Source organism: Microcoleus sp. Pol10D4, from assembly GCF_036701555.1.
Lineage (GTDB): Bacteria > Cyanobacteriota > Cyanobacteriia > Cyanobacteriales > Microcoleaceae > Microcoleus.
In genome coordinates this window covers 1-100078 of record NZ_JAUBRA010000017.1, presented here as the reverse complement: position 1 = coordinate 100078, position 100078 = coordinate 1, and the positions used below count along the sequence as shown (strand labels likewise).

Below are 100078 nucleotides of genomic sequence, written 5' to 3'. Positions count from 1 at the left end.
TAGAGTTGAATTCCTTGACGGGGTAGATTCATATATCTCTTTTTTTGTCAACTTCTAATACTGTACCGACGCTCTAGACGCCGGAATAGGCAACGACTATCTCTACGGCGGTACCGGCAAAGACACCCTAAATGCCGGCCTCGGCAACGACCAACTTTACGGCGGCGGCGATGCCGACATTCTCCTCGGCAAAGAAGGCGACGACAACCTCTACGGCGAAGCTGGCGACGACACCCTCGATGCAGCAGAAGGCAAGGATTCCCTCTACGGTGGCGATGGTAAAGACATTCTCGATGCCGGAATTGACAACGACTATCTCTGGGGTGGTCAAGACGATGACACTTTATCAGCCCAAGCTGGCGATGACTACCTGTTTGGCGAAGGTGGCAACGACTCACTCAACGCAGCAGAAGGCAACGACAGTCTCTACGGTGGAGACGGCAAAGACATTCTTGATGCCGGAATTGGCAACGACTATCTCTGGGGTGGTCAAGACGATGACACTTTATCAGCCCAAGCTGGCGATGACTACTTGTTTGGGGAATCTGGCAACGACAGCCTCGATGCAGCCGAAGGCAACGATTCCCTTTACGGCGATAGTGGCAAAGACTTTCTCAATGCTGGCGCAGACAACGACTATCTCTGGGGTGGTCAAGACGACGATACTTTATCAGCCCAAGCTGGCGATGACTACTTGTTTGGGGAAAACGGCGATGACATCCTTGATGCTGGCGAAGGCAACGATTCCCTTTATGGTGGCGATGGCAAAGACATTCTCGATGCCGGAATTGATAACGACTATCTCTGGGGTGGTCAAGACGATGACAATTTATCAGCCCAAGCTGGCGATGACTACTTGTTTGGGGAAAACGGCGATGACATCCTCGATGCTGGCGAAGGTAACGATACCCTCTACGGTGGCGACGGCAAAGATACCCTGTTCGGCGAAGCTGGCAACGACTTATTAGAAGGCGGTTTCGGCGACGACTCACTCTTAGCAGGCGACGGTAACGATACCCTTCTCGGTCAAGCTGACAACGACACTCTGTACGGCTTCGGTGGCGATGACATCCTGGAAGGCAACTCAGGAAAAGACCGACTTTTTGGGGAACTCGGCAACGATACTCTCAGTGGCGGTACTGAAAACGATACCCTCGAAGGTGGTGACGGTAACGACATTCTGGACGGTGGTGATCATAACGACACTCTGTTCGGACAAGTCGGTGATGATACGGTTATCGGCAACCGTGGCGATGACATTGTTGATGGCGGTTCCGGCAATGATTTGCTTCAGGGTAATCAAGGGCGCGATCGAATTTTCGGTCAATCCGGCCTCGACACCCTCCTCGGTGGCGACGATAGCGACACTCTGTGGGGAGGAGACGACGCTGACAACTTGCTGGGAGAATCCGGCAGCGATACCCTGTTCGGCGGTTTCGGCAACGACCAACTCGACGGCGGCGAAAATAATGACAGCCTCTACGGGGAAGGTGGCGATGATACCCTAGCTGGCGGAACAGAGGACGATTTCGTAGATGGCGGCACCGAAAACGACACTCTCTCCGGCAATGACGGCAGTGACAAATTATACGGCCGCCAAGGCAACGACTTCTTAGAAGGCAATGCCGATAATGACCAACTGTGGGGTGGAGATAACGAGGATACGCTGTTAGGACAAACCGGAGATGACATTCTGCGGGGTGAATCGGGCAATGACAGCCTTGATGGTGGCGAAGGGGCCGATCGACTTTTTGGTCAAATCGGCAAAGATACCCTCTCCGGTAACATTGGCGACGACTACTTAGAAGGTGGCGGAGACGATGATAGCTTAAGTGGGGGCGCAGGGCGCGATCGCATTTTCGGAAATGACGGCAATGACTTCGCCGACGGCAACAGTGGCGACGACTACATCGACGGCGGGGCGAACAACGATACTTTAGCAGGGGGAGAAGGGCGCGATCGCATTTTCGGTCAATCCGGCAACGACAGCCTCGAAGGCAACGACGACAACGACTTCCTCGATGCCGGTACCGGAAATGACACCCTGTGGGGCAACGACGGCGACGACGAACTCTACGGCCGAGAAGACCTTGATTTCATCGATGGTGGCCGCGGCAGCGACCAAATCTACGGCGGAGATGCAGCCGACACCCTCCTCGGACAAACCGGAAACGACAACATCGACGGTGGTTCCGGCGCAGACTCGATTCTCGGCGGCGATGGCAACGACAACATTTGGGCAAAAGCCGGCGATGACTCGATTTTTGCCGGCGCCGGCAGCGACAACATTTGGGGCGACGAAGACAACGACCTGATTTTTGGAGAAGCAGGCGAAGACAAAATCGACGGCGGTTCCGGCTACGACACCATAGACGGCGGCGCCGGCAACGACCAACTGTTCGGCGGTACGGGCAACGACCAATTATTAGGAGGTGCCGGCAACGACAAAATTGACGGCAGCATCGACGACGACAAACTCTTCGGAGGCGCCGGCAACGACTTGATGTTTGGCAGTCAAGGGCAAGACACCATGCTAGGCGAAGTCGGAGAAGACACCCTCTACGGTGGCGATGAAACCGACTTGATGGACGGCGGCGCCAGTAACGACATGGTTTTCGGCGACTCCGGCGATGACACCCTCACAGGCGATTCCGGCGACGACACCCTCACAGGTGGTGGTGGCAACGACTGGATGGGCGGTGGTAACGGCGACGACTTAATGTTCGGTGAATGCGACGACGACACCATGCTGGGAGGTGCCGGTAAGGACACCCTTGACGGCGGTTGTGGCAACGATTTGCTAACCGGGGAAGCTGGCAGCGACAACCTGTTGGGTAATGAAGGCGATGACAGTCTTGATGGCGGCAGCAGCAATGACACCCTTGATGGCGGTAATGGCAACGACTTCTTAAATGGTGGCAGCGGCAACGATAGCCTGAACGGTAACGACGGCGATGACAGCGTTTACGGCGGTGAAGGCAACAACCTACTCAAGGGCGGCAACGGCTTAGATACGCTGATTGGAGGCAGCAGTTCCGACATCTTTGTGCTAGCACCAAGTTCGGGACTCGACAACATTGTTTACTTCCAGGTCGATCGCGATTACTTCGGACTCTCACAAAACCTCACTTTTGACCAATTGCAAATCGTTCAAGGCGGTGAAAATTATACTAACGATGCTTTGATTAGCATCGCAGGCACCGGCGAACACTTAGCTTGGGTGAAAGATACTCAATTTAGTGCGATCGACAGTTCTCGGTTTATTTCCATCACCCCCGGAGCCCCGCTGCCTGGAGTTTTCAATACTGCCTCGGATACCGATCTTTTAACCGGCGAACCTGTTGATAGTGACGATGTTCTAAGTGCGATCGACAGCGGTTCTGATACTAGCTTGTCCAGCACGATTACTGAACCAATTAGTCAGCCAAACAGCACGATTACTGCACTAATTGACCAGTCAAGTAGCACGATTACTGCATCAATTGACCAGTCAAATAGCACGATTACTACTCTAGAAAGTGCCAGCCAGCCACTGGTGACAACAGCTACTAATCCAGCTATTTCAATAGCAACTGATGGCACATCTACCACCGATGACATCTTGCTGAATGGCGGTTCAATTCCAACACTGAATAGCTTTAGTGGCATCGATGATGACATTCTCATCTACGATTCTAACAGCTTGTTAACATCTCTAACCAACGCTCAAACTCAGCCAATTATTCCTTTGACAGCGACGACTGTTGGTAGTGCGATCGCTCCTAATGCTAATCCTTCTGGTCAGGAATCTGACCTCTTCCTTAATGCGAATCCTAGTCCCATTCAGCTACCAACAAGTAGCGATTTAAGTGGCACTTCTACCTTGTAGTAATTGTAGGTTTGCTTGAGGGCGATTGAATAGATAAAAACCTGGTTTCTTCAAGAAGCCGGGTTTTTTGCAGTTTTTTCGGTTTGTAATATCAAATCCGGGTTGTATCGTTGACCGTTGCCTGGTCATGATTTAACCGCAGAGAACACAGAGGACACAGAGGGAGAGAAGAGAGATATCAATAATTATGCTACGGGATTTGATATTAGCTATTGTTGCGATCGAGCCTTACGATCGCGTGAGCTTTGCTGTTTCCAGATCGTACCGGAATTGATCGAGGGTTCCTTCCTTGATTTTTTCGATCGCCTCTTCAATGGCTTCTAGTGGAACGAAGAACCACTCCCTTGGCTGCACTGGTATGCCGAAGCGATCCTGTAATTCCAAATCCAATCGAGCGCTGGCGAAGAACTTCTGAAGGAGTGCCTCAAGTCGCTTCCGGTTCATATTTGCCAGTTTGAATTTTGCGACGATTTCCACATCTGCTAGCAGATAGGTGGGGTCTTTCTTGGCGTTGGCAATTCGGCTTTTTACGTCTCCTCCGGTGACGCCGATCTTGTGAATAATAAACCGATTCTCCGCAATGAAGGGGTGATCCGATTGGCTCCTGAGCACGTAAATGTACCCAGTTGGTAAGTCGTCTGCTGCTTCAATATGGGAAAATAGGGGGCCGAAATCTGGGGTGGTGATGCGGCGGCTGGCCTTGTCTTTATTTAAAGCACGCTGGAGCGATCGCAACAGCAAATCGCTCTCGGTGGCATTGTCATAAACCACCCTCAGCCGGCAGTCCGATCGACCATAGTCGCTGACAAACGGCTCACCCATATCGACCACCATCACCTTCTGCCCATCAAGGATGAACAAATCACCTTCCTTTACGGCCGCATAGTCCTGATATTTGATGGTTTGCCGTTCCCCCGACTGCAATTGCCGTTGCACTTTGTCAAAGATGGGTTTGAATTCATCAAAGTCCTGACAGGGAGTACGTTGGGCGATTTCCTCGGCTGCTTTGATTTCGCTGCGCGATCGCACATGAGTAAGCTGGGTTACGTCGTTCTCTGAGGCTGCATCGACTCCCAGGGAGGTTAGCAGTGCTTCATCTGTGAGATCGCGAACTGTGATCAGGCTGGCATCAGTCTCAGCATCTAAGAGTCCGCGAGAGTCTAGCGGTTCCAAGACGGCGCGACATTCCTCCGATTCTCGCAGGCGATCGAGCCGTACCGCATAAAGCCGCTCGAAGATATCGCGATCTTCCCCATGCTGGGGCAGTCTGCCATATTCTTCCACAAACCGCTCGATCTCCTCAAACCCTGCGATGATCCGCTCTTCTCTGGCAGAACGCTGGCCGGAGGGTTCGGGGGTCATGTCCATGCCCAATTCACCGAGCAATTCCAAATCATCATCGGTGGTGTACTTAGGCATTAGTTTCCTCCTTCACTTTGCGTTGCAGGAAGGCAACTCCTTCTGCCATCCGTTTTTCCCAGGGATCGACTGCTGTGAGAGAGGGCAACCTGCCTTTTTCTTGCTTGAACCGCAGCGCCCGTTTGGCTAATTCCCGCGCTTCTTCCACGCTAAGGGTTACTCGCTTAGCCGCAATGACTTCTGCCACCTGCTTCAGCCGTTCTTCGCTCATGGACTTAGCCAGGATGGCATAGGCTTCGCCAAAGGGATTGATGCGATCGATCAGATCCATATCGAGGTCTGTTACCGATAGGGCGAACTTCCTCACCCCATCGAGGAGTGAGGTGTTTTTCGCTGCTTCCCCACCACCAGGATTTGTGGCGTACTGCCCACCACCTTCGTTCATGGTTTTTTTAGCTTGTTGGACAAGGGTTAGGGCGGCGATCGCGTGTTGGCGGACGGCTTCTCGATCTTCCGCTTCTAGATTTGGGAACTTCTCTTTGACGATTTTGCCCATGCGAACTTGGGTTAGTTCTTCTGGCACCAGTTCTTCATCAAATAGGCCGCGCTCGATCGCGGGCTTATCTTGGACAAATGCCGTCACCAGTTCGGTCAAGTCTTCGCGGCAGATGCGTTCGGCTTCCGGGCTCTTGGGTTCGGCTAATCCCTTAATTTCCATTTGAATCAGGCCTCTCTCTGGATTGATGCCCACGTTGCACTTGCCAGGATTGTAACCATCTTCCCCGTAGTCGAAGCCCGGTGTTGGTTGATTGTCGGGACGCTTGGGTTTGAACTCGAAGCGTGGCGCGAGCACTTGCTCCATCAGTAGGCTGGCTGCAATGGCTTTGAGCGTGTCGTTCACTGCCTCGGTGACGGCAGATTCGGCGGCATCCGGCTCGGCAATCAGGTTGGTGAACCGAGCGCGGGTTTTCCCTGGTGCATCGCGGGTGGCACGACCGATAATCTGAATAATCTCTGTCAAACTGGAGCGGTAGCCGATCGTCAGGGCGTGCTCGCACCAGATCCAATCGAAGCCTTCTTTCGCCATGCCGAGGGCGATGATGATGTCCACACGATCGCGATTGTTCTTATGGGTGGGGTCTTTTAGGGCGGTGGCGACTTTATCCCGTTTGGTGGGGTCGTCGTCTACGAGATCGGCAATCTTGAGAATCGTGCCGTCGGCGGTTTTAACCAGTTGAAATCCCGTCTTGGGGTCGGTGCCTTGCCATTCGCCCAGTTCCTCGATGATGTGCTCCACCTCGCGGATCTTGTCCTTCGTACTTTCGCGGGAGTTGACGTTGGGAATGTGCAGGATGGTTTTCTCTTTGGGGTTTAGCACCTGCACGATTTCGTCGGTGTAGCTACCCGCGTAGAAGTAGTAGCCAATGTCGAGTTGCTTGAGGTATTGGTAGCCGTTGAGCTGTTCGTAGTAGGTGTAGGTGACGGTATCGAATCGGGATTCGTCTTCGGGGTGCAAGACGGCTTCGGCATCGCCGCGAAAGTAGGAGCCGGTCATGGCTATGATGTGGGTTTTGTCGCGGGCCATGAGTTGGCGGACACGATCGCCCAGCTTGTTGTCTGGGTTGGACGAAACATGGTGAAATTCGTCTATGGCGATCAGGCGATCGTCTAAGACTTCGATACCGAATTTGTCCACGGCAAAGCGGAATGTGGCGTGAGTGCAGACCAGAATCTTGGCACCGCTGGCTAGAAACTTCTGCACCGCGCCCACTTTGCCGCCGTCGTTTCCCGGTGCGTCGCAGAGATTCCACTTCGGTTCAACTTGCCAATCGGCCCAAAAGCCAAACTGACTCAGCGGCTCATCGTGGAAGCTGGAGCCGATCGCCTTTTCTGGCACGACGATGATGGCTTGTTTGAGGTTCTGGTTCTCTAGTTTGTCCAGGGCGATGAACATCAATGCGCGACTTTTGCCGGAGGCGGGGGGCGATTTTATTAGGAGATATTGTTCGCCGCGCTTTTGGTAGGCGCGTTCTTGCATCGGGCGCATACCGAGGGCGTTGGGGCGGGTGGAGGTGCCATCCTGGGCGTAGGTGACGGAAACTGAGGGAATCGCGATCGGTTTGCTCATCGGAATTTTTTTAGATATTTTTGTGCTAGAGCTGGTTTAAGAGTTCTGTTTATAGTGATTAACTTGTTCAAAGAAAGAATACGGGGACTGAAGTCCCTCGCGCCGCTTCCCTCTCAGGACTGAAGTCTCTGAGTTTCCCGCATCCGATATTAATTTGATGAGAATTTTCACGGAAAAGCTTACTGGTATTTTTGGGTGAGATAGTCGGTATATTCTGCTTGTATGTCATCATCGCTAGGGGCTGAACCGGGACGTTTGGCGATGCCCCGGAGTCCGGTGAGAGTGCCGGGGGGGATAGTTTGACGGGGGGAGAGTTGTTTTTGGTGGAGAAATTCGGCGAAGTTGAGGACTTCGTTAATTTGGTTGTCTGGGAGGACTTGGATAAGCTGGTAGAGTTTGTCGGCGGCTGTCATGATTTTTTGGGCGGTGAATGGGTTATTGACAGGTTTGTACTTTAATTATTGCTAAAGTCTATTTTCAGAGGCGATCTTTCCAGTAGCTTGGATCGCGACGACAACTCACGATCGCCGCAATCACGATTCGATCGGGATAGACTCGATACAAGATGGCATAGGAAAATTTGAGGGTCAAATAACGACGAATCTGACCTTCAACGATCGGCCAGCGCTCTGGTGATCCAATAATTTTAAATATGGCGTTTTCTATCGTGTCGATGAAATCCTGGTGTCTGTCTTGTTGGGCAAAAAATTGCACAGCCTCTGCATATTCTTGCAGGGCGACTGGGTGAAATTCATATTTCATTGCTGTGCAAGTTGCCGTATTTGGGCTAAGGCAATATCTCCGGGAATGGTTTGAACTGCGCCGCTATCAATTTCGGCAATGCGTTCTTGAGCTTTCTGCACGCCTTCTAATAAAATATCTCGATCGATTTGTCTTTCCATGCTCTCCACAATTTTGTCAATGAGGATAGCCTTGGCTGCATCTGGTAATGCAGTGGCTTCTGAAATGAGTTGGTCTAGGGTTAGCATTGGCTTGTTTGGCTATAAGGGGCTAGTCTGATTTTAACATTCTGTATTTAACGGGTCATTTTGGTAGCTCGTAGGCGCAAGCCGGGGCGCAGCCATCGCACTTCTCCTCATTTACATCCTTTAGGTTTGGCGGATTTTTTTGGCAGTGCTGGCTGACTGGTCATCTTTGTATACAATTCAAACAGTTTTTCGAGGCGTTCGGTGTCGTTTTTGAAGCGGCGACCGATGTAGATTCGTTCCAGGATTTCGTCATTACGATCGTGCAGCGACTTCTTTGGGGTAGCGTGGTCTGCGCGGAGGTTGGGGGGCATGGTTTCGGGGTAACTCCCATTTGCTTTTAAGCACTTAAATCCTTCATTCATAAGGGTTTTAAGCTTTGGAGCTTCGTCATGTGGATTTGCATTTAATACCATTTCTCTACAATCGTGCAACACTCTTCGACCCCCCCTAGCCCCCCCTTGCCAAGGGGGGGAACAAGAATACTGTTGCATTCTTTTTTAAAATTGGTATAAGCACTTTTACGCCCTAAAAGGGAGGTAACGACTCTGCTCTAGCTAAGCTAACCATTAGAATCAATATCGCCCATGACAGCAAGCGCCAACTTAAACTTAAGTTCTTCACTGAAATCTTCCTCGAAAATAAGAGACTCAATCAGTTCACATAAAAAATCTTTAGAAATTTTTCCTTCTGCTATCCAGACGGCGATATTTTCCATTTATAGGACAAACTTTCTTACCACAAAATCGTAACCATTGAGCTTTAGAAAATAAGCTCCCAATGCAATACTAGAGCGTTTATTTCCGTCATTAAAAGCATGAAACTTGTTGACAGCAAAAACTAGGTGAGTTAATTTGTGGTGAATCTCAGGATAATAGAGATCGTTTTGAATATGTTATAATGCGCTCTCAGACTCGGATTATTAGAACCCGGAAAGCCGCCTGAGTTTTCGATAATCCAATCATGCAGCTCGATCGCATAATGAATGTCAAAGTAAAAAAAAGCTGCTGCCATAACTTACCGATCCTTCAATCGCTTAAATACAGCCAAAAGAGCCGGATCGGAAAGTTGCTCTTCTAAAGAACGGCTGGTTTCTCCTAAAAATTTATCAAAGTCGCTCTCTGGAACACTTTGGATATACGCTTCTAATTGTTGATGCAGAGCATCCCGAAACCCTAAATCGCGACTGGCCATTTTGATGCGGGCATCTTCAATAATGGGTTTTAGATAGGGGTTTTCCTCTGCCGATTCCAATAGGGAATCAACCTCTTTTTGTTTCAGCTTTCGTCCCAGCTTTTCTGACTCGGCTTTCAATTCTGCTGCCAAACCATTCTCTAGACTGGCAATGGCGATGAGAACTTCGGCATACATGGTATCACGGGGGCAATCTTTTTTGCCCAAGCTTAGGATCTGTTTATATTCTTCCGCCTTCTCTCGGAAAACAATCTGATACACTTTGTTGGTGTAAATGCCATACTTAAACTTGCCCATGTCCAGGTAATTATCAAGGGCATCGGTAAAGGTTTTACGATAGCTAAATTCTTGATAGACTGCTGGTAAGTAATTGTTATCTCTCTGGTTAATGTATTTGGTATGTCCGCCTGCCCGTTCTGCCATTATGTCAATGACGATATCTAAGATGCGCGATCGAATTGCACGGGCCCGATCGCTCTCCACTAGCACCATTGCTAGATTTAAAGTCGCCCGGAAGGTGAAAACCCCTAGGACTGTGGTTTTGGTACCGTAATCAGTTACGGTAGCATCCATCAAAGTCTTGAAATCTCGAAGTTTCTGACCTCGTAGCACCCTATAGCCATTAGTCTTCAGCTCATCGTTGTGACTGGATAGATACTTTTCAATTGTACTTTCGCTGATACCGAAAATTTCAATCAGTTGTTGTTTGGTAAATAGCAGTTCTTCTTCATAGTAAGTGCCTCCTAATCCTAAGTATTCTTCTATTTTTTCTAGGGCATAGCGATTGTTGAGGATATTTTGGCGATCGAGTGGCGATGAAGTTAAATCTTTTGCCATCATCATTTTTCTCCTTTGGTTTTACGTTTGGCAGACTTGTTGAGGGGCGCTGGCTGACTGGTCATTTTTGTGTACAATTCAAACAGTTTTTCCAGGCGTTCGGTGTCGTTTTTGAAGCGACGACCAATGTAGATTCGTTCCAGGATTTCGTCATTACGATCGTGCGCTTCCCTAACCAGAGGGAATTCGGTATCCATACGATCGCGATCGTACATATCGGCGATCGTGGCTGGGAAATAGTGCTCTCGCGCTAGCAGAATATGTTCGGCGCAGCGGGTGAGGTCGGCTTTGTTTTGCTCGGTGAGGGTGGGGACGGGGAAGGTATTCCAGCCGAGGGTGTTGGAGTAGGAAAAGTCAGAACGCATACGAGCACAAACGGCTCCAACCCAAACTAGGTGTATTCTCGAAGCTGCGAGCGAAAAATTCCATAACGGGGCATCGTAGAGTGCATAGCATTTATTTGAAAGAATTACTGTCATATCCAGTAGTGCAATTGGCAAGTATGCTCTGTTCTCCGAGGTGATTGCAGGAACAACGATCGAATATTTTTTTGCTGTACCTTCAATTTGCATGAAGCGATGTGGAGGAACTTTCGTATTGCGAGTTGTCGGAGCAGTGCTACTTAAGCGAACTTCACGAACTCTATCAACTCGATTACGGAGAAATTCTGAAGCTAAGGCTAATTCAAGATTGTGATCTTCTATCCATATACAATAACGAAGACGAGCATTCACAACCTCACTTGCCCCTACGTAGGGACACACCAGTTCACGGGGAAGTGATCCATCACTCACTCGCTGTCTATACTCTTCCGTTGACATAATAAAGCTTCCGCCATCTGTCGGCATATTGCCACGAAGCATTTTTGCTTGCTGGCCTAATGGGGTCATGGACTTGCTAACAATTACATCAGATCCAGGAACGAGATATGGCCCAATAATATCTACAAAACGACACTGATCACCGTTGTATATTCTATTCTTGGACGAATCACGACCCACACCAAAAATGACTACCGTAACACCAGCTTTATTTGATGCCAAATTAGACCAGTTAAATGGGTGGTAAGCAAAATTAATGGTAAGACCTGAATTAAGAACATACGGCCAAAGAACCGGCACCTGTTCCCCCTCGCAAATAGTTTTAGTGGTCACAAATGCGAAGCTTGCTTCAACATAACTTAGAAAATCCACACCTTTTAAAACCCAACCTGAAACATAGTCAAGACTCTTCCAAGATTTAAGTACGCCTTCAGCAATCAGTTTTAGGTCTTCTTTTTGTTCCTTTGTTTGCCAGGAACTACCTTTATAAGGTGGATTACCACAGATATAAGTTTCTCCGCCCTCATTCTCAAAATCAATCTCCGCCACTTCCCGCATCTCGCCAAACAAATCCAAATCCTCGCGCTGCACCTTCACCCCCGTTCCTGTCGGCGGACAAAGACTCAACCAATCCAACCGCAACGCATTCCCACAGGTAATCCAGTTATCATCCTTCAGCGGCAAAAACTCCGCCAGCGCCAGCTTTGGCCCTCGATACAACACATCACATTGATACTCCGCAATAATCAACGCCAACCGCGCAATCTCACAGGAAAAGTGACGCAATTCAATTCCCCGAAAATTCGTCAGCGGAATCTCAGATTTGCGATCGCCCTCACCCCGAAGACGATTAATCTCCGCCTCAATTTCCCTCATCTTCTTATACGCAATCACCAGAAAATTCCCCGATCCACAAGCCGGATCGAAAACCCGAATTCGCGCTATCCGTTGCCGCAAATTCAGCAGCTTGCGGGCATTCTCCCCCGCTGCCTCCAATTGCTCCCGCAAATCATCCAAAAACAGCGGATTCAATACTTTGAGGATGTTGGGCACACTCGTATAGTGCATCCCCAACGCACCCCGCTCCTCATCATCCGCCACCGCCTGAATCATCGAGCCGAAAATATCGGGATTAATCTTTGTCCAGTCGAGATTGCCAACATGAAGTAAGTACGATCGGGCAATCTTGCTAAAACGCGGCACCGCCACCCCACCCGAAAACAGCCCTCCATTCACATAGCGGAATTTATCTGCCCAATTGCGAATCTTCGCCGCCTCCCGATCCTTAAGCGGCGTACACATCGCCCGAAACATCTCCGACAGCACCTCGTGCGTATTCGACGAATCACTCGCACTCATTTGTTCGATGGTGGCAGTGAAGAGGGCATTGCTGTGAAAGATATTCGTATCCTCCGCAAAGAAACAGAAGATTAGTCGCGCCATGAAGTGATTTAACGCTTCCCGGCGATCGGCATTGTCCCACTCCGGGTTCTCCTTCAGCAGCTCGACATACAAGCGGTTGAGGCGCCCCGTAGCCTTGATATCAAAGGCATTCTCCCGGATCTGCTTGACTGTCGTAATGCCCGCCAAGGGCAGGAAAAAACCGAAATGGTTGTGAAAGTCGGGGTAATCGCAAGCGACTATCTCCCCATCAGCGAGGTTTTCCGCCTCAAAACTTTTGCCATCGGTGGCCAGGATAAACTTAACCTTATACCGAGCCGTCGCCGCACTATCCCGCAAGGCTGTGAGGGTGTTTGTCACCTCGCCTTCCGGGCAAACCTTCACATGGATATTGTTACGCTGGAGCACGCCACCGAGATCCGATTGGTTGGAGCCACCGCTTTTGCTTTTGAGCCGCTTGAGAGTCGTCGGCTTGTTACCAAAGGCTTCGAGGAAGGCAAAGGGGAACTCTTCCGAGTCAAAGGGCGCTTCAGCCAGCCTGGAAACTGCTTCTTCGATTTCGATTGCATTCATACTTCGACCATAGGTAGCTCAGGGGCGGTAGCTCAGAGGTTCCATTATCGCCTGTTAACGCAATTTTGGATTTTACCTGATTTGTCGATCGATCTTCTGAGTTCAATCGACACCACCAATGATTAACTCTGCGATCGTAGAAATGTCCAGAAAATCTCTGGGAACCCAATGTCTATTAATATCATGTGCGATCGATTAATTATAATATGCCGATCGGGCGGGTTTTTGAGATTGTCAATTATTGGCAGATATTCTTGGTGAGGGGAACCCTACAAAAATCGAGGTCGATCGATCGGACATGATATAATTCCCATGCTACCGGCAACGATATTACCAGCCCCTACAGCATTAACTTAATTAAAAGAACGCAGACGGAATTCCATCTGCGTTCATCTGTGTTTATCTGCTAATATCTGCGGTCAAAAAACCTCCCAATCCCACTACTTCGCAGCAGGCAAAGACAACTGAGGCGAAGTTTTAGGAGAGCTTCCATTCACGGGAATCGCCTCCGGTTCTTGCGAAAGCAAAAACTCGCGAATAACCCTAGCAACTGCTCTTTGAGCTAAACCGCCGACTACTTTCTGCCCCATATTTTGCACTTCCGGTTTCACTAACAACTGCGGAAGTAGCTGCAATACTTTCATCGTATCAAAACCGGGAGTTGATTGCAAAATATCCCAAATCCGCTTGATGTGTTCTAAGTTTTTTTGTTCAGTTTGTGAAACCACAGGTTGATTTGCCTTGACTCCAAACCATTCGCCGACGACTGCTTTGGCGTTAGCAACAGCATTGCTGGAAAGTGTGTCAAGACTTTTGACTAATTCCAGGACAATACGATCGCGAATAAAATCTCCTCTTTGGGAAAATAAATATTCTAAAGCTTGGTTCAAGAGTTTGCTGACATCATAATCCTCGCTCTCGCGGGCATTGTTGAGCAAGTTTTCTAAGCGGTTCCAGCGGAATTCGCCTTGTTTGAACAGCAAATCTTGCAGGGATGCTCTCAATTCCGGTGCGGGGTCGCTCAACAGCCGCTTGGCTACGTAAGGATAAGCTTTGCTCAACACTTTGAATTCTGGATCGACATTAATGGCAATCCCTTCTAACGTAACGAGCGATCGAATAATCAAAGCATAGTAAGCTGGAACTCGGAAAGGATATTCGTACATTACCGCCGAGAGTTCGTCAGTAATGCTTTTGAAATTGAGTTCGGCAACGCTAGCACCCAAAGCATTGTTAAAGACGCCCGCCAAAGCTGGAATAATTGGCGTTAAATCGGTGTCGGGAGTTAAAAACTCCAACTTCACGTAATCTTTTGCTAAACCTTCAAAGTCGCGGTTCACCAAATGCACTACCGCTTCCAACAAGCCGTACCGTTGATAAGGTTTAACTTCGCTCATCATCCCGAAATCGAGATAAGCCAACTGACCGTCAGGAGTTGCCAAAAGATTGCCGGGATGCGGGTCGGCGTGAAAGAAACCGTGTTCTAGAAGTTGTCTGAGAGAGCATTGCACCCCCACTTCAATTAAGTAAGGAGCATCGATTCCTTGAGCTTTAACGGCCTCTAAATTCGTAAGTTTGATGCCGGTGATCCACTCCATTGTTAAGACGCGGCGGCGGGTATATTCCCAGTAGATGCTGGGAACATAAATGTCTTTGATGTGACCGTAGAGTTGGGCAAACCGTTCGGCATTTTGACCTTCGTGGGTGTAGTCCATTTCTTCGTAAATGCGCTCGCCCAACTCGTCCATAATGCTTGCGAGGTCACTGCGAATTATTTTGAAGTTGTTTTGTGCCCAAACTGCAACGCGCCGCAGGATGTAGATATCTAAACCGATGTTCTCGGCTAAACCTGGTCGCTGCACTTTGATTGCGACTGTTTCCCCGGTTTTGAGTTTGCCTTTGTAGACTTGTCCGAGAGATGCTGCTGCGATCGGATCTGGGGTGATTTCTGCGTAGATGTCTTTGGGGTGGGCGCCCAATTCTTCTTGGATGAATTGATAGGCTACTTCGTTCGGAAATGCTGGCAATTGGTCTTGCAGCGTTGTTAGTTCTTCTAAATATACTGGCGGTACTAAGTCGGGCCGTGTTGAGAGTGCTTGTCCGATTTTGATGAAAGCTGGGCCTAGTTGGGCCAGAATTTCTCGCAGTCGGACGGCGCGACGCTTTTGGTTGGTGGCGGTACGACCTGTTTTGCCGTCGAACCACACACTGAAGGCAAAGCTAAAAAATGTCCAAACAACGCTCGACAGCCTTCCCCAGACTTGTAGAGGTCGATTTCGGTACTGGGCTGCGATCGCCACTGGATCGTACCGAACAGCATCTCCGGCCAACTCGAAAGCTATGTCTCTGGCTGATTTGAGCCGATCGTCCGTTACGACCTCCGTCTCTAGTGATACTGGTACTGCTTGCAGGGGAATTGTATTTGCATCTTGGAGATTGCCGAGTACAGCCTGAGTCCCTGAATTTACATATGTTTGCGGGGAGGCTGGCGATACTGTCTTGACATTCATAAATCAGACCTAGTGTGAAGCATTGTAAATATATTGTAACAATTTAAGGAAGAAGACCCTTCTTCCTTCTTATATAGTTACTCGCCGCTGGATCTTTTGAGTCGATCGCGCAGGCCGGATAGTTGCGATTGGCTGCTGACGGGCGATCGAGGTTGGGGCATTTCGGTATCGGGCCAGTTCGGTAAGTCGTTACAGGGACAGAACTCCGGGGGCATTCCGGTTTGTTTGAACACTACGGGCATAGCGCAGCGCGCGCAGCCACTGATTTCCCAAGCTGGTGTCAGCAGTTGGGCAATTGTTTCGTTTGTGCCTTCGAGGTAACAGTCTCCGCTGTCGCGGGAGATGATTTTTTGCCAGCAGTCTTCAAATTCCTGGCTGTAGCGATCGCCGGCATTTACCGATTTGGGCAGCAGCGCTTCGGAACCGTTGCGAATTAATACTTTTTTGCCTAACTGAAACCAGTAAGCAATATATTTTCTTACTTCACTATCTGATGCCATAACTTTTAGTCAACCCTTCAACTAATTGATGATTTTAGACTTTCAATTTGAAATTAGCACTCTTTCTCAAGAGACATTTTATATTTTACATTATTTCAAAATTTGGCTATTCCTCATGTCAAATTGTTGTGCTATTTGCCCTGGGGAGTATGTTTTTTGACTAATTTCTGTGACTCTTGAGTTTTCAATCTTAGTTAAAATTATACCTGATTTTCAGTTAAAATTGTCGTTCGGGAAACCGAGATGTTTTCTCTCTTGTCGATCGCGACTCCGGCTGTTAATTTTTCAAGGGCGGCAGCGGTGTACCCAAAGCGCTTAGATTCAAGGCGTAACCTCCGGTGGCGAGATAAACATTATCGGCGATCGCCCCGATGTGGCGCACGAGAGTACCGAGGCGATCGCGAAACAGCCGCCCCGCCGGATAAGCAGGCACAACGCCCCATCCGGTTTCTTCCCCTACCAAAATTACATCAGCCGCCGCCGACTTCAAACAGGCGAGCAAATCTTGCTGCGTAGTAGCCCAAACAGCAGCTTCTTGTTCCAAAAGATTTGCCGTCCAAGTTCCCAGGGAATCAATCAACAAACAATCTGAAGACTTGCTGGCCCGCACAACGGCCGATAATTCGATCGGCACTTCTATAGTTGCCCAATCAACTGGGCGGCGATTTCGGTGCTGATCGAGGCGACGAAGCCACTCCAAATCCGTTTCATCAACCTGACCGGTAGCCACATAGATTACTTGTTTTCCCAAACCCGCCGCCAGAGTTTCGGCCCATTCACTTTTGCCACTTCGGGCCGGCCCAGTTACTAAGATTAATTGTCTCGATGTGGTGGGTTCTGAGTTACTCATTAGTCATTAGTCAGCAGTCATTAGTCAGCAGTCACATACAAAGGATTAAACACAATTATCCATTACCAATTACCAATTACCCATTACCCATTACCCATTATGATTTAAACGGCCAACTGCCAAATGCTTTTTAAGCGATAATAGCATTGATGAGACAATATCAGAGTAAGTCGATCGAGAACCCCCGTATTTCCCAAGCTGTTATTTATGCCAGATCATCCTCAGATATCAGCGATTATTTGCACCCACAATCGCGCCGCCTATTTAGGTGGGGCGATCGACAGCTTGCTGGTACAGGATTTTCCCGACAACTTTGAAGTAGTAGTAGTGGATAACGCTTCTAGCGATTATGCAAGCCCCGAAAGTTCGATTTCGCGCACCCGCGAGGTGGTAGAAACAAGACAGGGCGATCGGCGCCTCAAGTACGTCTGGGAACCCGAAATCGGTCTGTCAGTAGCCCGGAACACAGGCGCAAAGCAAGCTCGCAGTGAAATATTAGCTTATCTCGACGACGACGCTATTGCTGAGCCGAATTGGCTCAGGGTGCTGCACAGCGCTTATCAAAGCAATCAAAAACTCGCCGTAGCTGGTGGCAAAGTCAATTTGCTCTGGCCTTCTGGAGTCAGCCCGCCCGAATGGCTGTCACCGGGATTGGCCCAGAACTTGGGAGCATACGATTTAGGCGATACTTGCCTGTACGTGACTGCTGCCGGTTTGACTCCCAGGGGAGTAAACTACTCAATCCGGCGCGCTTTTCTCGAAAAAATTGGCGGCTTCGATGCCAAACTCGGTAGAGTCGGCAAAAAGTTGCTGTCAAATGAAGAGTTGCGGGCCACAGAATTAGCTTTAGAGTTAGGTTGGCAAGTAGTTTATCTACCGGAGGCCCTGGTGCTGCACAATGTCGCGACAGAAAGGCTCAACAAAGCTTGGTTTCTAGAGCGCGGGTGGTGGCAAGGCATCAGCGAGTGTTATCGCGAACAATTGTCCGATCGAGCCGGTATTGCTCAGCTTGGGCGGGGGGGTGAAAGAATCTTGAGGGGTGTCTGGAAGTCTTTTAAATATATTAGAGATCCAGGGCTGCGTTTTGAAAATTTCGTTTTTGCCTGGGGTCAAATCGGTTATTTGAGCGCAGCCATCCGCGGCCTGATTCTTGCACCGAAATCGACCAGCAGGCATTAGGCTATAGGCAATATCCCTCGCTGCTCAAGTCGTCGGCGCGGCTGTGCCGATCGCACTTCATCCACCAAAACTCGACCGCATTTAGGTTCAAGCACTCGATTATGACATCTAGTTCATCCAAGATTCCGGTTTCAGTTCTCATTCCGGCAAAAGACGAAGAACTTAATCTACCTGCGTGTCTGGCCAGCATTGCCAGGGCGGATGAAGTTTTCATGGTTGATTCCCAAAGCAGCGATCGCACGGTGGAAATTGCCATCAGCACCGGCGCAAAAGTAGTGCAATTCTACTTCGACAACCGCTGGCCGAAAAAGAAAAATTGGTCTTTGGACAACCTGCCCTTTCGCAACGAATGGGTATTAATTGTCGATTGCGACGAGCGCATTCCGCCAGAACTTTGGGACGAAATCGCGCGGGCGATCGAAGACCCCAATTTTGACGGCTACTACCTCAACCGCAAAGTCTTATTTTTAGGTCAGTGGCTGCGTTACGGCGGCCGATATCCCGACTGGAATTTGCGTTTGTTCAAGCATCAAAAAGGACGTTACGAAAACCTCGGCACTGAATCCGTCCCCAATACTGGCGACAACGAAGTTCACGAACACGTGATTTTAGCTGGTCAAGTCGGCTACTTAAAAAATGACATGATCCACGAGGATTACCGCGATTTATTTCACTGGATAGAACGGCACAACCGCTATTCTAATTGGGAAGCTCGCGTTTATTACAATATTATTGAAGGGCGCGACGACAGTGGCACTATTGGAGCTCACTTATTTGGAGATGCAGTCCAGCGGAAACGCTTCCTCAAAAAAGTTTGGGTGTGGCTGCCGTTTAAACCCATGCTCAGATTTATTTTATTTTACTTCATTCAGCTCGGCTTTTTAGATGGAAAAGCTGGCTATATTTATGCAAGGTTATTGAGTCAATATGAGTATCAAATTAATGCCAAACTTTACGAGTTGCGTTGTTGTGGCGGTCAGTTGAATGTGGCAGAACCTGAGCCGCCTCTGTCGCCACCAGTAGTTATCACTCAGGAGACAGAAGTGAAATTGCCTTAATATTTTGGAGGCATGGGGGAATTGGGAATTAGGAAAGCCAGCCCCGACCGAGTGGCTTGAGACATTTTCATTTAATAAGTTCTTCTAGGGATGGGAACAGCAATTTTTCGGCGCTCACTTTTTCGCAATCACAAGGCTGTTGACTTGCGGATATTGCTGATACTTTTCCTAGCAGCAATTGGATGCTTTCGATTAGCAATGGTAGAGTTAATAAAATAATTGATGCAGAGACTAGCAAGCTAATTAAGCCGTCAGCCCAATTCCAGTGCAGCCACGCGACGGCGATCGCAGCTAAAATTACTCCAACCGACGAAAAAATGTCGGCGACTGCGTGCAGAAACGCGCTTTTGAGGTTCAAGTCGCCGTGACAGCAGGAATGCAAGCAACAAGCATTAATCGAGTTGATGCTTAAACCGACTATGGCGGTAATTAACATCGGCAGCCCTTCTACTTCGGGAGTTGGGGACTGCAACCGGCCGATCGACTCTGCGGCAATCCAAAGGGCGATCGCCACTAAACTGATACTATTAATTAAAGCAGCAATGATTTCTCCTCTTTCAGGGATTGACGATTGTGCGATCGCGCAATCCACCGCTTTACTTCTGTTTTTAAGTGACGAGTACCAAGTCGCTGTCAAAGTTATTGCTAAAGCTGCTACATCTGAAAAGACGTGACCCGCATCTGCTAATAGGGACAAACTATGAGAATTAAGTGCGGCGATTAACTCTGCTACAAAAAAGCTGCTAAGCAGTACCAATGCTGTTTGTAAAAGTCGCACTTTGCCAATTCTGGGATTTGTATTCTCGCATTGTGCGATATCCTTGGCGTTTTCCGAGTCAAAATTGTCCCTAACTAGAAATGTCATGCAGCAGTCCTTAAGGTTAAACTCGATTTTAAATTAAACATTAAATTAACTATCAATGACCGATTATATACCAACTCCGCACCAAGATCCGGAAAATCCGATCGCAAATTCCCCAAATTCTCCAATAAACGATCGTCCAATTAGCGACAATCACGCAAATACTTTCACAGGCGAATCTTTAGTTGATTTGCGCCGCTACGATCAATCAAAGTTCGATCGAGGAAAGCCTACTTGGGTAATTTTGCTTTGGTGGTTCGTGCAGGCGATCGTATTTCCCCTCACTCCACACCCTTTTAACGGCATCAGAAGCGGGTTGCTACGGTTATTTGGAGCGAAAATAGGTCGGGGTGTGCTCATTCGCCCCACGGCTCGTTTTACCTATCCTTGGAAAATTGCAATTGGAGACTACAGTTGGGTCGGAGATGATGTTGTATTGTACAGTCTCGATCGAATTGCGATCGGCAAACACTGCGTCATTTCTCAAAAAAGCTACCTCTGCACCGGCACTCATAACCCTCAAGACCAAGCCTTTGGCTTAATAACAGCACCTGTGATCATTAATAACGGCGTTTGGATTGCCGCCGACTGCTTCATTGGCCCTGGTGTAGAAATCGGTGCTAACGCTTTAATCGGAGCTCGCAGCAGCGTCTTTAAAAATATGCCAGCTAGCTTTGTTTGCACGGGAACACCTTGTCATCCCCGCTATCAGCGAGAAATCAACAAAAGTTCGTAAGAGACATTGTACCGGGAAACTAAGCAGCTTTACAAGCTTGTTGCCGAATAGGAATTTCAATGACGAATTCTATTCCCTTTCCTAATCCAGGCTGGCAGTATAATCTGCCCCCATGCTTTTCAACAATAATTTGGTAACTGATAGATAACCCCAACCCAGTCCCTTTACCGATAGGTTTGGTGGTAAAAAAAGGGTCAAATACTTTCTGTTGTAAAGTTTCGCAAACTCCCCGACCATTGTCACTAATATAAATAGCAACCCAATTATCGTCAATTACTTTTGTAGCAATTTGAATGCGGTTTTGGTGTTGTTTAATTTCTGCAAAGGAACGCTCCTGATTAGATTCCTCTAAAGCATCAATCGCATTGGAAATAATATTCATGAACACTTGATTTAATTGTCCGGCATGGCATTCTACTGGTGGAAGCTGACCGTACTTTTTTATTAGTTCAATCTCAGGATGATCTGGTCTTGCTTTTAAACGATGATGCAGAATGGTGAGTGTACTATCAATCCCTTCATGAATATTTACAGCTTTTACCTCTGCCTCATCTAAGCGAGAAAAAATTCGCATAGACTTGACAATCTCCTGGATGCGCTGCGTTCCTAAGTTGATTGAGTTAAGAACTTTGATAAAATCTTCCTCCACAAATTCCAGTTCTATTTCATCCATAGCTGCTTGAATCCGAGGGGTGGGATTTACATAATCTTCTTGATATAGGTGTATAATTTTTAGTAAGTTATGAGCGTACTCTTGGGCATAACCCAGATTGCCAGATATGAAATTTATAGGGTTATTTATTTCATGAGCAATCCCAGCCGCCATTTGCCCTAATCCGGACATTTTCTCGCTTTGGATTAACTTAAGTTGCATTTGTTGTAAATCATCATAGGCTTGGCTAACTTCTAAAACTTTTTGCTCCAATAAGGTATTTTTTTCTTCTAATTTGTCAGCTAGAACATGAAGCTTTAAATGCAGCTTGACGCGAGCTAATACTTCCTCTTGTTGGAAGGGTTTGGTAATATAATCTACAGCCCCAAGCTTAAACCCCTCAACTTTATTAGCCGTATCCGAGAGAGCAGTCATAAATATAATGGGAATTTGTTTAGTTTCTGGATTAGCCTGTAATCGACGACAGGTTTCAAATCCATCAATCTCTGGCATCATGACATCTAGCAAGATGAGATCCGGTAGAGCATATTTGACTCGCTCTAGTGCCATCTTTCCAGATTTCGCAACCCGAACTTCAAATCCTTCCTGACTTAAGGCATCAGATAAGACACCCAAGTTGGCTGAATTGTCATCAACTATAAGAATCGTACCATTTGCTTGAATTTCTAAATTCATAAACCTTACTTGTAGGACTCAATAAACGTTAAAAGCTCTTCGTCTTGAAAGTCCTTTGCCATTTGATGCAATCTTTTAGCAAAGGGAATGTATTGGGTATCTATTTCTTCAAGTAATACCGCCTGCTTAACTATTTCTAGGAAATTTCCTTTCATAGCCAGCTCGTAGAGCATTTCCATTTCTTTAGCTGGCGGGGCAATTAGCTCATTGGTGTCTGAGGCGATCGCCAGTGGCTCTTCATTAGCTTCGTAAACCCATTCCAAATGAAGATACTGTTGCAATTTTTGCAGGAGTTCTGTTGCCTGAACAGGTTTGGGAATAAAGGCGTTGCCTCCTGCCTCTAAACTTCTGTATTGATCAGTTTCAAATACGCTGGCAGAAGAAACAATAATCACGGTGTCTTTGAAATTTTCCGATTCTCGAACCCGCTTAATTACCTCGAAGCCATCTAGTTCGGGCATTAATAAGTCGGTAACGATTAAATCTGGCTGCACCTCTATAATCTTTTCCCAGCCTTCCAGCCCATCGTTCGCTTCAAACACCTCAAAGCCGATCGGACTGAGCAAATTGTTAATTACCGAACGGTTAGCCCATTTGTCATCAATAACCACAATCTTAGGTTGGCAATCTTTGATGCCGATAATCTGCCCGTGATGGTCGATTTGAGACGTTTTTACCCATTCATCGGCTTGAGGCAGACTAACATCAAACCAGAAAATACTGCCAACATTCATCTCACTTTGAACCTGAATGGTACTGCCCATTAGTTCTACAATCCTTTGGCTAATTGCCAATCCCAGCCCAGTGCCCTCCGTCTGCCGTCTGCGATCTCCAACCTGCTCGAAGGGCTGAAAGATAGCTTCGAGTTGCTCTTGGGCAATGCCGGTACCTGTATCGCGTACTTCAAAGCGAATTTTTCCTTCTGTTGCAAAACTGACTATAAAAGTAACACTGCCCTCATCCGTAAATTTAATAGCGTTGCTCAAAAGATTAAATAACACTTGTCGCAAGCGTTTTTCATCCGCACGAATACCGATCGGGAGTTCTGGGCTGGATGGAAAATGAAAGTGAATTCCCTTAATTTCAGCTCGGATGCGAGACATTTCTGCTACACCTTGCAGGAACGCCGGGAAATGAAAATCTGTGGGCATTAGTTCCACTTTCTGTGCTTCAATCTTCGACAAATCGAGAATATCATTGATTAACGTTAGTAAATGCGAACCGCACTGATAAATAACATCAATGCGCGATCGCTCTTCTTCATTCAACACTTTGGAACGCTGAAGAATCTGCGCGTACCCCATGATGCCATTAAGCGGAGTCCGCAACTCGTGGCTCATGTTAGCAAGGAATTCACTTTTGGCCCGACTAGCTGCTTCTGCAGCTTCCCTGGCTTTTTCCTGTACGATTTCTGTTTGTTTGCGATCCTGGATATCGATGCAAGTGCCAACCCACTCCCGGATGCTGCCATCTTCATCCAGAAGTGGCACCCCTCTAGCTTGGAAATAACGATAGTTTCCATCCGTTCCGCACATTCGATATTCCATCTCAAACAGGCTTCTCGTTTGCACTGCTTCCATCCACACCTGAACTGTTCGTTCCCGATCGTCCGGGTGGATTGTATCTAACCAGCCAAAACCAACCACCTCAGCTTCCGTTTGTCCGTTGTAAGCTCTCATACTCGGTGAATCCTGGCATCTTCCTTCAGGATCGGTTGTCCAGACAATTTGGGAGATGGCAAGGGTTAGCGATCGATAGCGTTCTTCGCTTTGTTTTATAGCATCTTCCGCTTGTTTGCGATCATGGATATCGGTACAAGTGCCAATCCACTCCCGGATGCTGCCATCTTCATTCAGAATTGGCACCCCTCTACCTTGAAAATAGCGATAGTTTCCATCCGCCCCTCGGATTCGATATTCTATGTCATATAGGCTTCTCGTTTGCACTGCTTCCATCCATACCTGAGCCGTTCGTTCGCGATCGTCTGGGTGCATTGCATCTAACCAGCCAAAACCAACCACTTCCTCTACGGTTTGTCCGGTGTAAGCTCTCAGAGTCGGCATATCCGGGCATCGCCCCTCAGCATCCCCCGTCCAGACAATTTGAGACGTGGCAAGGATTAGCGATCGATAGCGTTCTTCGCTTTGTTTGATAGCATCTTGGGCAAGTTTGCGATCGTGGATATCATTGCAAGTACCAATCCACTCGCGGATGTTGCCATTTTCATCCACAATTGGCACTCCCCTACCTTGAAAATAACGATAGTTTCCATCCGTTCCCCGGATTCGATATTCTATGTCAAACAGGCTTTTCGTTTGCACTGCTTCCATCCAGGCCTGACTCGTTCGTTCCCGATCGTCCGCATAAATTGGATCTAACCAGCCTAAACCAAGCACTTCAGCTTCAGTTTGCCCGGTGTAAGCTCTCCAACTCTGTAGATCCGTGCCTCTTCCTTCAGCATCGGTTGCCCAGACGATTTGGGATGTGGCAACCATTAGCGATCGATAGCGTTCTTCGCTTTGTTTTAAAGCATCTTCCGCTTGTTTGCGATCGTGGATATCGCTACAAGTGCCAACCCACTCCCGGATGCTGCCATCTTCATTCAGAATTGGCACCCCTCTTACTTGAAAATAACGATAGTTTCCATCCGCTCCCCGGATTCGATATTCTATGTCAAACAGCGTTTTCGTTTGCACTGCTTCCATCCACACCTGATTCGTTCGTTCCTGATCGTCCGGGTGAATTGCATCTAACCAGCCCAAATCAACCATTTCAGCTTCGATTTGTCCGGTGTAAGCTCTCCAACTCGGTAGATCTGGGCTTCTTCCTTCAGCATCCGCTGTCCAGACCATTTGGGACGTAGCAGCGATCAGCGAACGATAGCGTTCTTCGCTTTGTTTTAGAGCATCTTCGGCAAGTTTGCGATCGCTAATGTCATTATTAATTTCGAGTTGGGCACAAGGCTTCCCTTCCCCATCGCGCTGTAATGTCCAGCGACTTGCCACAATAATCTGGCGACCATCACTGGTGGTGTGCTGCACTTCTCCTTCCCAACTTCCCTGCTGGAAAAACTCTGCCCTTACGATTTCTAACGGTTTAGGAAAGGCTGTTTCCAAGCAGGTGTGAATGTACTGCCCTACTACTTCCACTTTTGTCCAACCATAGAGCTTTTCTGCACCTTGGTTCCAGTATATGATCCGGTCATCCATATCCCGAATAATGATACTATCGCTGGCTAAGTCCAGTATTTCTAGGGTTTGACGGAGTGTTTGCTCGACTTTTTTGCGATCGGTAATATCTCGTGTTGTGGCGATCAGGCCGAGGATATTGCCATTAGCATCCCGCCAAGGAGCTTTTGTAGTTAAAAAGGTCCTAGGGGTTTCATCAGAAGAGATATCTTCCTCGTAAGTCTCAGTGATTCCTGTTGCCATGATTTGACGATCTTTTGCCATCATTTCACGGGCAGCGTTAGGCAGTAATTCCCAATCATCTTTGCCGATGATTTCCTCACTTGGCTTGCCCAAGAAGTTTGCCGCATTGGAGTTAATGGCAACATAACGCCCTTCTCGATCTTGAACAACAATGAAGTCGGGTGTACTTTCCAAAATAGAGTTTAGCAGTGCATTGCGATGGCGCAGAGCTTCTTCAGCTTGTTTGCGATCGGTAATATCTCGTGTGGTGGCGATGATGCCCAAGATATTACCATTACCATCCCGCCAAGGAGCTTTTGTAGTGAAAAAAGTCGCGGTTTTTTCACCGTCAGAGACCTCTTCCTCGTAAGTCTCACTGATGCCTGCTGCCATGAGTTGGCGATCTTTCGCCATAATTGCACGGGCACTCTCAGGCGGCAGTAATTCCAAATCATCTTTGCCGATGATTGCCTCCATTGGCTTGCCAAAGAAGTTTGCCAAATTCGAGTTAAGGGCAATATGACGCCCTTCCCGATCTTTAACAACAATGAAGTCGGGCGCACTTTCCAAAATAGAGTTTAGCAGTGCGTTGCGATCGCGCAGCTCAGTTTCAGCTTGTTTGCGATCGTTAATGTTTCGTGCTATGGCGATAAGGCCGATAATATTGCCCTGAGCGTCCCGCCAAGCGGATTTTGTGGTTAAAAAATAATTGCTGGTCTCACCATTATAAATTTCTTCTTCATAGGTTTCAGTAGTGCCTGCTTCCATAATCTCGCGGTCTTTTGCCATTATTGGAACGGCCGCCTCCGGGGGCATCAGTTCCGAATCATCTTTACCCACAATCTCCTCTATGGGTTTACCGTCAAAGAAGAAGTTTGCCACAAAGGAATTAATGGCAACATATCGGCCTTCCCGGTCTTTAACCACAATTATGTCTGGCGTACTTTCCAAAATAGAGCTCAGCAAGACGTTGCGATCGCGCAGCGCAGCTTGCTGTTGGCGCAGAGCTTCTTCAGCTTGTTTGCGATCGGTAATATCTGTATTAGCCCCAATCCATTCCCGAATTGAACCATCCGCATTCAGAATTGGGACACCACGACAACTAATGTAGCGATATTCCCCGTCATAGCGACGCATACGGAATTCAGCTTCATAGAACGATCGATTGGCAACAGCCGTTGACCAGGCAGTGGCAATATAGGAGCGATCATCTGGATGTATTGTGTCTAGCCAGCCCCAACCCTTGTAATTATCAAAGGCCTCTCCTGTAAATGCACTCCAAGTAGGTTGCTCGATCGCCATTTCGCCGTCCGCATTGCAGATCCAAATAATTTGAGCAGTGGCTTCGGTTAAAGAACGAAATCTTTCTTCACTTTGTTTCAGGACATCTTCTGCGGTTTTGCGATCGCGAATATCCCGCGATACAGTGGCAATCCCTATGGGTTCGTTAGTCTGCGGGTGTTTGACCAGAAATAGAGTGTAATCTAACGGGATGGGTTGACCCGTTACGAAATGTCTGAAGCGATAATCGCTCCGCCAATCCCCCTCTTGCATTAGAGTAGGCAGGACGCGCTGTTGTATGAATTCCAGATCTTCTGGCATGAAGAAATCGTTCATGTGTTTGGTTCTGGCTTCCTCCAAACTACTGAGTCCCACCAAATCCAGACCAGCCTGATTCACGAGTATAGGGCGACCATCCATTGAGGCCACGCCTATAAAGTCACGGCTATTCTCGATCGTGGTAGCCAGTAATTGTCGTTCTTCCTCTGCTTTTTTGCGATCGCGAATATCCCGCACAATAGTGGAGATAAACTCAACTTCGCCCGCTTCGGTTTTGTGAACGATCAAAACCTGAGAGACTGGAATTTCTTCCCCATCGCGTGACAAAAATAGGATTTCACCAGCCCACCTACCCTCTCGCAAGGCGGTGGGAATTATATCGTTGTGGAATTTTGCCCTTGCCGAGGGAGCTAACACAGAATCTATACTAAATGAAGAGCGTGCTTCTTCTGGGGACATCCCCAGCATTTCCTGTCCGGCTTTGTTGAGATAGACGCTATGCCCAGCCGCATCATAAACTTCTACTAAGTCGGAAGTTGCTTCCAAAATTGCCGTCAGTCGTGCCTGCTTTTGTTCTGCCCGCTTGCGAGCGGTAATTTCAATCACAAGGGCACCAACACCAAAAACCAGGTCATTTTCATCCCGCAAAGGATAGTAAGATGCTTGCCAGTAGCGCAGGATTCCCGGTTGTCTCGGAGTTTCACCCACTACTTCATAGTCGAGAATTGGCTTGCCCGTATCCAGAATTTCTTGCAAGATTGGTCCCAGAGTCGCAGCCAATTCTGGCAGCACTTCACACAGCGACCTACCAATATGATCTGCCACACAAATGCCATTGAGCTCTGCCATAGCTTCGTTAATTTGGACGTACCGAAGTTGGCGGTCTAAAATCATCAGTCCGGCATTCGCAGCAGCAAAAAAAGCGTCGAAGTGAGCCTGTCGCAATACCTGTGCTGTTGTGCTCTCTTGCTGTGGCGGTTGGGTTTTCTTTGGTGGGAATTTGCTCATGTTGGCTCGTGCATTTCAGCTTTTATTCTACAACTTCTGTCCAATTGGGCGATCGCAACGTTTTCGTTTTATCCTATTTGGGTACTGAAAAAAACGTTCAGTAGCGCGACCATTAGGCTTTCAATCTGCGATATATGTATCCCTTGCGATACTATTTCCCTTAATTATTCGGATGTATCGCCAAGTATTTCTATTACTCATCAATTCTATTCCTAATCAATCCTATTGGTAGAACATTGGTGACAACATAAGCTAGGGAAGCGTTTGTCAATCAGCACTTAGGCTCAGCATTTACTCAGATTGGGGGTGGAGAACTTAGATTTGGGCGATCGAGCAATCATGGCGATCGCCTCGCCATATTTATGCCCACCATCCCCAAATCGCCAATTTTCCACTCCTAAATAAGCAAAGCAATATTTTCAGTAAATTTACGGATTGACAAATGCAATTAAGTTATAATTTGTCCCCCATATCGGTAGAAGGCCAAGTATTCTTGGAACGTTATCAATTTTAGCTAGATCCGTTAAATTTTTACTTAGATATACACAAGACGGACGCCACTGGCAGAGTAATAGCAATATCTCTCCCACCAGTTAAAGTCATTGTAAGACTTGGATATTTGACTTGTCCACTTAAAGAGTCATTGAATAATCCCTGCTTAAGTTGATAACGGGACTTCCAAAAATAATTAGTCGAGAGTATGATAAAATCGCATAGAGTTAATGTTGAATAAATTTAATATAGCAATCCTTGCAGGAGTCGTAATTTTTTTACCCCACCCCAACCCTCCCCTTGGTAAAGGGAGGGAGTAAGAAATTCACAAATGATGCGAGGATTGCTATAGAGGGTTCGCTTTAATAATAGATGAGTCGGATCTCGTCTCGCGAAAAAGTGGCACAATAACCACAGGTCTGCGAAGACAAGGTATCCGAAAAATTCGCAATAGGGATAACTGCGTAGTATGAGGAACCACATATATATGTAAAGACTTCATTTTTTTTTACCAAAATAGGCTAAAATTTGTGATAAAGACTTCAGGATTTTATTTTTAAATTGGGCACTGAGGACTTTATGTTTACTACTACCAACTTAAAAAATGACAACACAAAAAACCTTATGGTCGGAATTGGATTTTAATACAATACCAGAAGAAGTATGGACACAGCTATCCCAAATATTTACAGCAACCCTATTTAAAATAGGTGAGAATCCTGTATCGCTGCAGTCACTGGTGGAACTGATTGTATTGTTTATGGCTATCCTTGTCATAGCACGATATTTTACGAACTTTCTTAAAGAACGCTTGCTCGTCAGACTGGGAATTGACGAGGGAAACCGGGAAGCGATCTCAGTAATTATTGGGTATTTAATGGTAGCTTTGGGAGTGATCGTCGCCATCCAAATCATCGGCTTCAACCTCGCTTCTTTTGCAGTAGTTGCGGGGGGATTGGGAGTCGGAATCGGCTTCAGCATCCAGGATTTAACAACTAATTTTGTCAGCGGCTTAACACTGCTTTTAGACAGACCTGTGAAAGTCGGAGACTTTGTGGAATTAGAAGGATTAATGGGAATAGTCAAAAAAATCTCGATTCGATCGACCATCATCCAAACCACTGAGGACTCTAGCGTCATAGTTCCCAACAGCAAAATGATTAGCAACAAAATTGTTAACTGGAGTTACGAAAACTCCCTACTGTGTCTGCGAGTTCCCGTAGAAGTAGCCGAAAATAGTAACCCGCTGTTAGTGACAGAAACTCTGTTAAATATTGCTTACGCGGAAGCAGGAGTTTTGTACGAACCGAATCCGAAAGTATTGTTTGTCGAGTTTGGTGATGATAGTTTTAAATTTGAACTTTTAGTGTGGACGGACAGACCGATTGAAATAGAATTAATTAAAAGTTCTTTGAATTTTGCAATTGAATACAATTTCCGCCAGCAAAAAATAGAATTCCCGTTCAATGACCGAGAAATTTATTTGCAAAACCCCGAAGTTCTGTTGTCAATGTTCAACAAAAAAGAAACTGCAATTGACCTCCCGAACAGTTACTCGGAAAATGAGCAAAAACCCCCAATTTTTGCAGAGAAACTGAAAAAGCAATCTTCTCTTAGCTGTTTGCTGCGAGAGGTGGAATACTTTGAAACTCTGACTGATCTTGAATTGCGGCAATTGATTGAAGTTGGATACCGCAAACGGCTGCGATCGCAAGAATATTTGTTTCACGAAAACGACCCCGGAGATGCTTTTTACATGATTCTTTCTGGTTCAGTAGAAGTTTTTGTAGAAGCTATTAACAAACATCTGAATAACCTCGGTAGTGGTCAGTTTTTGGGGGAGCTTTCTTTAATGTTGGGAATCCCCAGAACTGCTTCGGTAAGAGCTTTGGAAGAAACAATTTTGTTTGCCATCAATAAAGAAGGTTTTCAGAAAGTTTTAACTGAACGACCGGATTTATCAGAACAGATTATTAAAGAAATAGTCAAACACAAAGAAGAACTCAGCGATAGACAGCAATTATTGCGACAAATGGAATTGGTAGATGCAGCAGAAGAGGATGAAAATCCTGTAGAATGGGTGAGAAAACGGCTAAAAGATATATTTACTGTTTGAAATAATTTATTATGACGCGATTTATTCACGATCTCTTTGCCAAAGAATACCTGGAGGAATTGCTGTCGCCGATCGGAACGGTGAATATCGGCCGCGATGTGACTTCCGAAGTTCGAGAAATCGATGTTTATTTCACTCCCAGCAACGCAATTCCCGAATACTCAGAAACCCTGGGATTGTTGGGAAAAATGGCAAACACAACGGCTATTTTTGAACCCTTTCGCAATCCGGCAAACGTCAGCGAAATTTGTAGCTGTCTGGGTAAGTTATTGGACGTGCGAGGTGAATTGGAGCGAAAATTTAGGAGAGAAAATACTCGCTATGATGACGCTCAGTTACCCAAACTGTGGATTTTGATGCCCACAGCATCGAAAGCATTGGTAGATAGCTTTAATGCGATACCAGACACAGAGAATTGGATGCAGGGAATTTATTTTTTGGGTGAATCTTTGCGGACTGCAATTGTGGCGATTCACCAGTTGCCCGAAACTCCAGAAACTCTGTGGTTGAGGATTTTGGGCAAAGGGGGAGTGCAGCAAAGGGCTATTTCCCAATTAAGCGCTTTAGCAACAGATGATCCGTTGCGGATTATCGCGCTAGAATTGCTGTATCGGTTACAGTCAAATTTAGTAACCAATGTGCCACAAGAATTAGAGCCAGAAGAGCGGGAGTTAATTATGGCCATTACACCACTTTTTCAACAACAAATACAAGCAGCACAGCAACAAGCTAGAGAAGAAGGACTAGAACAGGGACTAGAAGAAGGACTAGAACGAGGCAGGCAAGAACAACAGCGCTTAATTTTAGAAAATTTTCTGCGAGTTAGATTTGGAGAATTAAGTCCCAAAATGACTGCTTTTCTATCTTTAATATCAAAGTTGGCTGCGGCGGAATTTACAGTGCTGTTGCTGGCAATATCGATGCTGACAGTCGATGAATCTGGGCGGGAAGCAGCAGTTAAATTGTTGGCTGAAAGTGTCTTGCAAATGCGATCGCCTGAATTGGGCGATATTCTGCCTACAGCCGTTACTAATTTATTGGCATTGCCTGTAGCAGAATTGACATTGTTTGTAGAACAACTGCCACAGTTATCGGCTGAGGAATTGAGGGAAAGGTTAGGGAAAACACCTGAATAGAACCTGCGATCGCAGCCATAAAGGGATCTCGCTCTTTATGGCATTTAAATCATTCTCAAATAAAATTCCTAGATTCTGTCGATCGCACTTAGGAATTGGACTGCGGGCCTAAAATCAAGTGCAGCAGACCGTCGATCAGTCGATCGCGCTCCATTGGCACAATCTCTTTACCGTGCATCATCTCCTGCATTAACTGAAAATATACCAGCGATCCAATAAAAATGCGCGCCGTTGCCTCCGCATCGGGCAATTTTAACTCTGGATGCGATGCCAAATATTCCGCTAGCCGATCGATCCCTGGTTTAGCTAAGTTTTTCACAAAAGTCTGCGCTAGCTGGGGAAAACGCCCCGACTCCGCAATCACTAACCTCACAAAATTGAGAAATGCTGGTTCGTGGGTCGCCTGATCCAATATATTTGTGGCAACGAATCGTAGCGCTACGGCCGGTTCTTCATCCAGAACTGTAAAATTGACTTTTTCTCGCGCCAGCCGCTGTACCAAAGCCGCAAACAATCCCTCTTTATCTTGAAAATAGCTGTAAACGGTGGCTTTGGAAACTCCTCCCGTCTTCGCTACCTTGTCCATACTCGTCCCCGCGTAGCCGTGAGTTAAAAATTCTTGCATCGCACCTTGCAGGATTTGCTCGGTTTTGTCACTTGCTGCGGCGCTGTCTGGTTCGCTGGGTTTTGTCCTTGCCATACCTTGCTTCTGTAATTTTTATTTGGGCTCTTGACATCATTATACTGAACGGTTTAGTATTAAGACACATCAGAACTAAACCGTTTAGTTTTATTTCTCACAAAGAGGTATGTCATGGTACACCGGGCAACAGCGGACGGCTTATCCTCAACTCCATCCCTAGTTAAACAACTCCTAGTTGTGGCAGCAGTAGCAGCCTTGGGGGCAGCGGGAACCACAGGCTACACGATCTGGCGATCGCGCATACCCGATCCCAACGCAGTAGCCGCAGCAGCAGCCGTCACAGCATCCCAATTAACCACAGTTACAGCCTTGGGGCGACTCGAACCCAGAGGAGAAGTAATTAAAGTCTCCGCCTCCGGTGCGACGGAAGGAAACCGGATCGATCGACTTTTGGTGAAAGAGGGAGACAGGGTGAAAACAGGCCAAGTGATCGCAATTTTGGACAGCCGCGATCGCCTGCAAGCCGCCCTCGACCAAGCTCAAGAACAAGTGCGCGTCGCCGAGGCAAATCTAGCAAAAGTGAAAGCAGGAGCCAAAAACGGCGAAATTCAAGCCCAAAAAGCGGCTATTAGCCGTTTATCAGCCGATCGCAGCAACGAGATCGCAGCGCAACAGGCGATCGTCAGCCGCCTAGAAGTCGATCGCAGCACCGAAATTGCAGCGCAACAAGCCACAATTGCCCGCATCAGGGCCGAACAGCAAGGAGAAATTCAAACTCAAAAAGCCGCAATTGCCCGCCTACAAGCCGAACTCCGCAACGCCCAAAGCGAGGATCAGCGCTACTCCCAACTCTATGAACAGGGAGCAATTTCCGCCTCAACTAGCGACAGCAAAAGCCTCGCCGCCGAAACAACTCAACAGCAACTCAACGAAGGAAAGGCAAAACTAAATCAAATTCAGGAATCCCGCCAACAACAAATTAACGAAGCCCAAGCCAAATTGAATCAAATTCAGCAATCTCGCCAACAGCAAATTAACGAAGCCCAAGCCAAACTCAGCCAAATTCAGGAATCTCGACAACAGCAGATTAATGAAGCCGCGGCAAATCTCGATCGCATCGCCGAAGTACGCCCCGTTGACATAGCAGCAGCCGCCGCCGAAGTCAGTTCCGCCGCTTCAGCAGCCAAAGGCGCCAAAGCCAATCTGGATCTAGCTTACATCCGTGCTCCCAGAGACGCCCAAGTCCTGAAAATTCATACGCATCCGGGGGAAAGGGTGGGAAACGACGGCATTGTCGAACTGGGACAAACCCGCGAGATGCTGGCTGTTGCGGAAATCTACGAAAGCGATGTGGACAAAGTACGCCTCGGACAAACCGCCAAAATTACTAGCGATGCTTTGACCGGGGAATTGCGGGGAACTGTCGAACATATTGGTTTGCAAGTGCAGCGGCAAAACATTGTTAACACCGATCCTTCTGCGAATATTGATGGTCGAATTGTGGAAGTAAAAGTGCGCTTAGATGAAGCTTCCAGCCAGAAAGTAGCGGGATTAACTAATTTGCAAGTCAAAGTGGCGATCGGGGAAATTAAAGATTAAGAAGTCTTAAACCGCAGCATCGCTTTCTTCAAGCCAAAATCCAAAATCTAAAATCTAAAATCCTATGATTGGACTCATAAAACCCTTACAACAATTAAGACGCAGAACTTCCCTCGGATGGCTGCAACTGAGTCACGACAAAGGGCGAATGCTGGTTGCAGTAGCAGGAATTGCCTTTGCTGACGTTTTGATGTTCATGCAGTTGGGCTTTCAAAATGCGCTTTACACCAGCAATACGCGGCTGCACCAAAGCTTGGAAACAGACTTAGTTTTGATTCACCCCCAAGCGCGAAATTTGATTAATTTGTCTTCCTTCCCCAGACGTAGATTGTATCAAGCAATGAACGTACCGGGCGTGAAATCAGCCGAGCCACTTTACGTGAAAATTGCTAACTGGAAAAATCCCGAAACTCGGCGCGAAACGTCGCTGATGGTGGTCGGTTTCAATCCCAACCACCCGGCGTTTGCGCTTCCAGAAGTCAACCAAAATTTGAGCGCGATTAAATTGCCGGATACTGTGTTGTTCGATCGAGCTTCTAGGGGAGAGTACCAAGGAACGATCGCACAAATCGCTGAAGGAAAAGCCGTTAAAGCTGAGGTCGAGCGGCGCACGATTAACGTCAGCGGTTTATTCACAGTTGGAGCATCTTTTGCCGCCGATGGTATTTTGATGACTAGCGATCAAAATTACCTGCGCCTGTTTCCCAGACAAAACGCCGCGAGTGTTAATGCTGGATTAATTCAACTGCAACCGGGTGCTGACCCCGTGGAAGTTCAACAAGTTTTGAAATCATATTTACCACCGGATGTCAAGGTACTAACCAAACAAGAATTTATCGATTTTGAGAAAAACTATTGGGCTAAGAATACTGCGATCGGCTTTGTGTTTAATTTAGGCGTCGCGATGGGTTTTGTAGTTGGTGTCATTATTGTTTATCAAGTTCTCTCAACCGATGTCAGCGACCACATGGGAGAATACGCTACTTTCAAAGCGATGGGCTACCGCAATGTTTATTTACTCGGCATCGTTTTTGAAGAAGCTCTAATTCTTTCCGTCCTCGGTTTTTTGCCGGGAGTAGGAGTTTCTTTTGGGCTTTACTCTTTAACTCGCAACGCCACAAATTTACCGCTTTATATGACGCTGCTTAGAGCATTTATAGTATTACTTTTGAACGTGATTATGTGCACTATTTCGGGAGCAATTGCTACTCGCAAGCTGCAAGCAGCAGATCCAGCAGATATGTTTTAAGGGAAAATGAATCAGTTTATAATATTCGGCGGTTGAAACCGCTACTAAACAAACGAAGTTCGCCTGCGCGGACTAAAGAATTAAGGGGGTATTAAATCCAGATTTTGTATAAAGTCCTAACTCTCCACATATTTTTTGTAATCCTTCTCTAGTTTCTTCTCTGCATTATCGGCGACTAGAGGGATTTATTCTCTAATCTAAAACCTCAAACCAAAAAGTTATGAACTCTACTACTCTGTATCCAACAACAAACACATTACAGATTCCTGCACCTATAATTTCCGCGCACCAACTCGACCACTACTTCGGTCAAGGTCAACTGCGAAAACAGGTACTTTTTGACATTAATCTCGAAATTAAAGCAGGTGAAATCGTACTAATGACGGGGCCTTCCGGTTCGGGAAAAACCACGCTTTTAACTTTGATTGGCGGGCTGAGATCCGGTCAATCGGGAAGTCTCAAAATTATCGGTCAAGAAATGTGCAAAGCGAGTTCAGACGAATTGGTAAAGGCGCGGCGCAAAATAGGCTATATTTTTCAGGCGCACAACTTGCACCGCAGTTTGACGGCGCTGCAAAACGTGCAGATGGGTTTGGAAGTTCATGGGAATTTGTCGCGTTCTCAAATGCGCGATCGCTCTGCAAAAATGCTAGAGTTAGTAGGACTGGAACAGCGGATTAACTATTATCCAGATGATTTGTCGGGAGGACAAAAACAAAGAGTTGCGATCGCCCGCGCTTTGGTCAGTCAACCGCAAATTGTTTTAGCTGACGAACCAACAGCCGCCCTGGACAGCAAATCCGGTCGCGAAGTGGTGAATTTGATGCAGCAACTTGCCAAAGAACAGGGCTGTACTATTTTGTTAGTAACCCACGATAACCGAATTTTGGATATTGCCGATCGCATCGTTCACATGGAAGATGGAAAATTAGCCTAATTTTAAAATTTCCGAAGAATAGACATCACCCATAACTCCCCCATTTTTAATTTTGGATGTCAAAATTTAATCCAAAATTGCCAAACCCCAATCTAAACTCGTCATGGGACTGTTTACTAATTGCGAACAATCAATCCTTGGCGGTAAATCCCCAAATTTTGCAGGTACATTGCTTCGAGTTTGGGCATTGAGGATTCCACGGAACCGCCATAACGCCGAAAAGAAGGCCAGATGTAAGCGAGTTTTCTAACTGCTGACTCCAATCGACCCGCTTCTATATCTTCTAATGCACCTTTTTCTCGGATTAACTCTATAGCCATCAAATCTTGATTTTCTGGGCTGAAATCGCGGACGCCAAATTTTTTGGCAAATCTGTCCCAAGTTGTGCTGAGAAACTGATATCGCCCCGCTGCGTCGGAACAGAGTTTTTTGCCGTAGCGGCGGCCGCACCTCATTTCCCTGGGATGATCTTGAAAGCTGACAAATTTCGTACCGGTGTACTGGGTGCGGTAGCCGTCGAGGCTAGCGGTTCCTTCGGCGGCTGCGATGGTGTCGAGAAAGGCTTTGACTCGACGTTCGGGCCCGATGCTATCGAGTCTGCGATCTGGTGAATTCAGGGTTGCAGTTTCCGGTGATCGATCGCGCTCGATGTTATCCTCTCCTTTGTCTGGTGAATCGATCGCCGCAACTTCCTGCAGGCGTTTCGGGGCGGGCGAGCTTTCTGCCGAGACCGATTGCCCCCACAGTCTCGGCGTCATTCGACCCAAAAAAAAGCAGAAACAGATTAACAAAGTCCAAGAGATTCTAAAACGGAGGCGTTTGGACATTTGCCTGCGCTGCCGCACCGGCCACCCGTGCAGAGGGATGGCTGCGGGCAAGATTCCCGTTTGCTGGCCGAAGGCGAACAGCGATTTCAGCGCTAGCAAGGTTTGCTTGTAGAAACCGGGTGCAAGTTTGCGAGATCTCATGGCTGCGGCGAAAGTCTCGACATCAGTCAGAGTCACTTCTGCCAGCGGTTTTTCTACAAACAGCCGAAAACGGTTGGCCGCCTGCCAGCTAAAGCGCTTGCTGCGGGGGGATTTGCGCTCCACCCACAGGCGAATTAGCTCGATGTCGGAAATGGGTTGCAGATGGCTTCCCAGATGTTCTGGCGCGTACAAGAGTACCTCCTGATATCACTTATAGTTGAAGGTTCCCAGTTAGAACGGATGAGTGAAACAGGGATCAAGGGAAACTGGCTTCAACTATACTAAGTGATACTACTAAGCGCTCACGGGGTCAAGCTCAAGGGCCGATTGTTCGAGCAGTTGAGTGTAAAGTTGACTGAGTTGGGAGGCGATACCGTCCCAACTGAAATAGGTTTCGACGCGCTTGCGGGCTATGTGTCCGAGTTGCTGGCACCATACTGAATCAAGTAACAAGCGATCGATCGCATGGGCAAAGGCTGCTTCATTTTTCGGCGGCGCGAGCAAACCTGTTTCTTCCTGCACTACAGTATATTTCAGCCCTCCCACGTCCGAGGCGATTACGGGCGTGCCGCAGGCCATCGCTTCAATGGCGACTAAACCGAAGGGTTCGTAGTGGCTGGGAACAACGCAGACATCGGCGGCGGCGTAGTAGGCGGGGAGAAGGTCTCTCCTCAAGGTGCCGGGAAAACTGGTAATCTCGCTCAGGCCGAGTTCTTCCACGATGCTGCCGATACGATCGCGCTCTTTGCCATCGCTTTCCCCCGCACGCCATCCACCGCCAATGATGAGTTTTAAATCGGCTTTAGGCACCGCCGACCGACTGACGGCGCGGACTAAGGTTTCGATGCCCTTGCGGCGGTCGAAACGGCCGACGTACAACACGACTTTGGTTTCGGGGGCTATGCCCAAGTAGCGGCGGGCGGTCGATCGGGCGATCGAGCCGAACCGTTCAGTGTCGGTACCGCAGGAAATGATGTCAATGTTGCCTTTGGAGGAAACCAGAGACCTCATGTGTTCTTTTTCTTGAGGGCTGGTAGCCACCACGCGATCGGCTGTTTCCAGAAGTGTTTTTTCTACTTGCAACCTGGTTTTGGCAATCATCGGAATTGTCGAAACCGACTTGTATTTAACTGCTGCCAAAGAATGGTAAGTGTGAACTTGCTGCAGAGGTTGGGATTTTTTCAACTCCATTCCCACCCAAGAAGACAGCCAGTAATTCGTGTGAACTAAGGGATATTGAAAGCCTGACTCTAACTGAAACTTCTGAAATTCTTGAACAAAGATTGGCAAATATCCGTAAATTTCGTCGCGGGGAATAAATTCTTGTGGCCCTGCTACTAGCCGAATTGTCCGGCAATTCGGACTGTGCTGTACAATTCTTGCTTGTTGGCGATCGGATGAGCGGGTGAACATATCAACTTGCCACCCCTGTTTTGCCAAAGCTTCGCCTACTTGACGCACGTAAACATTTTGACCGCCCGCTTCTTCTTTGCCAATTTCCACAGCGGGATCACCGTGTACGGATATGAGAGCGATGCGTTTTTTAGTTAATGAAATCATCATTGTTTACCAAAAAATATTAAAAATATTTCAGGAGAAGATTGAAAGTGCTATTTTGGCTGCTGCGCCGGGACTGTAATCTTCTAGCTAATTTGTATTAAAGTGAAAATGCGGGATCGATAAATCATCCTTCAGGGATAAGTTGCAGGGAAAAATTGACATACGAATTACTTCTGCTGACAGAGACGTGCAGCAGCTAAAACTCTAGATAATTTAAATATAAATAAACGAGGGTGAAGGGGATTTGCTGTATTCTGGTCGCTGTCAAACTCGCACCTCCTAGCCATATCTAACTAGAGCCTGCTTTCAGCTTGCTGCTAGAGATGCGAGGTCAGCAAAAGGTATAATTTTACCCCTCTGAATCAATCAGTAGGGCTTTCGAGAAAGCAGAAGTCGGTCGTCCCGAAGACTGAATGTTAGAGGGCAAGCGAAAAAAAAAGCAAAATTATTGCATTCAAAATTTTTCTTTCGTTCCGCCTTGCACCTTCTGCCTTTTTCCCTCTTCCTTCTTGCTTCTTCTGTCAAACCAGAAGTGCGAGTTTAACCTCAAATTTCGCGTTTGTCTAATGTTAAGATTTCTTCCGAGGTTTGCGTGCGGAGGATTCCCCGTTTTCGCTGTTGAGGATATTGTTTCGTGAACCAGGCATTCTGGAGCCGTATCTGTTAGTCCAAACTTGGGTAAACTCGGCACCTAAGAAGAGAATTTGAGCGGAATAATTAATCCAAAGCAGAATAATCACGAACGATCCTGCAGCACCGTAGGTAGAGGCAATACCGCTACCTCCGAGGTAAGCTCCTATTAGGGATTTGCCGATCGTAAACAGCACTGAGGTGATGGCGGCGCCGATCCAAACATCATTCCAGGCAAGATGGACATCGGGCAAAAGTTTGTAAATTAAGGCAAAAAGCAGCGTAACTACGCCAAAGGAGATAGCAAAGTCCACAATCTGCCAAATGCCGACTGGTAAGTGCAGCAAGCCGTTCAACCAATAGCTAACCGCTGCTAAAACTGCGCTAATTACTAAAGATACTAGCAGTAGAAAACCTATGCCTAAAATCATCGCAAAAGACAATACGCGGTCTTGCAGAAATCCCCAGATTCCTCGTCCGGGAGGAGGTGAAACATTCCAAATAGTATTGAGGGCTTCTTTAAGATTAGTAAACACGTTGGAAGCACCCCACAAAAGTGTAGCGATGCCAACTAAAGTAGCAATCATTCCCGACTTGGGTTCGGAGGCTTTGAGGATGAGTTCTTGAACGGTTTGGGCGCCATCTTTGCCGATTAAACTTTGGAGTTGGGCGACGATTTGACCTTGGGCTGCGTCGGCACCAAAGACTAAACCGGCGATCGCAATTACGATAATTAGCAGCGGGGCGAGGGAGAAGACTGTGTAATAGGCTAGGGCGGCGGCTAAGGTTGGCGCTTTATCTTCTTGCCATTCAGTAAAAGTTTGTTTGAGCAGCGATATGACTGTTTTCAAGTTCACGGCATTTGGTTTCCTTATACTTAGCGTTCACCAAGGGATTTTAATAGGTTAGGAGTTTTTTAGCGTCGGCCACAAGATAGATTTATCTATTAGCAAATTTGGAAGATTACTTTTATGTCAGATTCCCACACAACTTTTAACAGCACCGATGTAAAATCGTCCAAAAAAGCAATTTCTTGGGCAAAAATCAGCGCATTAGTAGCGGTGGTCAATTTCTTGCTGGTACTTTTCCATTTCAGTTACCTTCAGTTGCGCCCTGTTTATCAAAGCTATTTTCCAGGTTTAGTTAAATTTTATGACCCGATTAAAGGGATTGATTCAAGTTTGCTAAATCCCGAATATTTGAAAAGCGCTGACCAGTTTTGGCGAATTGATACGTATTTTATTGGTTTTTTTGGGGCGGAATTTTTGATTAAAAGTCTGTTCCACACCCGCCGTAAGCCGGGGGTAACTTGGTTTGATTTTGTGCTGAGGCGCTGGTACGAGGTGTTTCTGGTGATGCCGATTTGGCAGGGGTGGCGGATTCTGCCGGTATTGGTGCGGCTGCACAAGTCGGGTTTGGTGAATCTCGATCGCGTAGTTGCTCAAGTTACCTACGAACCGGTGGCTTATTTAGCCAATACGATGTCGGAATACATGATGGTGCGGTTTATCAATCAAGCTAAAAGTTCCATCAAACAGGGCGACGCGGCGCAGATGTTGCTGGCGCAGCAGCCGTACCTTCACGTCAATCAGGAAAATACGATCGAACAAATTACCAAGCGGATTTTGGATCTGACAATTTACAAAGTTTTGCCACAGGTGCAACCGGATTTGGAACAATTGCTGCACCACAATTTGGAGGCGACAATCAAACAGTCGGATTTCTATCAAATCCTGCAAAATTTCTCTCCGATTAATATTTTGCCGACGGAGATGACGGAACAACTAGCGAATTATTTGGCTCAAACTGCTGTTGATGTAGTATCTACTACTTATGAAGACGATAAAGGTAGAAAAATTCTGGATAATTTCAGCCAAGAATTTAATCAAAGTTTGCGGCGGGAATTGCAAGATGAGAAAACTATCGGGGAATTGCAGTCGCTGCTGTCGGATTTGTTGGAAGAAGTGAAGTTGAATTACATTCAAGGCGGGTTAAAGTCCGATCCGGTGCAGACTTTTACGGAAATTAACTCGCTCCGGGGAGTAAGGGAGAGTTGATACATCACTGAGTTCCGGTTTGGTGAATTAGATTTTTTTTACTCACATTTTGCACCATTTTCAAGAACAGGCAAGATGCCTGTTCCACAATAAAATTCATCTCTTGTGGAACAGGCATCTTGCCTGTTCCTAAACAAGTAATTGAGGATGGTACAATATCTCAGTTAAAACGAACCGCGAAGACGCGAAGGGCGCGAAGGAAGAGAAGAGAAAGAGTCTACAAGTTCTACGGGTAAGGTGCGCCTCGGCGCACCTACGAATAAGGGTAGTGGGGATATCCGAAATGTCGGGGGATAAACCTATCTGAATCGCCAGCTAAAATAAAAGAATTAGCCTAAAACATCTATCATATTAGATATCTATCTTGGACAGCATTACTTGCCTGGAAATACAAGTAGCCCAAACACTGCTGAGGTTAGCAATGTTGGTTGGCTTAACACTTTTAATCGCCTTTTTTGTGGCGTCCGAACTAGCATTAGTATCAGCAGATCGCCATCAAATCCGCCAACTTGCCCACTCGGACGATCGCTCAACCGCTAAAACCGCCGAACTCGTCCACCAAGCTCAAAACAACATACCGCATTACCTGTCTGTGACTCAAACTGGCACAACAGCAGGGAGTTTGCTGTTGGGTTGGTTGGGTGAGGGAGCGACTGTACACTGGATCGAACCGTGGATAGACAAATTGCCGATCGGTCATTTGTCGGCTGTGCTGACTGCTCATTCGATCGCAGTTCCCGCAGCTTTTATCTTAGTAACTTACGTAGAAATAGTCTTAGGAGAACTAATCCCCAAAGTATTAGCAACCCACGCCCCAGAACGCACCGCTTTGCTGCTGATGCCGACCCTCGAACTCTGCTCAAAATTACTGTGGCCGCTGCTAGCAATTCTCAACGGTACCGTGCGGTTGCTGACTGGTTGGATTACCAGTAAAGAGTCTCAACCGCTGGTGTCCCCTTCTCAGGCAACTCTCGTCCAAAAAGATGCTCATTCGGCACTAATTTCTGGCGTATGGGAAGTGACAGCAGTTAACGAAAAACTCGGGTTAAACCTGCCGAGTAACCAAGCTTACCAAACAATCGCCGGATTCGTAATCCACAATTTAGGTAAAATGCCCAATCAAGGCGATCGGCTATTGTGGGGTGAGTTAGAAATAGAAGCAGCAAATGTAGTAGAAGGCAGTTTAGAAACAGTGCTGCTGCGTCAGGTAACTCGCCCTTTGTTTGAGACTCAGCAGCCAGAACTTGTGTTAAATTGATCCTAAATCAGGCTTAAATACTTCCTCGCTCTATGTGTGTGAGGTTGTAATTAGTCGCTCAGTGCGACAACCTACCAGAAATCTGCAAATTGCATAAAGCACAGTTTATGAGGTGGATATGCTAAAAACACTTTGGGCTACTGTTCGACAAGGGAAAATTGAACTGCTGGAGTTGTCAGAATTACCCGAAGGGGCAAAAGTATTAGTAACAGTTTTACCTGATGAAGAAGCTGAGTTTTGGCTTCAAGCCAGTCAAACATCACTAGATACAGTTTGGGATAATACTGAGGATGATGTTTATGCCCAGCTCCTCTAAAAATGACATAATTTTGGTTAGATATCCCTTTTCAGACTTGTCTAATTCTAAGGTAAGACCAGCAATTGTTGTGAGTGCGCCGCACGTATCTCAAGACATTATGATTGTCCCATTGACAAGCAAAACTGCATCCTTACTTGAGGGTGAGTTCGTACTCGCTGAATGGTCAACAGCAGGGTTAAATGTGGCTACAGCAGTCAAGCGAGGTTTGTATACAGTACATGAAAGCTTGGTTGCACTGAAGATTGGCCAATTAGCAGATTCTGATGCTGAGCGACTGGAGCAATCTCTTAGAGGTTGGTTAGGGCTTTAGTGCAGCCATACACTATGATATCTTGTTTTTCGATACAAATTACCTTCGTTTACTTCACAGCCACCTTAACCGCACCCCCAACCAACTGCTCGTAATCCGCCAACAACCACGGAGGCAAACAAGTATTCGCATCCTGAACCCGCAACTGTCCAGGGCGACAATACAGCATCCCCGCCAACAAATTATTTACAGCTTTAGGCGTTCCAAACCCTTTACTCAACTCAACAACCAACAAGTTAAAAAACTCGCGATCGCTCTCATTCAGCAGCTCCTTAATAAACCCGCTGCCCAGAATTGCTTTGTAACCCTTACCCAAATCGCTCCGGTACAAAACTTCTACTTGTTGGCCGGAAACGCTCAGCCACAAATCGGCAACTTGCTTGCGAATTTGCCGCAAATCTGCTATTACCAATTCATCCGTCGGGTCAATTTCATAGAGATTGACGGCAGCAGTTAATTCATTGAGAAACTGCGGCATATAATCTTGTTGGACAAGTGATTGTTCTGTTGTCGTAAATGCGCTTTCAAACACCTTTTCGTAATCTTCAACCAACCACTGCGGCAAGCGGGTGCGAGCATCGGGAACCCGCATTTTACCCGGTACAAAATACAGCATTGCCCCTAGCAGAGCATTGATAGCTTGAGGCTGCACCAACCCTTTGCTAATTTCAGTCAATTTGTGCAAAAACTGCTGTTCGACTTCAGTCATCGATTCCGCTTGCAAGCCGCAGCTAAGAATTGCTTGATATCCCTTGCGAACTTGTCCTCGGTAAAAAAGTTCGAGTTTTTCTGAAGGAACAGTCAGCCAAAAATCAGCCATTTGTTTTCTGATTTGGCGGAGTTCCAAAACTACCGATTCGTCTGACGGATCGATGCGGTAAAGATTGACGCATCCTAACAGTTGATTCGCAAATTGTGGCGATTGAATGTATTGAGCTAGCAAGTCAGAAGTAGAATCAGAATTGACAGCGGCTTCAGTCTCAAAAACTTGTTCGTAATCCCCAATTAACCAGTGCGGCAAGCGGTTACGAGCGTCGGGAATTCGCATGGTTTCCGGCGGGAAATACAGCATCGCCGCAAGCAAGGCGTTGACAGCTTTGGGATGGACTAATCCTTTGCTAATCTGGGTTAATTGCTGCAAAAATATTTGTTCACTTTCGATCATCGGTTGACGTTGGAAATCGCTTTTTAACAGGATTTTATAGCTGTTACCTGAAGCACTTTTGTAGGCGGTTTCGAGGTTTTCGGCGGGAACGTTCAGCCAAAAATCAGCGATTTGTTTGCGGATTTGACGCAATTCGGATATTGCTGAGATGTTTGAAGAGTTTCTTTGGTAAAGCTTGACGGCATTCGAGAGCATCTCGCCCAAATCTGGCTGCTTGGGAATGCTATCCTGTAAGCTGCGAGATGCTTCCAGGTGGCTAGTTTGCCATTTCCCAAAGAGTTCTTGGAATAATTTGCCGATCGCCCCAGAGTATGCAACACTATCAAAACAAGCCGGATTAGCTTGCATTTTTTGCTGAATTTCCTGCCGTTTTTGCTGCCGCAATTGCGGGTTAGTGCCGAGGGTAACTGCTAGTTGAATGTAAGATGCTTCGCTATTGGCAATTAAATCGGGCATAGAGAGCGATCGTACCACCGCGGCCCCCATTCTCGATCGCAAAGTATCGCCATCCCTAACCACCGTTGGAAGTCCCACCTCTAACGGATCTACAAGAGAAGTAGTCCCCGCATAGGGATAGGAATCCAAATAAACATCCCCCAACTTCAAAACTTCTTTAACATCCGCACGGTTAGGAAAACTCTTCAACACCCGCAAACGATTACTCTCAATGCCATACTTAGCAAAAACGGCTTTCATATTATTTACAAAAGCCCCCCCAGGATAATGATTAGTCCAGCTAGGGCCGAAGGGCATTAAAAACAGCACCGAATTAGGAACAGCCGCCATAATCTTTGCCCATGTTTCCCTTAACTCCGGCACTAGCTTATACAAATTCGCACTCGAAATAAAGACAACCGATTCCTCGGAAATGCCGATACTATTTCTGGTGAAATTAATGTTAGGAGTGTAAGGTTCGAGGGTATAGCTAAAACAGCAGCCAGGCCCGTCAATAGTTGCTAATTCCTCGCGATAATGCTCCTGTCCTTCAGGTGCAGGTTCCATCAACTTACCAGCTATGTAATAGTCAATCTGTCGAATTCCTGTGGTAACGGGAGAATTAAAACAGGTAGTTTGTACCCGTGCTAATCGATGCAGCGCCAGTAAACTAATCGGATGAGCAACCGCAGTAATATTGGTAGCAATCAGCAGAATATCTAAGTCATCAGCCCGGATTGTCTGAACTTGGCTTGGCAAGTCATTAGACAGTTTAACCAGTCTGTCAGCGCGACTTTGACAATACTGTTCTAGTTTATTCCCGTCGAGATTGAGAGCGTACAAAATAATTTCAAATTGCTCTCGATTCAGATATTCAAAAGCTGGCAGTGTAGCGAAAGTTTCCGTCATAGCCCCGAAATGTTTAGTCAGCACGCCGACGCGAATTTTCGGCCTGTTTGCAGGTCTAGCCGGAAAAATGCAATCAATCGCAGCGCCACGATTTTTCAAGGCATATTCAATAATATCTGCCCGCTTCGTGTAGATATCCTTGAGATTTTTACTATTGAAGTACAGAGGAATAAAGTTAGCGCATTGAGTGAAAAACCAGGCAATATCCTGCCACACTTTTGAGTTTTGGTTCTTGAAGATATTGCTATGCAAATAACTGACCCATCCCTGCACATACCGACAATAATTGTCAGCCTCTCCTATTTCTTGAAAGAGAGTAGGCGCAGCAAACATAAATTTGAGATAGTCGTTGACAAACCAATTAGGTATAGCTGCATTTTCATAGTTCAGCAGTAACTGATCTGCACGACGATAGAGGGCGGCTGCTAGTAGGTAGTTAATATCTTTGGGATTTTTAACTCCCTGGGATAGATGTGCTGCTAGTCGATCGACAACAGTCTTTTCGGCATCTGTCAGCGCTTCATCTTTGATATTGCTGTTTAGCAGTAGCTGATGCGCCTTACCTGCATCACCGCCATAGGCATTTGCCAGTTGTTCTGCGGGCAGATTCAGCCAATAATTGGCAAGTTGCTGCCGGGATTGGCGGATGTTAGGGAGGTTTACTTCATTAGCTTGGTCTTTTTGATACTCTCCCACATATTGGGACAGCAAAGTTAAAAATTGTTCGGGTTTGTTAAATTCAACTAATTCATTAGCAATTAAATTGCCGTGTTGTTGCAAAATTTGCTGTGACCAATGCACTTCTTCGGGTTTGTAAAGTTGAGAGTGGAGGTGAATAATTGTGGCTCTCATTAAGTCTAATTTTGGGCGATCGCCAGCCATTTTTTGGGTTCTGCTAGAGCCGTCGCCGTGCTGCCTGTAATAGAGATAAGGTTTAGGTAATCTCTCGCCTAACCAGCCTTTTTCATAGGCAGAAACCCAAAATTCCCAATCTTCGCATCCCAGCTTCATAACTTTTTTCAAGCCGCCTACTTGCTCGTAAATCTCCCTTCTAAATAGGGAAGTAGCGGGGGCTTGATTGTCTCTCAAAAACCGATTGGCATCAAAGTCACCGTGGATAACTAAATCGCATTTTGCTCCGAAGTGCTGCACATCTGTATAGACAAAACCAACCTTGGGTTTTGCTAATAAAATTTCCACGCACTCTTCTAGAAATTTGGGATGAAGTTTATCATCAGCATCTAGGAATAAAATAAACATTCCTGATGACTGCTGAACGCCAAGATTTCTGGAATCAGCGGGCCCCGTGTTGGCTTTATCTATGAGGCGAAGCGATTTTTGAGGATACAGTTTAATTAAATATTTTCCCAAGTTGCTGGTATCATCAGTGCTGCCATCATTGACAATTATGCACTCCCAGTTAGGATAAGTTTGACTGACAACACTTTCAACAGCTTCTCTGAGTAAAGTTGCATGGTTGTAGCAGGGAATGATTACGCTGACGAGTGTTTCTGCGGAGGTGCGGTAGGGCATGGCATTTAGCTGTGATGGAGAGATTGAAACAGGTAATGTAGTGGCTGGTTTTACGCCTCGGCGGGAGATCCCATATTCATCCCATATTTGCCGAGTTTCTTGGTACGATATGGGCGATGAATGTTGCAAACCTTGTTGATTTTCGTAGTACAAGCCGAGATTTTCTGGCAAGTGTACAATGTTTTCGCTTTTGCCAATCCGCAGCCAAAATTCGTAATCGCCAGCCGCCGTAAATTCGCTTCGGAAATAGCCATATTTTTCGTGCAGCGATTTTTTCCACATCGGCTGGGGGCCAATAATGCAGCGCCGTTCGAGTTCGCTGTAGTCAAAGGCTGGCCAATTCCACCCCTGTTCGGCTTGGGTTTTGGCAAAGATATCATTGACTGTGCTGGTGATTAATTGATCTGCATAAACCAGACTTACTTCGGCGTTTTCGTCCAAGTATTTTGCCATGATTTCTAGGGCATCGGGGCGATGTCTGTCATCGGTATTAGCATTAGTCATGTAAGCTCCGCGCGACATCTTAATGCCTCGATTCCAGGCTGCATATAATGTCTCGCGGTCAGAAGTGCGATCGTACACAATATTCGGATATTTCGCTTGAAATTCCCGCACAACAGACTGTTCATTTTCTTGCGAAGCGCTGTCAATTACTAGGATTTCGAGTTGGCCTTGTTTGTACAGCGTTTGCTCTACCAAGTCATCCAAGCAGCCGCGGATAAATTTTTCGGAATTGTAAGTAGAAACGATCGCAGATACTTTGAAAGCCGACGGGACAGGCTGGGAGCGATCAAATGCCGAGCGCTGTAAATTGATTGGGTCGCTAGTTTCATATCTAATTCTCTGCTGATTTTTGTCAATTACTTGCACAGCTTGCACAGCGACACTTGTTAGTTCTGCTTGTAACTGATTGGGATTATTTGACAGCATTTCCTGAAATTTTCGTGATAAATCAGGCTGGAAAAATCCTGTAAAGTGAATTCCCATCTTTTGCCAAAAATCGTTTATGTAATTCACCGGGTGTTTGAGATGATACGCGATCGCAGTTTCTAAATATTTGACAGTCCACCCTTTTTGCTGAGCGATCAGCGGTATCCACAAATCCCACCAAGGAAGACCTAAGCAGAATTGAGAACTAGGAAAATGTTTTAATAATTCCTTGTCAAAGAAGAAGAAATCAAACCCCTTAGCATAAATTTCTCCCGCTGCTTGTTCGGCGGGAGAATCAACATCAGTTCGCGAACCAAAAACTACGGCATTTTCAGCCTCTTTGCATATAAATGAAATCAAATCGCCATCGGCTTTCAAGCGGATATCTGAATTAACAATTCCGCATATTTTTGTACCGCAATCGCGCAAATAAACAAACAGATCGTCAAGATACACTAACGGTCTTCCCGCCTCTGCCCGCGCATCGCGTTTTACCTCATGAAAAGTAACATTTTTATAGATGGGCTGCAATTGACTAATTTCTTCCCGGCTATTGAGCGAAACAGCGTCAAATCCAAGCAATCGCCAGCTTTCTAAAGCCGCCCGCTGATTTTCGATATTTCCCGGTGCAATACTCGTGGTAATTGCGACCCTGTTCCTGTTGTTTGCGGGCGAACTCCTCAAATTCAAATTATCAGTATCGGGAAAGCTGACTGTGGTTTTGACATAAAAAGCATCCCCCCAAGATGGATGAGATGGAGTTGCCACTGCTACTCGTTGAAAGCCATAAACCCTCAGAAAATCATCCACTTGGTCGATTAACGCGCACCCTTCATAGAGTTCTTCACAATTAACTTCTGTACTAATTGCATCAATATATTTGAGAGTTTCCCTCGCCCCTTGCAAAGCCAAAAGTTCTGCGCCTTGAATATCAATCACCAGGATATTAAACTCTGATGAATTCAGAGGACTTTCTTGCATCAACGAGTCAAGAGTTTTCGATTGTACAGTTACTTGATTAACCTCCACCATACCAGGGTAAATTTCCTTGTGCAGCTTTAGGGGTAGAATGCTGCTGCTCATATCGTGGGAGTTCACCCGCAAATTAACTGTACCGTTTTGGTTGCTGATAGCACAGTTTGCCAGCCACACATTGGGTATCCCTGCTATATGTGCTTTCAACCTTTCAAAGACAGACGGGTTAGCTTCCACAAAAAGCACTTTTTCCGCACCCATCATTTGATATTCCTGCATTTCTTGCCCTTCGTGAGCGCCTATGTGGATAATACCTCGCGGGGGAATTGAGTATTGCTGGCAAAGCTTCTGTAAGTCTAGATAGCCTACCGTTACTGCTACTTCATTACTGATTTGCGGTACAGTTTTTATCTCCGATATATTATGTTGAGCTTCCTCAAATTTTGCGTAGATATCTCCCCACAGCAAGGCCTCATTAGTAGACTCTAAATAATTTAAAAGATCGCTATCAGAAACCCAGTCAGAAAATATTAAATTGCTGGCTTCGCCCTTAGCAATGTTGAAAAGCTTATATCCCAAACTTTTAAGATGATTTAGGCAACTTTTCGTATCTTGAATAAATTCAATAGCAAATTCAAATGATATGTAACGAATTGGGACAGATAGTCCTTTTAATACCTGATATTCAAATCCTTCAACATCTATTTTACAAAACTGCGGATGTCCCCACACTTTTATCATCTCATCTAATGTAGTAATTTCGACTGTAACAGTTTGATTCCAATCGTATTTAGCAAAACGCCCGGTTTTCCATTTTTGGGAAAAAGTTGATATGTAATTAGCATCAGTACATACTGAAAGCTCCATAGTCCCGGCTTGCTCGCCCAACCCTTTATTAACGATGACCGCGTTGGGATTTTGGTGGTATTTTTGAGTTAAGATAGTTAAACAATCCGGTTGCGGTTCAAAGCATATTACTTTCGCCCCAGCAGCTAAATACAAATCAGCTTTCTGCCCAATGTTAGCCCCAACATCAAAAACAGTATCTCCTGCCTCAACAAAATTGCTAATAAAATTAGTTGCCATTGATAATTTAATGTCCATTTTTTTGCTTAATTATTGTTATTTGTCACAAGTGAAAGTCAAAATTAAGATTTTTGTGAACCATCAATCTTAAACTTTGACCTTTTACAGCATCATTTTATGGATCGCCCAAGCGCTGACGCTTAAACTTTTTGAGTGGTTGCCCGTTTGGAAACAGGCACATCGTCTGCCCTAGCCTCTGCGGTATCAGAGCGATCGCACTGCTATTTCTCCAAGGCTTATTCACAGTTATACGCCAAATCTTCTCCCTAAACAGGAATGGTGGCGATCGCCACCAATTTTGACAATCTTGACAAATTCTGTTCTATAGTGTATCCGGAAATGTAACCCTTAAGACAGCACCCGAATCTATAGACGGCGTCCAGGGCAGTTCGGTTTCCACCACCTCAGAAAGCCGATCGCCCTTGCCGAGATTCCTGCCACCCAAAAACAAGTTATAATTACGTTAAGATTGATGAACATAAATAAAAATTCCCAAGTCACAGGGACTAAAAATTAGGAGATCGACCTCGGTGAATAAACGCTGGAGAAACGCTGGCCTGTACGCACTGCTGGCTATTGTAGTCATTGCCTTAGCAACCGCATTTTTTGATAAACAGCCCCCAAGCCGGGAAGTCTGGAAGTACAGTCAATTCATTCAGGAAGTCGAAGGCAAGAGAGTAGACAAAATAAATATCAGTTCCGATCGCAGCAAAGCCCTGGTCACAGCCCAGGACGGCAACAAGGTACTCGTTAACTTGCCAAACGACCCAGAACTGATCAACATCCTGACCAAAAATAACGTAGATATTTCAGTTCTGCCCCAAAGCGACGAAGGCTTCTGGGTAAAAGCCCTCAGCAGCCTGTTCTTCCCGATCCTGCTCTTGGTGGGACTGTTTTTCCTGGTGCGGCGCGCCCAAAACGGGCCCGGCAACCAAGCCATGAACTTCGGCAAATCCAAAGCTAGAGTCCAAATGGAGCCACAAACCCAGGTGACTTTCGGCGACGTGGCCGGCATCGAACAAGCCAAGCTAGAGCTCGCAGAAGTCGTGGACTTCCTGAAAAATGCCGATCGCTTCACCGCAGTCGGAGCAAAAATCCCCAAAGGCGTGCTGCTGGTCGGCCCTCCCGGAACAGGCAAAACCCTGCTGGCAAAAGCAGTGGCTGGAGAAGCAGGCGTTCCCTTCTTCTCGATTTCCGGTTCAGAATTTGTGGAAATGTTCGTGGGTGTCGGTGCTTCCCGCGTCCGCGACTTGTTTGAACAAGCTAAATCGAACGCTCCTTGCATCGTATTTATCGATGAAATTGACGCGGTAGGTCGCCAGCGGGGCGCTGGTTTGGGCGGTGGTAACGACGAACGGGAACAAACCCTGAACCAGTTGCTGACAGAAATGGACGGCTTTGAGGGGAATACTGGCATCATTCTGATTGCTGCCACGAACCGCCCCGATGTGCTCGATGCGGCGCTGCTGCGTCCGGGTCGCTTCGATCGCCAAGTTGTAGTCGATCGCCCCGACTTCGGAGGCCGCCTAGAAATTCTCAACGTTCACGCCCGCGGCAAAACTTTGTCGAAAGACGTGGACTTGGAAAAAATCGCCCGCCGGACACCTGGTTTCACAGGTGCTGATTTGGCAAACCTGCTAAACGAAGCAGCAATTTTGGCCGCCCGCCGCAACTTGACCGAAGTCTCGATGGATGAAGTCAATGATGCGATCGACCGCGTGCTCGCAGGCCCGGAAAAGAAAGACCGCGTGATGAGCGAAAAGCGCAAAACTTTGGTAGCTTACCACGAAGCCGGTCACGCTTTAGTCGGCGCGCTGATGCCCGACTATGACCCCGTGCAGAAAATTAGCATTATCCCCCGCGGCCGCGCTGGCGGTTTGACTTGGTTCACACCCAGCGAAGATCGGATGGATTCTGGCTTGTATTCTCGGTCTTACTTGCAAAATCAAATGGCGGTAGCTTTGGGCGGCCGCATTGCTGAAGAGATTGTCTTCGGCGAGGAAGAAGTAACGACTGGGGCGTCGAACGACTTGCAGCAAGTGGCAAGAGTAGCGCGGCAAATGGTGACTCGCTTCGGAATGAGCGATCGGCTAGGCCCTGTAGCTCTCGGTCGCCAACAAGGGAATATGTTCATGGGTCGCGATATCATGGCTGAACGCGATTTCTCTGAAGAAACCGCAGCGACGATCGACGATGAAGTGCGTTTGTTGGTAGAACAAGCTTACCGCCGCGCTAAAGATGTACTCGTCGGCAACCGCCACGTCCTTAATGCTTTGGCAGATATGCTAGTTGAAAAGGAAACTGTGGATGCTGATGAATTGCAAAATTTGTTAGCTAATAGCGATGTGAAAATGGCGACTATCGCCTAATCAATTTTGGATTTTGGATTTTGGATTTTAGATTAAATCTAAAGTTTGAAATCAATAATTGGGGTGATTCTGGGATTGTCTGGAATCGCCCCGATTTTTTTGTAGGCACACAGGAAGCAGCGAAAAAAAGCATTGGAGTAGCAAACCATGATCGTCACTGAAGATAGAGCGCGTGAACTTGCACTTGATTGGGTAGAAGCTTGGAATACTCATAACCTCGATCGAATCATGTCCCATTACGCAGAAGATGTAATTCTGATATCGCCTGTCGCAGCGCAACTGCTAAACGAACCATCTGGGACAGTGACAGGCAAAGAAGCGCTACGAAACTACTTCAAAAAGGGGCTGGAAGTTTATCCTGACCTCAAGTTTGAGTTGCTTGATGTGATGTGGGGAGTTTCCAGTGTTGTCCTTTACTACATCAACCAAAAAGGCACGAAGGCAGGTGAGTTTATGGAAGTCAGTTCAACCGGAAAAGTGACTAAAGTTGTTGCTCATTACAACGGGTAGAGCGAGGTTATGCAAATGGCGGTAATATGGATGGCACAACCGAGCGATGCTGAAGCTTTACTTACTCTAGCTAGCGAGTCAAACGCAGTCCACTCGCCTGTGGTGTAAAGAACATAACGCAATTTTAACCGCCCCCTCGGAAACCCACGGAGGTGGGTTTTGTTTGTATAGACGCGGTTGAAACCGCTCGGTCTTCCGATATGAACTGTATTAAATTATCTGGGAGCGAAATAAGTTAGCATGAATCATCAATCTTGGTTGACACTACTAAAAAAACACCGCGCGATCGCAGTTATCCGTTCCTCCGAAAAAGAACTCGCTCGGCAGATGGCATCATCGGTAGCAGCAGGCGGAATCCAGTTCATTGAAATTACTTGGAACACCCACAAAGCCGCTGAATTAATTGCCCAACTCCGCTCCGAATTCCCTACTTTTAGTATTGGCACTGGCACTTTATTAAACTTAGAAGAGTTGCAGCAAGCAATAGACTGCGGCGCTCAATTTCTGTTTACTCCTCACACCGATGTAGCTATGATTAAAACAGCAGTTGATGCCGGAGTGCCGATCGTCCCCGGTGCTTTTTCTCCTACGGAAATTGTCACCGCGTGGCAAGCAGGCGCTACCTGCGTTAAAGTGTTTCCGATATCGGCTTTGGGAGGCGCGGCTTACCTGAAAAGCCTGCAAGGCCCCCTGGGAAACATTCCTTTAATTCCCACTGGCGGGGTAACGCTGGAAAATGCGAAAGTATTTATTGACGCCGGGGCGATCGCCGTTGGTTTAGCCGGAGACTTATTTCCTAAACACTTAGTGGAAAATCGCGATTGGCGCGCGATCGTCCAAATTGCACGAGATCTTACCCAAAACTTAACAACTTGTTAAGCCCTCTTTCAAATCCAACATTTCAAATCTAAAATCTAAAATAGTACAAGCCAATCTAAAATCTAAAATCTAAAATCTAAAATAGTACGAGGTGTGAGAAATGAACAGGACTATTAACTCAACTTACTTCCGTCGCGCTGCAACTTTCTGTGCCGGCTTCGCCCTCACTTTTGCTACATTCTGCGGCGGTTCAATGACCGCATTTGCCAGCGAACAGCACAACATAATTGCCAATAAAATTATGCTGTTGCAGCAATCCAGCGAACGCTGGATTGAAATAGATTTGTCAAGACAAAGGTTAATAGCTTGGGAAGGAAATACACCCGTTTACGCGGTAATTATTTCCAGCGGCAAATCATCGACTCCCACCCGCACGGGAACCTTTGCCGTTCAAACCAAACACCGCGTTACTAGAATGACTGGGGATGACTACGATGTGCCGGATGTTCCCTATACAATGTATTACGACGGAGGCATGGCAATTCACGGCGCTTACTGGCACAATTTGTTTGGCAATCCAGTTACTCACGGCTGCACAAATGTAGCTGTCAATCACGCTAAATGGCTATTTGAATGGGCCTCGGTGGGAACACCCGTGGTTGTGCACAAATCTGAAATTTAGACCCTTGGGCATTGGGCATTGGGCATTGGGCATAGTTAAACACTATTCAATCTGTTAGAACCCCTACTTCTTAAAGAAGTCGGGGTTCTGGGTACTATGTTTTTTTAGGTGTGCTTACTTAACTGCTGCTTTTAACAACAATCCCAATTGTATAAAACTTTACTAAAATCTAATTCTCTGAGTGCTGATTCATCAATAAAAAAGTTACCGACACCACTGTCTCCCCACATGATATCTACTGTCTCATTGGCATCGCTATCCATTTGGAATAGAAGAATATCTAGCTTTTGTTTTTGCTCAGATGTATTACTATATTTTCTTGCGTCGTCTTGTGTAAAATAAGGATAACCACCTATTTTATGACCAAAGGAATGCGATATTTCTCGGTACTCATCCTCAATTTCAGAGTTCATAAATAACTCTTCAATTTCCGATCCTAAAATTTGTGTAAATTGGTAGTCACTGGTGCTAATCGGCGCATATTTTTTAGTAAATTGCAAGCCGCAACAGCCATTAACAGGAAAAGATTCTGGTGGCGGCAAAAAATCATAATTGGTAATGATGTTTTCAACTTTGAAGTTGGGCTGAGGAAAATAGATTATTTTGAATTGGTCTTCGATTGTATGATTATCTGCATTGGCAGAATTGTCTAAATTTAAACCATATAGGTCATCGTCAGCTATATAAAACTGCAAAATTCCGCGATCGGGAAAACCATCTAAAGGCGGTATTTCATCAAAGTTGAGTTGCGCTAGCAAGAATAAATATTTACCGTCACAAGTTTTGGGATATTCAAAGCCTTTAGGTAAATAAGGAAATCCCCCAAATTTACTCTGCCACCAATTAACGTCATCATTCTTCTGGGTTTTAATTTCGATGTAAGGTTTAATGGTAGCTTCGATGCTGTCGCGATACTTTTCTAGTTCTGGAGAGAGTGGACATTCTAGTTTGTAGTTCATTTGCTTTTAACAATTTGTTTTGAAGGCAATCAGTAGGGTGCGCCGAAGCGCACCTTACCTGTAAAACCTATCCTTAACTTAACTGCACCACGGGTTTATCCTCTAACAAAGTTTCATTTGTCAGCAAATCTTCCACGGTAATTCGCAAAAAGCGCTGTTCGTCAACGCGGAAGAAGATTTTGATGCGATCGCTCCCCGGATACCCAGGCGGCGTCAATTGAGCGATACTGCGGGCTCCTTCTTTATCATTTAGGGGCTGTACCGATGTTTGGCCCGCGAGTTGGCGAGTAATTAGCCTGTCACCGTCAAAATATATCTCCGTGCCGCCAGTTTCCGCTCCCAATTCGCCGATAATTAATTCTATACTTGGCTGACTTTCTAAAGAAGCCCCCAAGACTAATTCTACCGGTTCGCTCATCGGATAAGATTGGCCGGATTTAATTAAACTGTGCCAACTGTGGCAATTGTCGCGGCGGTTCCAGTAGCGAATGCCGTAACTGTGATAGAGAAAATCTTTGATTTCTATGCCTTGACTCAGTTGCAGAGCACCTTGGGCGATCGCCTCAAAGGGTTTGTCACAGCGAATTTTGGCCGGCTCGAAATATTGCTCCACCCAACGCCCGACAGCGGGGATTTGCACAGTACCGCCAACTAGCAAAACTGCGTCGATGTCGCCAATTTCTAAGCCTTGGCGCCGCGCTTGCTGCAATACTTGATTCATGCAGTCGTCCAGTTTGTCAAAAAACTGATGTTCAGCGAGGATAGATTCAAAACGAGTTCGGTCTAATTCTAATTCGTAACTCTCAAAATTTTCATCATCAAAATAAACCTCAACTGCCTGATTCACCAAAGACAACTGAATCTTTAACCGTTCTGCCAATCTCGTTGTAATGGGAGATTTTGCCAGCCCTTTTGTTTTAACAAAATAGTCAACCAGCCAATTATCAATATCAGAACCGCCTAAATTTTGTCCGGCTTTAGCCAAAACCCGGGCAACTTTTGTTTTTTGCGCTGAAGATTCAGCTAATAGCTTTTCGCCCCACTTCAGGATAAAACCGAGGGGCTTTTTGTCGGAGGAAGCGTCCAAACGCACTAAAGAAAGGTCTAGAGTTCCGCCGCCGAAATCAATGACTAACAGATTTTCGCGATCGGCTAAACCGTAACCCAAAGCAGCCGCCGTAGGTTCGTCCAACATCCGCACCTGTTCTACTTCGAGAGATTGAGACACTTTGCCCAACCAATGGCGGTAAGCTTCAAAACTATCTACAGGCACTGTAAAAATCAAAGAGTCGATCGGCAAAGGCAGTTCGCGAATTGAGTTCACAATTTGGCTCAAATACCACTCACCTACTTGTTCAAAAGTAATAAGTTCCCCGTCCAGTTCCGGCACAAAACCCTGAACAGAAGTGCCAATTCCCCGCTTAAAATTGCGAAAAAACCGAGAATCTCCACTCAAATCCAGGCCTTTGTCGCGGACTTGCTGACCGAGTATAACTTTACTTTGAGCAGCGTCCTCAACGTAGAGTAAACTGGGAATTAGGGGCGGATTTTGAGCCGAGATTGCCGACAATCCCGGTAATTTCAAAGTTTCGGGCTGCTGGAGGGCTTGATTCCAGCGAGCGACGACAGTGTTGCTAGTTCCAAAATCAATTGCGATCGTCATTCAGCCAAAATACACAGCTACGAGGGATTCAATTATATTATTGTATTTTGAACCCCAAATGCAAATAGATTATCAACTTGTGCTTGCATAAATACTTAGTTCTAATCAAAACTGCTTTAGCAGCGGAGTCTTCAATTTTGTGCAACTGCATATTTTTGGTTGCAACAAATAAGCGCCACTTTTATAAGTGGCACAAAACTCATACCATTTTAAATTTTAGATTAAACACTTGGGAATGGCTGACTGCATAAGGGTTTTGAACACTGGCATACAGTTGCATTTTTTTTTATTGGTATCACCTGTGCGCCGCTGCCAAGCTTTTACCTTTGATATCAATCCAATTTTCAAATAAAGCGTGCAAAATGCTGGATATCGGCGATCGCAAAACAGCACTATTGGCTCTAACACTACTTGTCCCTGCGGCTAGTATCGGTATCATAGCAGCCTTGTATATTGCCCCTGGAAGCTGGGGAAAAACACTGTCAGTCTTCTGTCAACTTTGGTTGCTGGTTTTTCCGATCGCATGGTCTGTTTTTGTCGATCGCGAAAAGCTCAGTTTATCCCTGCCCAAGCGGCAAGAATTGCTGGCTGGATCTATTTGGGGAATATTCATGTTTGCGATGATTCTAGGTATCTATCGGCTTTTCGGCCAACACTGGATCGATCCTGTAGTTGCTAAAGAAAAATCGCACCAATTAGGTATTAGCAGCCCTACTATTTACTTGATTGTAGAAGCATATTTTGTGCTAGTTAACTCACTGATTGAAGAATTTACTTGGCGGTGGTTTGTCTGCAACAAGTGCCAGATTCTCATACCGGGTACAAAAGCAATATTTCTGAGTTCGCTATTTTTCACGCTCCACCACATTTTTGTAATAGCAGCTTACAGCGACTGGCAGGCTGTTATCTTAGGTTCCTTAGCTGTCTTCGCCGCCGGGATAACTTGGTCGCATTCTTATCTAACTTACCGTTCGCTGTGGTCGAGTTATATCAGCCACGCGATCGCAGATTTAGCCCTAGCAACTATTGGTTGGCAAATCCTCTTTAACTAGCTGCTTTTTCAGCGACTATCGCCTGCAATTCTACAGTAACAATTGACCCTTTTCCCCACTCTCTCTCCTGACTAATATCTTCCCTCATCATCGGGGCGGCATGGCACTGCCACAGGCGATAATGTACCCTGATAAATTTTAAGCTTCGGCAAGGTATATGTGGCTGTAGCTGCGGTTAATGCCAACTAGCAGCGACAAGTGTTTGCTGGCATTCATGCTGATTCTACTGGGCTCTTGACTGATGCTGTGCAATAATCGAACGTTCATATCTTCCCAGCGGAAGATGCTTTCCGTTAAGACATCTGCTTTTAATTCTAGGTTTGGTTTTGCTGGCGATCGCATAATTTTAGCTGCATGAAAACTGGCCCACATATCGCTACAAGCATCGGCAGCCGGGCCTCCAAGATCACACCGATTGTCATCTGGAATTGCCAACTTAGGAAAAATTATGCTTTCATAACATCCAATTTTTTGTAGGCGAAATCGTTTGATACATACCACGAAGCTGCTGCTACTGCTTAGGAGTCAAAGTTTGTACGATATAGGCCGATCCCCCTTGAGTATTCCTTTGATCTTTATAGGGTCATTTGATAAGTTGCTGCTCAAGTTTTATTACGGTAATTACTTAGACAGGAATTGGGCAGGAACGCTACATATACTCTGCCCCGCAGTGGCAGTCTCTTGTGGGAAAATTTTCAGGCGATCGCCTTTTATTAACACCTTTAAAACTCAGGCAGCTAATTAAATTTATATCGGTGAAGCTCTATGTTATGTAGCACTATTGGGAAACCTATTTTTTCAAACAGTGGACGCCTCAACCATCTTTTTTCATGAACATACGACAATTAAGGGGGAGGGATATCTCTTAAAAAACAGGGTTTCTCGCTTCATTCCCGCGTCCACAACGGTGATTCGCGCGATCGCGCCCCTGCTGGTATTTGAGAAAACCACCATCTCTGAATCTTGACCAAATAGGATATTGTATCAAGCAATACCGACAGCACAGTTACCAAAAAACCACAGCGACTGATTGTATTTAGCTCTGTTGGTTCAATGAGGCAATCAACATCCTCAAGGTAAGAATTCCCCTCTTGAATCGAGTATAAAATTTTGCCAAAAACGGTGTCTATCTACTGCATATTGTTGCTTATGCTACCTTTCTCCCCACATTAAAAGTTGGCTGATATTCGGTTTACCGTACATCCCTGTCTGTTGGATCGTAAATGATGTTATCTTCAACCGAGGGTGTTGTCTAGCTTAGTGTTTGTCGCGAACAAAGCTCCTATTTGATGAGGTATCTATCTTCAGGAGGAACTTTAGCTGACCTGAAAATTATCCCTCCAGGAACTGTTTTGCGAGCACATCAATCCTTATTATCAATGCAACGACATTCAAGTTTTGGCAGATAGATATTGGGGTGTTGCGAACAGTCGTTCGATGGGTTGGATTCTATGTAAACACCAGGAAAGCGGTAATGAATATTCACCCGCCCCTCTTTCCTTTTCGGCTCTAACATCAGCGCTGGTAGCAGCGCCGAAAGCGAGTTAAAGTCTTCAGCGGGAGTTAAAAATGAAAATCACCTTTGTTCTTCCTACTCTGTCTCTGACTGGTGGAATACGAGTAATATCTATTTTCGCAGAACTTTTGAGAAAGCGAGGACACTCAGTGTTCGTCATCTCTGTACCCCTTCCCCAGCCGAGTATTCGCAAGCAAGTCAAGTCGCTGCTGCGGGGAGGGGGTTGGATTTCCCCACCTGAAAATGAACCCTCATTTTTCGATAACTTAGGTGTAGAACACAAAATTACCGATCGCTACCGCCCCGTAGAAGACAAAGATGTACCTGACGCTGACGTAGTAGTTGCCACCTGGTGGGAAACCGCCGAGTGGGTAGCCAAACTCTCTCCTAGCAAAGGAGCAAAAGCTTATTTTATCCAGCACCACGAAATTTTTGACTATCTACCTCAAGGAAGAGTAGAAGCAACTTGGATGCTGCCAATGCACAAAATTACGATCTCTGAGTGGTTAGTTGAGCTAGCTCGGACTAAATATGGCGATGACCAAGTTTCCTTAGCTCCTCCTAGCGTGGACACCAAACAATTTTACGCCTGTCCTCGCAACAAACAATCGGTTCCTACAGTTGGCCTAATGTACTCTACAATCTACTGGAAAGGAACCGACATCGCCCTCAAAGCTTTTTCCCTAGCAGCCGAAAAGATCCCCAACTTGCGTCTGGTTGCCTTCGGTGTAGATGCCCCATCCTCGGAATTGCCCCTACCGGCCAATGCCGAGTATGTAATTCAACCCGACCAAGACAAAATCAAAGACTATTACAGCAAATGCGATGCATGGCTGCTGGCGAGCCGCTCAGAAGGCTTCGGCTTGCCAATTATCGAAGCGATGGCGTGCCGCACTCCCGTCATCAGTACCCCAGCAGGTGCTGCTCCTGAAATTTTGAGCGGCGGTACTGGCCTACTTGTAAGACCAGAAGATCCTCAAGAAATGGCAAAAGCCATAGAGTCTATCTGTCAGTTGCCAAATTCCAAGTGGCAAGCCATGTCTGAAGCCGCCTATGCCAAGGTAAACAATTATACTTGGGAAGATGCCACGGATCATTTTGAAGCGGCATTGGAAGTTGCTGTAGACAAATCTAAAAACCGCGAGGTTAACATAGATTGCTTTTCTCCCTACTATGTGGAGGAAAAAGTGGAGGAAAAAATTCTGGTTGGATGCTAAGTGCCGCGCTGCCATTTGAAATTCGGCGCTACGGGCGTTTTCGGCGCGGGATTCTGGGGAGAAACTCAATATCGTTTGGTGGAGTTCTTCTCTATGCCCCTGCCGCAACCGACTTTGCTCCAACAATTGTGATCGCTGCTGAGGGATAGGGGTTGGGAGTCCGCTCCCAAGACACAAAAGTCTCACTTTGACAAAGTGGATGTCGAAAGTCGAGTTATCGAAACCAACCGTCCAATTACTGATCTTGACGTACCTGATGCCGATATTGTCATGGCTACTTGGTGGGAAACTGCCGAGTGGGTGGCAAAACTCTCTCCCAGCAAAGGAAGGAAAGTATATTTTCTCCAACATTATGAGGCTTTTGACTACGTACCAAAAGGTTGAGTAGAGGCAACTTGGCGACTGCTGATGCACAAAATCGCTGTGGCCCAGTGGCTGGCAGAAATAGCTCGGAATGAATAATGAATACGGCGATTTGTCTGTATCTCTCGTCCCTCCTACGGTGGACACCAAACAGTTTTACGACCCCCAGTCGCGAGCCAAGCAGCCGCGAGGCAAGCAATTAGTTCCTACAGTCGCGATGTACTATACTACAACTCCTTGGAAAGGCTGCGATATTGCCCTGAAAGCTTTGTCTATAGCTGCTAAACAAATTCCTAACCTTCGTTTAGTTGCATTTAGTTCTGGCCACGATAGTCTTCTTCCCACTTTGCTGCCTGATGGCACTGAGTATAATAAGGCACTACTCAAGACCAACTAAAAGAATTTTACAGCAAATGCGATGCTTGGCTGTTTTCCAGCAGATCCGAAGGCTTCGGCTTGCTAATTTTAGAAGCTATGCCTTGTGGGACTCCAGTCATCGGCACTCCTGCCGGTGCGTGCGGCTCCGGAACTAATTGCTGGCGGGGGTGGCATACTTTTCAAGCCAGAAGACCCAGAGGATATGGTAAAAGCGATCGAGCAGATTTGTCAGTTGTCTGATGCCGAATGGCGCGCAATGTCCGAGACTGCTTTGGCAACGGTGATAAATTATACTTGGGAGGATGCAACTAATCTCTTCGAGGCGGCACTCTACACTGCTTTGGAACGTCAGGCACAATTAACGAACAAGACGTAAAATTGAGGTTGATTTAAAAGATTGGGGTTGGGCGATCGTTTAAGCGACAATTTTTATCTGGCAATTTGAGTTGTCTTTCTACAATTTTACTGCAAAAAAACCTATGGTTGCATTAATCCCACTGGCTATGTTCGGCTTTATTCCAGTCGTTTTTTACCTGTTTGTGAGGTTTCCGGCTCAGCGGGCGGTAATTATAAGTTTTGTAGCAGCGTGGCTTTTTTTACCGCAAGCTTCTTATCCCATCCCCTCATTGCCACCGTATACCAAAATCTCTGCCGCTTGCTACGGCATTTTGCTGGGGACTCTTATCTACGATACTGCGCGCCTCACCTCTTTTAAGCCCGGTTGGCTGGACGTGCCAATGGTAATTTACTGTTTGTGTCCAATTGTTTCACAAGTTAGTAATGGCGGCAGCCCGATTTCTCCGACTGTCAACCAAATCGTTACTTGGGGTCTGCCTTATTTTTTAGGACGCTTGTATGTGGGTAATTTAGAAGGGCTGCGACAATTGGCGATCGGGATTTTTGCAGGTGGGTTAGCCTACATTCCTTTTACTTTAGTTGAAGGGGTTAAGGGCCCAATTCTGCACCAAATGATTTACGGCGTCAATGCCTTTGATGACTGGGGTCAAGCAAGGCGTATGGGGGGGTGGAGACCAGTAGTGTTTATGCAGCACGGTTTGATGGTTGGCCTGTGGATGATGACAGCCGCCTTAATTGCTGTTTGGCTTTGGCAAACTGGAACGCTTAAAAAGTTTATGGGCCGTAACATCAAGACTTTAGCAATTATATTAACTATCGCTTTTTTCCTGTGTCGTTCTACTGGCGCCTACAGTTTATTTGGAATAGCATTGCTCATATTATTCTGTGCCAAGTTGTTCCGCACCTCTTTGCCCTTGCTCTTGATAATTGGATATATAGTGTTTTATCTGTACATAGCTGCATCGGGTCAATTTTCGAGCGAAGACGTGATTGGATTCATCACTCAAGTATTTGGCGAAGAACGAGCCTCCTCTTTGAAGTTTAGATTTGACAATGAAGAGATATTGGGGGAAAAAGCGCGGCAAAGATTTCTTTTTGGCTGGGGGGATTCCGGCGGAAACCGCGTGTATAACGAGTGGGGTAAAGATATCTCGGTCACCGACAGCTTATGGATTATTGCATTTGGCGTCAACGGTCTAGTCGGTTTAGTTAGTTTATTTTCTTCATTGTTACTTCCTGTTATCGTCTTTTGCGTGTTCAAGTATCCCGCCAGAACCTGGTCTAATCCCAAAGTAGCACCTGCTGCCACCCTGGGAGTAGCCTTAACTATGTACGTGTTTGACTGTGTTTTGAATGCTATGACTAACCCGATTTTTGCGCTGATTGCTGGAGGAATATCCGGTCTGGTCTTAAAAGCTCCAGAAAGTCTTAAGGCTAAGAAAACCAGTTCGCCACCAAGAAGACAGTCGCTGGTTCACCAAAAATCAGGATAATTTTCAGGAATGCGATCGCTGCTTCATTCACTTCAAGCTTGAGACTATCTTGCCTTCCCTGGAGACAAAAACTAAAAAATCTACCTCTTTTGGATGAAATCCAGCTCGGAAGTTGCGAGATATTTGTCACTAGGTTAAAATTTTAACTTCATAAACTATTTTTTACATTCATTTGCAATGCTTCAAGTATTAGCACTGGATGGCTTTTTTCTTGAAACTGTGTTGCCAGTTATAAGCTTAAAAATGGGCTTTATACACTTTTTCTAAAACGAGCTGATTCTTTACATAATCTTTAAAAATCCTCACTAGACAGGCAGGGTGTAGGAGGATATACTGAGAAAAGTATGTTCACGGAAGCACCCACGTAGTTAAAACACGAAACTGAATTGTGGGTTATAATAGTTTGAGTTGTAGTTTAATATAAAGCAGGAAGGACATCATAAATGAAAACAGTTAATTTATTGAATGTCTCGATAGATAACTTTTCAATCACAGAGTTGTTTGAAAAACTCGACGGCGAAGGTGGTGTCGTATTTACACCCAATGTAGACCACTTGATTAAGTTGCAGTATGATCGCGACTTCTATGAAGCTTACAATACATCTACTTATAGAGTCTGCGACAGTCAAATATTGATGTATGCCTCTAAGTTTTTGGGTACTCCTCTCAAAGAAAAAATTTCTGGTTCTGATTTGTTCCCTGCATTTTATATGTATCACAAAGATAACGAGAAGATTAAAATATTTTTGCTAGGAGCTGCTGAAGGTATTGCTAGGAAAGCCCAGGAAAAAATCAACCAAAAAATTGGTAGAGAAATAGTGGTTGAAGCACTTTCTCCTTCTTTTGGCTTTGAAAAAAATGAGGAAGAATGTGAAACAATAATTGACGCGATCAATAAATCAGGAGCGACTGTTCTAGCGATAGGAGTGGGAGCTCCCAAGCAAGAGAAGTGGCTGGTTAAATACAGGAGCAAATTAACACACGTCAAAATTTTCTTAGCCGTAGGTGCAACCATTGATTTTGAAGCTGGTTGCAAAGCCAGAGCCCCCAAATGGATGAGCGAAGTCGGCATAGAATGGGCGTACAGACTGTTAAGTGAACCGAGAAGGTTGTGGAAAAGATATTTGATTGAAGGTCTGCCTTTTTTCCGGTTAATCTTAGAACAAAAATTAGGGTTTTATAAAATGCCTTTCATGGAGAGCAAAACCAGCCAGCTAGAATGGAAAGGTGGCTCCTAAAAAGGTGAGCCACAAATCTCTAGCGTAAATTAAGCTGAGTATCGGAGAAAGTGGGTTTGACTTCAAAGTAAGACTGATGCAATCTGTGGATAGTCCGATCGCACATCGCACTTTCTCTCAAAATAATTCATTTTTGCTTTCAAGTCCAGGTAAAATCGGAAAGAAACCTTTTGTGAAAAATCCTAATTAGGGATGCAACCGATGAATCTGCCTTCTTTCTTGTGGTTGTGGAAAATAGCGGCTTGGTCAATGGGTGTTTCCCTGTTGGCTTACCTGTTGCTGGCCGTTACTGGAACGTGGATGTTTGCTACTCGCAGTACCAAACAACCCCGCCCAAAATGGCTGCGTCCCTTTCATTTAGCCACTGGTGCGGGGATGGCAACTTTGGTAATTTTACTGCTGGGAATTGGTGTAGTCGGTACGCTAGGATACTACGGCAATTTGGGTCACTCGGCTCATTTACCGGCGGGGTTAGCTGTTGTGGCTTTGGTGTTGGTTTCTGTTGGAAGCGGGCTGCAAATTGGCCCTAAACATCCTTGGGCCCGCCCCCTCCACATCGGCACTAATTTGGCTTTGTTTGGGGGATTTGTGACTGTGTTGATCACAGGATGGACGATCGTACAAAAGTATTTGCCGAAAGTTTGAAACCTGTCTATTTGACCTCAAACTATACCAAATATCCAAGGGAAAACATATATATAACATATATATAAGGTGCGCCGCCGCGCACCCTAGGTTTAATTTTTTTGCGTGAGTCCGCTTTTCGTGATGAATTCTAAAATATGTTGCGCGGTAATCTGTGGCTTTTCTAAGTGGGGAACGTGCCCGCAGTCGGGTATCCAAATTAGTTGAGAATTTGCGATCGCCCTTGCAAACTTTTCCGCATCCGCCGTCCCCAAAATCCGGTCTTGTTTTCCCCACAAAATCAGCGCCTGCTGCTGAATTTGCGATAATTTTTCCCCAAAACCACCGTAACCTCCGCTTTTGGTAAACGCAATTAAAGCTTGATTCCAGTTGGGCATTTCCAAGTGTAAAGCAGCACAAGTTTGAGCGTCTTGAGAAGCCAAATTTTTATCGAAATAAGCATTGACGCTAATTCGCTGGCGAATTTTGGGATTGCGTAAAAATGAAGTTGCCAGATACCCTAAAGGAGGAATTAAAAACTTTCCCTTATTAGAACTGATGGCAAAACCTGCGCTATCTATTAACACTAATTGTTTTACAGCTTCTGGATAATTGAGAGTGAAATCAATTGCTGCTGCACCTCCCATTGAAGCACCGACTAAGATTACAGGCTGCGAAATTAGCGTTTTCCAAAAATAGTAAAGGTGACTTTCAATTGCCCTCGCGCTGAATGCCAAGCCTGCCGCTCTTTCTGTAAACCCGAAACCCAACAAATCAACCGCCCAAGTTTCATTTTCGGCAGCTAGCAGTGGCAACAGGCGGCGGAATTCAAACAAGGAACTGTCGAAGCCGTGAATTAGCAAAATTGGTGTATTGCCACTGCCTTGGCGCACGTAGGTTGTAGCAATTGGCCCAGAAGATAGGGGAGTTGTAATTGCCTCCCGTTGAATGCTTTGGGCTAAGGCAATTGAGGTAGATTCTGTGAGTTGTGCGATCGATTTTGGCAGAAAACTTGCTGGCATAATTCTTGATAAATTGTGAATCGGTAGGGGCGATGCCACTATGTCCGCCCTAACATTTAAGTATATATGCTTGCTCGATCGCTATTTTAAGAGTTGGGGCGAGTCATTAAAATTCGATCGATACTCAGTATCCCTCAGCCCAGGCTTAGGTTTGTCGTGCGATCGCCAATATAGCAATTCTCAATTGCCCGCAATACAGTAAGGATACGGCGCAGTGCCTACGGAATATGTGTATTGCACTCAACAGGATAAGGTGTACCGCTGCGTGCGTACCCTAAAAAATGCAATAGAGGCGGGTTTTAGCCGGATTTGTCGATCGCAACAACCAGTCTAAAACCCGCCCCTAATGACAACAGTCAACAATTAACCGACTAATTCTTCGCCCCTACGCCAACATACATAATCGACGTATCCTCATTGATTTGGATTTTAAACAACCCAGACTTTTTGTAATCAATATAGTTAGCGAAATTAACTGTTAAAAGTTGAGCCGCTTGTTTGAAAACTGCCCTGGAAGGAAATAGCTGCTTTCCACTTGTAAGATTTCCCCAAAAACCGTGTAGCTGGGCTAAAATAGCGCCCATTTCTCCAAACATATCAAAACCTTTAATTTCAATCTTGCCAAAACCCGTATCGCGCATTACCAAAGACAGTTCATCCGGGGTAACAAACTTTTCCCAATCGTGAACGCCCCGCCTAATTTCCTGCAAAATATTTTCCATCAGCCCAATCATCACAACTTGCGAGGAAAAAGTTCGGTTGATTGTGTCAAAAAAGAACAATCCCCCAGGCTTAAGAATTCTGTGAACCTCTGACACAACTTTTTTGTAATCGGCCACGTGTTCCAAAACATCCACGCAGATTACAACATCAAAGGTATTGTCAGGGTAGGGCATATTCTCGGCAAAACCTTGCCTGTAGTCAATCTCAAATCCGCTGGTAACTGCGTGATTTTGAGCAGCTACAATACATTTGTCCGATCGATCAATTCCAGAAACAATAGCGCCTCTCTCGGCCATAAACTCGCAAGAAAAGCCACCGCCGCACCCGACATCTAAGGTTTTCAGCCCTTGCCAATTAGTCGCGTGTCTGTCGAAAAACTCAAATCTGGGTTTGTTTAGATGGTATAAGGCATAAATTTTAGCATTTTCGTCCCACCAATTATCGGCATTTTCCTCATAAAACTCTAAATCATTTTTTACTTCTGTTTTCTGCACGATTTTCTTAGTCCTGATTAGTGGGAATATAGAGGGCGATTGCACTTTGGGCTTATTTTATAGAAATGAGACAAACAAACCCGGTTTCTGTGAAAAATCCGAGGTTTCGTGACGAGTTCGCAGGCAGACACCGAGTTTCTGAATACGCGCGCGTAAGTTCTATTTTATCGTTAGTTGTGAATCGCCACAGTTTTTTATTATAATAAGTAAATGGACAGAATTAATTACACACTGATTCTTTGCTAGACAAGGCTTGTAGCCCATAGTTTTGTGTAATTAATTGTGTCCTACTACTTATCTCTGGCATAAATTTCAACCAGATGGCTCGCGTTTCTATTATCATCCCAGCCCTCAACGAAGCGAATTGTCTGGAACGCACCCTCCGCCAACTCAGCATCCTTAATCCTCCCCCTTGGGAAGTGTTGGTGGTAGACGGCGGCAGTCAAGACGAAACAGTGGCGATCGCACTTTCCGCCGGCATCCGCGTTATTCCTAGCAGTATAGCCGGACGTTCCGTGCAAATGAACTTAGGTGCTCAAGTCGCCACCGGTGAAATTCTGTGCTTTGTCCACGCCGATACTTTAGTTCCCGACGACATTGTAGCAGTCATCCAGAAAACATTGTCCGATGCCGAAATTGCCGGCGGCGGGTTTATCTCCCTCATGGCTGGTTCACAGCAAACAAGATGGGGTTTTTCCGTCCACAATTACCTGAAAACTTATTACGCGCCGCTGTTATTTCGACCTCATTTATTTTTCCAAGGATTGCGCCTGCTGTTTGGCGACCAAGTTATTTTTTGTCGCCGTACCGATTTTTGGGAGTGCGAGGGTTTCGATGCTGCGCTGCCAATTATGGAGGAAGCGGATTTGTGTTTGAAGTTAGTGCGACGCGGGAGACTTAAGTTAGTCAATCGGGTAGTGGAAAGTAGCGATCGTCGAGTTGCGAGTTGGGGCGAATTTAAAGCTATTGCGATCTATCTTTCGATTGGTTTTTTGTGGGGTTTTGGCGTTTCCCCAAGGTATCTCAAGCAGTTTTATGAAGACATCCGCTGAAACATTAAATTTGATTAAATTCCCAAAATGTACGACCTGTAACTTTTGGGCAAATCTTTTTCCAACAGGTAAATAATCGCGCAACAACCTAACAAAGTCTCCGTAACTAAAAAGCCGAGCTTCAGCAGGGCATTTACCGGATCAATAAACTTATAAAACACTAACAAGGCATATTTCAATACTGTAGAATCCAGGAGATATATAGGGAATGAGTAAGCAGCCAATATTTTGACTAACCCAGATACTCTACTGGGAAGTGCGATACTCTTAGAAAATGCGAGGAGCAATAATACGAAGAAAATTGCGTATCCTTGAGCAGATAGTTTAAAAAACGAGCGGAGAAACCATCCCTCCGAATTAACTCCACTTATTAGGTAATATTCCCAAATGCTCGCTAGATAAAAAAGGAGTGTGGTCCCTAAAATTGGCAATTTTTTCCGTTCGATAACGGGTTGAATTCTGTCATACGATCCGCCCAAAAATAGACCAGTTGAAAATGGTAAAATCCAACTGAAAATCCAGCGCTCCATCAAAGGTAGAGGTACTGATATGTATTGGAAAGCGGTTAAGTAAAAGAAGATTGTAAAAATTGTTTGAATTGTTATGCCCAAAGCCAAAACTTTTCTGGCTTCTAAAAATATTAATTTCACGAGAAGCCACCACCAGCCGTAGCATTGAACAATCACAACGATGAAGTAATAGGGAGGCATCACTGAACCCGTCAAGATATCTCTGAGTAATGAAAGTAAATCAAATTTTTGGATTTCTCCCAACTTATTTAAGATGTACAAAGCTACTGACCAAAACAGATAAGGGGGTATAATTTTGGACAGTTTTTTTTTTTGACTACCAGTGCGGGATTATTTTGATTTTCCAGTTTCTTTGTGAGAAAAAAACCGCTCAATAGTAAAAATGCAGGTACGCAAAATAGTTGAAATGTATCGATCACCACAAATAAAATTCTGTGATCGCGAAATGCCAAGAACCCAGCATGAGTAATCACCACACTGACGATCGCTAAAGCTCCGATCAAATCAAATTCAGCGAACCGATGAGAAACTTTTTGCCTCGTAAAAATTAGATTGTAAAAATTTGAATCCAATTAGGAATTTTTTGTTTGATGAGTAAGATATCATAAAAGGTTATATTTGCTCCTATCTTCACAAAACTTATGTCTGCAAAAATAAGTCTCCGAGTGCTGGGATTGAGGAAGAAAGACTATAGAGACTATTGCGAAAAAAAATCTACCTAAATTAGGTAGACTTTGAGAAATGTTCAAGCAATGAGTTCACTGTTGGCTAACCGTTGTTGTGATGGATGTGCGACGCAGAAACACTATCCAACTGATCGCGCCCGTTGCGGATCACGCGCAGCATATCGCTCAACTTGTGCTCGATATTATCGAGCACTTGGTCGGCATAATCATCGGCTCCGTTTTGAATTTCCTCGCATTCAGCCATCGCCCTGACTCTCATCTCTTCCAATTCCTCCTGAGCCTGGTAGCGAATTTGTTCGACTTCCGCCAGCGTGGCCTGCTGAATTGCCTCACAGTCGAGCAAAACTTGCTGTCGCAACTGATCTGCCTCTATCTTCGCCTGCTGGAGCAGACCCATATCGTTTAAAATTTCTGCTGCTCGCTGTTCTGCTGCTTCTATCACTTCCTGAGCGTAAAGTTCCGCCTCTTGAAGCAAGTCGTCTTTGTGCCGGATGATTGTCTCGGCTTCCTGAAAGGCGATCGGCAAATTTAGCCTCACCAAGTCTAACTGATCGAGCAACTGTTCTTCATCCACCAGAGTGCGTCTGGTCATGGGAATTCGCGGGCTGTCGAGAACAATTTCCTCAAGCCTGTTCAATTCCCGCTGGATGTCTACTCCTGCGGTTCGGGTGGGATCTCCGAAGGCGGCTGTGTTCTGAGGTGGTTCGTTCTCAGTGCCGATGCCGGTACTATCGGGTTCGATGCGAGTTGGTTCCTGCTGGCGTAACATTTGTAAATATCTAGGGCGACGTGTTTCGGAACAAGATGATCTACGGAGCCACCAAACTTGGCTATTTCTTTAACTACACTACTACTTAAAAAGCTGTACTCGTTAGAAGTTGCCAAAAAAACTGTTTCAATTTCACCCAGAAGGGTTTTATTGGTGTGGGCCATCTGGAGTTCCATTTCAAAATCTGTTAATACCCGGAGCCCCCGCAGCAGCACTTTGGCTTGTCGAATCTTAGCATAGTTTACTGTCAAACCCTCAAAACTGTCTACTTCTACATTTGGCAAGTGTTGGGTAGAGCGCCGGATCTGCTCGATCCGTTCCTCTACGGTGAAGAGAGGGGTTTTGCTGGGGTTTCTGACTACGGTAACAATTATTCGATCGAACAGTTTAGATCCCCGCTCGATAATGTCTGCGTGACCGAAGGTAATGGGGTCAAAGCTGCCTGGATAGATTGCAATCACGAGTTTGGCTCAACGGAGTGAGGGGGAGTGGGGGAGTGGGGGAATGGGAGAGTGGGAGAGTGGGAGAGTGGGAGAGTGGGAGAGTGGGAGAGTGGCAAAGCCGGGGATGTGGAAAATCTTCCTTCTTCCTTCTTCCCTCTTCCTTCTTCCTTCTTCCCTCTACTTTTTCATGGAATGAGCTTTGTAGAAAGTTTCGAGGCTTTGCTTGTCGCCCACAAACCGCCAGTGCCAAGGCTCGTAACTGACGCCTTGGCGATTGTTTTTGGGGAAGGACATTTCAAAGCTGAAGGCGACGGCGTTGTCTTCTAACCACTTGAATGCTTCGGTATTTTCAAAACTGGGGCTGAGGTTGTGTTCCGGGGCGCTGCCGTCGCCGATGTCGATCGCGTAACCGGTGTGGTGTTCGCTGTAACCTGGAGGGGCGCTGACTTCGGCTCGCTTGCTGGCGTTTTGCCTGCGTTCGGCTTTCACGTCAAAAAATACGTGCTGTTGGTCTTGCAGGGAGCGAAAGCCGGATATGGGAGCGAAATAGATGCCTGATGCCGCTGCGGCGTTGGCCATTTCCTGATATTTTGCTGCTGCTGAGGAGCGGAGTTTGACGCTACCGTCGGAGGTGACGCTTACCAAGTCTTTGGCTGGTGCTTCTGGGTACGGCAAGTGTCCCAGCAGGTTTTCTGGGATTGCGGGGACTTTTGGAGTGGTAGCTGGACTCGGGACAGACGGAGACGCGGAACTCGTCGGCGCTGGGTTTTGTTGAGTTTGCTCTGCCTGACTGGTGGCTGGGAACAAGTTAAAGTTGAGGTGCAGCCAAATGCTGACCCCACAGGCTAAGGCTGCCAACCCTAGCAGTTTCCAAATCAGCCCTTTTTTCTTGGACTGACTCTGCCCTGCTTCTGGGTATGGGTGGTCTCGCACTGCTTCTGGAATTTCGTCGGCGACAAGCTCCGAGGCTTGCGCGGGTTTTCTTGACAGACTAGCGTTATCCAAGCCAGCTCCACTCCTGCACTTCAATAAGGCTCAACGTTAAAAATTGTAGACCGATATGGGCGATCGAACAGCTACAATTGCCGCTGAGAATATATCATCTCTTTCTGACCTCGCCCCGTCCTATCCGCCAACTCTCGCATTTGTTACTTGGGCCCACAGTCGATCGTCCCTGCGAGGTCGAACTGGTTGGCGCTGGTAGCGCTGGTTTATTTTAAGTGTAATTTGTTACTGTTCGATAAAATCGAACAATTCTGCGATCGACACATCAAACGTCCGGGTCAATTTTAGCAGAGCACCGATGTCAGCCATTGCCATACCCGGCGATCGGGCATAGCTTTTCAGCGTGCTGTAGTGAACGCCCGATCAAGTGGCAATCTCTGTCAGAGTCCAACCGTTCTCGGCAGCCAACTCTCAAATCCGCAACCTCACCAATCCCCTGCTTGACAAAGGGCAGGTATTTGCCTTTGAGTAATTAGATATTAAAGGGCGATCGTCCCCCGGCCTCAGAAACGGAAGAGCAATCACTTTGTTAGACAACCTCTCATTATATTTAATTTATGGTGAAAGAGTGTATTCAGGCTTTTTGAGTAGAGTTTGTTTAGCAAACCCCTTAACTAATTTTATTCGTGAGTAGATCCATCTGGCATAATTGCACCAGTGAGTGTAGCATTTACCAAGTTTGCTCCCCCTATTTTTGCACCTGTTAAGTTAGCACCAGATAAGTCTGCATTTGTTAAGTTTGCTGCACGGAGGTCTGCTGAAATTAGGTCAGCACCACGCAGTTTTGCACCGTATAAATCAGCTTGCCGCAAGTCAGATTCAGTTAAGTCTGCTGTCGTTAGATCGGCACTAACTAATCTTGCATCATTCAAGTTTACCTGCTTCAAATTAGCCCGACTCAAATTACAGCCGTCTAGACTTGCTCCCTGAATTTTTGCCCCACTCAAATTCGCATCTCTCAAATTGGAACTATTCAATTTTGCCGAAATCAAATTAGCATCTTGTAAATTGGCTCCCATCAAGTTAACACTGCTCAATTCCCTACCAGTTAGATCGACATTTGGCAGCGATACATAAGGAGCAATTAAGTAAGCGCCCGCTTTCACGGGATCGAAATCAGTAGGAAATAAAGTTGCTTGATTGTAAATCGATCCTTCAAGTTGAACTCCCTTGAGATTTGCTCGGTCGATGTTGGCTTCTAAAAGGTTAGAATTACTCAGATTTGCATTTGTTAAATCAGCATTTTTCAGGTCTACTTTCCTCAAGTATAGCCCGCTTAAGTTAGCTTCAGCGAGATTGGCAGTTGTGAATTTTGTTTGTTGATTTAGTTTAGCACCGCTGAGGTTTGCACCGTTCAAATCGGCTTCACTAAAATTTGCAGATTCTAGCTTTGATCCTCTTAAGCTTGCTTTGCTTAATTTGGCTTTTTCTAGTTTAGCTGATTGTAAATTAGCCTGAGCGAGGTCGGATCTTGATAAATTAGCCTGATTCAGATTGGCACTGTATAAACTAGCCTGAGAAAGATTGGCATTGACTAAGTTGGCTTGATTCAGATTGGCACTGGATAAATTCGCCTGATCGAGGTTGGCATTGACTAAGTTTGCTTGATTCAGATTGGCACTGGATAAATTAGACTTAGAAAGGTTGACACCGCATAATTTAGATTCGCTAAAATTTGTGCTAGAGAAAGAGCCCTCTCTCATATCTGCTCCCTTCAAAATTGCCCCGCTGAGGCTGATGCTCTGCCAATTAACACCCCTCAAATTAGCTTGACTCAAATTAGCATTACTCAAGTTAACACCAGAAGTTAGAAATTTTCCGCTGAAATCAGCACCAGCTAAATTAATCCCTGTAAAATCTCTTTCTCCCTCACTGTAACGCTGCCAAAACTCCTCAATACTAACAACAGGTTCCAGACATTCCTCAGACTCATCCTCCACATCCTCACAGCTATCCTCTAAAGCAATATCTTCAGCATCCGCCGCCAATCCTTCCAAATACTCCGCTCTATCCAAGTAATCAGAACTCGCTACTAACCGCCTTTCTATCTCCTCCTCATTTAATACTTCGCTGCTGTCAAAGCGCTCAATTAATTGCTTGACAATTTGGCAGTCATTCGTGCGAATTCCCACTTCTTTTTCGGCACTTTGGTCGCTGTTAGTCAGCAAATTATGACTGCCCAACATGGCAAAACTAGAATCACATACTAAAAAGTTTTCGTGAGTTCCCAATAAAGAGAGACTAAATTGATCAGGATATTCGCTTGCTAATTCTTGCAAATCTGCCAAAGCATTGTAGCGCCATCCCTTGCCGATTCTTTGCCGATCTCCCAGATAACCCCACCCAATACTTATCAAACATCCTCGGTTCAAACACTCTCTAAATTTTTGCAGCAATTCATCATTAATGCTGTTACAATTGAGCCAAGGGCAAACAATAATCAGCCGCTCTTGAGCTAGTGATAAAGCTTCCATCAACACAGCACGACTGTTGGGACGATCGCATACTAACTGATACTGAAAGTCTGACTTTGGCTTTTCTGTCTCGGTGTCAAGCTCGATCGGTCGCTCGGCAATGACAGACATATCGCCATTTCCCAAATCACACGGCTGTTGCAGGGACGCAATTTCAGCAGTCAAACTTTCTAGCATTTGCGGTTCAGGGCGATCGTTAAATCTCTGTTCCTGTGCCTCTAACTGCCTCTTAAGTTTGGCTAGATATTTTTTCAGAATAACTTGCTCTTCTTCAAGCTGCAATACTCTCGTGGCTATTGATACTAAATCTAGTTCGGTTTCTGACATAGTGCTCCCCTAAAATCAAAAAAACTTCAAAAGCCATGTTTGGGAAATGGGCGACTCATCAAATATTACCAACTTCCGCCAACTCAGCACCACCAACAGAATCTTCCTCTTCCCCTTTATCCCCTTCATCAACCGCAACAGTCAACTTCAATCCCAGAGCATTCAGCCAACTTGCCAAAGCATAAATTGTCGCAATTCCATTCTGCGACAACAAAACATCTAATTTTTCCAGATGCAATTTAGCATCTTCAGCAGACATATTTGGTTCGCCCAGAGCCTCAAATACATCTCTGAGCGCTTTTCGCATTATTCCTAATTCCAAATCTCCTTCTTCCTCCTCAAGTATCTCTGTGAGGTAAGCCACAGCAAATAAGGGGTCTTTGAGAGATTTAATTTTTAACGGATGGTAAGGTACGCTTTTAGGCATTTTCTCTGCTCCTGTATTCTCTCCAATATTTCTTAGCTGTGCTAATATCTTGCTCTTGAGTGCTTTTATCTGGGCCACACAGCAGAAGCACTATAGTTGTTTCTATTTGTCCAAAATAGACGCGGTAGCCAGGGCCAAAGTCAATCCTAAATTCCCAGACTCCCTCTCCCAGCGATCGAGAATCTCCCAGATTGCCATCGCTAACCCGCTCAAGCCTTTTAACAATCTTGGCTTTGCCTTTAAAGTCAAGGGAGAGATTCCAACCACTCGGAAAAAGGAATTTTGCCATCAGGTATCTGATACTGCTGAATATCTCTCTCGCTGTACTTCCATAAGGTCGATCGTACTTGCACCCTCATCTTAATATCGGCGATCGCCCCCTATCAAAGCTTCTTCACCAGGGCCAACTCAAGATCGCCGATCGAAAGGAACTCTGCCGTCAGGCGTGGTGTAACGCTCAATTTCCCTCGGTTGCGCTTCCATAATCTTGATTCTAGCGACGATCGCACTCCAATCTGGCAGCCGCGCCCGATCGCCCCTTGACTCGATGCGCTACAATTATTAAGAAATCTTTAGTTAGCTCCGTTTAACGTTCCAGACGCATTATGAGTCTTCCCATTCGCAACGTCGCCATCATTGCTCACGTCGATCACGGCAAAACCACCCTTGTGGACGCTCTCCTCAGACAGTCCGGGATCTTCCGCGAAGGGGAAGAAATCCCAGATTGCGTCATGGACTCCAACGACATCGAGCGCGAGCGTGGCATTACCATCCTTTCCAAAAACACCGCCGTCAGGTACGGAGAAACCCTGATCAACATCGTCGATACCCCCGGACACGCGGACTTTGGCGGAGAAGTCGAACGAGTTCTCGGCATGGTTGACGGCTGTCTGCTGATCGTAGACGCCAACGAAGGCCCTATGCCACAAACCCGGTTCGTACTCAAAAAAGCCCTAGAAAAAGGACTGCGCCCGATCGTCTTTGTGAATAAGATCGATCGCGAGCGAGCCGACCCCCACAAAGCCGTCGATAAAGTTTTGGATCTGTTCCTCGAACTAGGTGCTGACGACGATCAGTGCGAATTTCCCTATCTCTTCGGTTCCGGCTTAAGCGGTTACGCCAAAAAACACCTCGAAGACGAAGGGGTAGATATGAAGCCCCTGTTTGAAGAAATCCTCGACCACGTACCACCCCCCGTCGGCGACCCCAACAAGCCGCTGCAACTGCAAGTAACCACCTTAGATTACTCAGAATACGTCGGTCGCATCGTCATCGGTCGCATCCACAACGGCACAATTAGAGTTGGTCAACAAGCAGTCTTGATCACAGAAAGCGGCGCGCTTGTCAAATCAAAAATTACCAAATTGATGGGCTTTGAAGGCCTGAAGCGGATAGATATCCCAGAATCTTCTGCTGGTAATCTTGTCGCCGTTGCCGGTTTTGCTGATGCGTATATTGGCGAGACAATTACCTGCCCCAACGACCCGCAAGCGCTGCCTTTAATCAAGGTAGACGAACCAACTTTGCAGATGACTTTCTCTGTGAACGATTCGCCGTTCTGCGGTCAAGAAGGAAGTTTGGTAACATCGCGACAAATTCGCGATCGGCTAATGCGAGAACTCCAAACCAACGTCGCCTTGCGCGTCGAAGAAACCGACTCTCCCGACAAATTCCTCGTATCCGGCCGCGGCGAACTCCACCTCGGAATCCTGATCGAAAATATGCGTCGCGAAGGATACGAATTCCAAGTATCCCAGCCCCAAGTAATCTTCCGCGAAGTCGGCGGTCGTCCCTGCGAACCTTTTGAATGTTTGGTGTTAGACGTACCCGAAGAAGCAGTCGGCGGCTGCATCGAACGCCTCGGTCAGCGGAAAGCAGAAATGCAAGATATGCACGTCAGCAGCACTGGTCGCACCCAAATCGAATTTTCAGTCCCCGCTCGCGGTTTGATTGGATTCCGAGGCGAGTTTATGCGCTTGACTCGCGGCGCTGGAATTATGAATCACAGCTTCCTCGACTATCGCCCCCTCGGTGGAGAAATTGTCGCCCGTCGCAACGGAGTATTGATTTCCTTTGAAGAAGGAGTTGCAACTACTTATTCACTGAAAAATGCTGAAGACCGCGGCGTATTTTTCATTACCCCCGGAACCAAGGTTTACAGAGGGATGATTATCGGAGAAAACAACCGAGATGATGACATGGAGCTGAATATTTGCAAGTCGAAGCAGTTGACAAACCACCGCGCATCTGGCGGTGAAGAATTGGCGCAATTGCAAGCACCAGTCGATATGAGTTTGGAGCGTGCTTTGGAGTACATCGGTCAGGATGAATTGGTGGAAGTAACACCACAATCAATTCGCTTGCGGAAGGTTTCTAAGAAGTTGGTCAAACGCTAAAACCAAGGTAGGGTGCACAATAATGTGCACCTTACGTTTTATCGGCAGTAACAACCTGCCATAACTTTAAAAATTATATATTAGGCAATTGTGCTTTGGTTATTTTACTTAATTATCTACCGAAGAAATTGATATTTATCAGTAGATGTTTCCCTCAAAGCCTTTAAAAACTATCCAAATAAGGTTATCGGAGAACCACAAGTATTCCGATTAGATAAAATTTTTTCAACATTAAGTCGATCGATAATTTTATCGCCGTTTTCCTTTTCCTTAAATCCAGAATATATCTGTTTTAGTCCACCTTTGGGATGACTAAGAGTTTTATTTTATTATTTATTTCTATATCATAGTAGGCCTTTTATGTCAATCGACACATCGGGCTTCTCACGGGCGATCGCAGGCTGAACAAAGTCACACAATATGTTTTAATTTATATTTGAGCAAAATCCAAACAAAGCCAGCCATGAGTCCTAAATCAATAGCCGTAATCAACTTCAAAGGCGGTGTCGGAAAGACTACCGTCACTTGGAGTCTGGGAAATATTATATCCCAAGGAACCGACTTAGAAGTCTTGATGTTAGACTTAGATCCGCAAATGTCGCTCACAGAGGCGATCGGACTTAACGAAAATACAGGTCATTTAGATGACAAATTTGGTAAGTGGTACGAAAAATCTCTCAAACATAGACTTACAATTTACGACGCTCTAGAAGTCTTTAAAAAAGCCGGACAGAATTTCAAATTTCCCGTTGGTTTCGACACCATTTATCAGATTGACGAACAGTTGCATTTTGTCCCTTCAGTTGAAGAATTGTATTGGTTGGATATTGATGGATTTGAGGGAAAAAGTGTTAAAGACTTCATCCGCCGATTCATCGGAAAAATCGCCAACTCTGCGAATCTCCCCAAATATGACTTGATGCTTTTTGACTGTTCGCCTTCATTCAGTCTCCTCACCTACAGCGTACTCTCTTGCTGCGACTTAATATTAATTCCCGTCAATCCAGATTATTTTGGTTCGAGGGGATTGAGTTTAGTTTTAAACTCGCTCCAGAAACGGATTGAGCCTTATCCGTTTCCCAAGATAGCAGTATTTATGAATAAAGCTAAAATCTATGGAGGATTGCTGACAAATGAAGTTCAGTTTTACATGAGAGAAGTAAAGAGACTTTGCGATGAGATATCAAAAGACAATAACATAGAAGTTAGATTCTTAGAATCGACGATTCGGGAAAGCGTCGGGTTAAAACGGGCGATTAATGAGGGAGAACTGCCGCGAGAATTAGTTAGAGAATTTGAAAAACTATGGCGCGAGTGTGAGGAGTATCTGAAATGAGTAAAAAAGAAAGTTTGGCTGCTTCCGAACAAGAAAGCGGGGGGTTAGTTGAGGAAATTGGCGAACTTAAGGAAATCTTGCGGGACGTTGCTCGAAAATTAACCCGGCTTGAGACTCAAGTCAAACGGGGAGTGATTTCTGCTGGCTCAAAAACTTCGGATATTCCCAGGGGTGCTGATGTTAATAAACCTGCTAATTTATCGGCTGCCAATGTTCTAGAAGTTTATGAAGAACTGCGTTTACAAGCTAAGAATGGTAAAGAAGAAGAGGTGAGGCAAAAATTGTTGGCAATGAATGCAACTGACTTGAACTTGATGTGTTGCGAGTTAGGGATGCCGCCCAGCAGCAAGAATCCGTCCCGCAAAAAAATGTTCGAGCTAATTATTGGCAGAATTAAACAGAGTTTGAGGCTGTCGCGACATATCGACAGACAAACACTGTGAACTACAGATAAACCGACCGATAAACAGACCAATAAACCAACAAAATGCGTTTGAATAAATTATTGCAACTTAGTTCGATCGCCCTAATCTCCCTAACACTCTCAATCACCTTGTTTTTGAGCCTGCAAAGCCCTCCGACCACAGCAGCCCAAAAAACAAGCAGACTGGCGTTTGTGGCTCTCCAGAGGCGCGGCAGCGAGGTTAGAAACAGTTTATTTGCAGTCAATGCTAACGGTTCCTCCCGCCGCGAACTTGCACCTAATATAGATGTTAGCGCTCCCCTAGTGTGGTCGCCCAACGGCCAGCGACTGGCTTTCGTTGGCGGATACAGCGACATCTATACAGTCAATGCTGACGGTTCTCGACTAACTAAACAGTTTGCTGAGGCTGGTTGCAAAGCACGTGATTTTGAAATAGCTTGGTTTTCCAACAGCCAGAAACTTGTTTTTGCCCGTTCTTGCGACGGTTCTACCTCTGATGCTCCCGGCACCCAATCCCTTTATACAAGCAACACTTCTGGCATTAAAGGAACTAAATTAGTTCTGGAGTTGGAACTAGGAGGAGAGCCGCCTAAAACGGAAATTTCATCAAAATTTTACCTTTCACCGGACGGCCAGCAGGTAGCATTTGTCAAAGATAGAAATATCTACAAAATGAATGCCGACGGTTCGGAAATGACCAAACTAACTAACAGTCCCGGCGAATATGTATCCGGCGGAAGTGAGCTTGTTTGGTCGCCCGATCACACAAAAATTGCTTTCCTGTTTGGCGCTTATCCGAAACAGCAAATTTACACAATTAATGCCGATGGAACCCAAATCAAAAATTTGATAAACAACCCGCAAAATGAGGTTTACAACGTCAAAATATTTTGGTCGCCAGACAGCAGCCGCATTGCTTACTATTACAATAAACCTGGCGATTCATCAGGCGAACAGCAAGATATTTACCTGCTCGACATTAACCGGGGGACAGCCAAGAATCTCACCCGAAAACCCAGAAACTACGACGAACTTTCGTGGTCGCCCGATGGCAAATTTATTGCTTTCGTCGCCGGAGATTTCAATAATCAAAAACTCTACACAATCAATGCTGACGGGAACCAGCTAAATCAACTAGCTACCCGGCTAAAACCGTCGGCAATTTCTGAATTAGCTTGGTCTTCTGACAGCCAGCAAATTGCTTTTATATATAATGAAACCGAAGGCGACAAAAGCCACTTGTATGTAATTAACCGAGACGGTTCGGCATTGACTAAATTGACAAATGACAAGGATTTGAATGCTGGCACTCCGGTTTGGCAACCGCAGTAAAGTTAAAAGCCAAAATATGCTGCTGGGGTGGGTTTTAGTACAGATAAACCTAGGAGGGCGGGCTATCGCATCGCCTTAGAGCGAAAGCGGGTTACTGAACAAGAAAGAATCCACCAAACTCAAAACTCAAAAATATTCTCAAATTGGGGAAGATGCAATAATTTTTTTCTCCTTTAATGGCTGCTGAACTTGCAATTCATTTGAATCAACTTCCTGGTGTTTTTCATCCTGCACCTGTTTATCAATTTTGGGCAACTTTAAAATCGCCCCAGCTAAAACCCAATAATACACGGACACTGGATCTACATCCAGCGGATAGTATTGAGTATTGATCGTAATAAATGCAACAAACACCCAAAAACTAGCTCCGTAACTCCGCAAACTTTTGTCCTTGACAGATCGGTAAGCTCTAAAAGTTAGAAAAGCTAAGTGTAAAAGCATTACCTGAAAACTAATCATTCCCGGATAACCGAGTTCGTATATCAACTTAGGTTGGAAAGTTTCAATTAGCTGCGTGGCACCAAATATTCGCGTTGAATTAGTGGCTCGTCCCACACCTTTACCAAGAGGTTTGTCAATGATAAAATTGTTGCTCTGCTCGAACTGATTAAAGAGAAACTGCTGGGGCGGTGCAGCATTCCAGCGACTAACAAAACTATCCCACCGTTGCTCGACAATTCCCGGGTTAATAGCTGCACCGACAAATAGCAGAATCGCCAGTCCTGCACCGACGGGAATAAATCGTTTTAAATTAACTAATTGACCGGTGAGAACTAGCAGGATTGCTGTAGCAAGGGGAACCATAATTAAAGCAGCTCTTTGACCCGAAATAACTGCATTGGCAAATACTAATGCCATGCCAAATAAACCGATAACTCGCCACCAGAATGAAGGGTCGCAAAAGGCAGAGGCAAAGGTTAAAAAAGCATTAGAAATTAAAAACCACGCCCACTGCCAAGGCGCGACAAAAGTTCCCGGCAAGCGGACCATCTTGACTTCTGGACTGAACACCAAAGAACCGCCGACAAAACATCTAGCTTCCAGCGTTGCTTTATATAATTCGGCTCCGGTCATTCCTCTGGTTCCTGCACACTTTCCACTTTGCAGCAACAGGTACTGAATCAAACCGAGAAGGCAGCAAACGATCGCCAAAACGATGTGCATTCGACTAAAAAATACCAAATCCTTCTTAGTGCGGAGCAGATAATAGGTACAAGCAATCAGCGGTATGTAACCTATCAATACTTTTAAGCCGAGAATTCCTTGCAGAATTGGTTTGTCGCCCTTCATAGGGTTGAGCTGCATCTCCCCGTTGACAAAAATTAAAGTCAGCATTGCCATCATCAACAGGATGCTAAAGGTAGAAAGCATTTGTTTGGGAATAAACAGGCGCAACTGTTTCTTTTTGCAGCTTTGAATTAGGGCGATGAGGGCTGGTATGTAGAAAGCATCTTTGGCTACTTGAAATGCAGCATTTCCGCCGCCAATTGCGTAGGTAATTGTACCGCTGAAAGGCAGGTAAATTAGAAAAGTCCATAAAGCTTGACGGGGGTATTTGTAGGAAAGCAGCAAGATGGCTGCGGCTGCGCCTCCTGCAATAGCAATCTTAGGGCCCGCTACGAACAACAGGGGGATGGTAAGAGCAACGCTGACTAAGCAGCTTATGGCGATCGCCTGCACCAATTCATTGCGCTTTTGTGAAGTTTTGCGTTTTTGTGCTGCTACTTCTTTTTTGCTGAGCGCTGTGGTTTTTTCGCTGTGCTTTTGTTTAGATTTTTTGGATTTGCGCTTGGTTTTCAACATAACTTCTAAAAGGCACTTATGTAGAAGGCTGAAGGCACTCTGATGTACAAGGCACTCTGATGTACAAGGTAGAAGGCAGAATGAAGAGAATCAAAAATATGTCTGCCGATATGGTTACTTATTCTTAAAGTCAAGATGAGAAAAAGTCTCGGTCGAGATTGTGGGTGTGACGCAGGCACAAATCACACTGGCGACCTTGTAGAATATAACTGCTGCATCTATAATGTACAAAAATGTACAAATCTCGAAAAAATAATTTTAATGTAGCGGTGAATATGAAATTAACAAAATTTGTATCGATCGGCATTGCCCTACTTTTAGGAACAAGCGGGAGCATATTATCTAGCAGCAGTAGAGCATTAGGGGCAGAAAAAGTGGTCCTCACCTTTGGCCCGATCAGACAAGCCATCAATATCAGCGACTTAGAAGACTTTGCTAAAAACGGCACGACGACGCCAACTCTCCAACAAATTATCCGGTTCTCCAAAATGGACGCGCAAATACTGCGGGGGTTCATGGGTTTAGAAATTGGTTTAAAGCCTGCTAATCTGGCCAGGGTAGTTTACAGCACCCCAGGAGAAAAAATCACTGACGACATCGGTCAAGCAATTCGGACTCAGCGCCGCACAGAAAGCGGGAAAGCTTTGCGGGCAGCGATGATCCTGGCATCCGGGGATGACGGTAAGGTATCGCTGCTAGAAATCCTGAAAAAGTATCCTCTCAACGAGGTTTACGTAGATGTTGCCAGCCTTCGCACCGCTGTTGGGAAAGTTCAGAGTATAGCCGGAACTCTGCGAAGCCTGCTTGAAGATGTGACGCGATCGACAACTCGCACAACTGAAACAAATCGCACCGAAAGTCCGATCGAACCTCGCCGCAGCGTGCAGCCAACAACTCCGCCTCCAGCGCCGCGCCGCGTCGCGCCCTTGCCAGCACCCGCACCGCAGCCTGTGACGCCAGTCAGAGGGCTTTGGTAAAAAAATCATAAATGTGTCCTAAAGGCGGGTTGAAGCGGCTCTTGTGGCATTCTGCAGACACTTTTGATATCAAATCCCTTAGCATCGGAATAGTAAATCCGAGTTCACTGTCAACAGTCAACATCATTCCGGTGTAACCGGAAATGATATGAGACCAAACCCGCCCCCGCCCTACCCATATCCCAACCCCCAAGAGGGTTAGGACTTGTGTGAAAACCCCCCAAAGCACTCAATTTTTCTTTAGCAATTTTTTGAGCAACTTAGGAATCTCTGAAGGTCGAGCCGCCACAGGTATGTCCGCCTCTTCAAAGGCAGCCATTTTGTTTGGGGCCGTAACTCCAAAGGCTTTCTGGGCAGCAGCCCTAGAACTGATCAGGATGCCGGCGTGGCCCAAAGACGGCCCCTTGGGAGCGTAGCGGCCGGCTAGATAAGCAACCACGGGTTTGTCGATCGCCGAAGCGATGTAAGAAGCAGCAGCTTGTTCACTCCACCCGCCAACTTCCCCTACCAAAACCATCGCTTCCGTACTGTCGTCTTCGTCCAAAAGTTGCAGCCACTGCATAAAAGAAGAACCGACAATTGCGTCGCAGCCAATACAAACCGCCATCGACTGTCCCAACCCAGCCTCCGTCAGTTCTAGGGCAACTTCGTAAGTCAAAGTGCTGCTGCGGCTGATCACTCCCACCTGGCCGGGAGTGTAAAATTCCTTGGGGTGAGTTCCCAGCAGGAGTTTGTTGGGCACAATAATCCCCGGACTGTTGGGCCCGATTACCAAAGTTTCGGTGGCTTCTGCTTTTCTGACTAAGTGCACCATATCCAGAGGAGGCACTCCCCCAGTAACGATCACGATTTGCCGAATTCCTCCGGCGATCGCTTCTAAAGCAGCATCCAGCACCGAGTAAGCGTCTACCAAAATTACCGCAGTGTCAACGTGACCCACTGCAGCCACTGCTTGTTCTACCAAATCAAAAATCGGAATTCCCTCCACTTCCAGCCCCCCCCGACCGGGACTAACACCGGCGACTACATTCGTGCCGTATGCTTTCATCATCAGGGCGGCGCGGGTGGACGCGGGAGATTCTGTAATGCCCTGTACTAGGACTTTGCTTTCAGGAGTTAAATTCATTTTTTCCCACTTGACACTCGATCTTTAAAAAGCAGAAGGCCTTCGTCTGTCCATAACTCTCGTCTTTTGCCGATCGACTGTCGCTACTTGGCGGAGGATACAGAAGCGGCCGCGGCCTCATCCAAAGTGCTAGCTAGCTGCACCGGCAACTGTCCCAAACGCTTTTTAACAGCATCAGCATCGATCTCTACCAGCCGCAGCACAACTTGGATGTGGCGGTTAGCGCGAGCTTTCCGTTCCAAATAGCCGGCTACTGCGGCGATTATTTCCTCCGTCTTGGAGGCGCTGCCCAAAATGTTTACAAGTATCACCTTAACGCTTTTATCCTGAGCGACTAACTCCAGACCCAACTCCACGCGATCGCGTAGGGCATTTGCTGCATCGTAGCGGTCTAGGGAACCAATATTCACAAAATTAGCGGGTTTTCCTCCTTGGTGGGTTACAGCATCTAAAGTTGCCATTGTCAGGCCCACTCCGTTGCACAAAATCGCGATATTCCCGTCTAGTTCGATTAATTGCAGGGATTCGGAATTCGAGATTGGGGATTTAGATTTGGGGTCAAACTCCGGCGACTGCTGAACCTTCGAGTGGGAATGGGAGCGATCGCCCCCAGCATGGGGACTTCTTCTTTCCCGTGCCAACCCGCTGCTTTGCTTCTTCTCCGAGAGTGCTGCCAAATCTGGATGTCGTCCCAAGGCATCGTCGTTGGCGGTGACTTTACCGTCTAAAGCCATTACCTCTCCCCTTGGACTGATGCCGAGAGGATTGATTTCTACTAAATCTAAATCTTTTTCGACAAACAGCCGGTACATTTTTTCGACAATGGTGCTCACCGATTGAATCAAGTCTCCCTGCAATCCCATTTTCAGCGCCAGACGCCTCGCGTAGAATGGGGAAAATTCTTGATCTACGGCCACTTGCTGCATTTGCTCGATCGACCCTTCGACATCCATACCTCCTTGTCTCGAACCCAGAAGCACCGGGCGGCGGGCTACGGGGTCTAGGAGTACCGCTAAGTACAATTCTTGGTCTGCGTTGTACTTTGCTTCTGCCAGCAGGACTTGGGGATATTCACTCTCGATCGGCAAATTAAAAATTGTTTGAGCGGCTGCTACTGCATCGATAGTATTTTCCACAAACTTGATACCGCCCGCCCTGCCCCGTCCCCCAGCCCGCACTTGCGATTTTAGTACAACGGGGTAAGGGATTTTCAGTCCTTTGAGGTCGGCGGGATTGTCAATGCGCTGCGACGGCAAAATCGGAATTGCCATCTGGCGAAATAATGATTTAGCTTGGTACTCTAACAAATCCATTTATCAATTACGGGTGACGGGTAGTTGGCAACAAGCAATTCGTCCTAATTGGCAATTCATAATTAATAGATAGTAATTGGTTTTTTGTCAAGTTAAAAGTTAAAAATTCTCGCTTTTATCTTTTAATTTTCGACTTTTGTATGCCCGATTACTTATTCGCTATTACCGCTCGCCGATTACCTATTACCAAAGAGTTTTTTTCTCGGAATTGCCAAATTTTACTGGTGGCTCTGGCGGGGAGATATTTGGCGAGCGTTGGTGTTTTTTTGCCTCGGAAAATCTTCGGATTTTCGGCGATACTGTGCCGAGATATTTCTGTGAATTGTTTACTTGATGCTATTAACAGCGCCTTGATGGACGGTTTTGACCCATTTGAGCCGCTTGGGTCGTACCGCAATCCGAGCCGTCACAGTCCCTACCAGCAGCCAGTGGAACATATACACAGTACCCCGCAGCGTTTGCAGCAAGGTGACAAAAACTCTTTTAACGTCAAATTTGGTCTCTTTGCGAGTGCGGCGCAAACCGACAAACATTCCCACCACCGACAATGTAAGGGTCATAAAAGTTATGGGACTGGCGATCGGCATCCGGCGCAGCGCAATTGACATCACAAAGTCGGGTAGGGCTACTGTGGGTAAGAAATATTGAGATACCCAAAATCCAAATAAATCCCAAGTTTTCCCAGTTCCCATGCGGTTCCGCAAAATTAGCCGCCAGTAGTCAAGATAACGCTGATAGCCGCCTTCTGCCCAGCGATTGCGCTGGTGCCACAGAGCGCGAGCGTTAGTGACTCCTTCTTCTGACACGGCTGGGAAAGCGAGAAATTCAATGTCCCATCGGTCTAGGTGCAGCCTCACCGTCAAATCCAGGTCGTCGGTAATCGTCTCCTCGTTCCAGCCTCCGCAGCTTTCCAAGGCGGTGCGACGCATGAATTGGCCGTTACCGCGCAATTCTCCAATGCCGCCGATCGCAATCCGCTGCTGCTGGAAAAAACTGTCGAGAGCCATTTCTGCTTCTTGGCCGCGAGTCCACAAATTTACCGAAGCATTGGCGATGGCTTTTCTGACTTGCACAGCCCCTACCTGTTGTTTCTCGAACACTGGCAGCACCCGGCGCAGCAAATCCGGTGTTACCGTCGCGTCGGCGTCAAATATGCCGACAAATTCCCCGCGAGTCAGCGGTAACACTTGATTCAGGGCTCCCGACTTGCCGCCGCTGGCATTTGCTCCTCTGCGAAATATTTTGAGCTGAGGGTACTTTTTGGTTAGCTGTTCCAATACTAGCGGCGTGTCGTCGCTGCTGTGATCGTCGATCGCCCAAACTTCGTAGCGGTCGATCGGATAGTCTACATTGCAGATGGATTCTACGAATCGGGCAATCACCGCCTCCTCATTTTTCGCGGCCACCAGCAGCGACACATAAGGCCAATCCTCTCGACTTTCATCGGCAAGAGGCGGCAGTGCGGGCTTGGGCGAAGCAAACAAAACTCGAAATGCGTGCATCCACAGCAGTCCCGTCAATCCCCACACTACCCACGCACCCCAAGAAATCAAGTGCAGGGCGATCGTGCCGGCCCAAATCGCAGTCAGCACTGCGGCAGCTTTTCCGCGGCGTCCCCGGTACAGATTTTGAGGAAAAGAGGGAGTTCCCGGCACAGACACCGCAACCGGGAGCTCTGCTTTTGTTTCCGCGTCAAACACGCTGTCGCCAATGTCTGGTATAGCAAATACTTTGCTGAGCTTCGAGTGCGAGGTCAAACTCTTGAGCTCTTCTTGAGCTAAATCAGAGATGTCCAAGTTAAGCTCGCTGCGAGCGTCGTTTTCTGGCCAAGAACTCTCCTGCATAGGTTACTTGATTCAACCACCAATAGTTTTTGATTTTAGATATAAGCATCTACTGTATCAGTTTCTGGGCTTTTGTCGAAAGCGGACGGGAGGACAACCAGCGGGTTCGGTGCTTGTACGGCCCTGGTAAAGGGGCACTGCATAGAGTATTTGGGTTGACTTTTGCTTGCGATCGACCAGGAATATCTGCTAGTTTTTTCTGGGGATCTAAACTATCTGTTAGTAATAATTGTCTGAGGTGGAAATATGTCTATTCCTCAACTCAAGCCAGCCGATGACAAAGAAGTGAAAGTCTACGCGCCTTTCTGTCAAGAGCCCAGGCGCAAGTTTTTACCGCACGCTATTGGCCTCTACAAGCTCAAAAGCTTGGAGGGGGCAAGAAAAATTGACGGCGGGGAGAGCGTGCCCTTTGTCGCTAGTTGGAATATCTCGTCGCTGCCGATCGACTTAACCCGCTGTCGGGTGTTATTTGACGGCAATGCTGAACTCAGCTACGAAGTGACTATGCAAAGCTCTGAGTTTGTTAGTTGCTTAATTGAGGTACTTCTGACATTTCAGCGAACTCGTACCGTCGATTTTTCTAAAACGTTTTACCGCAAGCTGATGCGAATGGATGAATAACTTTCACCGCAGCCGCACTCCCGAAAGTCCGCCATTGACAATCAAGCAATTTAATCCGGGGCCCCCGGATTGATTCGGGGATCGATAAAAAAGCTCCTCGCTCCCGATCGCAAACCCCCGGATTTATCAGTGGGGTAGCTTTCTTCAATCTAAAATCTAAAATCTAAAATCTAAAATCGATTGACGGGCGCTATAACTGGCGCATCAATAGTGTAAAGCCACGACGGCAACATTACATGATTGGTGCGCCAGCCCTATTTGAGAAGTGGAAAAAGTAAGTGAGTTCTTGGATCATTCTCAATAATCCCTTTGGGGATCAGCACTTATCCCCGCCGCTTGCAGTAAAGCTACAGCAGTTTTCAGTTGAGCGTGATACAGATTTCGCCTAGGGACTCAGGCTTTACCTCAGTCCCTACCTGTATTTCATCGAATTGAAAACTGCTGTATTTGTTGTGGGACAAGCGCAAAAACCTATTTCGGATATTGGTGCAAGATGTGAGGCAAGACACATTTCCCGCACCAAACTCCGAACTTTTTCCATGTATTAATTTTTGTAAAAAAACTCAGCAATATTACTGACATATGTGAGGATGAGAACCAAATTAGGATGAGTTAATTTCTACGAAAATAGATTAAATAATCCCACGTGTCATCAGCAAGAGTTTTAAGTAATCTTGCGATCGAATGGATTTAATATAAGTCCTGATTTTTTTGTTATGGGTTCTCTGAGACAATTTCTCAAACGCCATTAGGGCGATCGTACTCTCCTGCTTGAATTTTGCAAGTAAGCCGCTGAAAGCCGAATTAAGTTATAGCAATTCCTTCTAGCAACTATTTAGCAAACACTTAAGTAGAAAAACGCCAAATATCAGTTATTGTAATTACTCCTAGATAATTTTGAGTAAGTGCATAACAGAGAGAACGCTACATATAAGATATGGTAGCTACAAATGCAAACCTAGCAATTTTTCCAAGAGGTATATTATGGCTCCGCTCACCCACGAACTCTATATAGATTCTTTAATTAGCGATCGCCCGATCGCATTTACCATTGAAAACGCACCAACTCTCGTAGCAGGTAGTGCAAAACCTGCGGATTCTCAGCAGGCGGACTCTTTGGGTACAGAAATTTCAGAGATTGTTTTTATAGACACAGCCGTTGCAGATTACCAAAGCTTAGTTGCCGGAGTCAAACCCGGAATCGCAACAGTTATCCTCGACTCGAAGCAAGACGGTATTGCCCAGATTAGCGAGTATCTGGCCGGTTGTCAGGAGGTAGCTGCACTGCACGTCATCTGCCACGGCAGTCCGGGCAGCTTGCTATTAGGCACAGCTCAATTAAGTTTAGATACACTCAATGCTTACGCCAGCCAACTGCAAAAATGGGCAGAATCGCTGAGTGCAAAAGCAGAGATTTTGCTTTACGGCTGCAAAGTAGCAGCGGGGGAGCGAGGTCAAGCATTAGTGCAGCAACTCAGATGGCTTACAGGAGCAAAAATCGCAGCTTCTACAACCCTGACTGGCAGTGCAGCTTTAGGAGGAGATTGGCAGCTTCAGGCAACCACAGGGGAAATTGAAATACCTTTAGCCATTCAAGCTGAAACACTGAAAAATTATGCTTTTACCTTAGTGAACTTGAATACAGCATCAGGAGATGGAGGCCTTACAATCGGAGTAGATGCCTTTGGGTCTTTTGGCTCCTCTGTTGGTGGCGCAGGAGGTGCTTTACGTGCGGATTATGACCCCCTCGGTCCCTTATTACCGAACAGCACAACTTTTCAGTCTGGGGTAGCCATGAGGGTGGGCGGTACAGGAGGATATACTTTTCTGACTACCGGCTCCATCGGCAATACAGGCGGACTCAATCCAGTCTTTAACCCAAATTCAACCGCAACCACTGCTACAAGCACCTTCAATTTTGGTGGTCTTAATTTTGTACTGACTCAGACGGTTACAGACCTAGTAGTAAATGGGGAAAGGAAAGGGAGTCTTTTAACTCAAACCTACAGGATTACAAACCCTGGAACTACAAGACTAGACTTTGAGTTAATGCGTTATGTTGACGGCGACTTGCAATTTGATAGTGATATTAGAGACACGGGCGGTCGTCGTGTTTCAGGCACTGAGGAAATTCTCTTTGAAACGGACAGCGGAGACGATCCTGCACTACCAACGACCTTTGTGGGGATTACCGGTATAGGGGGGTCAACTGCCTTACCGGGTCGTTACGAAATCGACCAATACTCCCTCTTGCGGGACAAAATTACCGTCGGCGGTGCGCTAGACGACTCAGTATACGGCGACGACCTGGATGCAGATCAATTTGTCGACCCTCTCCCAGTTGGCACAGGCCCCTACGACCTGACCCTTGCCCTGCGAAATAGATTTTCGCTTGAAGGTAATCAGTCTACTAGCTACGCCACCACCACCATATTTGGGACGCTACCGCCAAATGAATTAAATCTCCCCGTCCTCAGCATTTCCCCACTGGGCAGTCCGGCTGAAGCTGGTTCGATTCCAGGCACCTTTAGAATCACCCGCGCCTCCAACAGCAACGGACAGCTCTCTGTTAATTTCAATGTAGCGGGGTCTGCCACCTTCACCACTGACTATACTGCAACGGGTACTAATACCAACTTCACCCCAACTAGCGGCACAGTGATTATTCCCGATGGGCAGACAAGCGTCGATCTGACAATTACTCCCATTGATGATAATATTTTTGACCCCAATGAAAATGTCACATTCACCCTCGCTCCGAGCACCAACTACCTTCTCGGCTCCCCAGATACAGCCAGCCTGACGATCGCCGATAATGATACCAGAGGCATTGTTGTCACCTCAGCGCCTACAAACCCCGGTCTGGCAGAAGGCGGCAGCCCCAACACTTACACAGTAGCGCTCAGTAGCCAGCCCACCGAACTGGTAATCTTCACTCTTAAACCCGACACCCAGACAGACTTGGGGACGGGCGCTGGAAACCCCGTCAGCTTCAACTTTACTCCGAGCAACTGGAACCTACCTCAAACTATAACTGTCCGAGCAGCTAACGATGCCTTAGCCGAAGGGCCTCACAGCAGCACGATTACCGGCAGTGTCACCAGTGCAGACGCTAACTACGACGGCGCTGTGCCCGTGACGCTGGACGGCACTGCTGTTGCCAATCTGACTTTGCCAATTACCGACAACGACACGCCGAGCGTAAAAATTACCGAGACTGGCGGCACCACCAAAATCGGCGAAGGTGGGGCTACGGATAGCTATACGGCGGTATTGACCAGCCAGCCAGCAGCCGATGTTACTGTCACCACCTCGCCAGACGCCCAAAGCGACGTGGGGGCTGGAGGCGGAAACCCGATCGTTCTCAACTTTACTCCCGACAACTGGAACGTGCCTCAACTGGTGAATGTGCAAGCCGTGGAGGATGGTGTAGCTCAAGGCACGCACTCCAGTACGATCGCACACCAAGTCACCAGTACAGACGCGAAATACGACCTGATTGCTACTGCCTCGGTGACGGCCCAAATTACCGACAACGATACCGCCGGAGTCACAATTACTCCTGCGAGCACGACTGCTACCGAAGGCGACGCCACAGGCAGTTACAAGGTAGCGCTAACTAGCAAACCGACTGCGCCTGTTAATGTCAACTTTAATACGGGCATTCAAATCGATTCGATTTCCACATTTACTTTCACCTCAGATAACTGGAACCTACCGCAGATAGTCACGGTGAAAGCTACCGACGACAGTTTAGTCGAAGGGCTGCACACAGGTACGATCGACCACAGCATTGCCGCCGACAGTGCGGCGGAATATCTGCCTGTGACGATCGCGCCGGTAACAGTCAGCATCACCGATAACGATGTCGCTACTCCCAATACGCCCAGCATCACAATTACTCCTGCGAGCACGACTGCTGCCGAAGGCGGCGTGACAGGCAGTTACGAAGTCTCCCTCAATACTCAACCGACAGCTAACGTTACCGTCAATGTCGCTGCGGGCAGTCAAATAAATGCGATCGCTCCGCTCGTTTTCACTCCGGCTAACTGGAATGTCCCGCAAACAGTAACGGTGACAGCAACCGACGACACTGTTGTAGAAGGATCGCACAGTGGCACGATCAATCACAGCGTCGCCTCCGGCAGCGCGGCCGAATACTTGCCAGTGGCGATCGCACCAGTTAGCGTCACCATCGCCGACAACGACACAGCTACTACTGCTGCTGCTGGCGTGACTGTTACCCAAACAGGCGGCAGCACCATAGTCGCCGAAGGCGGCGCAACCGACACCTATCAAGTAGCCCTCAACAGCCAGCCTTCAAGTGACGTTAAAGTTAGCTTCGCGACAGGCAATCAAATAGAAGCGATCGCCTCCTTCACCTTCACTGTGGCTAACTGGAACCTGCCTCAAACCGCTACTGTCAAAGCAACCGACGACTCCGCCGTAGAAGGAACGCACCTGAGCACGATCGCAGCAAGCGCTAGCAGCACGGATCTGGCTTACAACAATATCGGCATTTCTCCAGTCGATGTGTTGATTATCGACAACGACTCCCCCGGCATTGCCGTCACTCCTAACAGCACCAATGCAGCAGAAGGCGGTGTAGCAGGCAGCTACAGCATAGTCCTTACCAAAGCGCCGACAGCTAACGTTACGGTCAATTTCGCTGCGGGCAGTCAAATAGATGCGATCGCTCCGCTCGTTTTCACTCCGGTTAATTGGGATGCACCGCAAACAGTCACCGTCAAAGCAACCGACGACACTGTTGTAGAAGGAGCGCACAGCGGCACGATCAATCACAGCGTCGCCTCCGGCAGCGCGGCCGAATACTTGCCAGTGGCGATCGCACCAGTTACTGTCACCATCGCAGACAACGACATCTCTTCCCCGACACCAGCACCAGTCATCAACTTTTCGCCCACAATTATCGTGCCGCCGACGCCGACACCAGCACCAACTCCAGCACCAGTCATCAACTTTTCGCCCACAATTATCGTGCCGCCGACGCCGACACCAGCGCCGACACCAGCACCGGTCATCAACTTTTCGCCCACAATTATCGTGCCGCCGACGCCGACACCAGCACCAACTCCAGCACCAACTCCAGCCCCAACCCCAATCCCCGAACCAACTCCCGTCCCCACCCTGCCGCCAACTGAAGATCCAGATTGCATTTGCGCGCAAATTACCTTACCGGAGATCAGTCCTCTTCACGGTTTCAATCTTGTTCAAAACAACCTGGCTGGTACGGATACAAACGAGATCCTCACTGGCACCAGTGACAGTGACGGCATCAACGGTTTGGGCGGAGACGATGTTCTTGTCGGTTTGGCAGGCAACGACAACCTATTTGGCGGATTGATCAGCAACATTCCTGTTGGACCACAGGTCGATCGCGACTTGCTGTTGGGCGGGCCCGGCGACGACTACCTTAATGGTCAAGCAGGCTACGACACTATTTTCGGCGGTAAGGGCAACGACGCTGGTTTCGGTGGCAAAGATAACGACCTGATTTGGGGCGGACGGGGTTCTGACACTGTTGTGGGCGAGGAGGGAAACGACAGCCTCTACGGTGGCACCAACAGCGAATCTGACCGCGATAGCGCCGGGAACGACTTGTTATTGGGTGCCAAGGGCAACGACAGCCTTTGCGGTCAGGATGCCTCTGATACCATTTCTGGCGGTGACGGCAACGATACTGCGCGCGGTGGCAAGGGCAACGATGTAGTTTTAGGCGACTCGGGCAGCGACTTGCTGTTCGGCGACCAAGGCAATGACTCTATCTGTGGCGGCGAGGGCGATGACACGGTGTTTGGGGATATTGGCAGCCCCCTGCCTGTCGGCATTGCTGGCGGTCAAGACCAAGTGTGTGGCGGTGCTGGTAATGACCTGCTGTTCGGCAATGAAGGCAGCGATACTATCAACGGCGATGCTGGCGACGATACGATTTTGGGAGGCAAAGACAGTGACAGCTTGGTCGGCGGTGCTGGCGACGACGTGCTGATTGGCGATGAGGGCAGCGATACTTTGCTCGGCGGCAGCGGACGCGACTTATTTGTCTTGACACCCGCACAAGGAAGTGATGTAATATCCGACTTCAGGAAAGGGGAAGATTTGCTGAGTTTAGCGGGCGGTTTGACTTTCACTCAACTGAGTATTAGCCAAGGCACAGACGGGCAAGAGGCCAGTCCCACAACTTTCATAAGAATTTCTAACTCTGGGGAACTCTTAGCAGTTTTGAATGGGGTGCAAGCGAGTGCGATCGCGCCGTCCGATTTCGTTCAAATTTTGCGACTCGGTAGCTGAGAGGAAAGCACTGTAGATCCGCCCAAGGCAAATCAATCTACAGCCCTTGAATTGCGATCGGGCTGGCATCGCAATCAGCCTTTGGGCTGCCGAAATGCCAGCCCACGTCGCCTGAAAATTTATGTGTTTATATCAATTCCGGTTGCACCGGAATTATTGTTGACTGTTGACTGTTAAATCGGGATGGAAAAACTCAATGATAGTTGAGTATTGAGTGTTGATTCGATTTTACAATTCCGATGCTAGCGGAGTTGATATTAGAAGCTATAATCCCGATTCTAAGGATCTTATTGCTCGCATTGCCACGGCTTAGTTTGAACGCGGGTGATCGCACTAATAATTAATAACTAATAATACATATCCATTTTGAATGGTATGCAAAAATGATTAGGACACAGACCATGCTTTTTCCCTACGGAATACCTGTATTTTATCCATAGAAAGATGCCGTTAATTCTACTGACAAGCCTTTGATCGGCAAAAAAATTCCACTCAATATTTATACAGTGTTGTTTTTATTTTAAACTGCTCGGTAGCAAGGTCTAAATTAAGCAATAAAATTTTAGGGAAATTGTCACCCCAAAAACGGTTATTAAGGCACTCACGCTTTATGAGTAATTGTCAAAAGCTGCGGATAAAAAATATAATAAAACCCCTGTTTTCACAAAAAATGTGAAAAAAAATGCGAAGAAAAGGGTTGCCTACAGGTGAATAAAAGTTTCCATCAAAAAATCGATCGGCGCAAAAGCGACAAAATCGAGTAGAATATAGTATTGCTAAATTGAGGATCAGTTCAGAAATACTGTTGAAAAACTAAATTTATTGAAATAGACAGGTGCAAATTGAGGATTGAAGGCGTACCCAAATTGACTAAATATTTGCTGATCGGTTCCACAAAAGCTTACAGTGGCAAGTCTGCCATCGCCCTGGGGATGGCACTCGGACTCCGGGCAAAAGGACTGGCCGTCGCCTACGGCAAACCTCTGGGAACCTGTTTCAGCTCGCCAGGAGCTGGGATCGAGGACGAAGACGTGCGGTTCGCGGTAGAAACGCTGAAGCTCTCAGAAAGTCAGATGCCGTCAACACTGCTGTATTTGGATGAAGAGACGATTCACAAGCGTTTGCGGGGAGAAGACAAGACAGATTACCGCCAGTCTTTAGCGCAATATTTGCAAGCTCCCAGCGGAGACTTGGCGCTGTTAGAAGGCCCAGCTAATTTGGAGGAGGGCAGTCTGTTTGATTTGTCTTTGGCTCAAATCGCTGAGACAGTTGATGCCTCTGTGCTGTTGATAGCCCGCCCGATCGATCTGTATGTAGACGATTTGCTGTCGGCTAAACAGCGTTTGGGTTCGCGGTTGCTGGGCGTGGTACTCAATGACGTTCCCTCGGACAAACTCGAATCCGTAACGGCGACTGTGCGGCCTTTTCTGGAGGCTGCGGGTATTCCAGTTTTGGGAATGCTGCCGAGAAGTGCTTTGCTGCGAAGTGTCAGCGTCAAAGAATTGGTGCACCAATTGAAAGCTGATGTGCTGTGCCGTCGAGACCGTTTGGACTTGATGGTGGAAACCTTGACAATTGGCGCGATGAATGTTAGTTCTGCTCTGAAGTATTTCCGCAAAGCGAGAAATATGGCGGTGGTGACGGGGGGCGATCGCACGGACATTCAGCTAGCGGCTCTGGAGAGCTCGACTCAGTGCTTAATTTTGACAGGCCACTTGCCTCCTTCTCCGCTGGTGATCGGCAGGGCAGAAGAAATGGAAATTCCGGTTTTGTCTGTTGATTTGGATACCTTAACCACGGTGGAAATTATCGACAGCACCTTTGGCAGCGTGCGCCTGCACGAACCGATCAAGGTGGAATGCGTTACTCAGCTAATGGCAGAACATTTTGACCTTGATGGCATGATGGCATCCTTGGGCCTGAGCGATCGAGTCCATTAAGAAGAGAGCCGGAGCTGAAGGAAGAAGGTATTCGGCAGAGAGAACTTTTTGTTTAAATAAATAAAAAGCTAAAATTCTTAAATTCTCAATTTTTCTTGAATTCTACCTTGAGCTCTGGCTTCCTCAACTCTCCCGCTCCTCTAGTCTGATCCGGTAAATCAGCAATTCTTAACTTCTTTTTGGCGGCAATGGCTAGTGAGTCTGCTAAAATCCACAACGTAGTTTTATTTAATTTAATAAATTCTTTGAGTCAATCAATTGAGCTACCCAGAGTAGATGATTTTTTACAAGAACTTGCGGCGATCCAGCAAACCAGCTCCAAGCGGATTGCTCTTTTGGGTTCTCGCCACGTTCCTATTACCCACCAGCAGCTAATTGAGATGCTGAGCTACGCCATAGTTCTGGGAGGCAATCAGCTCATCACATCTGGCGCTACAGGCACCAATTCAGCCGCAATTCGGGGGGCAATGCGAGCAGATCCTAATCTGCTGACGGTGATTTTGCCACAAAGCATGAGTCGCCAGCCTCGGGAGTCTCGCGAGCAACTCGAACAAGTGATACATTTGGTAGAAAATCCCAAAAATGATAGCTTGTCTCTCCCGGAAGCAAGCGCCATGTGCAATCAGGAGATTATTTCTCGCTGCCAGCAACTGATCTGTTTTGCTTTTCACGAAAGCCACACTTTGCTGAAAACTTGCCAGGATGCGGAGGAACAGCGCAAGGTGGTTACTCTGTTCTATTTTGATTGAACTGCGAGGCGGATGATGGTGTTGGGATTGCCTGTGTCGGTTATTCTGTTGGATTGTATTGCGGCTGCTGCTGCGCTGGTTTACGCACCGTTTTTGGTGGTTGCGTTCGCCCGCTTGCAGCTAGGCTATGACCAAGCAGCCCCCCGCGCTATGTTTGATAAGTTGCCTGCTTACGCTCAGCGGGCAACTTGGGCTCACCAAAATTCGTTTGAGACGTTTATGCTGTTTTCAGCGGCGGCTTTGATGGCTTTTGTGACGGGGGTAGATTCGGAATCGGCGGGTTGGGCTGCGATCGCTTTTACGATCGCCCGGTTGTTGTTTTCGGTTTTCTATATTCTGAATGTGCCGCTGGGGCGATCGCTCATGTTTGCGATTAGTTCTTCTTGCACTGTTTCTTTATTCTATTTCAGTTTAATGGCTGTTAACGGCTAATTTTCAGTAGTCATTGGTTATTGGTTATTGGTTATTGGTTATTGGTTATTGGTTAGTTGTTAATGCCCAATGCCCTGCGCGTGCCAATGCCCAATGCCCAATGCCCAATGCCCAATGCCCCATTACCAATTACTAATTTATGGCTGCTAGTTATTCCTTTGATATTGTCAGCGAGTTCGATCGGCAAGAATTAGTTAACGCTGTTGACCAAACTGTGCGGGAAATTCAAAGCCGTTACGACTTGAAAGATACCAAAACTACTGTGGAATTGGGTGCAGAATCAATTACTGTCAATACGGACAGCGAATTTACTCTCGACGCAATTCACACTGTTTTGCAAACTAAAGCCGCCAAGCGGAATTTATCTTTGAAAATTTTTGATTACGGTAAAGCTGAACCTGCTAGCGGCAGTCGGGTGCGTCAAGAAATTAAACTTAAAAAAGGAATTAGTCAGGAAATCGCGAAACAAATTACTAAATTGATTCGCGATGAATTTAAGAAGATTCAAGGTTCGATTCAAGGAGATGCAGTGCGGGTGTCTGCTAAGGATAAGGATGATTTGCAGTTGGTGATTCAACGCTTGAAGCAAGAAGATTATCCCGTGGCTTTACAGTTTACCAATTACAGGTAAATTTTTGAAAGCTAAGTATTGGATTGTCGGTTGTGCGATCGCATCTTTGGGTGCGATAGAACTTGCCTTTCGCTTGATCGGATTCGGAAATCCTGCCTTGCTGCAAGCTGATGCGAAGGCTGGCTATATATTTGCCCCAAATCAACTTGTATATCGCTTTGGCAATAGACTTGAGTACAATCAATTTTCTCAGCGTTCTGAACAAATCGATTCAGCAAAGCTTGAAGGTACTCTCAGAATTTTGATGATAGGAGATTCGGTTCTCAACGGTAATAATACCACCGATCAGCAAGAAACTATTCCAGAATTGTTTGAAGCGCGTTTGTTGGGCATAAAAAAGCAAGTTGAGGTGCTGAATGCTTCGGCAGGTTCTTGGGGAATTGGCAATCAATTGGGATATATTCGCAAGTTTGGCACTTTTGAAAGCGATGCTGTGATTTTGCAAATTGGTACTCACGATTTGCTACAACCTCCAAGCAGCAGCGGGGGGGTGGGAAATGACCCGCTGATGCCGGATCGCAAACCGTTATTAGCAATTCAAGAAGTGTTTCAAAGACACGTTATGCCCGAATTGTCAAGGGCTTTTGTATCGAATTCTCCTGCGGCGAGAGTGCCGGTGTCGGAATCACAACGGTTTATGGACAATATGCAGCGATTTGAGCAAATAGTTGCTTTGGTGCGAGCTAAGAATATTCCCTTGTTTGTGTTGTATACTTGCGATCGAGCGGATTTACTGCCCGTACCGAATCAGCCGAAGTTTAAATCCGAGTTTGTCGATCGGCTAAAAGCTTTAAAAATTCCAATCATAGACACTCATGCAGCCTGGTCAAAATTGCCGAAAACGAGGGTAGAAAGTTATTTTCGGGATGGCGTACACCCCACAGCCCCAGCTTATGAATCAATAGCAGATTTAGTGTTTCAACAGTTGTGTACTGAGAAAAAATTAGCTGCTTGCTCATTAACTAATACCAACTCTGAAAGATAGTGCCACACATATATTTTACGCGATCGTCTGTAAGGAAAGGTATTGCCTTTTCCCGAGCAGACTCGGCGAATTTCAATAATTGGTAGAAAATTTAATGTATCGGCTCAATAAGTAGGGGTAGCAGTTAATCTAGTTGCCAAGACAAGCCCAAGGGATAAAGAGAAGATTTTTCG

General features: G+C 46.5%; 78 protein-coding genes and 1 pseudogene. 40 read left to right on the top strand and 39 right to left on the bottom strand.

Annotation, left to right across the window (positions count from 1 at the left end):
- Window positions 1-85 precede the first annotated feature (85 nt).
- Window positions 86-3868: a calcium-binding protein gene (locus tag QUA36_RS11720; protein ID WP_445301433.1), complete on the top strand. Its 3783-nt coding sequence runs from the start codon at window positions 86-88 to the stop codon at window positions 3866-3868.
- 228 nt (window positions 3869-4096) lie between these two features.
- Here the strand turns inward: QUA36_RS11720 and QUA36_RS11715 are convergent, their stop codons facing one another.
- The 13 genes from QUA36_RS11715 to cobU form a co-directional block, all read right to left on the bottom strand.
- Window positions 4097-5287 (bottom strand): GIY-YIG nuclease family protein, encoded by a 1191-nt coding sequence (locus QUA36_RS11715; RefSeq protein ID WP_333457521.1) that lies wholly within the window; start codon window positions 5285-5287, stop codon window positions 4097-4099.
- A complete protein-coding gene (locus QUA36_RS11710; protein WP_333457519.1) occupies window positions 5280-7355 on the bottom strand; it encodes a DEAD/DEAH box helicase in 2076 nt (691 codons plus the stop codon). Before QUA36_RS11710 ends, QUA36_RS11715 begins: the two co-directional genes overlap by 8 nt.
- A gap of 179 nt (window positions 7356-7534) precedes the next feature.
- A complete protein-coding gene (locus tag QUA36_RS11705) occupies window positions 7535-7768 on the bottom strand; it encodes a DUF2281 domain-containing protein (protein ID WP_333211920.1) in 234 nt (77 codons plus the stop codon).
- 64 nt (window positions 7769-7832) lie between these two features.
- The gene (locus tag QUA36_RS11700; RefSeq protein ID WP_333211922.1) at window positions 7833-8117 is read right to left on the bottom strand and encodes a type II toxin-antitoxin system RelE/ParE family toxin; all 285 of its coding nucleotides are present in this window, start codon (window positions 8115-8117) and stop codon (window positions 7833-7835) included.
- Window positions 8114-8344, bottom strand: a complete 231-nt coding sequence (locus QUA36_RS11695; protein ID WP_333053276.1) for an addiction module protein — start codon at window positions 8342-8344, stop codon at window positions 8114-8116. Before QUA36_RS11695 ends, QUA36_RS11700 begins: the two co-directional genes overlap by 4 nt.
- Before the next feature lie 107 nt (window positions 8345-8451).
- Complete coding sequence (locus tag QUA36_RS11690; RefSeq protein ID WP_333457516.1) at window positions 8452-8706, bottom strand: type IIL restriction-modification enzyme MmeI; 255 nt, start codon at window positions 8704-8706, stop codon at window positions 8452-8454.
- A gap of 197 nt (window positions 8707-8903) precedes the next feature.
- Window positions 8904-9059 carry a hypothetical protein gene (locus QUA36_RS11685; protein WP_333457514.1) on the bottom strand — a complete coding sequence of 52 codons (156 nt, stop codon included), beginning with the start codon at window positions 9057-9059 and terminating at the stop codon, window positions 8904-8906.
- Window positions 9060-9233, bottom strand: a complete 174-nt coding sequence (locus tag QUA36_RS11680) for a Fic family protein (RefSeq protein WP_445301432.1) — start codon at window positions 9231-9233, stop codon at window positions 9060-9062.
- Window positions 9234-9358: 125 nt separating this feature from the next.
- Complete coding sequence (locus tag QUA36_RS11675; protein ID WP_333457513.1) at window positions 9359-10378, bottom strand: DNA-binding protein; 1020 nt, start codon at window positions 10376-10378, stop codon at window positions 9359-9361.
- Entirely contained in the window at window positions 10375-13167 is a 2793-nt protein-coding gene (locus QUA36_RS11670) for a DNA methyltransferase (RefSeq protein ID WP_333457511.1), read from the bottom strand. The genes QUA36_RS11675 and QUA36_RS11670 overlap by 4 nt, the downstream gene beginning before the upstream one ends.
- Window positions 13168-13607: 440 nt before the next feature.
- Window positions 13608-15677 (bottom strand): AarF/ABC1/UbiB kinase family protein, encoded by a 2070-nt coding sequence (locus tag QUA36_RS11665; RefSeq protein WP_333457509.1) that lies wholly within the window; start codon window positions 15675-15677, stop codon window positions 13608-13610.
- Between the two features lie 77 nt (window positions 15678-15754).
- A complete protein-coding gene (locus QUA36_RS11660; protein ID WP_333457507.1) occupies window positions 15755-16177 on the bottom strand; it encodes a hypothetical protein in 423 nt (140 codons plus the stop codon).
- 277 nt (window positions 16178-16454) lie between these two features.
- Window positions 16455-17027: a bifunctional adenosylcobinamide kinase/adenosylcobinamide-phosphate guanylyltransferase gene (gene cobU, locus QUA36_RS11655; RefSeq protein WP_333457505.1), complete on the bottom strand. Its 573-nt coding sequence runs from the start codon at window positions 17025-17027 to the stop codon at window positions 16455-16457.
- A gap of 207 nt (window positions 17028-17234) precedes the next feature.
- Here cobU and QUA36_RS11650 point away from each other — a divergent pair, with 207 nt between their 5' ends.
- The gene (locus QUA36_RS11650; RefSeq protein ID WP_333457503.1) at window positions 17235-18206 is read left to right on the top strand and encodes a glycosyltransferase family 2 protein; all 972 of its coding nucleotides are present in this window, start codon (window positions 17235-17237) and stop codon (window positions 18204-18206) included.
- Between the two features lies 1 nt (window position 18207).
- Here QUA36_RS11650 and QUA36_RS11645 read toward each other — a convergent pair whose 3' ends face one another.
- Complete coding sequence (locus tag QUA36_RS11645; protein ID WP_223300923.1) at window positions 18208-18420, bottom strand: hypothetical protein; 213 nt, start codon at window positions 18418-18420, stop codon at window positions 18208-18210.
- Between QUA36_RS11645 and QUA36_RS11640 the strand changes: the two genes are divergently transcribed.
- A complete protein-coding gene (locus QUA36_RS11640; protein ID WP_333457529.1) occupies window positions 18329-19264 on the top strand; it encodes a glycosyltransferase family 2 protein in 936 nt (311 codons plus the stop codon). The genes QUA36_RS11645 and QUA36_RS11640 overlap by 92 nt on opposite strands.
- 67 nt (window positions 19265-19331) lie before the next feature.
- Here QUA36_RS11640 and QUA36_RS11635 read toward each other — a convergent pair whose 3' ends face one another.
- On the bottom strand, window positions 19332-20129 hold the full coding sequence (locus QUA36_RS11635) for a cation diffusion facilitator family transporter (protein ID WP_333457501.1): 798 nt from the start codon (window positions 20127-20129) through the stop codon (window positions 19332-19334).
- A 55-nt stretch (window positions 20130-20184) separates the two neighbouring features.
- On the opposite strand from QUA36_RS11635, the gene hpsU reads away from it, so the two are divergent.
- The gene (hpsU, locus tag QUA36_RS11630; RefSeq protein ID WP_333457499.1) at window positions 20185-20862 is read left to right on the top strand and encodes a hormogonium polysaccharide biosynthesis acetyltransferase HpsU; all 678 of its coding nucleotides are present in this window, start codon (window positions 20185-20187) and stop codon (window positions 20860-20862) included.
- A gap of 19 nt (window positions 20863-20881) precedes the next feature.
- Here the strand turns inward: hpsU and QUA36_RS11625 are convergent, their stop codons facing one another.
- Together QUA36_RS11625 and QUA36_RS11620 are read right to left on the bottom strand one after the other, a co-directional pair.
- Window positions 20882-22210, bottom strand: a complete 1329-nt coding sequence (locus QUA36_RS11625; RefSeq protein ID WP_333457497.1) for a response regulator — start codon at window positions 22208-22210, stop codon at window positions 20882-20884.
- A gap of 5 nt (window positions 22211-22215) precedes the next feature.
- Window positions 22216-28188, bottom strand: a complete 5973-nt coding sequence (locus QUA36_RS11620; RefSeq protein ID WP_333161913.1) for a PAS domain S-box protein — start codon at window positions 28186-28188, stop codon at window positions 22216-22218.
- A 1096-nt stretch (window positions 28189-29284) separates the two neighbouring features.
- On the opposite strand from QUA36_RS11620, the gene QUA36_RS11615 reads away from it, so the two are divergent.
- Both QUA36_RS11615 and QUA36_RS11610 read left to right on the top strand, forming a co-directional pair.
- Complete coding sequence (locus QUA36_RS11615; RefSeq protein ID WP_333161915.1) at window positions 29285-30796, top strand: mechanosensitive ion channel domain-containing protein; 1512 nt, start codon at window positions 29285-29287, stop codon at window positions 30794-30796.
- A gap of 11 nt (window positions 30797-30807) precedes the next feature.
- Window positions 30808-31932 carry a flagellar assembly protein H gene (locus tag QUA36_RS11610; RefSeq protein ID WP_333457495.1) on the top strand — a complete coding sequence of 375 codons (1125 nt, stop codon included), beginning with the start codon at window positions 30808-30810 and terminating at the stop codon, window positions 31930-31932.
- Window positions 31933-32020: 88 nt separating this feature from the next.
- Here QUA36_RS11610 and QUA36_RS11605 read toward each other — a convergent pair whose 3' ends face one another.
- The gene (locus tag QUA36_RS11605; protein ID WP_333363696.1) at window positions 32021-32632 is read right to left on the bottom strand and encodes a TetR/AcrR family transcriptional regulator; all 612 of its coding nucleotides are present in this window, start codon (window positions 32630-32632) and stop codon (window positions 32021-32023) included.
- Window positions 32633-32746: 114 nt separating this feature from the next.
- Between QUA36_RS11605 and QUA36_RS11600 the strand changes: the two genes are divergently transcribed.
- The 3 genes from QUA36_RS11600 (at window position 32747) to QUA36_RS11590 (ending at window position 36360) form a co-directional block, all read left to right on the top strand.
- Window positions 32747-34174, top strand: a complete 1428-nt coding sequence (locus tag QUA36_RS11600; RefSeq protein ID WP_333457493.1) for an HlyD family efflux transporter periplasmic adaptor subunit — start codon at window positions 32747-32749, stop codon at window positions 34172-34174.
- 64 nt (window positions 34175-34238) lie between these two features.
- On the top strand, window positions 34239-35423 hold the full coding sequence (gene devC, locus QUA36_RS11595) for an ABC transporter permease DevC (RefSeq protein ID WP_333457492.1): 1185 nt from the start codon (window positions 34239-34241) through the stop codon (window positions 35421-35423).
- Window positions 35424-35643: 220 nt separating this feature from the next.
- Window positions 35644-36360 (top strand): DevA family ABC transporter ATP-binding protein, encoded by a 717-nt coding sequence (locus QUA36_RS11590; protein WP_333457490.1) that lies wholly within the window; start codon window positions 35644-35646, stop codon window positions 36358-36360.
- Between the two features lie 116 nt (window positions 36361-36476).
- On the opposite strand, the gene QUA36_RS11585 is transcribed toward QUA36_RS11590, so the two are convergent.
- The 3 genes from QUA36_RS11585 to QUA36_RS11575 form a co-directional block, all read right to left on the bottom strand.
- Window positions 36477-37520, bottom strand: a complete 1044-nt coding sequence (locus QUA36_RS11585; protein ID WP_333454760.1) for a glycoside hydrolase family 104 protein — start codon at window positions 37518-37520, stop codon at window positions 36477-36479.
- Window positions 37521-37622: 102 nt separating this feature from the next.
- Complete coding sequence (locus tag QUA36_RS11580) at window positions 37623-38888, bottom strand: glycosyltransferase family 1 protein (RefSeq protein WP_333457527.1); 1266 nt, start codon at window positions 38886-38888, stop codon at window positions 37623-37625.
- Window positions 38889-39457: 569 nt separating this feature from the next.
- Window positions 39458-40375: a YihY/virulence factor BrkB family protein gene (locus QUA36_RS11575; RefSeq protein ID WP_333457488.1), complete on the bottom strand. Its 918-nt coding sequence runs from the start codon at window positions 40373-40375 to the stop codon at window positions 39458-39460.
- Window positions 40376-40489: 114 nt separating this feature from the next.
- Between QUA36_RS11575 and QUA36_RS11570 the strand changes: the two genes are divergently transcribed.
- The 4 genes from QUA36_RS11570 (at window position 40490) to QUA36_RS11555 (ending at window position 43462) form a co-directional block, all read left to right on the top strand.
- Complete coding sequence (locus QUA36_RS11570; RefSeq protein ID WP_333457486.1) at window positions 40490-41575, top strand: hypothetical protein; 1086 nt, start codon at window positions 40490-40492, stop codon at window positions 41573-41575.
- A 364-nt stretch (window positions 41576-41939) separates the two neighbouring features.
- Window positions 41940-42833, top strand: a complete 894-nt coding sequence (locus QUA36_RS11565; protein WP_333457484.1) for a CNNM domain-containing protein — start codon at window positions 41940-41942, stop codon at window positions 42831-42833.
- Between the two features lie 118 nt (window positions 42834-42951).
- Window positions 42952-43149 carry a hypothetical protein gene (locus tag QUA36_RS11560; protein WP_006633633.1) on the top strand — a complete coding sequence of 66 codons (198 nt, stop codon included), beginning with the start codon at window positions 42952-42954 and terminating at the stop codon, window positions 43147-43149.
- On the top strand, window positions 43124-43462 hold the full coding sequence (locus QUA36_RS11555) for a type II toxin-antitoxin system PemK/MazF family toxin (protein WP_333457482.1): 339 nt from the start codon (window positions 43124-43126) through the stop codon (window positions 43460-43462). The genes QUA36_RS11560 and QUA36_RS11555 overlap by 26 nt, the downstream gene beginning before the upstream one ends.
- A 49-nt stretch (window positions 43463-43511) precedes the next feature.
- On the opposite strand, the gene QUA36_RS11550 is transcribed toward QUA36_RS11555, so the two are convergent.
- A complete protein-coding gene (locus tag QUA36_RS11550) occupies window positions 43512-50513 on the bottom strand; it encodes an FkbM family methyltransferase (RefSeq protein WP_333457480.1) in 7002 nt (2333 codons plus the stop codon).
- 512 nt (window positions 50514-51025) lie between these two features.
- On the opposite strand from QUA36_RS11550, the gene ftsH3 reads away from it, so the two are divergent.
- The 4 genes from ftsH3 (at window position 51026) to QUA36_RS11530 (ending at window position 54875) form a co-directional block, all read left to right on the top strand.
- Window positions 51026-52864, top strand: coding sequence for an ATP-dependent zinc metalloprotease FtsH3 (ftsH3, locus tag QUA36_RS11545; protein WP_333161948.1), 1839 nt, complete (start codon window positions 51026-51028; stop codon window positions 52862-52864).
- 147 nt (window positions 52865-53011) lie between these two features.
- Window positions 53012-53374, top strand: coding sequence for a nuclear transport factor 2 family protein (locus QUA36_RS11540; RefSeq protein ID WP_190733226.1), 363 nt, complete (start codon window positions 53012-53014; stop codon window positions 53372-53374).
- A gap of 240 nt (window positions 53375-53614) precedes the next feature.
- Entirely contained in the window at window positions 53615-54253 is a 639-nt protein-coding gene (locus QUA36_RS11535; RefSeq protein ID WP_333161952.1) for a bifunctional 4-hydroxy-2-oxoglutarate aldolase/2-dehydro-3-deoxy-phosphogluconate aldolase, read from the top strand.
- A 100-nt stretch (window positions 54254-54353) separates the two neighbouring features.
- The gene (locus tag QUA36_RS11530) at window positions 54354-54875 is read left to right on the top strand and encodes a L,D-transpeptidase (RefSeq protein WP_333161953.1); all 522 of its coding nucleotides are present in this window, start codon (window positions 54354-54356) and stop codon (window positions 54873-54875) included.
- A 131-nt stretch (window positions 54876-55006) separates the two neighbouring features.
- Here QUA36_RS11530 and QUA36_RS11525 read toward each other — a convergent pair whose 3' ends face one another.
- Window positions 55007-55834 carry a YwqG family protein gene (locus QUA36_RS11525; protein ID WP_333457477.1) on the bottom strand — a complete coding sequence of 276 codons (828 nt, stop codon included), beginning with the start codon at window positions 55832-55834 and terminating at the stop codon, window positions 55007-55009.
- Window positions 55835-55907: 73 nt separating this feature from the next.
- Complete coding sequence (locus tag QUA36_RS11520) at window positions 55908-57497, bottom strand: Hsp70 family protein (protein WP_333161957.1); 1590 nt, start codon at window positions 57495-57497, stop codon at window positions 55908-55910.
- A 362-nt stretch (window positions 57498-57859) separates the two neighbouring features.
- Here QUA36_RS11520 and QUA36_RS11515 point away from each other — a divergent pair, with 362 nt between their 5' ends.
- Complete coding sequence (locus QUA36_RS11515; protein WP_333457475.1) at window positions 57860-58549, top strand: CPBP family intramembrane glutamic endopeptidase; 690 nt, start codon at window positions 57860-57862, stop codon at window positions 58547-58549.
- Window positions 58550-58687: 138 nt separating this feature from the next.
- Here QUA36_RS11515 and QUA36_RS11510 read toward each other — a convergent pair whose 3' ends face one another.
- Window positions 58688-58984, bottom strand: coding sequence for a hypothetical protein (locus tag QUA36_RS11510; protein WP_333455215.1), 297 nt, complete (start codon window positions 58982-58984; stop codon window positions 58688-58690).
- A 1134-nt stretch (window positions 58985-60118) separates the two neighbouring features.
- On the opposite strand from QUA36_RS11510, the gene QUA36_RS11505 reads away from it, so the two are divergent.
- The 7 genes from QUA36_RS11505 to QUA36_RS11475 all read left to right on the top strand — a co-directional run bounded on the left by QUA36_RS11505 (window position 60119) and on the right by QUA36_RS11475 (window position 65756).
- Window positions 60119-61282, top strand: coding sequence for a glycosyltransferase family 4 protein (locus tag QUA36_RS11505; protein ID WP_333457473.1), 1164 nt, complete (start codon window positions 60119-60121; stop codon window positions 61280-61282).
- A 195-nt stretch (window positions 61283-61477) separates the two neighbouring features.
- A complete protein-coding gene (locus QUA36_RS11500) occupies window positions 61478-61666 on the top strand; it encodes a hypothetical protein (RefSeq protein ID WP_333168605.1) in 189 nt (62 codons plus the stop codon).
- Between the two features lie 70 nt (window positions 61667-61736).
- Window positions 61737-62042, top strand: a complete 306-nt coding sequence (locus tag QUA36_RS11495) for a hypothetical protein (protein WP_333168606.1) — start codon at window positions 61737-61739, stop codon at window positions 62040-62042.
- Between the two features lie 114 nt (window positions 62043-62156).
- On the top strand, window positions 62157-62399 hold the full coding sequence (locus QUA36_RS11490) for a hypothetical protein (protein WP_333168607.1): 243 nt from the start codon (window positions 62157-62159) through the stop codon (window positions 62397-62399).
- Window positions 62400-62502: 103 nt separating this feature from the next.
- On the top strand, window positions 62503-63873 hold the full coding sequence (locus QUA36_RS11485) for an O-antigen ligase domain-containing protein (RefSeq protein WP_333457471.1): 1371 nt from the start codon (window positions 62503-62505) through the stop codon (window positions 63871-63873).
- Window positions 63874-64316: 443 nt separating this feature from the next.
- Window positions 64317-65111 (top strand): WecB/TagA/CpsF family glycosyltransferase, encoded by a 795-nt coding sequence (locus QUA36_RS11480; protein WP_333457469.1) that lies wholly within the window; start codon window positions 64317-64319, stop codon window positions 65109-65111.
- Window positions 65112-65312: 201 nt separating this feature from the next.
- The gene (locus QUA36_RS11475; protein ID WP_333168611.1) at window positions 65313-65756 is read left to right on the top strand and encodes a DUF4079 domain-containing protein; all 444 of its coding nucleotides are present in this window, start codon (window positions 65313-65315) and stop codon (window positions 65754-65756) included.
- A gap of 92 nt (window positions 65757-65848) precedes the next feature.
- Here QUA36_RS11475 and QUA36_RS11470 read toward each other — a convergent pair whose 3' ends face one another.
- Window positions 65849-66757, bottom strand: coding sequence for an alpha/beta hydrolase (locus QUA36_RS11470; protein WP_333457467.1), 909 nt, complete (start codon window positions 66755-66757; stop codon window positions 65849-65851).
- A 40-nt stretch (window positions 66758-66797) separates the two neighbouring features.
- On the opposite strand from QUA36_RS11470, the gene QUA36_RS11465 reads away from it, so the two are divergent.
- Complete coding sequence (locus tag QUA36_RS11465; protein ID WP_333457465.1) at window positions 66798-66959, top strand: hypothetical protein; 162 nt, start codon at window positions 66798-66800, stop codon at window positions 66957-66959.
- Between the two features lie 169 nt (window positions 66960-67128).
- On the opposite strand, the gene ubiG is transcribed toward QUA36_RS11465, so the two are convergent.
- Window positions 67129-67974 carry a bifunctional 2-polyprenyl-6-hydroxyphenol methylase/3-demethylubiquinol 3-O-methyltransferase UbiG gene (gene ubiG / locus QUA36_RS11460; protein WP_333457463.1) on the bottom strand — a complete coding sequence of 282 codons (846 nt, stop codon included), beginning with the start codon at window positions 67972-67974 and terminating at the stop codon, window positions 67129-67131.
- Between the two features lie 320 nt (window positions 67975-68294).
- On the opposite strand from ubiG, the gene QUA36_RS11455 reads away from it, so the two are divergent.
- Window positions 68295-69026 (top strand): TIGR04283 family arsenosugar biosynthesis glycosyltransferase, encoded by a 732-nt coding sequence (locus QUA36_RS11455; RefSeq protein ID WP_333455267.1) that lies wholly within the window; start codon window positions 68295-68297, stop codon window positions 69024-69026.
- Between the two features lie 14 nt (window positions 69027-69040).
- On the opposite strand, the gene QUA36_RS11450 is transcribed toward QUA36_RS11455, so the two are convergent.
- The 5 genes from QUA36_RS11450 to QUA36_RS11430 form a co-directional block, all read right to left on the bottom strand.
- On the bottom strand, window positions 69041-69817 hold the full coding sequence (locus QUA36_RS11450; RefSeq protein WP_333168518.1) for an acyltransferase family protein: 777 nt from the start codon (window positions 69815-69817) through the stop codon (window positions 69041-69043).
- 2 nt (window positions 69818-69819) lie between these two features.
- Window positions 69820-70029, bottom strand: a complete 210-nt coding sequence (locus QUA36_RS11445) for a hypothetical protein (protein ID WP_333457525.1) — start codon at window positions 70027-70029, stop codon at window positions 69820-69822.
- Window positions 70030-70324: 295 nt separating this feature from the next.
- A complete protein-coding gene (locus QUA36_RS11440; RefSeq protein WP_333168520.1) occupies window positions 70325-71011 on the bottom strand; it encodes a DivIVA domain-containing protein in 687 nt (228 codons plus the stop codon).
- Window positions 70894-71472, bottom strand: coding sequence for a pantetheine-phosphate adenylyltransferase (gene coaD, locus QUA36_RS11435; RefSeq protein WP_333457461.1), 579 nt, complete (start codon window positions 71470-71472; stop codon window positions 70894-70896). The genes QUA36_RS11440 and coaD overlap by 118 nt, the downstream gene beginning before the upstream one ends.
- A gap of 159 nt (window positions 71473-71631) precedes the next feature.
- Window positions 71632-72459 (bottom strand): M15 family metallopeptidase, encoded by an 828-nt coding sequence (locus tag QUA36_RS11430; RefSeq protein ID WP_333457459.1) that lies wholly within the window; start codon window positions 72457-72459, stop codon window positions 71632-71634.
- 55 nt (window positions 72460-72514) lie between these two features.
- On the opposite strand from QUA36_RS11430, the gene QUA36_RS11425 reads away from it, so the two are divergent.
- Complete coding sequence (locus tag QUA36_RS11425; protein WP_333457457.1) at window positions 72515-72658, top strand: hypothetical protein; 144 nt, start codon at window positions 72515-72517, stop codon at window positions 72656-72658.
- Between the two features lie 421 nt (window positions 72659-73079).
- Here QUA36_RS11425 and QUA36_RS11415 read toward each other — a convergent pair whose 3' ends face one another.
- The 3 genes and pseudogenes from QUA36_RS11415 to QUA36_RS11405 all read right to left on the bottom strand — a co-directional run bounded on the left by QUA36_RS11415 (window position 73080) and on the right by QUA36_RS11405 (window position 76046).
- The gene (locus QUA36_RS11415) at window positions 73080-75260 is read right to left on the bottom strand and encodes a pentapeptide repeat-containing protein (protein ID WP_333457455.1); all 2181 of its coding nucleotides are present in this window, start codon (window positions 75258-75260) and stop codon (window positions 73080-73082) included.
- A 58-nt stretch (window positions 75261-75318) separates the two neighbouring features.
- Window positions 75319-75687 carry a transcriptional regulator gene (locus QUA36_RS11410; protein ID WP_333457453.1) on the bottom strand — a complete coding sequence of 123 codons (369 nt, stop codon included), beginning with the start codon at window positions 75685-75687 and terminating at the stop codon, window positions 75319-75321.
- Window positions 75680-76046: pseudogene (locus QUA36_RS11405) on the bottom strand (type II toxin-antitoxin system RelE/ParE family toxin). Before QUA36_RS11405 ends, QUA36_RS11410 begins: the two are co-directional and overlap by 8 nt.
- A gap of 246 nt (window positions 76047-76292) precedes the next feature.
- Here QUA36_RS11405 and typA point away from each other — a divergent pair.
- The 4 genes from typA (at window position 76293) to QUA36_RS11385 (ending at window position 81175) form a co-directional block, all read left to right on the top strand.
- Complete coding sequence (gene typA, locus QUA36_RS11400; protein ID WP_333457452.1) at window positions 76293-78083, top strand: translational GTPase TypA; 1791 nt, start codon at window positions 76293-76295, stop codon at window positions 78081-78083.
- A gap of 463 nt (window positions 78084-78546) precedes the next feature.
- Window positions 78547-79419 carry a ParA family protein gene (locus QUA36_RS11395; RefSeq protein ID WP_242725262.1) on the top strand — a complete coding sequence of 291 codons (873 nt, stop codon included), beginning with the start codon at window positions 78547-78549 and terminating at the stop codon, window positions 79417-79419.
- Window positions 79416-79862: a hypothetical protein gene (locus tag QUA36_RS11390; protein WP_333457450.1), complete on the top strand. Its 447-nt coding sequence runs from the start codon at window positions 79416-79418 to the stop codon at window positions 79860-79862. The genes QUA36_RS11395 and QUA36_RS11390 overlap by 4 nt, the downstream gene beginning before the upstream one ends.
- 44 nt (window positions 79863-79906) lie before the next feature.
- Window positions 79907-81175, top strand: coding sequence for a DPP IV N-terminal domain-containing protein (locus QUA36_RS11385; RefSeq protein WP_333457448.1), 1269 nt, complete (start codon window positions 79907-79909; stop codon window positions 81173-81175).
- 138 nt (window positions 81176-81313) lie between these two features.
- Here QUA36_RS11385 and hpsL read toward each other — a convergent pair whose 3' ends face one another.
- Window positions 81314-82978 (bottom strand): hormogonium polysaccharide biosynthesis protein HpsL, encoded by a 1665-nt coding sequence (gene hpsL, locus QUA36_RS11380; RefSeq protein ID WP_333457446.1) that lies wholly within the window; start codon window positions 82976-82978, stop codon window positions 81314-81316.
- A 275-nt stretch (window positions 82979-83253) separates the two neighbouring features.
- Here hpsL and QUA36_RS11375 point away from each other — a divergent pair, with 275 nt between their 5' ends.
- Complete coding sequence (locus tag QUA36_RS11375) at window positions 83254-83955, top strand: alpha/beta hydrolase (protein ID WP_333166250.1); 702 nt, start codon at window positions 83254-83256, stop codon at window positions 83953-83955.
- A gap of 229 nt (window positions 83956-84184) precedes the next feature.
- On the opposite strand, the gene QUA36_RS11370 is transcribed toward QUA36_RS11375, so the two are convergent.
- From QUA36_RS11370 to QUA36_RS11360, 3 genes are all read right to left on the bottom strand, one after another.
- Window positions 84185-85081, bottom strand: a complete 897-nt coding sequence (locus QUA36_RS11370) for a CoA-binding protein (RefSeq protein WP_333166253.1) — start codon at window positions 85079-85081, stop codon at window positions 84185-84187.
- Between the two features lie 83 nt (window positions 85082-85164).
- On the bottom strand, window positions 85165-86394 hold the full coding sequence (locus QUA36_RS11365) for a succinate--CoA ligase subunit beta (RefSeq protein WP_333452622.1): 1230 nt from the start codon (window positions 86392-86394) through the stop codon (window positions 85165-85167).
- 326 nt (window positions 86395-86720) lie between these two features.
- A complete protein-coding gene (locus QUA36_RS11360; RefSeq protein ID WP_333457444.1) occupies window positions 86721-88238 on the bottom strand; it encodes a glycosyltransferase family 2 protein in 1518 nt (505 codons plus the stop codon).
- A gap of 246 nt (window positions 88239-88484) precedes the next feature.
- Here QUA36_RS11360 and ebsA point away from each other — a divergent pair, with 246 nt between their 5' ends.
- From ebsA to QUA36_RS11325, 7 genes are all read left to right on the top strand, one after another.
- The gene (ebsA, locus tag QUA36_RS11355) at window positions 88485-88859 is read left to right on the top strand and encodes a type IV pilus biogenesis protein EbsA (protein WP_006634686.1); all 375 of its coding nucleotides are present in this window, start codon (window positions 88485-88487) and stop codon (window positions 88857-88859) included.
- Window positions 88860-89843: 984 nt separating this feature from the next.
- Window positions 89844-95168 (top strand): DUF4347 domain-containing protein, encoded by a 5325-nt coding sequence (locus tag QUA36_RS11350; RefSeq protein ID WP_333457442.1) that lies wholly within the window; start codon window positions 89844-89846, stop codon window positions 95166-95168.
- 842 nt (window positions 95169-96010) lie between these two features.
- A complete protein-coding gene (locus tag QUA36_RS11345; protein ID WP_333166264.1) occupies window positions 96011-97108 on the top strand; it encodes a phosphotransacetylase family protein in 1098 nt (365 codons plus the stop codon).
- A gap of 245 nt (window positions 97109-97353) precedes the next feature.
- Entirely contained in the window at window positions 97354-97857 is a 504-nt protein-coding gene (locus QUA36_RS11340) for a DNA recombination-mediator protein A (protein ID WP_333322141.1), read from the top strand.
- A gap of 15 nt (window positions 97858-97872) precedes the next feature.
- A complete protein-coding gene (locus QUA36_RS11335) occupies window positions 97873-98289 on the top strand; it encodes an MAPEG family protein (protein ID WP_333166319.1) in 417 nt (138 codons plus the stop codon).
- A gap of 139 nt (window positions 98290-98428) precedes the next feature.
- Entirely contained in the window at window positions 98429-98920 is a 492-nt protein-coding gene (locus tag QUA36_RS11330) for a YajQ family cyclic di-GMP-binding protein (RefSeq protein WP_006634691.1), read from the top strand.
- A gap of 4 nt (window positions 98921-98924) precedes the next feature.
- Window positions 98925-99905: an SGNH/GDSL hydrolase family protein gene (locus QUA36_RS11325; RefSeq protein WP_333457441.1), complete on the top strand. Its 981-nt coding sequence runs from the start codon at window positions 98925-98927 to the stop codon at window positions 99903-99905.
- Window positions 99906-100078: the final 173 nt, after the last annotated feature.

Coding starts and splice junctions, on each gene's coding strand:
- QUA36_RS11715 (WP_333457521.1), bottom strand. CDS start 5,287: ATGCCTAAGTACACCACCGATGATGATTTGGAATTGCTCGGTGAATTG.
- QUA36_RS11710 (WP_333457519.1), bottom strand. CDS start 7,355: ATGAGCAAACCGATCGCGATTCCCTCAGTTTCCGTCACCTACGCCCAG.
- QUA36_RS11705 (WP_333211920.1), bottom strand. CDS start 7,768: ATGACAGCCGCCGACAAACTCTACCAGCTTATCCAAGTCCTCCCAGAC.
- QUA36_RS11700 (WP_333211922.1), bottom strand. CDS start 8,117: ATGAAATATGAATTTCACCCAGTCGCCCTGCAAGAATATGCAGAGGCT.
- QUA36_RS11695 (WP_333053276.1), bottom strand. CDS start 8,344: ATGCTAACCCTAGACCAACTCATTTCAGAAGCCACTGCATTACCAGAT.
- QUA36_RS11690 (WP_333457516.1), bottom strand. CDS start 8,706: ATGAATGAAGGATTTAAGTGCTTAAAAGCAAATGGGAGTTACCCCGAA.
- QUA36_RS11685 (WP_333457514.1), bottom strand. CDS start 9,059: ATGGAAAATATCGCCGTCTGGATAGCAGAAGGAAAAATTTCTAAAGAT.
- QUA36_RS11675 (WP_333457513.1), bottom strand. CDS start 10,378: ATGATGATGGCAAAAGATTTAACTTCATCGCCACTCGATCGCCAAAAT.
- QUA36_RS11670 (WP_333457511.1), bottom strand. CDS start 13,167: ATGAATGCAATCGAAATCGAAGAAGCAGTTTCCAGGCTGGCTGAAGCG.
- QUA36_RS11665 (WP_333457509.1), bottom strand. CDS start 15,677: ATGAATGTCAAGACAGTATCGCCAGCCTCCCCGCAAACATATGTAAAT.
- QUA36_RS11660 (WP_333457507.1), bottom strand. CDS start 16,177: ATGGCATCAGATAGTGAAGTAAGAAAATATATTGCTTACTGGTTTCAG.
- cobU (WP_333457505.1), bottom strand. CDS start 17,027: ATGAGTAACTCAGAACCCACCACATCGAGACAATTAATCTTAGTAACT.
- QUA36_RS11650 (WP_333457503.1), top strand. CDS start 17,235: ATGCCAGATCATCCTCAGATATCAGCGATTATTTGCACCCACAATCGC.
- QUA36_RS11645 (WP_223300923.1), bottom strand. CDS start 18,420: ATGAAAACTTCATCCGCCCTGGCAATGCTGGCCAGACACGCAGGTAGA.
- QUA36_RS11635 (WP_333457501.1), bottom strand. CDS start 20,129: ATGACATTTCTAGTTAGGGACAATTTTGACTCGGAAAACGCCAAGGAT.
- hpsU (WP_333457499.1), top strand. CDS start 20,185: ATGACCGATTATATACCAACTCCGCACCAAGATCCGGAAAATCCGATC.
- QUA36_RS11625 (WP_333457497.1), bottom strand. CDS start 22,210: ATGAATTTAGAAATTCAAGCAAATGGTACGATTCTTATAGTTGATGAC.
- QUA36_RS11620 (WP_333161913.1), bottom strand. CDS start 28,188: ATGAGCAAATTCCCACCAAAGAAAACCCAACCGCCACAGCAAGAGAGC.
- QUA36_RS11615 (WP_333161915.1), top strand. CDS start 29,285: ATGACAACACAAAAAACCTTATGGTCGGAATTGGATTTTAATACAATA.
- QUA36_RS11610 (WP_333457495.1), top strand. CDS start 30,808: ATGACGCGATTTATTCACGATCTCTTTGCCAAAGAATACCTGGAGGAA.
- QUA36_RS11605 (WP_333363696.1), bottom strand. CDS start 32,632: ATGGCAAGGACAAAACCCAGCGAACCAGACAGCGCCGCAGCAAGTGAC.
- QUA36_RS11600 (WP_333457493.1), top strand. CDS start 32,747: ATGGTACACCGGGCAACAGCGGACGGCTTATCCTCAACTCCATCCCTA.
- devC (WP_333457492.1), top strand. CDS start 34,239: ATGATTGGACTCATAAAACCCTTACAACAATTAAGACGCAGAACTTCC.
- QUA36_RS11590 (WP_333457490.1), top strand. CDS start 35,644: ATGAACTCTACTACTCTGTATCCAACAACAAACACATTACAGATTCCT.
- QUA36_RS11580 (WP_333457527.1), bottom strand. CDS start 38,888: ATGATTTCATTAACTAAAAAACGCATCGCTCTCATATCCGTACACGGT.
- QUA36_RS11570 (WP_333457486.1), top strand. CDS start 40,490: ATGTCAGATTCCCACACAACTTTTAACAGCACCGATGTAAAATCGTCC.
- QUA36_RS11560 (WP_006633633.1), top strand. CDS start 42,952: ATGCTAAAAACACTTTGGGCTACTGTTCGACAAGGGAAAATTGAACTG.
- QUA36_RS11555 (WP_333457482.1), top strand. CDS start 43,124: ATGATGTTTATGCCCAGCTCCTCTAAAAATGACATAATTTTGGTTAGA.
- QUA36_RS11550 (WP_333457480.1), bottom strand. CDS start 50,513: ATGGACATTAAATTATCAATGGCAACTAATTTTATTAGCAATTTTGTT.
- QUA36_RS11540 (WP_190733226.1), top strand. CDS start 53,012: ATGATCGTCACTGAAGATAGAGCGCGTGAACTTGCACTTGATTGGGTA.
- QUA36_RS11535 (WP_333161952.1), top strand. CDS start 53,615: ATGAATCATCAATCTTGGTTGACACTACTAAAAAAACACCGCGCGATC.
- QUA36_RS11530 (WP_333161953.1), top strand. CDS start 54,354: ATGAACAGGACTATTAACTCAACTTACTTCCGTCGCGCTGCAACTTTC.
- QUA36_RS11525 (WP_333457477.1), bottom strand. CDS start 55,834: ATGAACTACAAACTAGAATGTCCACTCTCTCCAGAACTAGAAAAGTAT.
- QUA36_RS11520 (WP_333161957.1), bottom strand. CDS start 57,497: ATGACGATCGCAATTGATTTTGGAACTAGCAACACTGTCGTCGCTCGC.
- QUA36_RS11515 (WP_333457475.1), top strand. CDS start 57,860: ATGCTGGATATCGGCGATCGCAAAACAGCACTATTGGCTCTAACACTA.
- QUA36_RS11505 (WP_333457473.1), top strand. CDS start 60,119: ATGAAAATCACCTTTGTTCTTCCTACTCTGTCTCTGACTGGTGGAATA.
- QUA36_RS11495 (WP_333168606.1), top strand. CDS start 61,737: ATGAATAATGAATACGGCGATTTGTCTGTATCTCTCGTCCCTCCTACG.
- QUA36_RS11485 (WP_333457471.1), top strand. CDS start 62,503: ATGGTTGCATTAATCCCACTGGCTATGTTCGGCTTTATTCCAGTCGTT.
- QUA36_RS11480 (WP_333457469.1), top strand. CDS start 64,317: ATGAAAACAGTTAATTTATTGAATGTCTCGATAGATAACTTTTCAATC.
- QUA36_RS11475 (WP_333168611.1), top strand. CDS start 65,313: ATGAATCTGCCTTCTTTCTTGTGGTTGTGGAAAATAGCGGCTTGGTCA.
- QUA36_RS11470 (WP_333457467.1), bottom strand. CDS start 66,757: ATGCCAGCAAGTTTTCTGCCAAAATCGATCGCACAACTCACAGAATCT.
- QUA36_RS11465 (WP_333457465.1), top strand. CDS start 66,798: ATGTCCGCCCTAACATTTAAGTATATATGCTTGCTCGATCGCTATTTT.
- QUA36_RS11455 (WP_333455267.1), top strand. CDS start 68,295: ATGGCTCGCGTTTCTATTATCATCCCAGCCCTCAACGAAGCGAATTGT.
- QUA36_RS11440 (WP_333168520.1), bottom strand. CDS start 71,011: ATGTTACGCCAGCAGGAACCAACTCGCATCGAACCCGATAGTACCGGC.
- QUA36_RS11425 (WP_333457457.1), top strand. CDS start 72,515: ATGGGCGATCGAACAGCTACAATTGCCGCTGAGAATATATCATCTCTT.
- QUA36_RS11415 (WP_333457455.1), bottom strand. CDS start 75,260: ATGTCAGAAACCGAACTAGATTTAGTATCAATAGCCACGAGAGTATTG.
- QUA36_RS11410 (WP_333457453.1), bottom strand. CDS start 75,687: ATGCCTAAAAGCGTACCTTACCATCCGTTAAAAATTAAATCTCTCAAA.
- typA (WP_333457452.1), top strand. CDS start 76,293: ATGAGTCTTCCCATTCGCAACGTCGCCATCATTGCTCACGTCGATCAC.
- QUA36_RS11395 (WP_242725262.1), top strand. CDS start 78,547: ATGAGTCCTAAATCAATAGCCGTAATCAACTTCAAAGGCGGTGTCGGA.
- QUA36_RS11390 (WP_333457450.1), top strand. CDS start 79,416: ATGAGTAAAAAAGAAAGTTTGGCTGCTTCCGAACAAGAAAGCGGGGGG.
- QUA36_RS11385 (WP_333457448.1), top strand. CDS start 79,907: ATGCGTTTGAATAAATTATTGCAACTTAGTTCGATCGCCCTAATCTCC.
- hpsL (WP_333457446.1), bottom strand. CDS start 82,978: ATGTTGAAAACCAAGCGCAAATCCAAAAAATCTAAACAAAAGCACAGC.
- QUA36_RS11375 (WP_333166250.1), top strand. CDS start 83,254: ATGAAATTAACAAAATTTGTATCGATCGGCATTGCCCTACTTTTAGGA.
- QUA36_RS11370 (WP_333166253.1), bottom strand. CDS start 85,081: ATGAATTTAACTCCTGAAAGCAAAGTCCTAGTACAGGGCATTACAGAA.
- QUA36_RS11365 (WP_333452622.1), bottom strand. CDS start 86,394: ATGGATTTGTTAGAGTACCAAGCTAAATCATTATTTCGCCAGATGGCA.
- QUA36_RS11360 (WP_333457444.1), bottom strand. CDS start 88,238: ATGCAGGAGAGTTCTTGGCCAGAAAACGACGCTCGCAGCGAGCTTAAC.
- ebsA (WP_006634686.1), top strand. CDS start 88,485: ATGTCTATTCCTCAACTCAAGCCAGCCGATGACAAAGAAGTGAAAGTC.
- QUA36_RS11350 (WP_333457442.1), top strand. CDS start 89,844: ATGGCTCCGCTCACCCACGAACTCTATATAGATTCTTTAATTAGCGAT.
- QUA36_RS11335 (WP_333166319.1), top strand. CDS start 97,873: ATGGTGTTGGGATTGCCTGTGTCGGTTATTCTGTTGGATTGTATTGCG.
- QUA36_RS11330 (WP_006634691.1), top strand. CDS start 98,429: ATGGCTGCTAGTTATTCCTTTGATATTGTCAGCGAGTTCGATCGGCAA.